This window comes from uncultured Tenacibaculum sp. (assembly GCF_947504135.1).
In the GTDB taxonomy this organism is placed as follows: Bacteria; Bacteroidota; Bacteroidia; order Flavobacteriales; family Flavobacteriaceae; genus Polaribacter.
On record NZ_CANNGG010000001.1, the window covers coordinates 576,716 to 692,058 of the forward strand.

Annotated in this window: 110 protein-coding genes and 4 tRNA genes (2 of these 114 running past the window's edge); 53 read left to right on the forward strand and 61 right to left on the reverse strand. The window is 32.5% G+C overall.

Annotation, left to right across the window (positions count from 1 at the left end; translation table 11 throughout):
• Positions 1-1,166: the 5' portion of an aminotransferase class I/II-fold pyridoxal phosphate-dependent enzyme gene (locus tag Q0663_RS02720; RefSeq protein WP_299005923.1), read on the reverse strand. The gene continues 34 nt to the left of window position 1, outside the view; only the first 1,166 of its 1,200 coding nucleotides appear in the window; its start codon is at positions 1,164-1,166; the stop codon falls past the left edge of the window.
• Between the two features lie 163 nt (positions 1,167-1,329).
• Between Q0663_RS02720 and Q0663_RS02725 the strand changes: the two genes are divergently transcribed.
• Positions 1,330-1,788 carry an Lrp/AsnC family transcriptional regulator gene (locus tag Q0663_RS02725; RefSeq protein ID WP_047790281.1) on the forward strand — a complete coding sequence of 153 codons (459 nt, stop codon included), beginning with the start codon at positions 1,330-1,332 and terminating at the stop codon, positions 1,786-1,788.
• Here Q0663_RS02725 and Q0663_RS02730 read toward each other — a convergent pair.
• From Q0663_RS02730 to Q0663_RS02740, 3 genes are all read right to left on the reverse strand, one after another.
• Positions 1,783-2,883 (reverse strand): DUF4407 domain-containing protein, encoded by a 1,101-nt coding sequence (locus tag Q0663_RS02730; RefSeq protein ID WP_299005935.1) that lies wholly within the window; start codon positions 2,881-2,883, stop codon positions 1,783-1,785. The genes Q0663_RS02725 and Q0663_RS02730 overlap by 6 nt on opposite strands.
• A gap of 82 nt (positions 2,884-2,965) precedes the next feature.
• Positions 2,966-5,044: a M56 family metallopeptidase gene (locus Q0663_RS02735; protein ID WP_299005936.1), complete on the reverse strand. Its 2,079-nt coding sequence runs from the start codon at positions 5,042-5,044 to the stop codon at positions 2,966-2,968.
• Complete coding sequence (locus Q0663_RS02740; RefSeq protein ID WP_299005937.1) at positions 5,044-5,412, reverse strand: BlaI/MecI/CopY family transcriptional regulator; 369 nt, start codon at positions 5,410-5,412, stop codon at positions 5,044-5,046. The genes Q0663_RS02735 and Q0663_RS02740 overlap by 1 nt, the downstream gene beginning before the upstream one ends.
• A 145-nt stretch (positions 5,413-5,557) precedes the next feature.
• Here Q0663_RS02740 and Q0663_RS02745 point away from each other — a divergent pair, with 145 nt between their 5' ends.
• Together Q0663_RS02745 and Q0663_RS02750 are read left to right on the forward strand one after the other, a co-directional pair.
• Entirely contained in the window at positions 5,558-6,121 is a 564-nt protein-coding gene (locus Q0663_RS02745) for a hypothetical protein (RefSeq protein ID WP_299005940.1), read from the forward strand.
• Positions 6,121-6,777, forward strand: coding sequence for a DUF2490 domain-containing protein (locus Q0663_RS02750; RefSeq protein WP_299005943.1), 657 nt, complete (start codon positions 6,121-6,123; stop codon positions 6,775-6,777). Before Q0663_RS02745 ends, Q0663_RS02750 begins: the two co-directional genes overlap by 1 nt.
• Before the next feature lie 37 nt (positions 6,778-6,814).
• Here Q0663_RS02750 and Q0663_RS02755 read toward each other — a convergent pair whose 3' ends face one another.
• Complete coding sequence (locus Q0663_RS02755; protein ID WP_299005946.1) at positions 6,815-8,203, reverse strand: dipeptidase; 1,389 nt, start codon at positions 8,201-8,203, stop codon at positions 6,815-6,817.
• Between the two features lie 101 nt (positions 8,204-8,304).
• On the opposite strand from Q0663_RS02755, the gene Q0663_RS02760 reads away from it, so the two are divergent.
• The 10 genes from Q0663_RS02760 to Q0663_RS02805 all read left to right on the forward strand — a co-directional run bounded on the left by Q0663_RS02760 (position 8,305) and on the right by Q0663_RS02805 (position 18,768).
• Positions 8,305-8,386 (forward strand) — tRNA-Leu (locus Q0663_RS02760).
• Between the two features lie 187 nt (positions 8,387-8,573).
• Positions 8,574-10,016, forward strand: coding sequence for a cardiolipin synthase (gene cls, locus Q0663_RS02765; protein ID WP_299005952.1), 1,443 nt, complete (start codon positions 8,574-8,576; stop codon positions 10,014-10,016).
• Positions 10,017-10,314: 298 nt separating this feature from the next.
• Positions 10,315-11,355 (forward strand): META domain-containing protein, encoded by a 1,041-nt coding sequence (locus Q0663_RS02770; protein ID WP_299005955.1) that lies wholly within the window; start codon positions 10,315-10,317, stop codon positions 11,353-11,355.
• 113 nt (positions 11,356-11,468) lie between these two features.
• Positions 11,469-11,963 (forward strand): transcriptional regulator, encoded by a 495-nt coding sequence (locus Q0663_RS02775; RefSeq protein WP_299006334.1) that lies wholly within the window; start codon positions 11,469-11,471, stop codon positions 11,961-11,963.
• A gap of 10 nt (positions 11,964-11,973) precedes the next feature.
• Positions 11,974-13,101, forward strand: a complete 1,128-nt coding sequence (locus tag Q0663_RS02780) for an efflux RND transporter periplasmic adaptor subunit (RefSeq protein ID WP_299005958.1) — start codon at positions 11,974-11,976, stop codon at positions 13,099-13,101.
• A 20-nt stretch (positions 13,102-13,121) separates the two neighbouring features.
• A complete protein-coding gene (locus Q0663_RS02785; RefSeq protein WP_299005961.1) occupies positions 13,122-16,244 on the forward strand; it encodes an efflux RND transporter permease subunit in 3,123 nt (1,040 codons plus the stop codon).
• A 17-nt stretch (positions 16,245-16,261) separates the two neighbouring features.
• Positions 16,262-17,659, forward strand: coding sequence for an efflux transporter outer membrane subunit (locus Q0663_RS02790; protein ID WP_299005964.1), 1,398 nt, complete (start codon positions 16,262-16,264; stop codon positions 17,657-17,659).
• 12 nt (positions 17,660-17,671) lie between these two features.
• Positions 17,672-18,244, forward strand: a complete 573-nt coding sequence (locus Q0663_RS02795; protein WP_299005968.1) for a TetR/AcrR family transcriptional regulator — start codon at positions 17,672-17,674, stop codon at positions 18,242-18,244.
• A 124-nt stretch (positions 18,245-18,368) separates the two neighbouring features.
• Positions 18,369-18,539 carry a hypothetical protein gene (locus Q0663_RS02800; protein ID WP_299005971.1) on the forward strand — a complete coding sequence of 57 codons (171 nt, stop codon included), beginning with the start codon at positions 18,369-18,371 and terminating at the stop codon, positions 18,537-18,539.
• Positions 18,540-18,555: 16 nt separating this feature from the next.
• On the forward strand, positions 18,556-18,768 hold the full coding sequence (locus tag Q0663_RS02805; protein ID WP_299005974.1) for a hypothetical protein: 213 nt from the start codon (positions 18,556-18,558) through the stop codon (positions 18,766-18,768).
• A 2-nt stretch (positions 18,769-18,770) separates the two neighbouring features.
• Here Q0663_RS02805 and Q0663_RS02810 read toward each other — a convergent pair whose 3' ends face one another.
• Genes Q0663_RS02810 through Q0663_RS02830 form a run of 5 tightly spaced genes read right to left on the reverse strand, consistent with a single transcriptional unit; the run spans position 18,771 to position 23,085 of the window.
• A complete protein-coding gene (locus tag Q0663_RS02810; RefSeq protein WP_299005977.1) occupies positions 18,771-19,580 on the reverse strand; it encodes a DNA/RNA non-specific endonuclease in 810 nt (269 codons plus the stop codon).
• Positions 19,581-20,024 (reverse strand): thioesterase family protein, encoded by a 444-nt coding sequence (locus tag Q0663_RS02815; RefSeq protein WP_047790796.1) that lies wholly within the window; start codon positions 20,022-20,024, stop codon positions 19,581-19,583.
• 33 nt (positions 20,025-20,057) lie between these two features.
• On the reverse strand, positions 20,058-21,125 hold the full coding sequence (locus tag Q0663_RS02820; RefSeq protein WP_299005988.1) for an ABC transporter permease: 1,068 nt from the start codon (positions 21,123-21,125) through the stop codon (positions 20,058-20,060).
• The gene (locus Q0663_RS02825; protein ID WP_299005992.1) at positions 21,118-22,383 is read right to left on the reverse strand and encodes a mechanosensitive ion channel domain-containing protein; all 1,266 of its coding nucleotides are present in this window, start codon (positions 22,381-22,383) and stop codon (positions 21,118-21,120) included. The genes Q0663_RS02820 and Q0663_RS02825 overlap by 8 nt, the downstream gene beginning before the upstream one ends.
• Before the next feature lie 12 nt (positions 22,384-22,395).
• The gene (locus tag Q0663_RS02830; protein ID WP_299005995.1) at positions 22,396-23,085 is read right to left on the reverse strand and encodes a queuosine precursor transporter; all 690 of its coding nucleotides are present in this window, start codon (positions 23,083-23,085) and stop codon (positions 22,396-22,398) included.
• A 65-nt stretch (positions 23,086-23,150) separates the two neighbouring features.
• Between Q0663_RS02830 and fabD the strand changes: the two genes are divergently transcribed.
• Entirely contained in the window at positions 23,151-24,035 is an 885-nt protein-coding gene (gene fabD, locus Q0663_RS02835) for an ACP S-malonyltransferase (protein ID WP_299005997.1), read from the forward strand.
• Between the two features lie 81 nt (positions 24,036-24,116).
• On the opposite strand, the gene Q0663_RS02840 is transcribed toward fabD, so the two are convergent.
• The 3 genes from Q0663_RS02840 to Q0663_RS02850 all read right to left on the reverse strand — a co-directional run bounded on the left by Q0663_RS02840 (position 24,117) and on the right by Q0663_RS02850 (position 26,128).
• A complete protein-coding gene (locus Q0663_RS02840; RefSeq protein ID WP_073184218.1) occupies positions 24,117-24,311 on the reverse strand; it encodes a hypothetical protein in 195 nt (64 codons plus the stop codon).
• A 271-nt stretch (positions 24,312-24,582) separates the two neighbouring features.
• Complete coding sequence (locus Q0663_RS02845) at positions 24,583-24,984, reverse strand: MFS transporter (RefSeq protein WP_299006014.1); 402 nt, start codon at positions 24,982-24,984, stop codon at positions 24,583-24,585.
• 16 nt (positions 24,985-25,000) lie between these two features.
• On the reverse strand, positions 25,001-26,128 hold the full coding sequence (locus Q0663_RS02850; protein WP_299006017.1) for a DegT/DnrJ/EryC1/StrS aminotransferase family protein: 1,128 nt from the start codon (positions 26,126-26,128) through the stop codon (positions 25,001-25,003).
• 188 nt (positions 26,129-26,316) lie between these two features.
• On the opposite strand from Q0663_RS02850, the gene Q0663_RS02855 reads away from it, so the two are divergent.
• Positions 26,317-28,734 carry an ATP-binding protein gene (locus Q0663_RS02855; RefSeq protein ID WP_299006020.1) on the forward strand — a complete coding sequence of 806 codons (2,418 nt, stop codon included), beginning with the start codon at positions 26,317-26,319 and terminating at the stop codon, positions 28,732-28,734.
• Here the strand turns inward: Q0663_RS02855 and Q0663_RS02860 are convergent.
• The 3 genes from Q0663_RS02860 to Q0663_RS02870 all read right to left on the reverse strand — a co-directional run bounded on the left by Q0663_RS02860 (position 28,727) and on the right by Q0663_RS02870 (position 30,852).
• Positions 28,727-30,061 carry a sigma-54 dependent transcriptional regulator gene (locus Q0663_RS02860; protein WP_299006023.1) on the reverse strand — a complete coding sequence of 445 codons (1,335 nt, stop codon included), beginning with the start codon at positions 30,059-30,061 and terminating at the stop codon, positions 28,727-28,729. The genes Q0663_RS02855 and Q0663_RS02860 overlap by 8 nt on opposite strands.
• A gap of 110 nt (positions 30,062-30,171) precedes the next feature.
• On the reverse strand, positions 30,172-30,480 hold the full coding sequence (locus Q0663_RS02865) for a hypothetical protein (RefSeq protein WP_299006026.1): 309 nt from the start codon (positions 30,478-30,480) through the stop codon (positions 30,172-30,174).
• A 63-nt stretch (positions 30,481-30,543) separates the two neighbouring features.
• Entirely contained in the window at positions 30,544-30,852 is a 309-nt protein-coding gene (locus Q0663_RS02870) for a hypothetical protein (RefSeq protein WP_299006029.1), read from the reverse strand.
• 254 nt (positions 30,853-31,106) lie between these two features.
• Between Q0663_RS02870 and Q0663_RS02875 the strand changes: the two genes are divergently transcribed.
• Entirely contained in the window at positions 31,107-33,494 is a 2,388-nt protein-coding gene (locus tag Q0663_RS02875) for a penicillin acylase family protein (RefSeq protein ID WP_299006031.1), read from the forward strand.
• Positions 33,495-33,566: 72 nt separating this feature from the next.
• Here the strand turns inward: Q0663_RS02875 and Q0663_RS02880 are convergent, their stop codons facing one another.
• From Q0663_RS02880 to Q0663_RS02905, 6 genes are all read right to left on the reverse strand, one after another.
• A complete protein-coding gene (locus Q0663_RS02880; protein WP_299006034.1) occupies positions 33,567-33,785 on the reverse strand; it encodes a hypothetical protein in 219 nt (72 codons plus the stop codon).
• Positions 33,786-33,892: 107 nt separating this feature from the next.
• Positions 33,893-34,627 carry a nitroreductase family protein gene (locus Q0663_RS02885; RefSeq protein WP_299006037.1) on the reverse strand — a complete coding sequence of 245 codons (735 nt, stop codon included), beginning with the start codon at positions 34,625-34,627 and terminating at the stop codon, positions 33,893-33,895.
• Positions 34,628-34,673: 46 nt separating this feature from the next.
• Positions 34,674-36,047 (reverse strand): aldehyde dehydrogenase, encoded by a 1,374-nt coding sequence (locus Q0663_RS02890; RefSeq protein WP_299006041.1) that lies wholly within the window; start codon positions 36,045-36,047, stop codon positions 34,674-34,676.
• 126 nt (positions 36,048-36,173) lie between these two features.
• Positions 36,174-36,860, reverse strand: coding sequence for an RluA family pseudouridine synthase (locus Q0663_RS02895; RefSeq protein WP_299006044.1), 687 nt, complete (start codon positions 36,858-36,860; stop codon positions 36,174-36,176).
• 31 nt (positions 36,861-36,891) lie between these two features.
• Complete coding sequence (yihA, locus tag Q0663_RS02900) at positions 36,892-37,503, reverse strand: ribosome biogenesis GTP-binding protein YihA/YsxC (RefSeq protein ID WP_299006046.1); 612 nt, start codon at positions 37,501-37,503, stop codon at positions 36,892-36,894.
• Between the two features lie 24 nt (positions 37,504-37,527).
• Complete coding sequence (locus Q0663_RS02905) at positions 37,528-38,292, reverse strand: alpha/beta hydrolase (protein ID WP_299006049.1); 765 nt, start codon at positions 38,290-38,292, stop codon at positions 37,528-37,530.
• A 201-nt stretch (positions 38,293-38,493) separates the two neighbouring features.
• Here Q0663_RS02905 and mraZ point away from each other — a divergent pair, with 201 nt between their 5' ends.
• From mraZ to Q0663_RS02985, 16 genes are all read left to right on the forward strand, one after another.
• Positions 38,494-38,961, forward strand: a complete 468-nt coding sequence (gene mraZ / locus Q0663_RS02910) for a division/cell wall cluster transcriptional repressor MraZ (protein WP_299006051.1) — start codon at positions 38,494-38,496, stop codon at positions 38,959-38,961.
• Positions 38,948-39,844 carry a 16S rRNA (cytosine(1402)-N(4))-methyltransferase RsmH gene (gene rsmH, locus Q0663_RS02915; protein ID WP_299006054.1) on the forward strand — a complete coding sequence of 299 codons (897 nt, stop codon included), beginning with the start codon at positions 38,948-38,950 and terminating at the stop codon, positions 39,842-39,844. Before mraZ ends, rsmH begins: the two co-directional genes overlap by 14 nt.
• A complete protein-coding gene (locus Q0663_RS02920) occupies positions 39,844-40,176 on the forward strand; it encodes an FtsL-like putative cell division protein (protein WP_299006057.1) in 333 nt (110 codons plus the stop codon). Before rsmH ends, Q0663_RS02920 begins: the two co-directional genes overlap by 1 nt.
• A gap of 57 nt (positions 40,177-40,233) precedes the next feature.
• Entirely contained in the window at positions 40,234-42,195 is a 1,962-nt protein-coding gene (locus tag Q0663_RS02925; RefSeq protein ID WP_299006060.1) for a penicillin-binding protein, read from the forward strand.
• A complete protein-coding gene (locus Q0663_RS02930; RefSeq protein WP_299006063.1) occupies positions 42,196-43,662 on the forward strand; it encodes a UDP-N-acetylmuramoyl-L-alanyl-D-glutamate--2,6-diaminopimelate ligase in 1,467 nt (488 codons plus the stop codon).
• Between the two features lie 3 nt (positions 43,663-43,665).
• Entirely contained in the window at positions 43,666-44,892 is a 1,227-nt protein-coding gene (gene mraY, locus Q0663_RS02935) for a phospho-N-acetylmuramoyl-pentapeptide-transferase (protein WP_299006066.1), read from the forward strand.
• Positions 44,893-46,227 (forward strand): UDP-N-acetylmuramoyl-L-alanine--D-glutamate ligase, encoded by a 1,335-nt coding sequence (gene murD / locus Q0663_RS02940; RefSeq protein ID WP_299006069.1) that lies wholly within the window; start codon positions 44,893-44,895, stop codon positions 46,225-46,227.
• 16 nt (positions 46,228-46,243) lie between these two features.
• A complete protein-coding gene (locus Q0663_RS02945; protein WP_299006072.1) occupies positions 46,244-47,434 on the forward strand; it encodes an FtsW/RodA/SpoVE family cell cycle protein in 1,191 nt (396 codons plus the stop codon).
• Between the two features lie 72 nt (positions 47,435-47,506).
• On the forward strand, positions 47,507-48,598 hold the full coding sequence (gene murG, locus Q0663_RS02950) for an undecaprenyldiphospho-muramoylpentapeptide beta-N-acetylglucosaminyltransferase (protein ID WP_299006075.1): 1,092 nt from the start codon (positions 47,507-47,509) through the stop codon (positions 48,596-48,598).
• Complete coding sequence (murC, locus tag Q0663_RS02955; protein ID WP_299006078.1) at positions 48,598-49,944, forward strand: UDP-N-acetylmuramate--L-alanine ligase; 1,347 nt, start codon at positions 48,598-48,600, stop codon at positions 49,942-49,944. Before murG ends, murC begins: the two co-directional genes overlap by 1 nt.
• A 1-nt stretch (position 49,945) precedes the next feature.
• Positions 49,946-50,686, forward strand: a complete 741-nt coding sequence (locus Q0663_RS02960; RefSeq protein WP_299006083.1) for a cell division protein FtsQ/DivIB — start codon at positions 49,946-49,948, stop codon at positions 50,684-50,686.
• Positions 50,673-52,025, forward strand: coding sequence for a cell division protein FtsA (gene ftsA / locus Q0663_RS02965; protein WP_299006088.1), 1,353 nt, complete (start codon positions 50,673-50,675; stop codon positions 52,023-52,025). The genes Q0663_RS02960 and ftsA overlap by 14 nt, the downstream gene beginning before the upstream one ends.
• Before the next feature lie 84 nt (positions 52,026-52,109).
• Positions 52,110-53,969, forward strand: a complete 1,860-nt coding sequence (gene ftsZ / locus Q0663_RS02970; protein ID WP_299006093.1) for a cell division protein FtsZ — start codon at positions 52,110-52,112, stop codon at positions 53,967-53,969.
• Between the two features lie 70 nt (positions 53,970-54,039).
• Positions 54,040-54,486 carry a GatB/YqeY domain-containing protein gene (locus Q0663_RS02975; RefSeq protein WP_299006098.1) on the forward strand — a complete coding sequence of 149 codons (447 nt, stop codon included), beginning with the start codon at positions 54,040-54,042 and terminating at the stop codon, positions 54,484-54,486.
• Between the two features lie 11 nt (positions 54,487-54,497).
• A tRNA-Arg gene (locus Q0663_RS02980) sits at positions 54,498-54,571 on the forward strand.
• Positions 54,572-54,725: 154 nt separating this feature from the next.
• Positions 54,726-55,529: a zinc-dependent peptidase gene (locus Q0663_RS02985; RefSeq protein ID WP_299006102.1), complete on the forward strand. Its 804-nt coding sequence runs from the start codon at positions 54,726-54,728 to the stop codon at positions 55,527-55,529.
• A gap of 5 nt (positions 55,530-55,534) precedes the next feature.
• On the opposite strand, the gene Q0663_RS02990 is transcribed toward Q0663_RS02985, so the two are convergent.
• From Q0663_RS02990 to Q0663_RS03040, 11 genes are all read right to left on the reverse strand, one after another.
• Positions 55,535-55,723: a DUF2892 domain-containing protein gene (locus Q0663_RS02990; RefSeq protein WP_028891241.1), complete on the reverse strand. Its 189-nt coding sequence runs from the start codon at positions 55,721-55,723 to the stop codon at positions 55,535-55,537.
• Between the two features lie 2 nt (positions 55,724-55,725).
• Positions 55,726-56,031, reverse strand: coding sequence for a hypothetical protein (locus tag Q0663_RS02995; protein WP_299006105.1), 306 nt, complete (start codon positions 56,029-56,031; stop codon positions 55,726-55,728).
• Between the two features lies 1 nt (position 56,032).
• A complete protein-coding gene (locus Q0663_RS03000) occupies positions 56,033-59,239 on the reverse strand; it encodes an efflux RND transporter permease subunit (RefSeq protein ID WP_299006108.1) in 3,207 nt (1,068 codons plus the stop codon).
• Positions 59,240-59,318: 79 nt separating this feature from the next.
• On the reverse strand, positions 59,319-60,395 hold the full coding sequence (locus Q0663_RS03005) for an efflux RND transporter periplasmic adaptor subunit (RefSeq protein WP_299006111.1): 1,077 nt from the start codon (positions 60,393-60,395) through the stop codon (positions 59,319-59,321).
• Between the two features lie 7 nt (positions 60,396-60,402).
• A complete protein-coding gene (locus tag Q0663_RS03010) occupies positions 60,403-61,716 on the reverse strand; it encodes a TolC family protein (RefSeq protein WP_299006114.1) in 1,314 nt (437 codons plus the stop codon).
• Positions 61,717-61,836: 120 nt separating this feature from the next.
• On the reverse strand, positions 61,837-62,364 hold the full coding sequence (locus Q0663_RS03015; RefSeq protein ID WP_299006117.1) for a DUF2202 domain-containing protein: 528 nt from the start codon (positions 62,362-62,364) through the stop codon (positions 61,837-61,839).
• A gap of 122 nt (positions 62,365-62,486) precedes the next feature.
• Positions 62,487-63,563, reverse strand: a complete 1,077-nt coding sequence (cydB, locus tag Q0663_RS03020) for a cytochrome d ubiquinol oxidase subunit II (protein ID WP_299006120.1) — start codon at positions 63,561-63,563, stop codon at positions 62,487-62,489.
• Between the two features lie 3 nt (positions 63,564-63,566).
• Entirely contained in the window at positions 63,567-64,895 is a 1,329-nt protein-coding gene (locus Q0663_RS03025; RefSeq protein ID WP_299006122.1) for a cytochrome ubiquinol oxidase subunit I, read from the reverse strand.
• Positions 64,896-64,968: 73 nt separating this feature from the next.
• Complete coding sequence (trxA, locus tag Q0663_RS03030; protein WP_299006124.1) at positions 64,969-65,268, reverse strand: thioredoxin; 300 nt, start codon at positions 65,266-65,268, stop codon at positions 64,969-64,971.
• Positions 65,269-65,288: 20 nt separating this feature from the next.
• Entirely contained in the window at positions 65,289-66,281 is a 993-nt protein-coding gene (locus Q0663_RS03035) for a DUF3365 domain-containing protein (RefSeq protein ID WP_299006126.1), read from the reverse strand.
• A gap of 65 nt (positions 66,282-66,346) precedes the next feature.
• Entirely contained in the window at positions 66,347-66,979 is a 633-nt protein-coding gene (locus Q0663_RS03040) for a Crp/Fnr family transcriptional regulator (protein ID WP_274633727.1), read from the reverse strand.
• Between the two features lie 143 nt (positions 66,980-67,122).
• Between Q0663_RS03040 and Q0663_RS03045 the strand changes: the two genes are divergently transcribed.
• Entirely contained in the window at positions 67,123-67,542 is a 420-nt protein-coding gene (locus Q0663_RS03045; protein ID WP_274633728.1) for a CBS domain-containing protein, read from the forward strand.
• Between the two features lie 29 nt (positions 67,543-67,571).
• Here the strand turns inward: Q0663_RS03045 and rpe are convergent, their stop codons facing one another.
• Entirely contained in the window at positions 67,572-68,228 is a 657-nt protein-coding gene (gene rpe / locus Q0663_RS03050) for a ribulose-phosphate 3-epimerase (RefSeq protein ID WP_274633729.1), read from the reverse strand.
• 147 nt (positions 68,229-68,375) lie between these two features.
• The gene (locus tag Q0663_RS03055) at positions 68,376-69,239 is read right to left on the reverse strand and encodes a sigma-70 family RNA polymerase sigma factor (RefSeq protein ID WP_028891227.1); all 864 of its coding nucleotides are present in this window, start codon (positions 69,237-69,239) and stop codon (positions 68,376-68,378) included.
• 208 nt (positions 69,240-69,447) lie between these two features.
• On the opposite strand from Q0663_RS03055, the gene Q0663_RS03060 reads away from it, so the two are divergent.
• Genes Q0663_RS03060 through Q0663_RS03070 form a run of 3 tightly spaced genes read left to right on the forward strand, consistent with a single transcriptional unit; the run spans position 69,448 to position 71,061 of the window.
• The gene (locus Q0663_RS03060) at positions 69,448-70,017 is read left to right on the forward strand and encodes an RNA polymerase sigma factor (protein WP_299006129.1); all 570 of its coding nucleotides are present in this window, start codon (positions 69,448-69,450) and stop codon (positions 70,015-70,017) included.
• Between the two features lie 5 nt (positions 70,018-70,022).
• The gene (locus Q0663_RS03065) at positions 70,023-70,217 is read left to right on the forward strand and encodes a hypothetical protein (RefSeq protein WP_274633731.1); all 195 of its coding nucleotides are present in this window, start codon (positions 70,023-70,025) and stop codon (positions 70,215-70,217) included.
• Positions 70,218-70,242: 25 nt separating this feature from the next.
• Positions 70,243-71,061, forward strand: a complete 819-nt coding sequence (locus tag Q0663_RS03070; protein ID WP_299006132.1) for a hypothetical protein — start codon at positions 70,243-70,245, stop codon at positions 71,059-71,061.
• 271 nt (positions 71,062-71,332) lie between these two features.
• Here Q0663_RS03070 and Q0663_RS03075 read toward each other — a convergent pair whose 3' ends face one another.
• The 5 genes from Q0663_RS03075 to Q0663_RS03095 form a co-directional block, all read right to left on the reverse strand.
• Positions 71,333-72,028, reverse strand: coding sequence for a porin family protein (locus tag Q0663_RS03075; protein WP_299006135.1), 696 nt, complete (start codon positions 72,026-72,028; stop codon positions 71,333-71,335).
• 1 nt (position 72,029) lies between these two features.
• Entirely contained in the window at positions 72,030-72,758 is a 729-nt protein-coding gene (ubiE, locus tag Q0663_RS03080; RefSeq protein WP_299006138.1) for a bifunctional demethylmenaquinone methyltransferase/2-methoxy-6-polyprenyl-1,4-benzoquinol methylase UbiE, read from the reverse strand.
• Positions 72,759-72,782: 24 nt separating this feature from the next.
• Positions 72,783-73,676, reverse strand: coding sequence for a NifU family protein (locus Q0663_RS03085; protein ID WP_299006141.1), 894 nt, complete (start codon positions 73,674-73,676; stop codon positions 72,783-72,785).
• A gap of 98 nt (positions 73,677-73,774) precedes the next feature.
• Entirely contained in the window at positions 73,775-75,127 is a 1,353-nt protein-coding gene (locus Q0663_RS03090; protein ID WP_299006144.1) for an OmpP1/FadL family transporter, read from the reverse strand.
• A 15-nt stretch (positions 75,128-75,142) separates the two neighbouring features.
• Positions 75,143-76,456: a hypothetical protein gene (locus Q0663_RS03095; protein ID WP_299006147.1), complete on the reverse strand. Its 1,314-nt coding sequence runs from the start codon at positions 76,454-76,456 to the stop codon at positions 75,143-75,145.
• A gap of 145 nt (positions 76,457-76,601) precedes the next feature.
• Here Q0663_RS03095 and proS point away from each other — a divergent pair, with 145 nt between their 5' ends.
• The 4 genes from proS (at position 76,602) to rpsT (ending at position 78,698) form a co-directional block, all read left to right on the forward strand.
• Positions 76,602-78,080 (forward strand): proline--tRNA ligase, encoded by a 1,479-nt coding sequence (gene proS / locus Q0663_RS03100; RefSeq protein WP_299006150.1) that lies wholly within the window; start codon positions 76,602-76,604, stop codon positions 78,078-78,080.
• Positions 78,081-78,156: 76 nt separating this feature from the next.
• A tRNA-Glu gene (locus Q0663_RS03105) sits at positions 78,157-78,228 on the forward strand.
• Positions 78,229-78,339: 111 nt separating this feature from the next.
• Positions 78,340-78,411, forward strand: a tRNA-Glu gene (locus tag Q0663_RS03110).
• Positions 78,412-78,446: 35 nt separating this feature from the next.
• Complete coding sequence (gene rpsT / locus Q0663_RS03115) at positions 78,447-78,698, forward strand: 30S ribosomal protein S20 (protein ID WP_028891217.1); 252 nt, start codon at positions 78,447-78,449, stop codon at positions 78,696-78,698.
• Between the two features lie 357 nt (positions 78,699-79,055).
• Here the strand turns inward: rpsT and rodA are convergent, their stop codons facing one another.
• From rodA to Q0663_RS03155, 8 genes are all read right to left on the reverse strand, one after another.
• The gene (gene rodA, locus Q0663_RS03120) at positions 79,056-80,333 is read right to left on the reverse strand and encodes a rod shape-determining protein RodA (protein WP_299006153.1); all 1,278 of its coding nucleotides are present in this window, start codon (positions 80,331-80,333) and stop codon (positions 79,056-79,058) included.
• Positions 80,314-82,200, reverse strand: coding sequence for a penicillin-binding protein 2 (gene mrdA / locus Q0663_RS03125; protein ID WP_299006155.1), 1,887 nt, complete (start codon positions 82,198-82,200; stop codon positions 80,314-80,316). Before mrdA ends, rodA begins: the two co-directional genes overlap by 20 nt.
• The gene (gene mreD, locus Q0663_RS03130; protein ID WP_299006159.1) at positions 82,197-82,703 is read right to left on the reverse strand and encodes a rod shape-determining protein MreD; all 507 of its coding nucleotides are present in this window, start codon (positions 82,701-82,703) and stop codon (positions 82,197-82,199) included. The genes mrdA and mreD overlap by 4 nt, the downstream gene beginning before the upstream one ends.
• Positions 82,696-83,523 carry a rod shape-determining protein MreC gene (gene mreC, locus Q0663_RS03135; RefSeq protein ID WP_299006162.1) on the reverse strand — a complete coding sequence of 276 codons (828 nt, stop codon included), beginning with the start codon at positions 83,521-83,523 and terminating at the stop codon, positions 82,696-82,698. The genes mreD and mreC overlap by 8 nt, the downstream gene beginning before the upstream one ends.
• 16 nt (positions 83,524-83,539) lie before the next feature.
• A complete protein-coding gene (locus tag Q0663_RS03140; protein ID WP_274633743.1) occupies positions 83,540-84,568 on the reverse strand; it encodes a rod shape-determining protein in 1,029 nt (342 codons plus the stop codon).
• Positions 84,569-84,649: 81 nt separating this feature from the next.
• A complete protein-coding gene (gene purH, locus Q0663_RS03145; protein WP_299006167.1) occupies positions 84,650-86,176 on the reverse strand; it encodes a bifunctional phosphoribosylaminoimidazolecarboxamide formyltransferase/IMP cyclohydrolase in 1,527 nt (508 codons plus the stop codon).
• A 143-nt stretch (positions 86,177-86,319) separates the two neighbouring features.
• Positions 86,320-86,445 (reverse strand): hypothetical protein, encoded by a 126-nt coding sequence (locus Q0663_RS03150; RefSeq protein ID WP_299006170.1) that lies wholly within the window; start codon positions 86,443-86,445, stop codon positions 86,320-86,322.
• A gap of 86 nt (positions 86,446-86,531) precedes the next feature.
• Positions 86,532-86,984, reverse strand: a complete 453-nt coding sequence (locus Q0663_RS03155) for a GAF domain-containing protein (protein ID WP_299006173.1) — start codon at positions 86,982-86,984, stop codon at positions 86,532-86,534.
• A gap of 108 nt (positions 86,985-87,092) precedes the next feature.
• Between Q0663_RS03155 and Q0663_RS03160 the strand changes: the two genes are divergently transcribed.
• The 3 genes from Q0663_RS03160 to Q0663_RS03170 are packed head-to-tail and all read left to right on the forward strand — an operon-like array spanning position 87,093 to position 90,178.
• Positions 87,093-87,503: a hypothetical protein gene (locus Q0663_RS03160; RefSeq protein ID WP_299006176.1), complete on the forward strand. Its 411-nt coding sequence runs from the start codon at positions 87,093-87,095 to the stop codon at positions 87,501-87,503.
• 57 nt (positions 87,504-87,560) lie between these two features.
• Positions 87,561-89,786: a TonB-dependent receptor gene (locus tag Q0663_RS03165; protein ID WP_299006178.1), complete on the forward strand. Its 2,226-nt coding sequence runs from the start codon at positions 87,561-87,563 to the stop codon at positions 89,784-89,786.
• Between the two features lie 26 nt (positions 89,787-89,812).
• Complete coding sequence (locus Q0663_RS03170) at positions 89,813-90,178, forward strand: heavy-metal-associated domain-containing protein (RefSeq protein WP_299006181.1); 366 nt, start codon at positions 89,813-89,815, stop codon at positions 90,176-90,178.
• A gap of 36 nt (positions 90,179-90,214) precedes the next feature.
• Here Q0663_RS03170 and Q0663_RS03175 read toward each other — a convergent pair whose 3' ends face one another.
• The 5 genes from Q0663_RS03175 to Q0663_RS03195 are packed head-to-tail and all read right to left on the reverse strand — an operon-like array spanning position 90,215 to position 94,595.
• Complete coding sequence (locus Q0663_RS03175) at positions 90,215-91,051, reverse strand: pseudouridine synthase (RefSeq protein WP_299006184.1); 837 nt, start codon at positions 91,049-91,051, stop codon at positions 90,215-90,217.
• A 45-nt stretch (positions 91,052-91,096) separates the two neighbouring features.
• The gene (locus Q0663_RS03180) at positions 91,097-92,014 is read right to left on the reverse strand and encodes a geranylgeranylglycerol-phosphate geranylgeranyltransferase (RefSeq protein WP_299006187.1); all 918 of its coding nucleotides are present in this window, start codon (positions 92,012-92,014) and stop codon (positions 91,097-91,099) included.
• Between the two features lie 9 nt (positions 92,015-92,023).
• Entirely contained in the window at positions 92,024-92,950 is a 927-nt protein-coding gene (locus Q0663_RS03185; RefSeq protein ID WP_299006189.1) for a mevalonate kinase, read from the reverse strand.
• A gap of 51 nt (positions 92,951-93,001) precedes the next feature.
• Complete coding sequence (locus tag Q0663_RS03190) at positions 93,002-93,496, reverse strand: toxin-antitoxin system YwqK family antitoxin (protein ID WP_159494825.1); 495 nt, start codon at positions 93,494-93,496, stop codon at positions 93,002-93,004.
• Positions 93,497-93,509: 13 nt separating this feature from the next.
• The gene (locus tag Q0663_RS03195) at positions 93,510-94,595 is read right to left on the reverse strand and encodes a diphosphomevalonate decarboxylase (protein ID WP_299006201.1); all 1,086 of its coding nucleotides are present in this window, start codon (positions 94,593-94,595) and stop codon (positions 93,510-93,512) included.
• 78 nt (positions 94,596-94,673) lie between these two features.
• Between Q0663_RS03195 and Q0663_RS03200 the strand changes: the two genes are divergently transcribed.
• Together Q0663_RS03200 and Q0663_RS03205 are read left to right on the forward strand one after the other, a co-directional pair.
• Positions 94,674-94,904, forward strand: coding sequence for a hypothetical protein (locus tag Q0663_RS03200; RefSeq protein ID WP_125066775.1), 231 nt, complete (start codon positions 94,674-94,676; stop codon positions 94,902-94,904).
• A 23-nt stretch (positions 94,905-94,927) separates the two neighbouring features.
• Positions 94,928-95,230, forward strand: a complete 303-nt coding sequence (locus Q0663_RS03205) for a hypothetical protein (protein WP_299006211.1) — start codon at positions 94,928-94,930, stop codon at positions 95,228-95,230.
• 65 nt (positions 95,231-95,295) lie between these two features.
• On the opposite strand, the gene Q0663_RS03210 is transcribed toward Q0663_RS03205, so the two are convergent.
• From Q0663_RS03210 to Q0663_RS03220, 3 genes are all read right to left on the reverse strand, one after another.
• A complete protein-coding gene (locus Q0663_RS03210) occupies positions 95,296-96,504 on the reverse strand; it encodes an NAD(P)/FAD-dependent oxidoreductase (RefSeq protein WP_299006213.1) in 1,209 nt (402 codons plus the stop codon).
• 120 nt (positions 96,505-96,624) lie between these two features.
• Entirely contained in the window at positions 96,625-97,551 is a 927-nt protein-coding gene (locus Q0663_RS03215; protein WP_299006216.1) for a GYDIA family GHMP kinase, read from the reverse strand.
• On the reverse strand, positions 97,551-99,284 hold the full coding sequence (locus Q0663_RS03220; protein WP_299006219.1) for a hydroxymethylglutaryl-CoA reductase, degradative: 1,734 nt from the start codon (positions 99,282-99,284) through the stop codon (positions 97,551-97,553). The genes Q0663_RS03215 and Q0663_RS03220 overlap by 1 nt, the downstream gene beginning before the upstream one ends.
• Positions 99,285-99,426: 142 nt before the next feature.
• Here Q0663_RS03220 and Q0663_RS03225 point away from each other — a divergent pair, with 142 nt between their 5' ends.
• The 4 genes from Q0663_RS03225 to Q0663_RS03240 all read left to right on the forward strand — a co-directional run bounded on the left by Q0663_RS03225 (position 99,427) and on the right by Q0663_RS03240 (position 105,584).
• A complete protein-coding gene (locus Q0663_RS03225; protein ID WP_299006222.1) occupies positions 99,427-101,574 on the forward strand; it encodes a S9 family peptidase in 2,148 nt (715 codons plus the stop codon).
• Between the two features lie 16 nt (positions 101,575-101,590).
• Positions 101,591-103,135 carry a peptide MFS transporter gene (locus tag Q0663_RS03230; RefSeq protein WP_299006225.1) on the forward strand — a complete coding sequence of 515 codons (1,545 nt, stop codon included), beginning with the start codon at positions 101,591-101,593 and terminating at the stop codon, positions 103,133-103,135.
• Positions 103,136-103,203: 68 nt separating this feature from the next.
• Positions 103,204-104,964: a peptide MFS transporter gene (locus Q0663_RS03235; RefSeq protein ID WP_299006228.1), complete on the forward strand. Its 1,761-nt coding sequence runs from the start codon at positions 103,204-103,206 to the stop codon at positions 104,962-104,964.
• Positions 104,965-105,062: 98 nt separating this feature from the next.
• Positions 105,063-105,584 (forward strand): DUF255 domain-containing protein, encoded by a 522-nt coding sequence (locus Q0663_RS03240; RefSeq protein WP_299006231.1) that lies wholly within the window; start codon positions 105,063-105,065, stop codon positions 105,582-105,584.
• 3 nt (positions 105,585-105,587) lie between these two features.
• On the opposite strand, the gene Q0663_RS03245 is transcribed toward Q0663_RS03240, so the two are convergent.
• The 4 genes from Q0663_RS03245 to Q0663_RS03260 all read right to left on the reverse strand — a co-directional run bounded on the left by Q0663_RS03245 (position 105,588) and on the right by Q0663_RS03260 (position 111,331).
• On the reverse strand, positions 105,588-107,615 hold the full coding sequence (locus Q0663_RS03245; protein WP_299006235.1) for a ComEC/Rec2 family competence protein: 2,028 nt from the start codon (positions 107,613-107,615) through the stop codon (positions 105,588-105,590).
• Positions 107,616-107,680: 65 nt separating this feature from the next.
• Positions 107,681-108,532, reverse strand: a complete 852-nt coding sequence (locus tag Q0663_RS03250) for a ChaN family lipoprotein (protein ID WP_299006238.1) — start codon at positions 108,530-108,532, stop codon at positions 107,681-107,683.
• A gap of 170 nt (positions 108,533-108,702) precedes the next feature.
• Positions 108,703-110,400: a lysine--tRNA ligase gene (gene lysS / locus Q0663_RS03255; RefSeq protein WP_299006240.1), complete on the reverse strand. Its 1,698-nt coding sequence runs from the start codon at positions 110,398-110,400 to the stop codon at positions 108,703-108,705.
• 430 nt (positions 110,401-110,830) lie between these two features.
• Positions 110,831-111,331 carry a DUF456 domain-containing protein gene (locus Q0663_RS03260; protein WP_299006243.1) on the reverse strand — a complete coding sequence of 167 codons (501 nt, stop codon included), beginning with the start codon at positions 111,329-111,331 and terminating at the stop codon, positions 110,831-110,833.
• A 121-nt stretch (positions 111,332-111,452) separates the two neighbouring features.
• Between Q0663_RS03260 and Q0663_RS03265 the strand changes: the two genes are divergently transcribed.
• From Q0663_RS03265 to Q0663_RS03280, 4 genes are all read left to right on the forward strand, one after another.
• A complete protein-coding gene (locus tag Q0663_RS03265) occupies positions 111,453-111,818 on the forward strand; it encodes a BlaI/MecI/CopY family transcriptional regulator (protein WP_299006245.1) in 366 nt (121 codons plus the stop codon).
• A gap of 89 nt (positions 111,819-111,907) precedes the next feature.
• Complete coding sequence (locus Q0663_RS03270; protein ID WP_299006247.1) at positions 111,908-113,434, forward strand: M56 family metallopeptidase; 1,527 nt, start codon at positions 111,908-111,910, stop codon at positions 113,432-113,434.
• Positions 113,435-113,485: 51 nt separating this feature from the next.
• Positions 113,486-114,739, forward strand: a complete 1,254-nt coding sequence (locus Q0663_RS03275; RefSeq protein WP_299006249.1) for a tetratricopeptide repeat protein — start codon at positions 113,486-113,488, stop codon at positions 114,737-114,739.
• Between the two features lie 36 nt (positions 114,740-114,775).
• A complete protein-coding gene (locus Q0663_RS03280) occupies positions 114,776-115,246 on the forward strand; it encodes a hypothetical protein (protein WP_299006251.1) in 471 nt (156 codons plus the stop codon).
• A 2-nt stretch (positions 115,247-115,248) separates the two neighbouring features.
• Here Q0663_RS03280 and Q0663_RS03285 read toward each other — a convergent pair whose 3' ends face one another.
• Positions 115,249-115,343, reverse strand: the final stretch of a protein-coding gene (locus tag Q0663_RS03285) for a GH3 auxin-responsive promoter family protein (RefSeq protein WP_299006253.1). 1,414 nt of this gene lie beyond the right edge of the window; the window shows 95 of its 1,509 coding nt (coding positions 1,415-1,509); its start codon lies off the right edge, out of view; it ends in the stop codon at positions 115,249-115,251.

Here is a 115,343-nt window from a genome sequence, read left to right on the forward strand (position 1 = left end):
ATCATTTGATAGGTGCGTTCTATATCGTTATCTAAACCAATTGAAAAACGAATTAATCCATCGGTTAATCCCATTTCTTTTTGCTCTTCTAAAGGAATTTCTGATGAAGTTGAAGTACCTGGAGCCGAGAATAACGTTTTATAAAAACCTAGACTTACTGCTAAATATCCTAAGTTTCTATCTTGCATTAGCTCCATTAAAGCATTGGCTTTTTCTAAAGAACCAGCATCAATAGTTAACATGCCTCCAAATCCGTATTCTTCATTCATCATGGATTTAAAAACTTCATGTGAAGGGTGTGATCTCAATCCCGGATATACAGTTTTTAATCCGTCGGCTTCAAATTTCTCAGCTAAATAACTAGCGTTTTTACTGTGTTGCTTTACTCGTATGTGTAAGGTTCTCATGTTTTTTAAGATCGAAGCGGCTCGCATAGAGTCCATAGAAGCCCCTAATAGCATACTTGCGCCATCAATAACGCTTTTTTGTGAATTGATAAAATCTGTAGTTCCACAAACAACGCCGCCCATAGTATCAGAAGAACCGTTGATGAATTTTGTTAAACTATGCACTACAATATCAGCACCTAATTGAGCTGGAGAGATTGATAACGGAGAAAATGTATTATCAACAACCAACTGTAAATTATGTTTTTTTGCAATTGTGGCTAATGCTTTGATATCTGCTACCTCTAAAAGCGGGTTGCTCACAGTTTCGCAGTAAATCATTTTAGTATTTTTGTTAATAGCAGCTTCAACGATGTCTAGTTTTGTGATATCTACAAATGAGGTTTCAATTCCCATTTTAGGAGTGAAATTCTTCAAAAAAGCATAGGTTCCGCCATAAATAGTTCTACTAGAAACTATATGATCGCCCGCACCGCAAATTTGCAAAATGGTTGGTGTAATAGCTCCCATACCCGTAGCAGCAACATTGGCTGTTTCTGTTCCTTCCATAGCAGCAAGAGCTTCTGCTAAATATAAGTTTGAAGGAGAAGAGTGACGAGAATATAAATAGCAACCGTCTGTGTTTCCTTCAAAAGTATCAAACATTGTTTTTGCAGATAAAAATGTATACGTTGAAGAGTCAGAAATAGAAGGGTTAACACCCCCGAATTCTCCAAAGTACTGTAGATCTTGTATGTTGTTTGCAGGTTTAAATTTCATATCGATTAAAGTTAATTATTAGTAGACTACTAAGTTCTGTTTTAGTTGTTTAAAAATCAATACAAAGCGGTTTTTGTAGAAAATCACACTAATTTTACGTTTGTATTTAGTTTTTTATTAGTTTGTGTTCAGATAAGTTGTAATAAAATAGATTTTTTTTCAGATGAAGTTAGATAATATAGATAAGAAGTTATTAGGGTTACTTCAAACAGATAGTAAACAAACAACAAAACAGTTATCATTGCAATTAGGCCTTTCTGTAACAGCTGTTTATGAGAGAATAAAGAAGTTGGAAAAAGAGAAGGTCATTAAACAGTATGTTGCGTTGCTAAATAAAAACAAAATAGAAAAATCATTTTTAGTTTTTTGTCATATAAAGTTAGAGAAACATAACAAAGATTATATAGCTCTTTTTGAGCGTGAAATTAAAAAATTAGAAGAAGTAACAGAGTGTTTTCATGTAAGTGGAGATTATGATTATGTGTTAAAAATTTATGTGAAAGATATGGATGCTTATAGAGAGTTTATGATTAATAAAATTACTGCATTAAAACATGTTGGAAGTACTCACAGTATTTTTACAATAGGTGAGGTTAAAAACTCAATAGCAATAGCTTTATAAAATATTTTGTTGATTTTTATAAAAAGAATCAGCCTGTAGCTTCATAAGGTTACGAGCCATCTTTTGTTTATAATTGTAGAGTTCTTCTTCTGTTTTTAAATCAGAGTATATTTTGTTGTTGAGGTTTATATCAGTGTGTAAAATAGCTTCTCGTTGATGAACTTGTTGTTGAATCCAAGTTTTAACTTGAGATTCATGGTTTTCCAATTTATAATCGTATTCACTTTTTGAGCTGATAAGTTTCGCAAAAATAGGGGCGGTCTCGATTGCTAAAAACAACAAGAATATAAAGAAAGAAGGTAGCCAAGGTAATTTGTTTAAGGCATTAACGCGAGCCATTAACCCATCAAAATTGGAAATAATAGGTTGGGTTTGTGTTTCTTTTAATTTCTGATTTTCCAGTAAACTGGCTATGGTAGCTTCTTTCTGCTGAATCTTGTTAGTGTTTTCAGTTTTTAACAGATTCAATTCAGCAAGAGCAGCATCGTGTTTGTCTCTTTTTTCTTTATAAACAGGACCTTTGCCAATAAGTTTCGTGCCTTTTCTTCCTTCTGCTTCGGCAATATAGGTTTCGTATAGTGTATTTACTTCATTTTCTTTAGTGGTAATTTCCTCTTTTAAAGAAGTGATTTCAGCATTGATTTTCTCGATTTCAGGAGTAAATTGTTGTGCAATTTGAGTTTTGTTATCTAATGTCATCTGATTTTTTTCAGTCAGCAACACTTGGTTGATTTCTTTTTCAAAAATTTTTAATTCCAAAGGTTTAGAAATTACTACAGCAATAATCATTGCTAACAATAATCTTGGAAGCACCTGTATAAGTTCTTTTCGTTTAGATTCACTTTTTTTTATGGTAGAAACAATAAATCTATCTAAATTAAAAATGAGCAGTCCCCAAATAATTCCGAAGAAAATAGCTGTATAAATATTGTCAAAAACTGTAAATAAAGCATAGGCAGAAGCAATGGTAGCCATTAAAGCAGTGAAGAAAACGGTAGCACCAATACCCGCATATTTATTTTGCTCTCCGTTGGCACATTTTTCAAGCAAGACTAAATCTACCCCCGAACAAAGAAGGAAAAATCGTTTTAACATAGGGTAAGCTTATAATTTAATAACGAGTAGTTTAAGGTTTTGTTACAAAAAAAGCCTCTTTTAAGAGGCTTTTAACAAATTATTATTTTGTGGTTATGTATACATTAATTTCTTTATCACTTATCTTTTTCATCCTTGTAGTTTCTAAAATCAAGTAGTCTGTTTTTTTAAGATGTTGCTCTGTAACTTCTTTGTTGTTTAAAAAATATCTTTTAATAGTATAATTATTTAAAATTTTATCATGACTAATTATATCAAATATATTAAGCTTTTCATTTAATTTATTTGATATGCTAATCTCGTGTGCTTCATTATCTACTATCCAGCCAGATTTTTTTTGGGAGTTAACATTTTTTTTATTTTTTGTAGGCGGAGGAGGTGGTGGAAGTTGCTCTTTTATTTTTTGGATGTATTCTTTTGTGTTTAACTGATACTGATGTTCTTGAGGGAAACGTTTGCTCCTTGCATTTTTATGTACAAAACTTCCTGAGTAGTTATAAAAGTCCGTGTTTTTATAATTGTTTAAAACATTGTTGTCAACTGCTTTTCCGTCAATCCAAATGGCATACTTTTTAGTATTTTTTAAATCTTGAAATAATTTATTAGACAAAGCTTTTTGTTTCAATCTAGTTGGTGGGGGAGGTGGTGGAATCATTTTCTTTTCTTCCTCAGTTAATTCTGAGAATTTTTTAGAAATAACATTACCGTCTTTTGTGGTATAAGTCAACGTTCCATTTTTTCTGTTAACTATTCTTTTTAGCTTTGGTATTGAGTCATTTTTTGTAGATGTGAGTTTTGCCTTATTACTAGCTGGAGGAGGAGGTGGAAGTAACTTTTTATCTTCTTTAGTTAATTCATTTTTTAATTTATAATAAACTTCACCATCTTTTTTTAATCTAACGTAAGGACTATGTGGATGTATAGGTCTCTTTACTTTTGTTTTATCAGTTTTTGATAGGTTAAAATATAAAGAGCCTAATTTAGAGAACAAGTCATTTAATAGCTTTTGTCTTTCTTCAGAACTTTTAATATAATGAGGTTTTTGATTTCTAAGTTCCTCATATTCTTTGTTTAGTATATTGTAGTCAGTAACTCTATCTTCCCAAACTTTTAAGTGTTCTCCATTGGGTAGCTTTATATTAAAAGTATCTTTCTTTTCCGAAATGCTCATTTTCAGAGAATTTGCCTGATTAAGCTTGTTTTTAATATCTTCTAACAAGGATGAATCATTAAGTATTTGTTTTTTGGGTAACTCACCTTGAGTAATATCAGAGTCTAAAAACTCATTATTGTTTTCATAGGCTTCTACTCTTTCAGCAAAAAGAAATGTAAATCCTGCTAATACGGGTATTACCGCCAGTTTTTTTAGTAAGATTTTGGTACGAGAACTTTGTTTTGTCATCATTAGTAATCTTTTTTTAGTTAATAAATAATTCAAATTACTGGCCAAGTAATATTCGTTGTTCCAAGCAGCTCTATTCAATAGTAAATATTGATACTCGGTAGTGTTGTTATGTGTTGTAATTACTTCGTTGTCTGCTAAAAATTCGTGGTTTAATTTAATAGCTTTTTTAAGGAATATAAATGTCGGATTTATCCAAAACACCACTTGTAAAAACTCAATGAGTAATACATCAAATGTATGTTTTTGTAGGGCGTGTGTTAATTCGTGTGTATAGAGTTCGGTTTCTATTTTATTGGAGATGTATTCTTCTTTGTTGATAAAAATATAGTTCCAAAATGTATGTGGACTAATAACATCATCAACTAAAACAAGCGTAGCTTTTTCCTTTTTAATTTTTTGATGGTGTTTAGTTTTGAGATAAATGCTCACAAGATTTTTTATAAAACGAATCAAAAGAATCAAAGAAATTATTGCATAGGCAAAGATTAGATATTGTGTGTAGTTTACTTCTTGTACTTGAGGAGTAACAACCTCAGTAGTTATACTGCTGTCTACAATCATAGGAACAAATACTTCGGATGCCTGCGGAGCAACTTCAATATATATTTTATAAAATGGAGCTAAAAATGAAAACAATACGCTTCCTAACAGATAGAATCGGTTGAATCGATGCATTTTTTCTCGTTCTAATATCAAATGATAAAAGGCAAGCAACAAGGCTAAACAAATTCCTGATTTGATAAAATACGTTACCATTATTGTTGCTTTTTAATTTGCTGATCGATAATTTTCTTTAAATCTTCTAATTCTGAAACCGATAAATCTGTTTTTTCAGTAAAAAATGAAGCAAATTGGCTTGCCGAATTGTTAAAAAAGTTTTTAATCAACCCGTTTACGTGCTTAGAAAAATAATCTGATTTTTTAACCACAGGAAAATATTCTCTTGATTTTCCATATAATTTATAATCTACAAAACCTTTGTCTTTCATCCTTTTTAATAAGGTAGCAACTGTTGTTGTTGCTGGTTTCGGTTCAGGAAACTCAGCTAAAATATCTTTCATAAAAGCTTTTTTTAGCTTCCATAAATATTGCATTACTTGTTCTTCGGTTTTTGATAACTGCATTTCTACAAAATTAGAATTAACTCTACAAATGTAGAGATAATTTTTGATTCTACAAGTGTAGAGTGTGTTTTTTAATAAAGAATTAATAAACTATTTGTCTAAGTAACAATCAAATATTTGTTATTTTGAAGAAAAAAATAAAAGTATGAAATTTATAACAGCACTTCTATTATTCTGTGTGTTTTCGGGGTTTTCTCAAGAAAAGTTTGAGCGTGAGTTTAGAATTTCGGCAGAAGAAGTTCCGCAAAAAGCACAAGATTTTATTAAACAATGTGAGTTTGATAAAAAAGTAAAATGGTACATGGAAGAAAGCCAAGATGGAAAAGCTATTGAAGCTAAATCTTATAAAAACAACTATAAATATAGTGTAGAGTTTGATATGAAAGGGAATGTGCTTGATGTTGAAAAGAAGATTAAATGGAAGGAGATTGAATCATCTTTTAGAAAAAATATTGAAAATTCATTGAAAAAGGAGTTTGAAAAGTTTACAATTAGAAAAATTCAGGTTCAATGGAAATCTGATGAGGAAACATTATTGGGTTTAATCCGTGGTGATAAAGAAAACAAAACGGATGTGCTTTATGAGATAGTACTTAAAGGAAAAAAAGCAGAGTTTACTAGTTTATATGAGGTGTTAATCAAAGCTGACGGAACAATTATAAAACAATTAAAGTTTGCTCCATCTAACTCATTAAATTTAGAATTCTGATGAAAAAGAAACTTGTATTTTTAGTATTCGTGTTGTTTGTAGTATCGGTTAAAGGGCAAACAAGTTTTACGTCAGGATGGTTGCCAAAAGTAGTGGTATCAGCAAAAACATCATCCACTACAAAATGGGTAAATAGTATAGAGGCTAGGGAGATTTTTTATGAAGATGAATTTGCTTTCTCTCACAGTTTGGTAGATGTTTCTAGTATTTTTTCGATAAAATCAGATGTGAATAAGTCTTTTAATGTAGGATATATTATCCGATTTAAAGATGATGATATTATTCATCGTACAGTTCAGCATTTTAATTTAGTACAAAGTTTTGATGCTCTTAAATTAGGGCATCGCTTCGGTTTTGAACAGTTTTTTGAATCGGGTGAAAAACCTCAATACAGAACTCGTTATCGAGCCTCGTTAGAAAAAGCATTGTCAGGAGATAAAGTAGATGTTAAAGAATGGTATGTAAAATTGTCAAATGAATATTTGTGGCAGTTTAATGAAGAGGATTTAGAAGTGAGATTATCGCCATATTTAGGCTATCAACTTTCAAAAAAAGACAAGCTAGAGTTTGGTCTTGATTATCGTTTAGGAAAATTACTAGATACACCGAAGAAAAACTCTTTATGGTTTAGAACCACTTGGTATATATCTTTATAAAAAAAGTCATTACAATTGTAATGACTTTTTTGTGTTGTTATTTAGATAACTCAGTAAAATACTGATAGAAATATGGAATGGTTTCAATTCCTTTTAAGTAATTCCACACCCCGAAATGTTCGTTAGGTGAGTGAATTGCGTCAGAATTCAATCCGAATCCCATTAAAATAGTTTTACTCTTTAATTCTTGCTCAAATAAAGCCACGATAGGAATACTTCCTCCACTACGTTGTGGAATAGGAGTAACTCCGAAGGTTTCTTGATATGCTTTACTAGCAGCTTGGTAACCAATATTGTCAATAGGTGTTACGTATCCTTGTCCACCATGATGAGGTTTTACTTCAACTTTTACTGATTTAGGAGCGATACTTTCAAAATGCTTTTTGAATAATTCTGTGATTTCTTCCCATTCTTGTCCTGGTACTAAACGCATTGATATTTTTGCATAAGCTTTTGAAGCAATTACAGTTTTTGCACCTTCACCTGTATATCCTCCCCAAATTCCATTTACATCTAAGGTAGGACGGATAGAGTTGCGCTCGTTAGTAGTATAACCAGCTTCTCCATGCACATCATCAATATCTAAAGCAGCTTTGTATTCTTCTAAAGAGAAAGGTGCTTTGGCCATTTCATCACGTTCTTCACGAGATAATTCTTCTACTTTATCGTAAAAACCAGGAATGGTAATATGATTGTTTTCATCGTGTAATGAAGCAATCATTTTTGTTAAAATATTGATTGGATTTGCAACTGCACCACCATATAATCCAGAATGTAAATCACGATTAGGACCTGTAACCTCAACTTCTACATAACTTAAACCACGTAAACCAGTGGTAATAGAAGGAATGTCGTTAGCAATCATTCCTGTGTCAGAAATTAAAATTACGTCGTTGGCAAGTTTCTCTTTGTTTCTAGGAACAAACCACGCTAAACTTTCTGAACCTACTTCTTCTTCACCTTCAATCATAAACTTAACGTTACAAGGTAGGTTGCCAGTATGAGTCATGTATTCTAATGCTTTAACATGCATGTACATTTGTCCTTTGTCATCACAAGCACCGCGTGCAAAAATTGCTCCTTCAGGGTGAATGTCTGTTTTTTTAATCACAGGCTCAAAAGGAGGTGAGGTCCATAAATCGATAGGGTCTGCTGGTTGTACGTCGTAATGACCATAAACCAAGACTGTTGGTAAATTAGGATCTATTATTTTTTCTCCATAAACAATAGGGTATCCAGGAGTTTCGCAAATTTCTACTTTATCACATCCTGCTTTTTCTAAACTTTCTTTAATAGTATCAGCGGTGTTTAATACATCTTGATTGTAAGCAGGGTCTGCACTTACTGAAGGAATTTTTAATAAATCGATAAGCTCATTAATAAAACGATCTTTATGTTGAGCTATATAATCTTTTACGTTTTGCATGTGTTGTATATTAATTAGCATCAAAAATAAGAAAAATAGTATACTTCTTCTTTGTAGTTTGCAAGTATTGTTTATATTTGCATCCACAATTTCAAAAGTACGCGGGCGTGGTGGAATTGGTAGACACGCTAGACTTAGGATCTAGTGCCGTGAGGTGTGAGAGTTCGAGTCTCTCCGCCCGTACTAATTTAAAGATAAAACCTTAATTCGTTTAGAATTAAGGTTTTTTGTTTTTAATACTGTAAAAGCTAACTATTTCGGTTTTATTAATAACCTTTAGTTATGCAGTTGTGTTAGTTGAATTTTTTATAACTGAGTCTCTTAGGTGTTAATATTTTAAATACCTTTAGCAGAAAAAGATACTTTTATTTTGATAACTACACTACTTATAATTTTATATGTAGCTATTATTGCTACAGTTGCTGTTATTATTATTAATACTTCAACACCACCAAAAGCAATAGCTTATCTATTTTTGCTGATTCTGTTTCCTGTAGGAGGTATTATTATTTATTTAATGGTTGGAATAAACCATAGAACGTATAAGTTATATAATAAAAAGTTAGAAGTAGACAAAAACATTTTCTTCGACCTTAAAGAGAAGCTAAAAAAGTATAATGAAAAAATACTATCAACGTCTAAAAGCCATTTAGGACATTTTTATAATCTGACGAAGTTTATACATAAAGAAAATATTTTAACTAGTAATAACAAAGTTAATTTACTAATAAACGGGGAACGCAAGTTTCCAGAAGTTATAAAAGTATTAAAAGCTGCAAAAAATCATATACATATAGAATATTATATTTTTCAAAATGATACTATTGGTAAGCAAATAGGAGATGTTTTAAAAGAAAAGGCTAAAGAAGGAGTTAAAGTACGTTTCATTTATGATGATTTTGGAAGTAAAGATATTCGTAAATCGTTTGTGAAGTCTTTAATTGATAGTGGGGTGGAGGCGTACCCTTTTTATAAAATTAAATGGTTATTGTTAGCTAATAGAATTAATTATAGAAATCATAGAAAAATAATTGTAGTTGATGGAAAAGTTGGTTTTGTAGGAGGTGTTAATGTTTCTGAAAGGTATATCAATCCTAATAAATTTAATTGTTATTGGAGAGATACACATATTAAAATAGAAGGACTCGCTGTTTTAAACTTACAACGAGTTTTTTTAGCGGATTGGAATTTTTGTGCTAATCAAAATGTTATTATAGAGGAAGAGCTTTTTCCAGCGGGCGATCAAGTAAAAACAAATGAACATAAGCAATTAGTTCAAGTAATTTCTAGTGGACCAGATTCTGATCATCCAGACATTATGTATGCTCTTATTCAAGCAATTTTATTGTCAAAAAAAGAAATCTTAATCACAACCCCTTATTTTGTCCCGAGAACTTCTTTTTTAGATGCTCTTAAAATAGCTAGTTTGAGTGGGGTTACAATAAAACTATTGGTACCAAGTATTTCAGATTCGAAATTAGTTAATGCAGTGTCAAATTCTTTCTATAAAGAAGTGTTAGAAATAGGAGTGGAGGTGTATAGATATAAAAAAGGATTTGTGCACGCGAAAACAATTGTATTTGATGAGTTAGTTTCTTCTGTAGGAACAGCAAATTTAGATGAACGTAGTTTTGATTTAAATTTTGAAATTAACGCATTAGTTTATGATAAAGATTTTGCAAGTCAGTTGAAAAATGCTTTTATGGAAGATTTAAAAAACAGTGAGAAAATAGACTTACATCAATGGAATAGTAGACCTGTTTTAATACGTTTTACAGAGAGATTAGCTAGATTGTTAGCTCCTATTTTGTAGTTAAGTTACAAAAGAGTAACGATAAAACTCCTTAAGGAAAAGAAGTTTTATCGTCATTTATTCCTCAAAAAGAGTTTTTTGAGTTATTCTTTAATTATAAACATGGATCTACGATTCAGTTGATGTTCTTTTTCTCTACATTCAGTGGAGTTTGTGGACTTATTAATAATAGTTGTTTTACAGACTGGCTTACTTTTTGAACGTTTGAGGGTAATTGATAATCCTTAAGGAGTAGTTGTGTGTTTTTTCGAGGATTAATTTTGTAAAGATTATAAATACCGTAAATAAAATAAGTAAGATGATAAAAGTGGGTTTACTATTACCTATAATCGTTTCATTAGTATTGCAATCATGTGCTAGTTTAAAGAATACAGGAAGTACAGAAGAAGTGTTTTGGGTAAGTGGAATAAAAACAGAATGCAGTGCTGGTGCTGGTAAAATGAACTGTTTAAATATTTATAAAGGAAATAATATTACTAAAGCGACTTGGGAGTCTTTTTATGCACCCATTGAAGGATTTACTTTTGAAGAAGGAACCCTTCAAAAAATAAAAGTGAAAGTAGAGCGATTAAATGCTAAAGATGTACCTGCAGATGCGTCTAGTTTAAAATATACATTTATCGAAAAAATAGAGAGTCAAGTAGATATCAGAACTCATTTAGTTGGAGAGTGGAATGTTACAAGTTTGTATGATAGAGAGTTTTATGAAACAGCAAATGCTCCAAGCTTAACGATTGACTTAAATAAAAATAGGATTTCAGGAAATGATAGTTGCAATAATTATACAGGTCAAATAACAAATGTTACCTCGCAAAGTTTAAAAATTAAAGCTGTGGCAACTACTAGAAGGCTATGTTTTATAATGGATGTTGCCAATAGTTATAATAAAGCTTTAGGTGAAATAAATACTTATTTAATAAAAGGAAATAACTTGATTTTTTTTAATGAAGAAGGAAAAAAAATCGTGTCTTTCACAAAGTCAGTTAAAAATAAACCAGATGCATCGTTAAATGGAGATTGGGTTGCTGTTAGAATCGAAGGCGCTCCAATTAATAGAATGATAAAAGCTCCACGTTTAAATATTTCATTAGAAGAAATGAGACTTTCTGGAAACAATGGTTGTAATGACTATACAACACAGATTAAAGAAATTTCAGAAAGCAAAATTAAAATCGGTCATATTGCTGCTACACAAAAAATGTGTAGAGACATGCAAGTAGGAAGTGATTACCTTAAAATGTTACAGAGTTCAGTTAGTTTTAAAGTGAAAGATGATTCACTAAAACTTTATAATAAAGAAGGTGTAGAAACAATCTTGTTTTTGAAAGTAAATAAGTAAGGCGCTGAAAATTAATACATATCATTTTTGTTAAAAAAGGAATTAACAATTTTTTAACTTCGTTTAGTTCGGTTTGTTCCGAACTAAACTTATTTTTGCAGAGTAAATTTTTAATGAAGATGAACCAAGTAGAAAAGAAAAAATGTGAATTAGTTGAAAAGCTAGGGATCTTTTTAGAGCAAAAAGAACAAATGGCCCCTGTGGCAGCAAGAATTTTTTCGCATATCATTTTAACAGGAAAACAAGGAACAACTTTTGAAGATTTAGTGTTGGGTCTTTGCGCGAGTAAAAGTACCATTTCAACACACCTTAATCACTTACAAGATTTAAAGAAGATAACTTATTTTACTAAAACAGGAGATAGAAAAAAGTATTTTATTTTAAATAAAGATACTATGCTTCAAGGAATTAGTAAATTAGTTGAAGAATGGAAAGGAGAGAAGCAACTACACATAGAAATAAAGGCTTATAAAGAAGAAGCCAATGAAACTTTAGAAGAAGAAATCCAATTTGAACTTGGTTTTCACGATAATTTCATAGAGTTTTTAGATGGAGCAATTTCATCTATTACCAAATTAAAAGAAACAATTGTAAACCACAAACACTAATTATAAAAAAATGAGAAAAACAAGAATATACGGTATTACCATGCTTGGTATTGTTGCACTGTCTTTTACTAGTTGTAAAAAAGAGCAACAACAAGCTCCTAACCAACAAAGGGCGTTACCTTTAGCTATAATAGCTGTTCCTCAAAAAAATGTTACAGCATACACAAGTTATCCAACAACTATTGAAGGTACTGTTAATAGTGAAGTACGAGCAAAAGTTTCTGGTTATATCCAAAAAGTGTTGGTAGATGAAGGTCAAAAAGTAAGAAAAGGTCAAGCTTTATTCAAACTAGAAACGCAATCGTTAAGTCAAGATGCAGGAGCAGCAAAAGCAAATGTTAACGCAGCTCAGGTTGAGGTAGAAAAACTAAAGCCTTTGGTAGAAAAAAACATTATAAGTCCAGTTCAGTTAGAAACAGCAAAAGCAAAATTAGCGCAAGCTAAAAGTGCGTATAATAGTGTTGTGGCAAATATTGGTTATGCTACAGTAAGAAGTTCTGTAGATGGTTATGTAGGAGCAATTCCTTACAGAGAAGGTTCACTTGTAAGTGCTACAAATGCAAAGCCGTTAACTACCGTGGCGAGCATTAAAAAAGTGTTTGCTTACTTTTCTATGAATGAAACAGAATACTTAAATTTTCTTCAGCAAACAGAAGGTAAAACACTTCAAGAGAAAATTAAGAATTTTCCTAAGGTTGAGTTGGTTTTAGCGAACGGACAAGCCTATGAAGAAAAAGGAACGATTGAAACTGTTACAGGTCAAATTGATGCGAAAACAGGTACTGTAAGCTTTAGAGCAGTTTTTGATAACCCTAACCGATTATTAACTAACGGAAATAGTGGTACAATTAAAATTCCTAAGTTATATGAAAAAGCTTTAGTAGTTCCGCAATCAGCTACTTATGAGCAACAAGGACAAACGTATGTGTATAGCATTGGAGAAAACAACACAGCAAACTCGACTTTAATTACTGTTAAAGATAAAAACGACATGCTATATGTTGTTGGGTCAGGTATAAAAAAGGATGATTTAATTGTAGTTAAAGGTATTGGTAAGTTAAGAAACGGAATGCCTGTTGAACCACAAAAGGTAGCTTTCGATAGTATTGTAAAGCCTATTAAACCCCTATTTCAATAATATTTTAGATCAGTAAAATTATGTTAAAAACATTTATAGAGAGACCGGTACTATCTACCGTTATTTCAATTATCATAGTTATTCTGGGTGTTTTAGGGTACACAACTTTACCTGTTGAACAATATCCAGATATTGCACCTCCGACCATTCAAGTAAACGCAGTTTATCCTGGTGCGAGTGCTGAAACCATTTTAGAAAGTGTTATCATTCCCATAGAAGAACAAATTAATGGAGTAGAAGGAATGACTTATATGACTTCTTCTGCATCCAATAATGGTACAGCAAACATTACTGTATATTTTGATCAAAAAACAGATCCGGATATTGCGGCGGTTAACGTACAAAACCGTGTTGCTAGAGCCAACCCTTTATTACCACAAGAGGTAATTCAAACAGGGGTAACAACGCAAAAGCAACAAACATCGGCATTAATGTTCTTGTCAGTATATTCTGAAAACGAAAATTATAACGCAACTTTTGTTCAAAACTATTTAAAAATTAACGTTATACCAGCACTTCAAAGGGTAAATGGGGTAGGTAATGTAAACGTATTCTCTAATCAAGATTACGCAATGCGTATATGGTTAAAACCAGAGAAGTTAGCGGCGTATAATTTAGTTCCAACAGAAGTAACAGCAGCTTTAAGAGAGCAAAGTTTAGAGGCTTCTGCAGGCTCATTAGGGCAAAACGACGGACAAGCATTTTCGTATAACATTAAGTATAGCGGACGTTTTAAAACGGAAGATCAGTACGAGAATATCATTATAAAAGCATTAGATAATGGAGAGTATTTACGATTAAAAGATGTTGCTAAGATTGAGTTAGATTCTCAAGGATATGATTCGTATGGTTTTACTGAAGGATATCCTAGTGTTAACATGGGAGTTTATCAAACTGCAGGATCTAACGCACAAGAAATTATTGAGAATATTAAATCAGAGTTAAGTCGTTTGTCTCAAGATTTTCCAGAGGGAATCAAATACGAGATTAACTATGATACGAATAACTTCTTAACAGCTTCGATGAACAAGGTAAGAAATACGTTGATAGAAGCTTTCTTATTAGTATTCTTAGTAGTATTTATTTTCTTACAAGATTTTCGTTCAACGTTAATTCCAGCAATAGCAGTACCAGTAGCAATTGTAGGTACGTTCTTTTTCTTAAACTTATTCGGGTATTCGATTAACCTCTTAACATTATTCGCATTAGTATTAGCAATTGGTATTGTGGTAGATGATGCAATTGTAGTTGTTGAAGCGGTGCATGCTAAGATAGATGAAGGAGCTACAGATGCAAAAGCAGCAACATTAGACGCAATGCACGAAATTTCTGGAGCAATCATTTCGATTACCTTAGTAATGGCGGCGGTATTTATTCCTGTAACGTTTATTCAAGGTCCAACAGGGGTATTCTACGAGCAGTTTGGTATTACACTTATTGTGGCGATTTTAATTTCGGCAGTAAACGCATTAACATTAAGTCCAGCACTTTGTGCTTTATTCTTAAAAGGACACGATGATCATGAAGATGAAAACAAAAGTTTTTTACAAAAGTTTTATGATAGATTCAACGCAGGATTCAATGCTACTACCGAACGTTACGGAAAATCATTAGCCTTTTTATATAAAAATAAATGGATAACAGGATTAATGTTAGTTCTTTCAGGAGTAGGAATTTGGTGGGCAGCTAATACAACCCCAACAGGATTTGTTCCTAGTGAAGACCGTGGTATTATTTTTATGAACGTAGAGTTACCAGCAGGTTCTTCTATGGATAGAACAAACGTGGTTACACAAGAGTTATATAAGAAAGCAAAACAAATTCCTGGTGTTAGAGGAGTAACTGTAATTAATGGTAGAAGTTTAATTAGTGGAGCAGGAACCAACTACGGTTTAGGATTTGTGAAGTTAGAAGATTGGGATAAACGTGAGGCAGACGATCAATCAGCAAATGCTATTATTGGTAAATTGTTTGGTGTCGCAGCTACAATTCCTGATGCCAATATCATTTTCTTCGCGCCACCAAGTATTCCAGGATTTGGTCTTTCAGGAGGTTTTGAAGTAAACTTGTTAGATAAATCAGGAGGAAGCTTTGAAGATTTAGATAAAACAACGCAACAGTTTATTGGTAACTTGATGAAGCATCCAGAAATTCAGTACGGTCAATCATCATTCAATACTAAATATCCTCAATACGAATTAGATATTGATGTGCCGTTGGCTAAAAAATACGGAGTTTCGATAAGTAGTATTTTCTCAACCTTACAAGGATATATTGGAGGAGTTTATGCAGCAGATTTTGCAAGGTTTGGTAAACAATACCGTGTATATGTTCAGGCATTGCCAGAAGATCGTAGCGATGCAAATTCATTAAATGAATTATATATAAAAACAGGCAGCGGAGAAATGGCTCCAATTACACAGTTTGTGAACTTAAAAAGAGTGTACGGTCCACAATCAGTTACACGTTTTAACTTATATAATTCAACAAAAATTAACGGAGCAGCAAACCCAGGATATAGTACAGGTGATGCGATTGCTGTTGTAAATGAAGAAATTAAAAACTTACCAAGTAATTATGAGGTTGCTTACTCTGGTTTATCTCGTGAAGAGGTGAGTGCAGGTAACCAAACAGTCGTAATTTTCTTATTAGTTATCGTTTTCGTTTACTTTTTATTAGCGGCGCAATACGAAAGTTACATTTTACCATTAGCAGTAATTTTCTCGTTACCTTTAGGTGTATTCGGAGCATTTTTCTCAACAAAAGTAATGGGCTTAGAAAACAACATCTATTTCCAAATTGCACTGATCATGCTGGTAGGACTCTTGGCAAAAAATGCAATTCTGATTGTAGAATTCGCAGTACAGCGAAGAAGACATGGAGAAAGTATAGTAGATGCAGCTATACATGGAGCAAAAGCACGTTTACGTCCGATTTTAATGACCTCATTTGCGTTTATCTTAGGGTTAATGCCGTTAGTATTAGCAAAAGGAGTAGGAGCAGAAGGAAACAACTCAATCGGAACGGGTGCAGCAGGAGGAATGTTAATTGGAACAATTTTAGGAGTATTTGTAATTCCTATTTTATTCATCCTTTTCCAATGGTTGCAAGAAAAAGTATCAAGTAAACCAGCTGTTAATTAAACTAAAGAAGATTAATTATGAAGTTTATAAATAAAACCTTGGTTGTAGTCGTAATGGCTACAACCTTACAAAGTTGTTTTGTTGCAAAAGACTACGCACGTCCAGAGTTAAAAGAAACAGAACACTTGTATCGTACCGATAATTTACCACAAGATAGTCTTTCAATGGCAGATGTGTCTTGGAGAGATATGTTTGTAGATGCTCATTTAAAGCAATACATTGATGAAGGTTTACAAAACAACCTTGATATTCGTGTAGCCATACAACAAATGGCTGCTGCAGAAGCTTATATGAAGCAAGGTAAAGCAGGGTATTTACCAAGTATAGGAGTTGGAGCAAAAGCAACACATCAAGAGTTAGCTAAAAATAGCCAGTTCGGATCTTTTTTCAACGGTAGTATTGATCAATACGAAATTACAGGAAACCTTTCTTGGGAAGCTGATATCTGGGGAAAAATACGCAGTAACAAAAGAGCAGGAAAAGCTGGTTATTTACAAAGTGTAGCAGCTCATCAAGCAGTTAAAACCAAGTTGGTTTCAGCTATAGCATCAACCTATTATCAGTTAGTAGCATTAGATGCGCAGTTAGAAATTACTGAACAAACTATTGAAACTAGAGAGAGTAGTGTAAGTACCATTAAAGAACTGAAAAATGCTGGACAAGTAACACAGGTTGCTGTAGATCAGAATATAGCTCAGTATAATAAAGCAAAAACTTTAAAAGTTGATTTAGAAGCTGCTATCTTCAAAGCAGAAAACACGTTAAATTTATTGTTAGGTAGAACCTCTGTAGTTATTGAAAGAAGTAAGTTAGATCAGCAAGAGCTTAATGCGGCTATTAACCTTGGAGTACCGGCTACATTATTAAGCAACCGACCAGATGTGATGGCTGCCGAATATGGCTTAATCAATGCTTTTGAAATGACGAATGTGGCAAAAAGTAACTTTTATCCATCGTTAACCGTAACTGCAAATGGTGGTTTCCAAAGTTTAGAGTTAGATGAGTTGATAAGTGCAAATTCGTTGTTTGCTAATATTGTAGGCGGATTAACTCAGCCAATTTTCAATCAAAGAAAAATTAGAACGCAACACGAAGTAGCAAAAGCACAACAAGAACAAGCATTGTTAAACTTTAAGAAAACATTGTTAACAGCAGGTAACGAGGTTTCTAATGCACTTTTCGATTATAACGCAGAAACAGAAAAGTTCGAGTATAGAAAAAATGAAGTTGAAGCATTGCGTAGAGCAGAAGTAAATTCTGAAGAATTATTGAAAAATGGATATGCGAACTATTTAGATCTATTAACAGCAAGAGAAAGTGCATTGAATGCTGAGTTAAATGTTATTAATAACAAATTAAATCAGTTATTAAGCGTTGTAAATTTATATGAAGCGTTAGGAGGCGGTTGGAAATAAGATCGTTTTATTATGAGTAATAGGAAAAAACTTATCGATGTAGCTAAAGAAAAATTTATAGCTTTTGGTAGTAAACATACTACGATGGATGAAATAGCCGAATTACTCGGAATATCCAAAAAGACAATCTATACTTGTTTTTCATCCAAAGAAGAATTGATTATAGAAAGTATCAAAGCGCTAATAAATGAATTTAAAATTGATGTAGAACCTATTCTTAACTCTAATGAATCAGCTTTAGATAAAGTAATAGCGATTTACGAAGTAATTTTTAAATACGTAGTAAAATTTAAACCGTCGTTTATCTTCGGATTAAGAAAGTATTACCCTAATGCGTACGATGCGTATAAAGAAATTACTATAGATGTAGTTTCTACAGACATTATGAAGTTGCTTGAAGAAGCTAAAATAAATGGAGAAATAAGACCAGATGTAGACCTTGAGTTATTTAGTAAGCTATATTTAAGTGATTTAGAACGTCGTTTGTTTGATGCCGATAATTTGTTTGATAATTACCCAAAAGAGGTGTTATTAGAATATATGATTGTTAATAATTTAAACTCTTTAAAACCTACCACTAAATAGGGATATAAGTTTGTGGTTTTTAAGAAGTGTCATGGAGTTTTAAAACTTATGGCACTTCTTTTTTTTGATAAAAATGATAGTTTAAAAATAATTATTTTTGATGTTTTAGACGACTAGTATGTAAATGAAGGAAAGAATAATAGAATATCAACTTGCACAACCCAAAGAATTTTTTGCAGAATTAAGTAAAACATTACCTGTAGAAATTAAAGGAACGGAGCTTATTTTTAAGGAGGAATTAGGTGAAGGAAAGATAAAATACATAGAAGTGCAAGAAGGTTTATGGGCGCAGTAAATAGATTATATTTTACATGACGATATGTTTGTTTCGAATTCCAAAAAGTACAAATGATTTCTTTTTAGTTGATTTCTATTTGTCAGATACAGAAATAATAAGATGTGCAGAAGGAAAAACGTTTAAACAAAGTTTTGAAAATGTAAATATGGTATTGAGTTCTTCTACTACTGCATCAAAAGCATTTAAAAATCACTTCGGAATTTTACCTAGCGAAGTAAGCATATAAACTTACCTAAAACTCCAGTTTTTATAATTAGCAGAAGCCTCTAGTTTATTTTCTAAATCATCTGGAAGTTCAGGAAAAAAGTCAATCCCTGTTTTTTGCTCTAACTCATCAATAGAAACTACAAAATCAGAAAGAGGTTTATTACTGTCTTTATGCGGAAGTAAAAAGGCAATGGCTTTAATTTCAGGCTGAGTATAATCTAGTAAAACCTTATAAAAATAATTAGGAACACTTACTTTTTCCTTTCCTATAGTTTTTAAATTGGGTTCTAGAATACCACCAGTAACAACATACAAGTGATTATATTTTTTAGCCCAATAACGAGTTTTTTGCTCTAGTTTATTCCAAATACCAGCATTAAACTCATGGTTTTGAGGAGAAATATTTGAAGTGTAAAAAGTTTCATCATGAGCACTTTTAGAGGCACGTCTATCACCAGCAGGACATAAATGTCCTTTGTCATAACCAGATCTTTTATAATTTCTCCAATCTGCAGATTTTGTCTTCACTTTGGGGTCTACAATAAAAAACGGACGTTTATAGTTAGTGTAAACAATATCACTTTTATCTAAAGGGTAAGCAACCCATTCGGCTTGCTCATGCTTTTCACTATACGATAACTGGTAGCCATTATGTTTTATAATGACTCCAGTTGTTGAGGTAGGAAAGTAATTAAAGTTATTAGTTTTATTACTGGCTGTTTCTGTTGTAGGTTGAGAAGAGTTCTTAACTTCTTCTTTTTGTTGTAACCAATAACCTACAAGCAAAGCAGCAATGGTAATAACAACCTTTATTTTCCTTGAAGTACTCATTTAATTACTTAAAACGATTTCTTTAAAGTCTTCAGTTTTTTCAACTTCGTTAAAAATCTCTTGAAATTTAACAGGAGGTACCGTTAATTTACGCTTAACTAAATCTAACCAAGCACCATAAACAGTGATAATAGCAGAGAGTTTACCTGCTTGATTAAAAACTTCATGTTGAATTTTCCAACGTTCACCTTTTCCGGATAAACCAGTAACTTTTAAGTTTACAGTTATGTCTTCTCCCATGTGTATTTCACGTAAAAACTTGGTGTTTTCTTCAAATAAAATAGGACCAACTTTTTCCTTAGTAAAATCTTGAACAGTTACATTATGCTCTTTAAAAAAACGTAAACGTAATTCAGCAGCGTAATCATTGTATGCGGTATGACGCATGTGTATATTGGCATCAAAATCTGCCCATCGTGTTTTAAATTCAACACTAAAACTCATATCAAAAAATTTAAGAAAGCGAATTTACAAATTTTATGCTTTCACATCCAAAGCATCACGAAGTGTATTTCCAATTAACATAAACGCCATTACTAAACTCATAATTGCTAATCCTGGAATCAATGCTAAAAATGGTTTGCCCAAAATGATATAATTATAATGATTTTTAATCATAGCACCCCAAGAAGGAGTAGGAGGTTGGGCTCCAATACCTAAAAAACTCAGTCCACTTTCAATTAAAATAGCAGCTGCAAAATTTGCGGCGGAAATTACAATGATAGGAGCTAAAATATTAGGTAAAATATGTTTGAAAATAATTCTAAAATCAGAAAAACCAAGAGCTTTAGCAGCTTCTACATATTGCTGCTGTTTGGTAGTAATTATTTGACCACGTACCACACGGGCAACTTCTACCCACATAGTTAATCCCACTGCAATAAAAACTTGCCAAAAACCTTTACCCAAAGCCAAAGTAATAGCGATTACTAATAAAAGTGTTGGAATGGACCAAGTGATATTGATAACCCACATAATAAAATCATCAATTTTTCCACCAAAATAGCCAGCAATAGCGCCAATAGGAATTCCTATTAAAAGTGAAATAAACACAGCTATAAATCCAATAAAAAATGAAATTCTAGCACCAATCAATAATCTACTTAATAAGTCACGACCATATTTATCAGTTCCTAAATAAAATGTTTTTTGTTGAATGTATTGTTCAAAGGAAGCAGGAAACTCTTTTGGTAAACCATCTGAGTATTTAATAACTTCTAACTGATTGTTTTTAACAGAAAATGATTTTATAGGTATTTTTGTTGATGAATTTTGTTTTCCTTCCATAAAAACAGAAAACCACGATTGTTGGTTTTTTACTTCTGAAGGAACGCTTAATAGTTGCACTGAAAACCCAGGAGGTTTTGAGTGAATTTCTAAATGCATTTGATTAGCAGAGTTGCTGTTGTCTGGAGCTAAAACGTAGCAAAAAACAGCAATAAATCCACATAAAACAATATACCAAAAACTAAACATACCTGTTTTACTACGTTTAAATTTTTGGATGGCTATTTGCCATAAAGATGTACCTGTATTATTATTCACTCTTTTGTGTTTCTTTCAAGTTATTGATATCAATACTTGATGGATTTTGAAAAACTTCCAAATCAAAATACTTTACAGAAGCTAAAATATGATCAAAAATATTAGCCATAACACGCTCATAATCTACCCAATTCTTTTCTCTACTAAAAGCATAAATTTCTAGTGGAATTCCGTTAGGAGTAGGCTCTAACTGACGAGACATTAACAACATATCTTGATTTATTTTTGGATGATTTTCAATGTATTTATCCAAGTAAATTCTAAAAGACCCAAAATTGGTTAAGTTTCTACCGTTTAATATTACAGATTTGTCAATATTGTTTTCTTCGTTGTATTTTTTTACTTCCTTGCTACTTTTTTCAATATAGTCAGAAATTAACTCAATCTTTTTAAAGCGCTCAATATCTTCATCAGAAAGAAAGTGAATGCTATTTATTTTAATTAAAATTGAACGCTTTATACGCCTACCGCCTGAAGTGTTCATTGTTCTCCAGTTCTTAAAAGAATCGGATGTTAGGTAATACGTAGGAATGCTAGATATTGTATTATCAAAATTTCTAATAATTACCGAAGTAAGATTAATTTCAACTACATCACCATCAGCACCATATTTTTCCATGGTAATCCAATCTCCAATTCTAACAGTATCGTTTACTGCTACCTGAATACTTGATACAAAACCAAGAATGGTGTCTTTAAAAATTAATAATAATACTGCTGAAAAAGCTCCCAATGCAGTTAAAAACCGAATTAAAGGTTTTCCTGTCAGTACTGAAAAAGATGAAATAGCGGCAATTAACCACAATATTACCATAAATATTTGTACATAGCTTTCTAAAGGTTTGTCTTTAAAAGCATTGGTGGTGCGAAGAAAATCTTTAACACTCAGTAAAATACTGCGTATAAACCAAACAATAGCAAAAATAATGGCAATTGTAGCAATACGTTCAGAATAGGTGAATAAGTGGGGGAAATCAACTAAAATATCTTTTAAGAAATTAAAAACAATGGTGAGAATAACAATTCTAGACAAGTTTAAAAACGTTTTGTTTTTAATAAGCATATCATCAAAACTGGTTGATGTTTTTGCAGCCATTTTATTCACCGTTCTTTTACCAACATACCTAAATATTTTGAATAGGATGTAACCTAATACTCCAAATACAATTAGGTTTGCAAATAAATTTAGATAAATAGCAAGCGTTTCTGAAAGCGATAAATGCTCTTTAAAGATTCTGTAAAAAAACTTGTTCAACATAGTAGTGTTAGGTTAAAATTCTGTGATCTCTTCTCCTATTTTTAAGCCGAATTTTTTTCTAAAGCAATATACAATAACATATAAAACAGGAGTGTCGACTGCTGCTATGATGACTTTGAATAAAAAACCGCTAAGTAAAAGGCTACCAAAAATACTCCAAGGAAGTATTTTAAAAGAACTCAATAAAAATAATACGGTAAAAGTATCTATAAATTGTGACAAAAAGGTAGAAAAATTATTGCGAAGCCATAAATGTTTTCCTTTCGTTAACCTTTTCCAAAAATGAAAAATACGAATATCTATAAACTGAGCAGCTAAGTAAGCTAGCATAGATGCTAATACCGCTAAAGGAGAAAGTCCAAAAACTTTGGTAAAGGTTTCATTACCAATTGGAGAGTTGTCAATTGCAGGAGCATAATCAGCTACTAAAATAATTAACATAGAAAAAAAGGAAGCAAAAATACCTGCTACAACAACTTGATTGGCTTTTTTCTTACCATAAATTTCAGAAAGAATGTCTGTAATTAAAAAAGTAATAGGGTAAGGAAGTATTCCAACAGATACTTCAAAGCGGAATAAATTAAAGGGTTCCCAATAAAAAAACTTCTGAAAAATAAGGTTTGAAGTTACAAGAGAGGCTATAAATAACGAAGCTAAAACTAGGTAAATAAGTTGCGCTTGAGATTTTTGTTGTACAGTCATAAAACGAAGATAGTAATTTTAAAAGTTGTATGTTTGCAGGGTTAAATAAAGAACAAAACAAACAAATGAAAGCGTATATTTTTCCAGGTCAAGGAGCACAATTTACAGGAATGGGGTTAGACTTATATGAAAACTCACCATTAGCTCAAGAACTTTTTGAAAAAGCAAATAATATATTAGGTTTTAGTATTACTGACGTAATGTTTGAAGGTAGTGCTGAAGAATTAAAACAAACCAAAGTAACACAACCAGCTATTTTTTTACACTCAGTAATTTTAGCTAAGGTTTTAGGAGACGATTTTAAACCAGAAATGGTTGCTGGTCACTCTTTAGGAGAATTATCAGCGTTAGTAGCTAATGGTGTATTGTCTTTTGAAGATGGATTAAAATTAGTTTCTAAACGAGCTTTAGCAATGCAAAAAGCATGTGAAATTCAGCCATCTACTATGGCAGCTGTATTAGGGTTGGAAGATGCAGTAGTTGAAGAAGTTTGTGCGTCGATTGACGGAGTAGTGGTAGCGGCAAACTATAATTGTCCAGGACAACTAGTAATTTCTGGAGAAATTGAAGCTGTTGAAAAAGCTTGTGAAGTATTAAAAGAAAAAGGCGCTAAAAGGGCATTACTTTTACCTGTAGGAGGAGCATTTCATTCACCAATGATGGAGCCAGCTCGTGAGGAGTTGGCAGCAGCTATTGAAGAAACTACATTTAATGAACCTGTGTGTCCAGTATACCAAAATGTGGTAGCGAAAGCAGTAACAAATCCTGCTGAAATTAAAGAAAACTTAATAGCGCAATTAACAGCGCCAGTAAGATGGACACAATGTGTACAGGCAATGATAGCTGATGGTGGTACTGAGTTTGTTGAAGTTGGTCCTGGTAAAGTATTACAAGGGTTAATGCGTAAGATTGATAGAAGTGTAGCTGCTAGTGGTGCTTCTTTAGCATAAGTAAGTAGTAAATACAAAATATAACACAGAAAAATCCCGTTCTTTTGGAACGGGATTTTTGCTTTGTGAAAATGAAAGTTGTTATCTAGCTAAAACACAATCTTCACAATCTTTAACTTCACCATAATAGGTTTCTCTGTATTTGTGTACCGTTTCCAGAGGTATAATATTTAAAAACATTTTTTTAATGTAGGTAACATTAGTATGAAGTTTACCCATTTTTCTTGAAAATCGTTTTTCCAAACGTGTTTCTCTTTTAATTTTAATCAATTTCATTATTCTAGTATCATTAAATTAGGGTACAAAGCTAAAAAGCTTAAAGCGTGGTGTCAATTAATAAGCGTTAAAACATTAAAAATCAACTAATAAATATGTACTGTTAAATTTAGAGTGTATTATTTTAAGAATATGATAATAGGAAGTGGAAACATTTCACAAATTAGAGGTGTAAAAAAGCTGTTTTTTACCAAAATGAATAAAAAATCACTCAAAATTGACTGAAAATAATCAAAAATGAGTGATTTTTTGTCTTTTTATATAAGAAATCTTAGCTTCTGATATCTAAGGTTTGGAATATTTGTGCTTTTTTTGGAGCTAAAAGAATTAAATAAATTAATAAGATTACTCCTAACAATAAAAAATCAGGTTTTAAAATTAAAATCAAAAAGCAAGCCCCTTCAATAATAGCCCATCTAGCTATAGAAGCAGACTGATAAATAGCAAGTTTCTCTTCATTACTAGCATCTTTTTGAATGTTTCTCAACATGTTTTTAAAGATGAAGTTACTAGCAACATAAGCTATTGCAGGAATAAATGCATAGAACAAAGATGAGTCATCAATCACCATGTCAAACATGGTCTTGAAATTGCCTAAAAATGTAAAAGCAAGAGTAATTACAGCAATTAAGGCAAGGTGAATAATTTTTAAAGTTTTAATTTTTTGACTCATAAGATTTCAATCCAAATTATTGAATAAAGTCATTCAAAGTTTTAGTAATAAACGCTAATTGTTCTTCATCTAATTCTGTATGCATTGGTAATGAAATAACTTCATCTATTAATTGATTGGTTACAGTGAAGTCATCTTCATTATATCGGTCGTCTTGATATGCTTTTTGCGCATGTAACGGAACTGGGTAATAAATAGCATTTGGAATTCCGTTATCTAATAAATGTTGATGTAACTCATTGCGCTTTCCGTTAGTAATTCTCAATGTATATTGATGGAAAACATGCGTAGTAAAATCACTAATTGTCGGTGTGATAATATTTGAGTTGTTAGCAAATGCGTTTGAATAATATTCAGCAGCTTTTCTACGAGCATCACAATAGCTATCTAATAACGGTAATTTAGCTTTTAATACAGCTGCTTGAATAGAATCTAAACGAGAATTCACTCCAACAACATCATGGTAGTAGCGTTTGTACATTCCGTGATTAACCATTCCACGAAGCGTATGCGCTAATTCGTCGTCATTAGTAAAAATAGCCCCACCATCACCATAGCATCCTAAGTTCTTAGAAGGGAAGAAAGAGGTAGTTCCTACATTTCCAATAGTTCCAGCTTTTTTCTTAGTTCCATCGGCAAAGGTATAATCAGCTCCAATGGCTTGGGCATTATCTTCTATTACAAATAAGTTGTGTTCTTTAGCAACTTCTAAAATAGCTTCCATATTAGCACATTGTCCGAATAAATGAACAGGAACAATAGCTTTTGTTTTAGGTGTAATTGCTTTTTTTAAAGCTTCAATGTCAATATTAAAAGTATCTGGTTCAACATCAACTAAAACGGGAGTTAATTTTAATAAACCAATTACTTCAACTGTTGCTGCAAATGTAAAGTCAGCAGTAATTACTTCATCACCTTGCTCTAAACCTAGACCCATCATTGCTATTTGCAAAGCGTCGGTACCATTAGCACATGGAATTACATGCTTAACACCTAGATAATTCTCTAAATCTGCTTGAAATTCATGAACGTACGGTCCGTTAATATATGCTGAAGAATTTAGAATTTCTTGAATTGAAGTATCAACCGTATCTTTTATTTTTTGATATTGACCTTGTAAGTCAACCATTTGAATTTTTCTCATTTTGACATGATTTTTATAAGCATCAAAAATACAAACAATCTTTCATTGTTTTAAATCTTTAAAGAAAATTATAAAAGACATATTTTATTTATAAAAATGGGTGTTATGTGCTATATTTAATGAGCAGAAAGGAAACAACAAAAACTATAATTTTCCGTTTTGTAGCTACAAGAGAACAGGAAAGATAAATGAAAGAATCGAAACGTAAAATAGCCTTTAAGGTTTTAGTAGGATATGCCATACTTATAGTGTTAGCTGTTATTTCAGGAACGCTACTTTTTTCTGAAATAAAAACATATATAGATATACAAAAACAAGGAATTTCCGATAGAAATAACATCATACAAACAGGAGGGTTGATAGCTGATATTTATGAAAATGAAAATCTAGGTAGAGCAGCTATTCAACTAAACTCCTATAAACGATATAATGAGTATGTAGAAGAAAATAAATCGTTGATTAAAAAGATTGACTCTTTAAACTTTATTGTCGAAGATATTTCAAAAAAGAACATATTAGATAGTATTAAGCTTGTTTTAAATAACAAGCGTATAAACATTACAAGTTTAAGAAGATTGAATCAACAAAACGCTTCTGATAAGTCTATTAATGAAGCTATTGATAAGTTAGGGTCAATAGATTCGCTTTTGGGAAAAGAGACATTAAAAGATCTTGTAGGGAATCCAGAAAAATTCAATAATAAAACAGGACTAAGTTTAGAGCGGTATTTAAAGTTATTTGATACAGAAGAGGAAGATAAACCAGTAGGAGCAACAGAGCAAAAACAAATAGACTCTTTAGTAACAGCATCCAAAGAAATACTTCAAAAAGCACAAAGAGAAACCAATATAAAAAGGAGGTTTTTACGAATAAAAGAGAGAGAGTTAATAGAAAATGATGTTACAATCTCAAGAAAGCTACGGGAGGTATTAAGTGTGTTGGAAAGAGATGTAATTTCGAATGCAACTGAAGCCTATAAAAAGCATGAAGAAACTCTAAATCGTAGTAAAACTATAATATTGTTAGCAGCTGGAGTTGGTTTTGTGATTATAGTACTGTTCTCAATTATTATTTTGAATGATTTTTGGAGGAGTCAGCACTACAGGCAAGAGTTAGAAAGTGCTAATGCAACTACATCTTCACTCCTAAAAAGCAGAGAGCAGTTAATTTCCATGGTAAGCCATGATTTAAGAACACCGTTAAGTACAATTACCGGTTTTAGCGAGTTATTACAAAAATCAATTACTAGTACTAAAGAGAAAAATTATGTGGTGCATATACAAAATGCATCGGTTTACATGGGGCAGCTTGTCGGCGATCTTTTAGAGTTTTCTAAATTAGAGAATAGTAAAATAACTATTGAAACTATTCCTTTTGATTTAAAAAGAAATATAGAGGAAGTAGCTAATAGCGCTAAAAGCCTTGTTCAAAATAAACCAATTTCAATAAATGTAAATCACGACGAAAAAATTAACTCTTTAGTGGTGAGTGATCCGTTTAGAATAAAACAAATTCTTTATAATCTAGTAACGAATGCTTGTAAGTTTACTAAAGAAGGTTCAATAACGATACAAAGTAAATTAAGACAGGTAAAAGAAAAGAGTTATGTAGAGATTGCAGTAATTGATACAGGAGTAGGAATAAGTAAAGATAAACAAAACAAGGTGTTTAAAGAGTTCACTCAAGTACATGAAAAAGAGAATAGGCAAAATGGATTTGGGTTAGGTTTGACCATTTCTAGAAGACTAGCAGAACTTTTGGGAGGATCTTTGACTTTACAAAGTAGTTTAGGAAAAGGCAGTATATTTTCGTTGTTCGTACCTATTACTTTTGCTGAAAAAAAATCAAATATAAAAGAGATAAATTCACAAATTAAAAGGCTTAATATTCATGCTGTAGTCGTAGAAGATGATACCTCGTTAAGAACATTATTGGAAAATATTTTAGAAGGATTTGGTGTTGCAGTTACTTCTTTTAGTAATGCACAAGAAGCATTAAATAAAATAGATACGATTACTTATGATTTAGTCTTAACAGATATTCAACTTCCCAAAATGAACGGTATTCATTTTATGGAAACTCTAAAGAAACATAGAGCTTATAAAGGTCAGCCCATTGTAGCGATGACTGGAAGAGCAAACTTATCGGAAAGTGAATATATTAAAAGTGGTTTCTCAGATGCTTTAATTAAACCATTTACAACAGAAAGACTTACAGAAGTTTTGCAGCGTTTTTTTAATATAAATGTTAGTTGGGAAAAAGGAAAGGAAATTAATAACAAAGAATATCAAAGCTTTGACATCAGTTCATTAAGAGCGTTTTTAGGCAATGATACTTTGATCGTAGAAAAAACACTGCGCTTGTTTGTAAAAGAAACTGAGCAGAATTTATCGTTGTTAGAACAATCAGTAGATAAAAATGACTTACAATCTTTTCAAACAATTAGTCATAAAATGCTGGGGATGTTTAAGCAGCTAAAAATTCACTCATTAGTGGTGTTTCTTCAAGATTTTGAAGAAGCTGACAAAATAGATAAAGAAGTTTGGGAGAGTTTTAACGAAAAAGTGGTTCACTTGTTAAAAGAAATACGAAATTTCCTTAGTTAATTTCGTATTCCTTTAATTTGTTGTAAAGAGTCTTTCTAGTAATATTTAAAAGCTTTGCAGCTTTTGTTTTGTTGTTTCCTGTTTCTTTTAATGCGCTTATGATGAGTGTTCTTTCATTTTCTTTGGTAGAAAATTTGTTGGAAAAATTATGTTGAACATCAGGGGTTTTTAGTTCTTCTGGTAACACTTCTTTTTCAATAATTTCAGTTTGAGATAAAAGCGTAGCTCTTTTTATAATATTAGATAATTCTCGTAAGTTCCCAGGCCAATGGTACTGCTGAAATAAAGCTAAGACTTCTTGAGAAAAACCAGCGACTTCTTTATGTAACTGTTGGTTTGCTTTCTCTAAAAAGAAATCAGCATATAAAATTAAATCATCCTTTCTGTCTTTTAAACTAGGTACTTTAATCGAAAACTCATTTAATCTATGGTATAAATCTTCTCTAAAATTACCGCTTTCAACGGCAAAAAGTAAATCTTCATTAGTCGCGGTAATAAGTCGTATATCTACAGTGATTTCCTTACTGCTTCCAACAGGTTTAATTTTTCGTTCTTGCAAAGCACGTAATAATTGTACTTGACTTTCGTAGTTTAAGTTCCCAACTTCATCTAAGAAGAGAGTTCCGCCATTAGCGGCTTCAAAATGTCCTATTTTATCGTTTGTTGCACCAGTAAAAGACCCTTTTTGATGTCCGAAAAACTCACTAGAAGCAATTTCTTTAGGTATCGCTCCGCAATCAACAGCAATAAAAGGTTTGTTTTTGCGTAAACTTTGATTGTGTATGGTGTTGGCAACAACTTCTTTACCTGTTCCGCTTTCACCAGTAATAAGAACAGACATATCAGTAGGAGCTACCAAATTAATATGCTCGAATAAACTTTTAGAAGCAGCACTAATGCCAGCAACAATATTAGCATTTGTATTGGTGCTTTTCTTTTCTTCTTTTGTGACTTCTACAAAATCATTTTTTTCTTCAAGAGCATTGCTAATTACTTCTAAAACTTCATCAGGATTAAAAGGTTTAGAAATATAATCAAAAGCACCTTGTTTCATTGCTTGAACAGCAGTTGAAACTTCAGCATATCCTGTCATTAAAACTACGGGAATATTACTGTTATTATCTTTACTCAATTTTAATAAGTCGATACCATTTCCGTCAGGAAGACGTAAATCGGTAAAAATTAAATTATAAGTATGTTCTTTTAAAAGAGTTGTAGCGTTTTTAATCGTATAGCTTACATCTACAGTGTATTGATGGCGTTCTAAAAAATGCTTTAACATATTTGAAAATGTAACATCATCTTCTACCAGTAAAATCGTTTTCATAAAATATGTTTGTTCTAAATAGTTCCTCTAATATAAGTCCTTTATAAACTAAAAAAAAGAGCGTTTTACAAAAAAACGCCCTTTTCTTACTAAAATTGAGGGATTACCAATTATTTAACATCTTTGGCATCTAACCAATTTCCGTCTTTGTCAGAGTAAAGAGTTTTAGCTTCGTTTTCAACACTAATTTCTAATTTGTATTGTTCTTTTCCGTTAACATAAGCTTTGCTTAAAGTAGCAGAAGGAAAGCTGCTTTTAAGAGCATCAACAATTGCTGTAGGTAATTTATCTAAAGAAACCTCTTGGAATCCGTTTTCTACAACTGTGTGTACTGGTGTGATAGGAGAAACAGTGTTGTTTACTGTTGCGTAAGTTGATACTCCTGTTAAAATTGCTACTGCTAAAATTAAATTTTTCATGATATTAAGTTTTAAATGGATTATATATTATTTACTATTACTATTCTTGGGGGTGAATACTAATTATTTTACGTCTTTAGCCTCTAACCAATTTCCGTCTTTGTCTGCATAAAGAGTTTTGGTTTCGTTTTCAACACTAATTTCTAATTTATACTGTTCTTTCTCGTTTACAAAAGCTTTGCTTAAAGTAGCAGAAGGAAAACTGTTTTTAAGAGAATTAGTGATTGTTGTTGGGATTTTATCTAAAGAAATCTCTTGAAAACCATACTCTACAATTTTATGTACTTGTGTGATAGGAGTATTAGTGTTATTTACTGTTGCGTAAGTTGAAGCTCCTGCTAAAATTGCTGCTGCTAAAATTAAATTTTTCATGATATTAAGTTTTTTAAGTTATTTACTATTTGCTTGGTATATTGAAATAAATATGCCAACGACTGTGTGTAAAATTGTCTTTATCTATATGTTGTTGTTATACAGTGTGTTGTGTGTTTTTGGTTTTTTGAAGGTTCGCACTGAGGTGTATAAAAAGTGTGTAAACTAAAAACAAAACTGTGTAAATTTTACACTTTTGACCCTAGTGAGTAACAATAAATAATTCTGTTATCTTTGATAAAAAATCATCCTTAATGAAGTTATTAAAAAAGTCGTTAAAAATAGGTCTGTTATTATTAGTGTTAGTAAGTGTTGGTGTTTGGTTGTTTACAAAAACTCTACATCCAACTTATGAAGGAGAGTTACAACTTAGCTCAATTTCAGATAAAGTTACTGTGTATTATGATGAGGTAGGAGTTCCGCACATTACCGCACAAAATCAACAAGATGCTTATACGGCTCTAGGGTATGTGCATGCGCAAGACAGATTATGGCAAATGGAATTGATTCGAAGAATTTCGGCTGGAAGATTAGCAGAAGTTTTTGGAAAAGATTTGGTAAGGGTCGATAAATTTTTCTCAGGATTAGGGATTGAAGAAGCTGCTGAAAAAACGATTCAAGAATTAGATAAAAATTCAGAAGCTTATAAATTAACAGAGGCCTATTTAAGAGGAGTCAATCAATTTATTGAAGAAGGAGCCACCCCTTTAGAATTTTATTTAGTAGGGTTGGATAAAGAAAATTATACAATAAAAGATGTGTATAATGTTTTTGGGTACATGGCATTTAGCTTTGCGATTGCACACAAAACAGATCCGTTTCTTACTGAAGTAAAAGAAAATTTAGGGGAGCCGTATGTGAATGAGTTGTTGAATTCTTTCGATAAAAATTTAACCCTAAACAAAACAACGAATAAAGAAGCGATTAAAGCAGAAATGTCCATTGCAGTAAGTGAAATAATGGAAAAACTCCCTGTTTCTCCATTTATTGGAAGTAACTCATGGGTAATTGCGCCACCAAAAACTAAAAACGGAAAAGTAATTTTTGCAAACGATCCGCATATTGAATTTTCTCAGCCTTCGGTTTGGTATCAAAATCACATAAAAACTCCAGACTTTGAAATCTACGGATTTAATCTGGCTTTGATGCCATTTCCGTTGTTAGGACACAATAAAGAGTATGCTTACGGATTAACAATGTTAGCAAATGACGATTTGAACTTTTATATAGAAGAAAACAATCCAGAAAATTCAATGGAGTACAAAACTCCTCAAGGATACCAGAAATATGAGTTGTGGGATAAGCATATAAAGGTTAAGGGTGGAAAAGATACAACCTATCAAGTAAAAGTGAGTAAACATGGTCCGATTATGAACGGATTGATAGAGCATGTAACTGATGAAAGACCGATTGCAATGAACTGGATTTATACGCAGTTGCCTAATCAATTGTTAGAAGCGTCACACAAAATGTCGTATGCAAATTCGTTAGAAGATTTTAAAACAGGAACAGCAAAAATTCACGCGCCAGGTTTAAATGTAATGTACGGTGACGCGAAAGGAAATGTAGGTTGGTTTGCTTCGGCTAAATTATATGAATTAAGAGATAGTTTATCTTCTAAAATGTATTTAAACGGAACTTCTGGTAAGGATGAAATTGTAGAGTATTTAGATTTTGAAGAAAATCCGCAGGCGGAAAATCCGAGTTGGAATTATGTGTATTCAGCAAATAATCAACCTGATTCGGTAAGAGGAAAATTGTATCCTGGATATTATCAACCAGAAGATAGAGCTAAGAGAATTGTTCAGTTATTAGAGCCTAAAAACGATTTTACGAAAGAGGATGTAGCTGAAATGATTTACGATGTTACTTCACCAGTAGTTCCAGAAATCGGTAGAGAATTATTAAATGGTGTGGATAAATCATCACTATCTCCTTCGGCAAAAAAAGCATATTCGGTGTTAGAAAAGTGGGATGGAGAATATTTAAAAACCAATGTAGCTCCGACGATTTACAATCGCTTTTTATATGAATTCTTAACCGCTACTTACAAAGATGAGTTAGGAGATAGTTTTCAGTTGTTTATTGATACACAAATACAAGATCAAGTATTAGCACAGCAAGCTAAAAGAGAACAATCAGTTTGGTGGGATGATATTTCAACAACAAATAAAGTTGAAACTAGAAATGAAATAATTACCACAGCTTTTCAAAAATCCATCACATTTTTACAAAATCAATTAGGAGAGAATGTAGATAATTGGACGTGGAATCGCGTAATTTCAGTGGAATACGAACACGCTATTGGTAAAGCAGGAGGTTTGTTACGTAAGTTCTTCAATGTAGGGCCGTTTGAAACTCTTGGAGGAAATGAGGTGATTAACAACCAGATTTTTAAATTGGATAGTACAGGGGTATATAAAATTCATGGAGGACCTTCAACACGTAGAGTCATTGATTTTTCTGATGTAGAGAATAGCATTGCGATTTTACCTACAGGACAATCAGGAAATGTGTTTAGTCCTTATTACAAAGACCAAGCACAAAAATATGTAGATGGAGAGTTTGTAAAAATGAGCCTTAATGAGACAGCTATAAAGAAGAGTAAAAATAAATTGGTGTTTTTGCCGAAAAAGGAATAAGATTCTAAGGTCATTGCGAACGTAGTGAAGCAATCTTTGTATTCGATTCGGATATTATATTTTTTTACTTTTTTACTCTGGTTTTGAATAAATAATGTTTTTTAGAACTCTTGGTTTTTCATCTAAATCAATTTTTTCAAACATTTCATTAATTCCATATTCAGAGTTGAAGTCAGAAATAATTTCAGTACCTGCAACTCTACCAAATTCAATATCATCTGTTGCCGTTTGGTCAAAAATACAAAGCCATTGGATTTCTTTTTTTGTTTTTCTATAAACACTTGAAACCATTTCCTTTTAAATGTTCTTAATTCAATAGAAGCAGAGATTAAAGGTTTTGGAATATGATTGTCTAAAGCATGTTTAGCACTTTCTATTAATGATTTATCTGTCATCTACTATACTTCTTTATAAACCTCCTCAAAAGGAATTCTAAAACGTTCTCCATACACTCCTTCAGGTTTACGGATACCACAAGAAATAACCATATTAATTTCTGCACTACGAGGCAAGCCTAATAAACGCTTTACGCGCCAAGTATCAGAACCCTCCATAGGGCAGGTGTCATAACCTTCAGCAGCCATAGATAGCATGAAAGTCTGTGCTGCTAATCCACAAGTTTTGTGAGCTACAATGCGCATATCACTATTGCGAACTTCACGATAAATAGGTCGGAAAAGTCCGACAACAAGAATCATTAAGTATTTAAGATAGCCAAAAATCCCAAATATATCAAAGTAGGTAAACGGAATCAATTTTCCGTAGTAATTACGCGCTACTTTTTCTCGACTTCGTTGTTCCGATTTTGGATTGTTTTTTCCAAAAACTGTATCCATAAAAGCTAAGTTGGATTTAGCGCGTTTACGCCATAAATCTTTACGAACCACAAAAACTACTAGTTGTTGTGCGGTTTTAGCAGCATTTTGATTAAAACATAAAGGAGCTATTTTGTCGATTGTTTCTTTTGAGGTGATATGATAAAACTCCCATAGTTGCATGTTGCTACTGGTAGGAGCTAAACTAGCTTGCTCTAAACATTTTTTTACAACAGCAGTGTCTATCGGTTTTTCAGGGTCGTATACTCTTACTGAACGACGGTAGTTAACTGCTTCTGATACGGTTTTTTCACTCATTTATATAGGTGTCTTGATTCTTGTGTCTATTTGTCTTTTATCTAATTTATCCTAGTTTCATTAAGGTTTTTAATTGTTTTAGTTTTCCTTTGTATGGAGCATATCGAGTTGGAATGTCTAGCCAAGTTCCGCGAGAAACAACCCCTTTTTTGTGTGAAAACGTGTCAAACGTTTGCTTTCCGTGATAACCACCTATACCACTTTCTCCCACACCACCAAAAGGCAGTCTGTGATTGGCAAAATGAACCGTAGTGTCATTTATGGTTCCGCCACCAAATGAATAACGTTGAATCATTTTTTTAGCAAATGAATTTCGATTGGTAAATACATATAAAGCCAAAGGTTTATCATATTTAGCAGTGATTTTTTCAATGTCGGCTTCATTTTCGTAAGAAATTAGAGGGAAAATTGGTCCGAAAATTTCTCCTTTCATTACTTCACTATCCAAGCTAGGTTCATCAATTAAGGTAGGGGCAATATAGCGGTCATCTCTATCGGTTTGCCCACCAATTACACAATTTTCATTTTCTAGCATCAAAGCTAGACGGTCAAAATTTCTAGTGTTGACAATGCGTGGAAAATCAGGTGAGTTTTGAGGGTTTTCTCCGTAGGCTCTAAAAATTTCTTCTTTAAATTCTTGTATAAACTGTTCTTTAACCGATGTATGAATCAATAAATAATCAGGAGCAATGCAGGTTTGTCCGCCATTGATGAATTTTCCCCAAACCAAACGTTTTGCTGCTAATTTAATATTGGCAGTTTCGTCAACAATACACGGACTTTTTCCGCCTAATTCTAAAGTAACAGGTGTAAGATGATTTGCTGCAGCTTTAGCAATAATTTTACCTACAGGAACACTTCCTGTAAAGAAAATATAATCCCAACGTTGCGCTAACAATTCTGTAGAAACATCCACGCCACCTTCAACAACAGTTACATGATTTTTATCAAAAACAGTCTCAATAATTTCTTTAGTAATTTTACTCGTATGTGGTGTCAATTCCGAAGGTTTTAATACCACGGTATTTCCTGCTGCAATAGCGCCTAATAAAGGTGCGAATGCTAGTTGATAAGGATAGTTCCAAGGAGCAATAATCAGTGCAGTTCCGTAAGGTTCTTTATAAATTTTTGCTGAGGAAGGGAAATTTAGTAACGACGGCAACACACGCAGAGGTTTACTCCAAGAATGAATATTTTTTATCGCCATTTTTAACTCAGCCAATACGATAGAAGTCTCAGTCATTACTGCTTCGTACTCCGATTTTTTAAAATCATCGTGAAGTGCTTTAATAATATCTTGTTCTCTAGCAATAAGTTCTTTTTGTAATCTTTTTAAAGCATTTTTTCTAAAGGAAATATCTTTGGTTTGTTGGGTGGCAAAAAAGTTTTTTTGCGACTGAACCAATGCGGGAATATTCATAAGCTATAAGTCTTGTGATTTTTTATTCATCATTGAAAACCATAATGACGTAACCAAGACAAACAAAGTTAAGCTGACAAGGTTAGGTAATGACTTTGTGATGCAAAATTTGTCTAAATATACAAATTACAAGCAAGCATCCCAAATAGGATCAGATGGAGTTGGAGCAGTAAGTTTTATCAATTCTTTGCTTACTGGGTGTGTGAATTCAATTTTTCGAGCATGTAAATGGATGCTTCCATCTTTATTGCTTCTTTTAGCGCCGTATTTTAAATCACCTTTTATAATAGCACCAATGTTAGATAATTGCACACGAATTTGATGATGACGACCCGTTTCTAAATCGACTTCTAGTAACGAATAATTATCTAAATTTTTAAGTGTTTTGTAGTGAAGTATGGCTTTTTTGCTTCCTTCAACTTCTTTGGTGAAGGCTGTAGATTTATTATTCTTCGGGTTTTTCTTTAGGTAATTTGTTAAAGTATCCGAAGCTTTTTTAGGTTTTTGCTGCACTACTGCCCAATAGGTTTTCTTGATGGTTTTGTCGCGCAGCATTTTGTTTAAGCGTTCTAAAGCTTTAGAGGTACGCGCGTAAATAACAACGCCGGAAGTAGGTCTGTCTAAACGATGAACAGTCCCTAAAAAAACATTACCTGGTTTGTTGTATTTATCCTTAATGTATTCTTTAACAACATCCGAAAGTGGCTTGTCGCCTGTTTTGTCACCTTGCACTATATCACCTGCACGTTTGTTAACCACTATAATATGGTTGTCTTCGTGTAAAACTTGTAGGTTTTCTTTAGTGGAATACATAGTTAAGTCGTAACTTGAGTAGTTTTAAGTCTTATTTAAAATTCTCTGCTACGTCCTCATTTACCTGATCGATAAAACTTAAAAACTCATCACGTCCCATTCCAGTTGAAGAAGAAGTAACAAAATTCATTGGTAATTCTTCCCAATAGTTTAATAGTTTCTTTTTGTAAGAGGTGATTTGTTTGTTTAATTTAGAGCTCCCAAGTTTGTCAGCCTTTGTAAAAACGATGCAAAAAGGAATGCGATTTTCTCCTAAAAATTGCATGAATTCTAAATCTATTTTTTGCGGATCGTGGCGAGAATCAATTAAAACAAAAGTGCAAACTAATTGTTCGCGCTCTTTGAAGTAGTTTTCAATAAAATACTGAAAAATTTGTCGTTTCTTTTTAGAAACTTGTGCATAACCATATCCTGGTAAATCTACTAAAAACCACTCTTCGTTAATCTTAAAATGGTTGATTAGCTGTGTTTTTCCAGGTTTTCCAGAAGTTTTAGCTAAATCCTTACGTTCCATCAACATATTTATTAATGAGGATTTACCAACATTAGAACGACCGATAAAAGCGTATTCAGGAATACGGTCTTTTGGAGCGTTGATAACATTGCTGTTACTCATTACAAATTCAGCAGATTTTATTTTCATGATACAATTAAGCTAGTTTAGCTGTTATATTTCGCGTTTAGAAAGCCAGCTTTCTAAAGTTTCATTAAATTTTTCAGGTCTTTCCATCATGGCTGCATGCCCACACTTATCAATCCAAAATAAATCAGCGTCAGGTAATAATTTATGGAAATCTTCAGCTACTTCTGGAGGAGTAACACTGTCTTGTTTCCCCCAAATTAAACAAGTAGGCTGTTTCATGCTAGGTAAATCTTTAGCCATGTTGTGACGAATTGCACTTTTAGCGATTGCTAACGTTTTAACTAACGTGTTTCTATCGTTAATAACTTCGTAAACCTGATCTACAAGTTCATCAGTGGCAATTTCTTTGTCGTAAAAAACATCTTGTGCTTTTTTTCTAACAAATTCTTTATCACCTCTTTTTGGGTAACTATCTCCCATAGAGTTTTCATACAATCCTGAACTACCTGTTAAAACTAATGCTTTCACATCTTCAGGGTAGTGCTTTGTAAAGTATAAACCAATGTGACCTCCTAAAGAATTTCCTAAAAGAGTAACTTCTTTAAGTTCTTTAAATTCAATAAAATCATGTAAAAACTTTGCTAAGTTCTTAACATTGGTTTTAAGGAGTGGTAAGGTGTATAGGGGTAACTCAGGGATAATAACTTTATATCCTTTTTTTGAAAAATGATTAAATGTAGAATCAAAATTACTTAAAGCTCCCATTAAACCATGAAGTATAATAATTGGATTGCCTTCTCCTGCTTCTGCGTATGTAAATTTGCCTTCTTTCTTTAAAAATTCAGTCATAGATTTCTTGTTTGACTTAACCACAAATGTAGTTCTTTTTTGTTAAAATTTCATTTTTATTATTTCTGAGGTTCATATTCTTTGGAAGGTGTTAAGCGTCAGTTTTTTAGGGTAAAAGTCAAAACTTATTAACAAAGTGGTAAAATGTGGTAAAAAGTGGTAGATTTTTTTTATTTTTGATGCAAACTATAGTTTCTTTACGTGGTAAATTTAATTGGAACATACGAATGCAAAGTAGATGCTAAAGGAAGGTTAATGATGTCATCGGCTTTCAAGAAGCAGTTGTCTTCTGTGTTGCAAGAGGGGTTTGTGATTAAACGCTCTGTGTTTCAGTCTTGTTTGGAGTTGTATCCGATGCAGCAGTGGAATTCGGTGATGGCAAAAATCAATAAACTAAATCGATTTGTAAAGAAAAATAATGACTTTATCAGGAGGTTTACTGCGGGTGTGAAAGTGGTGGAGATGGATGCTTCCGGTAGGATATTAATTCCAAAAGATTTGTGTCAATTCGCAGAAATTGAAAAAGAAGTAGTGCTTTCGTCTGCAGTGAACATTATTGAGATTTGGGATAAGGATAAGTATGAAAAAGTAATAGATGATGCTGTTGTTGATTTTGCTGATTTGGCAGAAGAGGTAATGGGTAATATAGGAGAAGATGAGTTATCATAGTCCGGTTTTGTTAAAAGAAAGTGTAGATGCGCTTAATATTAAAGAAGATGGAGTGTATGTGGATGTGACCTTTGGTGGAGGTGGACATTCACGCGAAATATTGAGTCGATTAGGAGAGAAGGGAAGGTTGTTTGCTTTTGATCAAGATCCGGATGCGCAGCAAAATAAAATTGATGATCCGCGTTTTGTGTTGATTGGTGAGAATTTTCGTTTTATTTCGAGATTCTTACGTTTTTACGGAGTGAAAAAAGTGGATGGGGTATTGGCAGATTTAGGTGTGTCGTCACATCAGTTTGATGAAGCGGAAAGAGGGTTTTCAACTCGTTTTGATGCTGATTTAGATATGCGAATGGATCAGAAATCAGAATTGTCTGGCAAGAAAATTATCAATACTTATACTGAAGAGCAATTGTCTGATGTGTTGTTTTTATATGGTGAGTTGCGAAATGCACGAACACTGGCGAAAACAATTGTTGAAGCGAGAACTGAAAAAGAAATCAAAACAAGCTTCGAGTTGAAAGTAGTGTTGCAAAGATTTCTTCCGAAGGCAAAAGAACATAAGATTCTAGCGCAGATTTTTCAGGCGATTCGTATTGAGGTGAATCAAGAGTTGGAAGTGTTGAAAGAGTTTTTGCAACAGATTCCGCAGTTGTTGAATGAAGATGGTAGGTTGAGTGTGATTTCATATCATTCTTTAGAGGATAGGTTAGTGAAGCGATTTATAAGAACAGGGTTGTTTAGTGGAGAGCCTGAAAAAGATTTTTATGGGAACACCAATGAGCCAATGAAAAAAGTAGGTAAAATGATTGTTCCTACTAAAGATGAGATAAAAGAGAATAACAGGGCGCGTAGTGCAAAACTGCGAATAGCAACGTTAAAGTAATGACGAAAGGAAAGAAGAATATAGTATACGATCTTCTAAGAGGGAGTTTTCTTACAGATGAAAGCTCGTTTAAGAATTGGAGGGTTTTAATTTTTGTGGTAGCGTTATTGTTGATGATGATATACAGTGCGCATAGTGCAGATGCTAAAGTGGTACAGATAGCAGAGCTAAATAAGAAGAAAAGAGAGCTGCGGGCAGAAGATGTAGATACGAGTACGCAATTAATGAAAATGAAGTTAGAGAGCAGTATTCGAGATAAAGTAAAAAGTAAAGGGTTGTATCCAGCGAAAAAGCCTCCTCAAAAAATTAAAGTAACATATAGTAAAGAATAATACAAAATGGTAGAAAAAAAAAGCATATTAAATAAACTCTATATAATAGTTGTTTTAATGACGCTTTTCTTTGTTGTTATCATTTTTAGAGTTTTCAATCTTCAGTATGTTGAGGGTGAAAAGTATCGTAAATTATCCTTAGAAAAGACTACAAAGAACGATACTATTTTTGCGAATAGAGGTAATGTTTATGCCGCTGACGGAAACTTGTTGGCAACTTCAATGTCTAAGTTCACGATTCGAATGGATGTTATGTCGGTAGAGTCGGGTGTTTTTGAAAAAAATCTTGTTGCGTTATCAGAGTCGTTATCTGGCTTGTTAGGTAAAACGTCAAAGTATTATCAAAATAAATTAAGAAAAGCAAGAAATCAGAAAAATCGTTACCTATTAATTGCTCGAAATGTAGGGTATAACGACTATGTGAAAATGAAAAGCTTCCCTATTTTTAACAGAGGGGTATATAGAGGTGGTTTTATAGCGGAGCAAAAAACGGTGCGTGTGCATCCGATAGGTAAAATTGCAGAACGTACTATTGGGTATGATGATTATAGAGGAGGAGCAGGGATAGAAGGTGCATTTGCTGATTATATGGAAGGCGAAAATGGTTGGCGACTAAAACAAAAAATAGCCAAAGGACAATGGAAGCCTATTAATGATGTAAATGAAAAGGAGCCTATTGATGGAAGTGATGTCATAACAACAATTGATGTAAATATTCAAGATATTACACATCATGCTTTGTTGCGACAAATGGAGTATTTCGAGGCGGATCATGGTTGTGCTGTAGTAATGGAGGTTGAAACAGGTGAGATTAGAGCGATCTCTAATTTAGGGAGAACATCAAACGGAAAGTATTATGAAAAAAGAAACTATGCTGTTTGGGAGAGTCATGAACCAGGCTCTACGTTTAAGCTAGCTAGTTTAATGGTGGCTTTGGAAGATAAAGTAGTAGATACATCAACTGTGGTAGATTGTGAAAAAGGAAGGATGTATGTTAATAATAGTAAAGTAGAGGATAGTAAAAGAGGAGGGTTTGGTAAAATATCTTTAGGGAGGGTGTTTGAGGTTTCTTCAAATGTAGGAATTGTAAAAACGATACAGAAACATTACGATAATAATCCGAAAAAATTTACAGATAAAATCAAATCGTTTGGTTTGGGTCAGTTAACAGGAGTTAAAATTAAAGGAGAGGGAAAGCCATATATACCAGTGCCTACAGAAAAAAGTTGGAGTCCAATTTCGCTAGAGTGGATGGCCTTTGGGTATGGGGTTTCTCTTACGCCATTACAAACTTTAGCATTTTATAATGCAGTAGCAAATAATGGTAAGTTAGTAAAACCATATTTTGTTAAAGAATTAAGAGTTGGAGGTAAAGTAGAAGAAAGTTTCGGTACAGAGGTGTTGAAAGAAAAAATAGCTTCTCAAGAAACTTTAGATAAAGTGAGAAAGGTAATGGAGAATACTATTCAATACGGTACAGGAAGGAGAATTTATTCTCCAAATTTTTCCATGGCAGGAAAAACAGGGACAGCTAAAAAATATATTCCTCGAACTAAAAATGATAAAGGAGAGTATGAAGGAGGGTATTATTCTAATCAGAAATATGTAGCTTCATTTGCAGGGTTCTTTCCAGCAGATGAACCTAAATATTCTTGTATAGTAGTGGTGCACAGTCCGAAAAAAGAAAAAGGATATTACGGAGCGACAGTTGCGGCGCCAATTTTTAAAGAAATAGCTCAAAAAATATATACTTCAACAGCGATTAATAACCAATTTGTAGCTGATGAGATTTCGGATGAAGTGATTGATAATGAGTATAAAGGGTATTATAAAAAAATAAGAAAATATAAAACTATAATGCCTAAAGTAACTGGTATGAGTGGTATGGATGCTATAGCTTTATTAGAAAATATGGGGTTAAAAGTTAAGTTTTCTGGGGTAGGGAAAGTGACAGAACAGTCTGTTGAAAAAGGAAAGAAAGTACAAAAAGGAGCAACGGTATATTTAAAATTATCATAGTTGAAAAATTTAAAAGACATATTATATAAGGTATCAGTAAATGAGGTTTACGGAAATACAGATGTTGTTATTAATGCAGTTCAGTTTGATAGTAGGCAAGTGCAGGATAATGATGTTTTTGTAGCGCAAAGAGGGGTAGTAGTTGATGGTCATCAATATATTGAAAAAGCTATAGGTCTTGGCGCAAAAGCTGTGATTTGTGAAGATTTTCCTGAAGAAAAAAATGAGCAAGTAACTTATATAAAAGTAGAAGATTCCAATGTCGCTTTAGCAATAATAGCGGCAAATTATTATAACAACCCGTCAAAAAGCTTGCAATTAGTAGGAGTTACTGGTACCAATGGTAAAACTACAATTGCAAGCTTATTGTATCAATTGTTTAAAAAGGCAGGATATAAAGTAGGTTTGTTATCAACTGTTAAAATAATGGTTGATGAAAACGAATATAAGGCAACACATACAACACCAAACTCAGTGGCGATTAATAACTATTTGTCAATGATGGTTAAAGAAGGTGTTGAATATTGTTTTATGGAAGTAAGTTCTCATGGAATACATCAAAAACGTACTGAAGGATTAGAGTTTGTAGGAGGTGTGTTTACGAATTTATCGCATGATCATTTAGATTATCATGAAACCTTTGCAGAGTATCGCGATGTAAAAAAATCATTTTTTGATTCGTTACCTAAATCGGCGTTTGCCTTGGTAAATATTGATGATAAAAATGGCAAAGTAATGTTGCAAAATACGAAAGCAAATAAACAAACTTATGCGCTAAAAACGATAGGCGATTTTAAAGCAAAAGTATTAGAAAAACGTTTTTCAGGAACTTTATTGACAATTAATGGAGTTGAAGTTTGGACGAAGTTAATAGGTGAGTTTAATGCGTATAACTTGTTAGCTATTTATGGAGTAGCAGAATTGTTGGGGCTTGAAAAACTAGAGATTTTACGAATTGTAAGTGAATTAGAAAGTGTAAGTGGGCGTTTTCAATATACGGTCTCAGATGGTGGGGTTACTGCAATTGTAGATTATGCACATACACCTGATGCCTTGAAAAATGTGTTGCAAACCATTAACGATATCCGTACAGGAAATGAAACAGTAATTACAGTTGTAGGTTGTGGTGGAGATAGAGATGCGACTAAACGTCCAAAAATGGCGTTGATTGCTTCGCAGTTAAGTAATCAGGTAATTCTAACTTCAGATAATCCAAGAACAGAAGATCCACAGTTTATTATAGATCAAATGGAGGAAGGTGTTACTGCAGAAAATTATAAAAAAATATTGTCGATTGTCGATAGAAGGCAGGCTATAAAAACAGCTTGTAAGTTAGCAAAGTCAGGAGATATCATCCTAATTGCTGGAAAAGGACATGAAACCTATCAAGAAATAAATGGTGTACGTCATCATTTTGATGATTTAGAAGAAGTAACCAACTGTTTCAATCAACTAAAAAAACACTAACGAATGCTATATTATTTATTTCAATATTTAGAAAGTGAGTTTAGTTTAACAGGGGCGAGTGTGTTTCAGTTTATCACATTCCGATCTGCAATGGCGTTCATTTTATCTTTATTGATATCAACCATTTTTGGTAAAAAAATCATCAATTATTTAAGAAGACAACAGGTTGGTGAAACGGTAAGAGATTTAGGTTTAGAAGGACAAGTGCAAAAGGCAGGAACGCCTACAATGGGAGGTGTTATAATCATTCTTGCGACGTTAATCCCAGTATTGTTGCTGTCGAAGTTAGAAAATATATATATCATAATTCTGTTAATTACTACAGTTTGGATGGGGCTTATTGGTTTTGCAGATGACTATATAAAGGTGTTTAAAAAAGATAAGGCTGGATTAAAAGGAAAATTTAAGGTTTTAGGGCAGGTAGGTTTAGGATTAATAGTTGGTTCTATGTTGTATTTCCATCCAGATGTAACTATTAAAGAGCAGTTACCAGTATCAGAACAAGTTGTGCAAGTTGATGGAAAAAAGAAAGTGTTTGGAGAAACTCATAAATCAACAAAAACAACAGTTCCATTTATAAAAAATAACGAGCTGGATTATGCAAAAGCATTGAGTTTTTTAGGTGATGGATATGAAAAGTATGGATGGATAGTATTCATTTTTGTTACCGTATTTATTGTGACAGGCGTTTCTAACGGAGCAAATTTAACCGATGGAATCGATGGTTTGGCAGCAGGATCGTCAGCGATTATGGTTATTGCTTTGGCAATTTTTGCATGGGTGTCGGGTAATATCATTTTTGCAGATTATTTAGATGTAATGTATATACCAAAATCAGGAGAAATGACCGTATTTATTCTAGCATTTGCAGGAGCATTGATAGGGTTTTTATGGTATAACACATATCCTGCTCAAGTATTTATGGGAGACACAGGAAGTTTAACTATTGGAGGAATTATAGCAGTTATAGCTATTGCGATTAGAAAGGAATTATTGTTGCCAATTTTAGCAGGAATTTTTGTGATAGAAAACCTATCAGTAATCTTACAAGTATCATGGTTTAAGTACACGAAAAAGAAGTTTGGAGAAGGAAGGAGAATCTTTAAGATGTCGCCTTTACATCACCACTACCAAAAATCAGGGTATCATGAAAGTAAAATTGTAGTCCGTTTTTGGATTGTTGGAATTTTACTAGCGGTATTTACCATTGTAACATTGAAGTTAAGATAAATGAAAAGGTTAGTTGTGCTTGGAGGAGGAGAAAGTGGTGTAGGAACAGCGCTTTTAGGGAAACAAAAAGGATATGAGGTTTTTGTTTCGGATAAAGGAAGTATAGCAGAGCGATACAAAAAAGTTCTTTTACATAATTCAATCGATTTTGAAGAAAATCAGCATACAGAAAGTAAAATTCTAAACGCTGATGTGGTAATGAAAAGTCCAGGTATTCCAGATAAAGTAGCATTAGTACAAAAACTGCTTTCTGAAGGAGTGAAAGTAATTTCAGAGATTGAATTTGCTGTTCAGTTTACAGAGGCTACTATTATAGGAATTACAGGTTCAAACGGAAAAACCACAACAACAATATTAACACATTATGTATTGCAAAAAGCAGGATTGAATGTAGGAGTTGGTGGAAATATAGGAGACAGTTTTGCAGAACAAGTTGCGGATGATAATTACGATGAATACGTGTTGGAGTTAAGTAGTTTTCAGTTAGATGGAATTGAAACATTTAAACCACATGTTGCTATAATAACCAATATCACACCCGATCATTTAGATCGATATGAATATAAATTTGACAATTACATAAACTCGAAATTCCGTATTACGAAAAACCAAACGGAAGACGATTTTTTAATATACGATGCCGATGATGAAGCAATTCAAAATTGGTTAAAAAATAACAAAACAAGAGCAACGCTAGTGCCGTTTTCAATAGAAAAAGAATTGGAATACGGAGCTTTTTTAAGACAAGATACGATACTGATGAAATTAAATACAGAAGAAAAATTAATGAAGGTTTCTGAATTAACACTACAAGGAAAACACAATACTAAAAATGTAATGGCAGCTTCAATGGCAGCAAGGTTGTTAAAAGTAAGAAAAGAAACAATTGCCGAAAGTCTGTCTGATTTTGAAGGTGTAGAACACCGTTTAGAAAAAGTACAAAAAGTTAATGGAATAGATTTCGTTAACGATAGTAAAGCAACCAATGTAAATGCAGCTTATTATGCGTTAGAGTGTATGGATAATCCAACAGTTTGGATTGTAGGTGGTGTTGATAAAGGGAATGATTATTCAGATTTATTACCTTTAGTAAGAGAGAAAGTAAAGGCAATTGTATGTTTGGGATTAGATAACCAGAAAATCATAGACACTTTTGCGAGTGTAGTTGATGTTTTGGTAGAAACTGCTGGGGCAGAAGAGGCTGTTAAAGTAGCATATAAAATAGCACAAAAAGGCGATACGGTATTGTTATCTCCTGCATGTGCTAGTTTTGATTTATTTGAAAGTTACGAAGACAGAGGAAGAAAATTCAAAGAAGCTGTAAGAAACTTATAAAAGCTAAAAAAGATTGATGAAACACATCTTTCGACATATTAAAGGAGATAGAGCTATTTGGGCTATCGTAACAATGTTGGCAATATTTTCGTTTATGCCAATATATAGCGCTAGCACCAATTTAGTGTATGTAGTGGGTAATGGTTCTACTTTTGGACATTTAATAAAGCACATCGTGTTATTAATTACAGGTTTTGCTGTGATTTACGGGGTGCATAAAATTCCATATAGATACTTTAGTGGAGGTTCTGTTTTAATGTTTCCAGTTGTTATTGTTCTGTTGATTTTTACCCTAGCTCAAGGAACAACGATTGGAGGTGCAAACGCTAGTAGATGGATACGGATTCCGTTTGTAGGTATCGGTTTTCAGACTTCTACGTTGGCAGGTCTTGTGTTAATGGTGTATGTGGCGAGATATTTAGCCAAACATAAAGAAAAGATTATTTCTTTTAAAGATAGTTTGTTACAGTTGTGGTTGCCAGTTGGTATTGTGTTGGTATTGATTTTGCCGGCAAACTTTTCAACAACAGCCATGATATTTTTTATGATTCTGTTAGTATCATTTATAGGAGGTTACCCGTTAAAGTACATTGGCTATATATTAGGAATGGGACTCATCTCTTTCTTGTTTTTTATACTACTAGCTAAGGCGTTTCCTGATGCAATGCCAAACCGTGTAAATACATGGAAGAGTAGAATTGAAAATTTTTCTCAACCTAATGGCGAAGAAAATTATCAAGTAGAAAAAGCAAAAATAGCCATAGCTACTGGTGGAGTTATTGGGAAAGGACCAGGAAAAAGTGTTCAAAAAAACTTTTTGCCTCAATCGTCATCCGATTTTATTTATGCAATTATTGTTGAAGAATATGGTTTGGCAGGAGCAGTTGTAGTTATTTTTATTTACTTTTTATTACTCTTTAGAATATTAATAACAGCTAAAAAAGCTACCACCATATTTGCAACATTGTTAGTAGTAGGTGTGGGAATCCCGATTGTTTTTCAGGCGATGATAAATATGGCGGTAGCGGTGAATATTTTACCAGTAACAGGACAAACACTCCCCTTAATTAGTAGTGGAGGTACCTCTATTTGGATGACATGTTTCGCATTAGGAATGATTTTAAGTGTAAGCGCTTCTAAAAACGAAACTGAAGAAACAATTTTAGACGATAACCCTTTAGATATTTTACATGAAACACTTGATTAAAAATACAAGTTTATGGGTTGGAGCTGCTATGAGTGTTACATACAACCATAATGTTAAATTAAAATAGATTGTATGAAACAGTCGATTAATATCATAATAAGCGGTGGAGGTACTGGTGGGCATATTTATCCAGCCATAGCAATTGCAAACGAAATTAAAGTTCGTTATCCAGAAGCTAATATTTTGTTCGTAGGAGCAAAAGACAAAATGGAAATGGAAAAAGTTCCGCAAGCGGGATATGAAATTGAGGGGTTATGGATTTCGGGTATCCAAAGAAAATTAACTCTAACAAACTTGATGTTTCCAATCAAGTTGTTAAGTAGTTTATGGAAAGCCCACCGAATTATAAGAAGATTTAAACCAGATGTAGCAATTGGTACAGGGGGGTTTGCTAGTGGGCCAACATTAATGGCTGCTAATCAAAGAGGAATTCCTACTTTGATTCAAGAGCAAAATTCTTATCCAGGAATAACCAATAAATTTTTAGGTAAAAATGCACAGAAAATATGCGTAGCCTATGATGATTTAGAACGTTTTTTCCCAGAGGATAAAATTATAAAAACAGGAAATCCAGTTCGACAAGATTTACTGTTCATCCATACAAAAGTAGAAGAAGGCAAAGAATTTTTCGAGTTAGATACTTCTAAAAAAACCTTGTTGGTTTTAGGTGGAAGTTTAGGAGCTCGTAAAATAAATCAGTTAATAGAAGCGAATTTAGATTTTTTTAAAAAGCAGAATATACAGCTTATTTGGCAATGTGGTAAGTTGTATTTTGAGGAATATAAAAAATACAATGAAGTTGAAAATGTACAAGTACATCAGTTTTTAAACCGAATGGATTTAGCTTATGCAGCGGCAGATTTTATTGTGTCGAGAGCAGGGGCAAGTTCGGTGTCAGAGCTGTGTATTGTAGGTAAACCAACCATTTTTATTCCGTCACCTAACGTGGCAGAAGACCATCAAACAAAAAATGCTAAATCAATTGCTAAAGAACATGGAGCAATTGTGGTCAAAGAAAATGAGTTAGAAACGTTTCCTGTGGTGTTAGAAACGTTGTTGAAAGATAAAGGGAAACAAGAGAGTTTAAGTGAGAATATTAACGAATTGGCGTTGCCTAATGCAACAAGTAATATCGTTAATGAAATAGAAAAATTAATCAGTTAGTGAATTTAAAAACGATACATAACGTTTATTTTATAGGTATTGGTGGAATTGGAATGAGTGCCCTGGCTCGCTATTTTTCCGAGAATGGTAAAGTAGTTGCAGGTTACGATAAAACACCATCACCTATCACTAAGAGTTTAGAAGAAATAGGAGTAGAGGTTCATTTTGAAGATGATGTAAAGAATATTCCGATTTCATTTTTAACTAAAAAAGCTACATTGGTAGTGTACACACCAGCAGTTCCTAAAAACCATCTAGAGTTAAACTATTATATAGACAACAGATATACGGTTTTAAAAAGAGCAGAAGTGTTGGGAGAAATTACCAAAAACACTTTTTGTTTGGCGGTGGCTGGAACACATGGTAAAACGACGACTTCATCAATTTTAGGGCATATTATGCAACCTGAAAAAGCAACCTCCTTTTTAGGTGGAATTGCAGAAAATTATAATTCCAATTTAATTTTAGGTGAAGATAAAGTGTCGGTGGTTGAAGCAGATGAGTTTGATCGTTCGTTTTTAAAATTATCTCCAAATATTGCCTGTGTAACCTCTATGGATGCAGATCATTTAGATATTTATGGAGAGAATGAAATGCTTCAGCAATCTTTTGTTGAGTTTGCGAATAAAGTTTCAGATACGTTAATTGTTGCAAAAGGATTGCCACTAAAAGGTTTGACCTATGCTGTAAACGAAGATGCAGATTACAAAGCTTTTAATGTTAGGGTTGAAGTTGGTAAGTACATTTTTGATGTACAAACACCAACATCTCAAATTAAAGATATTGAATTCCATCTACCAGGAAATCATAATATGATGAATGCGCTGGCAGCATTAGCAATGGCAGATGTATATGGAGTTTCGTTAGAAAAAATAAAGAAGCAATTAAAATCTTTTAGAGGTGTACAAAGAAGATTTTCATATAAAATAAAAACAGAAGATGTTGTTTTAATTGATGATTATGCACATCATCCAACAGAAATAAAAGCAGTAGCACAATCGGTTCGAGAAATGTTTCCAAATGAAAAAGTGTTAGCAGTTTTTCAACCGCATTTATTCAGTAGAACAAAAGATTTTGCTGATGATTTTGCAGCAGCATTATCGTTGTTTGATGAAGTGTTGTTGTTAGATATTTATCCGGCAAGAGAATTACCTATTGAAGGAGTTACTTCAAGTTGGTTGTTGGATAAAATAGATTTAGAAAATAAAAAGCTGGTATCTAAAGAAAAATTAAGTGACGAAGTACTTAAATCTGAGTCAAAAATTATGACGATGTTAGGGGCAGGTGATATTGGTTTATTGGTAGAAGAAGTAAAAAATAAAATTAAAGAAAAACATAAAATCTAGTATGAAAAAAGTAGCAACTTATCTATCTTTTTTCTCGTTGTTGATGTTTTTGGCGTTTTTGTATGGCTTTACAACCAATAGAAATGGCTTAAAAAAAGTAAAAAACACCGTGGTTGAGTTTGAAGCAGGTGATAATAACTTTTTGACGCACAGTATGGTTGATAAATTGTTAATACAAAATAATGAATTTGTTAAAAACCAACCGAAAAGATTGGTAGATTTACACTTTCTGGAGGTTAATGTTTCGGCGAATCCGTATGTTGAAAAAACAGCGGTGTTTTTAACGGTAGATGGAGTGTTAAAAACATTAATTAAACAACGAACACCGATAGCTCGAATTGTTGATAAGAATAAATCTTTTTATGTTGACAAATATGGGGTAGAAATACCTTTGTCAACAAACTTTTCAGCAAGAGTACCGTTAGTTTCAGGAATAAGGGAACCTGAAGAAATTAAAGAGTTAACAACGTTAATAAAAACAATTAATAGCAATAGTTTTTTCGCTAAAGAAATTATTGCTATTCAAAAAGACGCCCAAAACGAATATACATTTAAAGTTCGTAGCGGTGATTATGAGATAAATTTTGGTGAGTTTAAAGATGCAGCAGAAAAGTTTAAAAAGCTAACAGCGTTTTATAACAAAGCTCTTAAAGACAAAACTATAAGTAATTACAAAACGATAAATGTAAAATACCACAACCAAGTTGTGTGCACAAAACAAAATCAAGATGGAAAACAATAAAATTGCAGTTGGTTTAGATATTGGTACAACCAAGATTGTTGCCATGATTGGTCGTGAAAATGAATACGGAAAACTTGAGGTTTTAGGTATTGGTAAAGCAAAAAGCTTAGGTGTAAAAAGAGGAGTGGTTAATAATATCACGCAAACAATTCAATCTATCCAACAAGCTGTTGACGAGGCAGAAAGTGTTTCAGGACAAAAAATAGAAAATGTTGTAGTAGGCATTGCAGGTCAGCATATAAGAAGCTTACATCATAGTGATTATATAACACGAGAAAAAGCTGAAGAAGTTATTGAAGCGAATGACATTGAGAACTTAGTAAATCAAGTACATAAGTTAGTAATGTTGCCTGGTGAGGAAATTATTCATGTATTACCTCAAGAGTTTAAAGTAGATAGTCAGCCAGATATTAAAGAACCTATCGGGATGTATGGAGGTAGGTTAGAAGCAAATTTCCACGTTGTGGTTGGTCAAGTATCTTCTATCCGAAATGTAGGAAGATGCATTAAAAGTGCTGGTTTAAACTTATCTGACATTACATTAGAGCCTTTAGCATCGGCATCTGCTGTATTAAGTCAAGAAGAAAAAGAAGCAGGTGTAGCGTTGATTGATATAGGTGGCGGAACGACAGATTTAGCTATTTTTAAAGACGGAATTATTCGTCATACAGCAGTCATTCCTTTTGGAGGTAATGTAATTACTGAAGATATTAAAGAAGGCTGTTCGATTATAGAAAAGCAAGCAGAGTTGTTAAAAATTAAATTTGGTTCTGCGTGGCCAGGAGAAAATAAAGAAACGGAAATTGTTTCTATTCCAGGGTTACGAGGAAGAGAACCAAAAGAAATTACACTTAAGAACTTATCTAAAATAATTCACGCAAGAGTGCAAGAAATTATTGAGCACGTGTATTTAGAAATTAAAAACTACGGACACGAAACTCAAAAAGGAAAACTCATTGCAGGTATTGTTTTAACAGGTGGCGGAGCTCAATTAAAACATTTACGTCAGTTAGTAGAATATATTACTGGAATGGACGTTCGTATTGGGTATCCAAATGAACATTTGGCAGGAGATTCTGATGAAGTCTTATCAAGTCCAGCATTTGCAACCGCAGTTGGTTTGTTAATGGAAGGCTTGAAAAAAGAAGGAAATGAAGTAGCAGCAGAAGAAGCTCCAGAAGTGTTTGTAGAGCCAACTATTGAAGAAGAAAAAGAAGCTATAGAAGAAGCTCAAGAAGAGAAGGAACTACCAGCGAAAGAAAAGTCTAAATCAATCTTTGAAAAGGTTGCCAAGCGATTCACAGAAGGATTTAAAGAGTTTTTAGATAACGCAGAGTAAAGTATATAAAAAGCTACTCCGAATTAATCCCCTAAGAAGGAGAGAGTAAATTGAATAAGAATTAATAAAAAAAGAAAAGTTATTATGAGCGCAGAATTTGATAACATTTCATTCGACATGCCGAAAACACAATCGAATGCCATTAAAGTAATTGGTGTTGGTGGGGGAGGAAGTAACGCAGTAAACCACATGTATAGTAAGCAAATTCACGGAGTAGATTTTGTGATTTGCAACACAGATGCACAAGCATTAGAAAACAGTCCAATTCCTAATAAAGTACAATTAGGAGCACACTTAACTTCTGGGTTAGGCGCGGGTGCGAATCCTGAAATAGGAGCACAAGCAGCGGCTGAAAGTATTCAAGAAATTCAACAAATGTTGAGTACACATACCAAAATGGTATTTATTACCGCAGGTATGGGGGGAGGTACCGGTACAGGTGCAGCGCCAATCATTGCTAAAATTGCTAAAGATATGGATATTTTAACGGTAGGAATCGTTACAATGCCATTTCAGTTTGAAGGAAGAATGCGCTCAAAACAAGCTCAAAAAGGAATTGATGAGTTACGTAAAAATGTAGATTCGTTAATTGTTATTAATAACAATAAACTGCGTGAAGTTTATGGTAACTTAGGGTTTAAAGCAGGATTCTCAAAAGCAGATGAAGTTTTAGCTACAGCAGCAAAGGGTATTGCAGAAGTAATTACACATCACTATAAACAAAATATCGACTTACATGATGCCAAAACGGTATTGTCTAATAGTGGTACTGCAATTATGGGATCTGCAAAAGAAACGGGAGCTAACAGAGCTAAAAATGCAATTGTAAAAGCGTTAGATTCACCGTTATTAAATGATAACAAAATTACAGGAGCTAAGAATGTATTGTTGTTAATTGTTTCTGGAGGTAATGAAGTAACCCTAGATGAAATAGGAGAAATTAACGATTATATTCAAGATGAAGCAGGGTATGATGCCAATATTATTATGGGTATTGGAGAAGATGAATCATTAGAAGATGGAATAGCTGTAACAGTTGTGGCAACTGGTTTTGCTGCTGATCAGCAAGGAAATATTACCAATACAGAAGTAAAAAAGATTGTTCATACTTTAGAAGATGAACAAAAAGCTACGTATAATTTTGGGGACCAGAAAATTCAAACTTCTCCAAGTGTAAATGAGCCTTTGCCAGCTAAACCAGCAGATAAAGTTGTTCACGTATTAGAAGAGGAGGTTGTTGAACCAAAATCGAATTTAATCCCTACGACAGAGGCTATTAAAAATATTGATGTAGTGTATGATGAAATTGCTATTGAAACCATTTCAGAAGATGATTTTATCATTACAAATATCGCTGAGCCAAAAGTTGAGGAAGAAGTAAAACAACAACCAGTTCAACAAGATTTATTGTTTGATTTACCGTTGAATTCTTACGAAGAAATAAAACCAGCTTCTCATTTAGTTGAAACTACAAATGAGATTAAAAACATTGAAGTAACTGCCCAAGAAATTAAGTTTCATAAAGTAGAAAAGCGATACGTTTTAGATGATTTTGATGCAGAACCAACAATAGGTAAAAGTTCTACACCTACCATAAAAGAAGAGGAGGAAGAAGAGTTGCGTTTTGAAGTAAAGTCAAAAACTCAAGAAGAAATTATTAACATCGATACATCAAGTGAAGAAGTATCTCCATTGAGTTTAACGATTTCTGAAGTACAAAAAAGAGCACAAGAAAGACGTGAAAAAATGAAAGGTTTTAACTATAAATTTAACGACCAAAGAATAAAAAACGTAGATGAAATTGAGAGTCAACCTGCTTATAAAAGATTAGGAGTTGATATTGATTCAGGTTCAGACATTAGTAAATCAGACACTGCATTAAATACTGATAATAACGATTTATTACGTTCAAATAACTCGTTTTTACACGATAATGTAGATTAATAAAAGAATAACACGTATTTTTAAAATCCCGACTTATCGGGATTTTTTTAATAGTAAAAATCACAAAATTATGAGTTTGCAAAAGCAGGTAATGGATAAAATGAAAGAGGCTATGAAGTCTAAAGACACAGTAGCTTTAACTGCGTTAAGAGCATTAAAGTCAGCTTTTATGTTGGCAAATACCGAAGCAGGAGCAGGTGAATTATCAGAAGCAGAAGAGTTGAAAATTGTTCAAAAGCAAGTAAAACAACGTAAAGATAGCGCAGCTGTATTCACAGAGCAAGGACGTAATGATTTAGCAGAACCTGAATTGGCTGAAGCAGCTGTTTTAGAGCAGTTTTTACCAGAAGCGTTAAGTGATGAAGAAATTGGTAAAATCGTTGAAAAAACCATTGCAGATGTTGGTGCAGAAGGAATGAAAGACATGGGTAAAGTAATGGGAATAGTTTCCAAGCAATTAGCAGGTCAAGCAGATGGAAAAACAATTTCAGCAATAGTAAAAGCTAAGTTAGCTTAAAAATACTTAAAGACTCAGTAGTTCAACTGGATAGAACATCAGATTTCGGCTCTGAGGGTTGGGGGTTCGAGTCCTCTCTGGGTCGCAAAAAAAAAAGAAAACAGCAGAAGATTTGCTCTCTGCTGTTTTTTTATCTTCAAGGGAAATATTAGGGAAAGGTTGCTTAACTGACCGTAAAATTAAAAAAATCTATTGTCTTGTAATGTAACCTAAGTTATATTTGAGTTTTTCAAATTGATATGAAACCCATCTTTTTAATTAAGTATACTGCTATTTTTATCGGAGTTGTAAGTGTTGGGGTTAATGTTATAGAGTCTATTTACGTGTCTCTATTTAACCGACCTATTTTTGTACACTTTTATCTGGTAAAAAAGAAACTCCCTAAAAAGAAAAAAGAATTTTTAGTAGAAAATATAGCCTTTTATCAGAAGTTGAATGATAAACAAAAAGTGTATTTTGAGCACAGATTAACCAAGTTTATCAGAACGTACGATTTTATTGAAAGAGATAATTTTGAGCTAACACCAGAAGCAAAGGTTTTGATAGCAGCATCGTATATAAAGCTCACTTTTGGTATGCGAAGATATCTTACCTCTACGTTCGATAAAATTATAGTGTATCCAACCAGTTTTTATTCAACAATAACAGAACAATATCATAAAGGAGAGTTTAACCCGAGGTTAAAATCTATTGTATTTTCTTGGGAAGATTTTTTGATGGGAAACATTATATTAAATGATAATCTAAACTTAGGGATTCATGAATTTTCTCACGCGTTAACTTTTCATGGAAGAAAATCTAAAGATGTTAGTGCTCGAATTTATTATCGATTATTTGAAGAAATAACAGTGTTTATGAAAAGTGAAGAGAATATAGAGAGAATTGAAAATTCAGGATATTTTAGAGCATATGCGCTTACAAATAAATTGGAATTTGTTGCTGTAATTATGGAGCACTTTTTTGAAACTCCTGAGGATTTACAGCAACAATTTCCACAATTGTATAAAAAGATTCAACTCATGTTGAATTATTCTGTAGAATAAATAAGTTACTCTTTTACTTTAAATACCTTGGTTAAAATATCATCCATTAAACACCATTTGGTTAATGATGATTGTAATAAATTGGCACCTACAAAAGCAGTAAACCATAACCAATTAATATTTACTTTAATAGCTAAGATTAAACTAATAAGTATAAAACTACCAGCAATACCACGTACAATTCTATTCTTCATAATTAAATATATTTATCAATAGGAACTACTACAGCTCGTATTGGATTATTTGTTTCTAAATTTTTATTAAAAGTTTCAATTAAGTTAAGCAGTGTATCTATTTTATCAGTTTCAGTAAATGAGAAATACATATATGAACCAGTTGCTTTTTCATTTCCAGAAAACCAATCATTTACAGAAATTACAGGAAAAGAATTTCGAAAACCTTCAATATCAGAAGCACTAAAATTATCTATAGCTGCTTCTTTTAATAGTTTTAGTACTTCATTTTGAAGCCCATCAACTACGGTTATTATTAATAACTTCATCTTATTTATAGTTTTTACGTTCAATTAAATAGTATACTAATGGTACTACTAATAAGGTTAGTACAGTTGCAGTAATAGTTCCTCCCATTAATGAAATAGCTAATCCTTGGAAAATAGGATCGAATAAAATTACAAACGCACCAATAACTACCGTACCTGCAGTTAGTAGAATAGGAGTGGTACGTACTGCACCAGCTTCTATAACAGCTTGTTTTAACGGAACTCCTTCTGCTAAACGTAAGTTGACAAAATCAATTAATAAGACTGAGTTTCGTACCATAATTCCTGCTAGGGCAATCATTCCAATAAATGAGGTAGCTGTAAAATAAGCCCCCATCATCCAGTGTCCTAAAATAATCCCTACCATAGATAAAGGAATTGCAACCATCATTACAATTGGAGCTTTAAAGTTTTGGAACCATCCTACAATTAACATGTAAATAATGATGAGGACTCCTAAAAAGGCAATACCTAAATCTCTAAACACCTCTAAGGTAATTTGCCATTCACCATCCCATTTTACGGTGTAATTATCTTCAAAATCGGGTTGTTTAATGTATAACTCATTCAATTCATATCCCTTCGGAAGTGGAATCTCTTTTAATTTTTCTTCCATCCCTAAAATTGCATACGCAGGACTCTCTAATTCACCGGCCATATCAGCCATAACATATACCACACGTTTTTGATTCTTTCTGTAAATACTTTTTGCACTATTCTTTTCTTCAACAGAAACCAAATCACTTATAGAAACCATGTTGCCGCGTTGCGATTTAATCTGTAACTGAGCAATATCTTGGATAGAAGATTTCTCTTTTTCATCTAAAGCAAACACAATCCCTACTTGATTAGAGGCATCTTCATCATATAAAGTTGAAACCGCTCTGTTGGATAACGCCATGTTTAATGTAAAAGCAATTTGCTGAGGAGCCACACCATACAACATTGCTTTTTCTTTGTCGATTACAAACTCATATTCCGTTTGATTGTCTTCTACCATCCAATCGATATCTACTACATCGGCTGTATTGTGTAAGATGTTTTGAACTTCGTTGGCAATTTCAATTTGCTTGTCATAATCTGGTCCGTAAACTTCTGCAACAATCGTAGATAATACTGGTGGTCCTGGTGGAACTTCCACTAATTTTACATTAGCTTTAAATTTTTTAGCTATGTTTTGAATATCAGCACGCATCGATTTTGCAATGCCGTGACTTTGTATGCTTCTATCTTTCTTGTCAACTAAGTTTACTTGAATATCTGCCATATTACTACCACCACGTAAATCGTAATGACGAACCAATCCGTTAAAGGTAATTGGAGCAGAAGTACCCACATAACTTTGGTAGTTTACGACTTCTGGTCGTGTAGCTAAATACTGTGCAATTTCTTTGGTTACGGCATCAGTACGCTCTAAAGTAGTACCTTCAGGCATGTCAATTACTACTTGGAATTCGTTCTTATTATCAAAAGGCAACATTTTTACAGCTACCGATTTGGTAAAGAACAACGACATAGAACCTAACAATAAAACAATCGTGATTCCTAAGAAAACCCAACGCTTGGTTTTGTTTTCAATAAGAGGGCGCTCGAATCGCTCATATAACTTGTAGATTAATGTACTTTGCATTGCTTTAGTCTCATCTGCTTCAAATTTTTCCTCAGCACCGTGCTTGTCTTTTTCACGTAAGAAAATATATCCTAAATACGGAGTAATCGTTAACGCAACAAATAGTGACAAAATCATAGCGATAGAAGCTCCAATTGGCATCGGACTCATATAAGGCCCCATTAATCCAGATACAAACGCCATTGGTAACACCGAAGCAATTACGGTAAAGGTTGCCAATATGGTTGGATTCCCTACTTCGTTAATAGCATACAAGGCTGCTTGTTTAAACGGTAGTCGCTTCATTTTAAAATGCCTGTGCATATTTTCAGCAATAATAATGGAATCATCTACCACAATACCTGTTACGAATACCAAGGCGAACAAGGTGATTCGGTTTAAGGTATAATCTAACATGTAGTAACTTAGTAAGGTAAGTGCAAAGGTGATGGGAACCGATAAGAATACCACTAAACCACCACGCCAACCCATGGCTAACATTACCACTAAGGTTACAGCGATAATTGCACCGATTAAGTGTAATAATAATTCTGATACTTTTTGTGATGCTGTTTCACCATAGTTACGGGTAATTTCAACATGTACATCATTAGGAATTAAGTTGGTACGTAAATGATCAACCTTCGCTAAAATAACATCGGCAATTTGCATTGCATCTGCTCCTTTTCGTTTAGCTACCGATATAGTTACCGCTGGATATTCTGATTGATACGTCGAAGCATTACTACTTGCTTGTCCGTACCCAAAACTTACATAGTTTTTAGGAATTTCTGGACCGTCTAATACGTTTGCAACTTGTTTTAAATAAATTGGTTGATTTTGTTGTACACCAACCACTAAGTTTTTAACATCTTCAGCAGATTGTAAAAACTTCCCTGTAGTTACTAAAAACTCGGTATCATTTTTATCATAACTTCCTGCACTTAGTTGCTGATTACTGGCTTTCAGCATTTCAGTAACCGATAAAAAGTCTAGTCCACTAGCGGCTAATTTATCTTTATCTACGACCACACGTACTTCACGATTTCTACCTCCAATTTTTTGGGTAATCGCTACATCGTTTACTTTTTCAATTTCGTTGGTAAGTTCTTGTGCTATTTGTTTTAATTGATAGTCATCATAGTTTTCACTCCATAATGTCAACCCTAACATAGGTACATCATCAATTGCACGTGTTTTTACCAAAGGCATGTTAACACCCTTCGGCATTTGATCCATATGTTTGTTAATCTCGTTGTACAGTTTTACGAACGAGCGCTCGATGTCTTCACCAACATAAAACTGAACAATCACCATTCCTTGTTCTTTCATCGAAGTAGAGTATACGTACTCTATTCCTTTGATGTTCGAAAGTATTTTTTCTAAGGGTTTGATAACTCTCGATTCTACTTCTGTAGGGCTCGCTCCTGGATATCCTACAAAAATATCAGCCATAGGCACATCAATCTGTGGTTCTTCTTCTCTCGGAATTAAAAAAGAACTGTACACACCAATTACCATAAACACTACCATTAATAAGATGGTAAGTTTAGAGCCGATAAACCCTTTGGCTATTTTTCCTGCTAAACCTTCTTTCATTTTATATAATTTGAAAATTTGTTGATTTGATGATTTGAAAATGGGGTGATTGGGTCATTTTCAAATTTTCAAATTGATTTTATTGAATTGTAATGTTCGCTCCGTTGTATAGTTTACCTTCAGAAGAAACAATGTAGCTTTCATCGGCTGATAAGCCTGATAATACTTCTACTTGATCTCCAAAAGTTCTTCCTAAGCGTAACCAACGTAGAACAGCGGTATTACTTTGACTTACCGTGTAAACTCCAGATAATTGCCCTTTGTGTACTAAAGCTTCTGACGGAATTAAAACCATGTCAGTACTTTTTTGTGTTTTTTCAACAGGAAACTGAACCGTAGCAAACATTCCTGATAACAAGTTGAAATCCGTTTTATCTAGGTCAATTTTAACTAAGTATTGTCCACCGGTATTCTTTGCTGAGGCACTTACTTCTGATACGTTACCTGTAACCGTTTTGTTAATTGACTTGATCGTTACATCAACCTTAGTATCTTTTTTAATTTGAGAAATTTCACTTTCAGGTACTAACGCAGTTACTTCAAATCCGCTTTTTCCTTCAACAGAAATTAAAGGCATTCCAGGGTTTGCCATGGCACCTTTATCGATGAATTTGTTAGTTACCACTCCTGAAAATGGAGCTCTGATATTCGTATAGGCAAACTGAGAATTGATTTCATTTCTCATCTGTTTTGCTGCTTCTAAATTCGCTTTAGCAACATTGTAATGAACAGTGATATCGTCAAATTCCTTTTGAGAAGCGCTATTTTGTTCAAATAAGTTTTTAAAGCGATTGTAATCTTTTTCAGCACTTGAAAATCCTGCTTTCGCTTTAATAATGTTGGCCTCTACTTGTGCTTTCTTAGCTTGTAAGTCGCTGTTATTTATAGATACTAATAATTGACCTTTGTTTACTTTATCACCAACTTTTACGTGTATGTTGGTTACATAGCCCATCATTCGAGTACTTAATTCAGCACTGTTGGTAGCTTCCACTTTTCCACTTGCTGTTATAAACGGATTGTTATCATTAGCGGTTACTTTGGCAACTTTTACATGAACTGCTGGTTTGTTGTTGGTATTGTTTGTTGTTTCTTTTTTACCACAGCTTACTACTAAAAGTGATGCGGCAAGGGCGATTGTATATATAGTTTTCATTTGTTGATTATTCTTTAGTTAAAAAATCTAAGTAAGCTTTGGTATAGTTGTATTGATATACGGTTTGGTAATATTCTAATTGTTTTTGAGCGTATTGTGTTTCAACGGTTAATAAATCGGATGTTTTTTCTAACCCTTCTTTAAATCTGTTTTTTCTGATTCGTAAGGCTTCTTCCGATTGTTGTAAGGCTAACTCGGTTAGTTTTAACTGTTCCTCAGCATCAGTTAACAATCGTTTAGTATTGTTTAACTCTAATTGACTTTTAGATTTGTACTGCTCGTATTCTAATCTTGATTTTTCATACTGAGCTTTGCTTTTCTGTGCTTTTCCGTAACGTTTAGAACCTTTAAAAATGTCCCAAGTTAATTGTGCTCCTACTACATAACCACTTGCATCTGCATTGAAAATTTTATCATCATACAACTCGTAACTACCAAAGGCATTTAAACGAGGAAGAAAATCCATTTTATCAGCTTTGTGCATTTTTTGATAAGCCTCAGAAGCTAATTCCATTGCTTTAATGTCTGAACGATTTTCAGAAATCGTAATGTCAACCAGTTGATTCGTTAAGTGTACTTGCAAACTATCTGAAGGTTCATAAATGTTATTTTGTTTTTCATTCATTAAAAAAGACAAGTAGTTAGAAGCATTTAGCACATTGCTTTTTGCTGTTTGTAACTGATTTTTTACTTCGGTAACTCGAACTTCAACAGCTAATACATCTGCACGTTGTAAATATCCCTGCTTAAAGCTGTTTTCTGCCATTTGTTGATTAGCTTCCGAAGCTTTTAAGGCTTTTTCTAATACTGAAACTCCCTTGTGAGCTAATTGCAATTGCATGTATGCTTTTTCAACTTCTAACAATAAATATTCTTGAGTACGTTGTGTTTGCAAGTTGGTTGCTTCCATTTTAGTTTTAGCAGCCTTACGTTGGTAAATACCGTCTAAATTCACTAAAGGTTGTTGTACTTCAATTTTAGTAGCGAAGTTTTGTGTTCGTTTCGGATTGTTTAATAAATCTGGATTAAAATCAGCTTGTGTTAAAATTTCTTGATTCAATTTACTACCAAATGCCATTAGTGGATTCGTAGTTACAATTCCTGTATGAGAAGCCGTAATATTTGGTAAGAACACGGCATTTGTTTGCTTATAATCGGCACGAGCTTCTTCATAATTTTGTTCAGATATTTTTAAAGAGGTGTTATTTTCCTGAACTCTTTTTAAAACCTCACTTTTGGAAATTGAGATTTTAGTTTGAGCTTTTATAGTAGTAGCTATTAAAAATGCCACTATAAATAAACTAACATATGATTTTTTCATCTTAACTATTTTGTTATAGCAAATTTAGTGGCACAAAACACAGTAGTCAGTAACTAATGTTACAATGAAAAAACGCCTAAACAAAAGTCTAGACGTTATTTACTAACAATTAAAAATCAACTAATACTTGGAAATGTTTCTGTTAAATGCGTTTAAGTGATTGTATGAAGCGTTTAATAAATTGGTATATACATTTATACTGTATTCATCATTGGTGTTCTTAATAGCTAACTGTAGATCTTCAATATCTTTTTCTTCAATTAGCTTACCTACTTCAAGTGCATCTAGTTTAGATTTTTGTCCTTTACTTATTAATTCATCATATAACTTTTGAAGTTCAGAATTTTTAAAAACACCTCTTTCTTTATTTAAGGTAAAGGCAATATTATTGTATTGTAATAAACCTTTCATGGCGTTCATATGTCGTTCTTCGCTTTGACTGATGTTTCCAAAAACACGTAGGTTCCATTTTTCATTAAGGAAGTTATAAACATCAAAAGCTAATTTTTCTTCCTCTAACATCAAAAGCATTTCGTTTTTTTCTTGTTGAGAAAGAGTAAGATCGGTATTGTTTGTATTCTGGCAAGAGCTACTAATACTTGAAAAAAGTAATAAGAATAGCAAGCCTATTGTATTTAAAGTTTTCATAATAACAGCTTTTAAATTATATACTAATTTAAATATTGTGTAGGCTGTAGTCTGCAACTTTAGTTACATAGGAGTAAGGTTTTAATAGAATGTCTTTTATTTAGTTAAGTATAAGAACTAGACTAATGTTCACCATAGTCTACATCATCCATTTTTCCTTTAAAAACTTTATACTGAATAATAAAATAAACAACTACTAGGATTGCAGCTATAAAAAACCAATTTAAACCTACGGACAAGCCATACTCGTTAGTAGCTACATTGTAAATTGTTAAATCGGGATTTATGTTATTGGTTGAAGGTAAAACTTTAGGGAAAATTGAAGCGACTGTAGTTGCCAAACCTCCTAATAAAAACAAAGAAGAATATAAAAACCCAGTGATGTGTTTTTTATGCTTTTTTACGTTGAATAAACCAAATAACCCTACAAAAGTTAGCAGAGGGAAAATCCATAAAAAAGGATGTTCTATAAAATTATGAAATGGTTTAGGTTCTATAATATGCCAAGCGATTAATGAAATAATTACTAAACCTAATAAAACAAAAGAAAGAGTAAAAACAACCTTTTTTAGTTGGTTGTTAATACTAGCATTAGTTTTGAAAATAACCCAATTGGCACCATGGATAGTTAGTGATACAACTGCAATAATTCCTAGAAGTAAAGTAAACCAGTCAATAACTCCAAGTGTTTCAGAGTGAGGAGAGAATTCCGAATTCCATAAAGGGAGGAAAAAGTAATGTGCTTCATGAGTAGAAACACCATCTACTACATTTCCTAGATTAACACCACGTACCACATTTCCTAATGCAACTCCAAAAAATAAGGCGAGAAGTAAACTGGCAATTCCAAAAGCTTTGTCCCAAATACTTTCCCATATCCTATTATGTATTTGTCCGCGAAGTTCTAATCCAATAGCTCTAAAAATTAGTAACCATAAAACCATCATTAAAGGAAGATAAAAACCACTAAATGAAGAAGCATATAAAGTAGGGAAAGCAAAAAATAAGACACCACCCGCAGCGATTAACCATACTTCGTTCGCATCCCAAAAAGGACCTATTGCTTTTACGACTTTCTTTTTATCTTCTTCTTTTTTAGCAAAGAATAAGTGAATAATTCCTGCTCCAAAATCATAACCATCTAAAATAACATAAATGGTTAACATCGTAACTAATACTATATACCAGAAAAGTTCCATAATTTAATGTGTTGTTTGAGGTCCTTTGTTAATGATTTTTCCTACTAAAATTAGAAATAACATTCCTAATAGTAAGTATAAACCTATAAACCCTAAAAGAGTAAATAAAGTGTTTCCTGAAGATACTGTAGGAGATGCTCCAGCAGATGTTCGTAATAAGTTATAAACTAACCAAGGTTGGCGTCCTAATTCAGCGGTATACCAGCCGGTAGTATTGGCAATATATGGAAATGGAATCATGAAGAGTAAAGACCATAAAATCCATTTTGTTTGATATAATTTTTTTCTGAATAACTGTATAATGCTAGCTAACATTAATGCAATAAAAATAGTTCCTAAACCTACCATTATATGATATGCATAATATAGTCCAGGTATATTTGTTGGGTAGTTTTTTTTATCAAATTCATTGAGTCCTTTAATCTCAGCATTCCATTCTTGATAGGTTAAAAAGCTTAAGATGTTAGGAACGGCTATTTTATTGTCTAGTTTTTTCTCCAGCATATTTGGTTGTCCAATCAGCACTATTTCAGAGCCTCCTTTTTCTGTTTCAAATATTCCTTCCATAGCAGCAAAGGTTATAGGTTGATATTTGACAACATTTTTAGCAGCTAAATCGCCAGTAGGAAAAGCAACGAAAATAGAAGCAATAACACCAAAAATAACTCCAGTTTTTAAAAATAATTTTCCAAATTCTAAGTGCTTCTTGTTTAAAAGGTATAGAGCTCCAATACCAGCTACTACAAAAGAACTAGTAACCAAAGAAGCTGCTTGATTATGTAAATAAGAAGGCCATAACCATGGATTTGAGAACAAGGCTGAAAAGTTATTTAGTACAAATTTACCATTGGCTAGTATTTCATAGCCTACAGGATTTTGCATCCAAGAATGTGTCGCAATGATTAAAAAGCCACTTGCCCAAGAGCCTAAAAAGACAAGGAATCCAGTTAAAAAATGAAGTTTATGTCCTAGCTTTTTTTCACCAAATAAAAACAATCCTAAAAAGGAAGATTCTAGGAAGAAAGAAAACATCCCTTCCATAGCTAATGTTTGACCTATAATACCACCAGTGAGCTCAGAGAACTTAGCCCAGTTAGTTCCAAATTGAAATTCCATAGGAATCCCAGTAACAACTCCCATGGCAAAGTTTAAAGCAAAGATTTTCATCCAAAACTTAGCAGCGTCGTTGTATTTTTCAAGTTTAGTTCTTAAAAATTTCCATTTAAAGAAGACTATCATTAACGATAGTCCCATTGTTAATTGTGGAAATAAGTAGTGAAAAGTAATAGTGAAAGCAAACTGCATTCTATCATAAAAGAGCATGTCTTCCATACCGAAGATTGTTTATGAGGTTATTAAATAAGAACGTTTTTAGTAGCAATAAGGAGGAATAAAAATAATGATATTATTTCACATGACTATTAATAATACTAATCAAATCGTTCTTATATAACATTCCTGATTGTCTCCATAATAGTTTGCCTTCTTTAAAAAGCATAAAGGTTGGAACACCTCTAATTTGGTAGGTATTGGCTATTTGTTGATTTTTATCAATGTCTATTTTTAAAATAATAACATTTTCTCCTAAATCTTCTTTTACCTCTTTTAATATAGGAGCCATCATTTTACATGGACCACACCATTCGGCAAAGAAATCTACCAAAACAGGTTTGTTTCCTTTAATTATTTCAGAAAATCTTCCCATAATTTTAATTTTTAAATGAATTATTTACTGTTGTTGTTAAATGAAATACTCCAAATACCACGTACTTGATTTACATCGTAACCCTGCGCTTTATCCGAAGTATATAAAAGAGCTAATTCTTGCAAAGTCTCGGTTTTTATTTGTGTTTTAGGAGTTCCGTGGCATTGTAAGCACATGTTATTCGTTATAATTGGATAATAGAATTGTGTTGTGCTTCCTACCTGTTTCGTAACGGGTTTGATAGTTTCGTTGTTACTTACCACTTTTTTATAGCCTTCAATAATCTCTAATTCTTTTTTGTTAGCAGCATTGTTAGGGTTTCTAGGTTTATCAGAAACTCTTTTGATTGTAGCATTAAAATTAGTAGCCATACTATCGGTTAATTTGTAAGCTTGTTCGTTGCAAAATTGTAAAGCGTGTAAAGTTCCTTGTTTTTGAATAGCTCCCATTAAGTTTTTACCTAATGCTTTTTTGGTTTCCATGGCGTATTCTAGCCCAATTTCTTCTGGAGTTTTGTCAGGTTCAATACTGCTTACTTTTCTACCTGAATTGATATAGCTTTTACCTTGTTTAGACTCCCAATGTTCTTTAAACCAACTAGGTTCTTCAATTTGATAGTTGTACAAATAATCAGCTATTTTTTTAAGGTCTTCTTCTTCAAATTTTTGATACGGCATTAGTCCAAATCGTTTAACAGCACCTCTCATTTTAGCGCTTTCTTCTGTAGGGTTTAGTACGAAACTTACAAAATTTTTAGTAAATTCTTCTTCCGTAGTATTTGCATTAACATAATGAGCTTTGATAGCAATCATTGGAGGAGCTACTCTTTCGTCATGTGGTGTAGAAGCATTATGACAAACAAAACAGTTTGTTTCAAGCAATTTTTTCCCTGGAGGAATACTAGCTTCTACAGTTGTAATATCTTTGGTGTTTTTTTTAGAGTAATCACTTTTTTTAGTTTGATTACAGCTAACAATAGATAAAATTGTAAGTAAGGCTATTAATTTTTTCATCGTTCTAATATTTAGTATAAAGGTAGAACGATTCTCTTATAAAATATGTAACTTAAGTTACAAGGTTAAAGTTCTAACACTTTAATCTGATTTCTATTCAGCTCTATTTTATCTTTTTTTTCTAACGCTTTTAAAAGTCTAGATACAACAACTCGAGAGGTGTGTAAGTCGTTAGCTATTTGTTGGTGTGTTACGCTAATTGTTTCGTTTTGGTTTACTAGAGCTTTATCTTTTAAATACTTTAACAAACGTTGATCCATGTTTAGAAAAGCAATAGTATCAATAGCATCAATAAATTCTTGTAGTCTACTATGATAACTATGTAAAATAAACTCTTGCCAACTTTTATATTTACTAAGCCATTCACTCATTTTTTGCTTAGGTATCATTAAAAGTTTTACATCAGTTTCTGCAACCGCTTTTATTTTACTTTTAGTTTCACCCATACAACATGAAAGCGTCATGGCGCAAGTATCACCTTTTTCAATATAGTATAAAACGAGGTCGTCACCTTCTTTATCTTCACGTAAGATTTTAATTGCACCACTTAAAAGTAGAGGTATAGAGGTAATGTAGCTTCCTATATCAATAATTACATCATTTGCTTTTACATCTTTTGCTATGGCAACATCAGCTATTTCTTTTAATAATGCATCTTCAAATAAATACCCGTAGTATTTCTGTAAGTCTTCAATCAAGATAAAATATTTTTTGTAAAAATAGGTAATTATTTACACTTTAGATATACATAAAATAGTAGTTAATCTATGATTTTAATCAGTTTTTTAGTTGAATTTAATACTGAAATTTGAAATAGTTAATAACACAAAACTATAGTAAAATGAAAAAAAGAACTCCAGTTTCAGCTATAATGACCAAAGAAGTGATTACGTTAAGTAGTACGGATGATTTAATGACTGCGGAAAAAATATTTAAAAAAGAGAAGATAAGACATATTCCAGTAGTAAGCGGAAGCGAAATTAAAGGAATGTTAAGTTATACAGATTTGTTACGTATAAGTTTTGCAGATGCTGTGGATGATAATGAAACAGATGTAGACACAGTGGTATACAATATGTTTACAATAAACCAAGTAATGGCGAAAAACTTAGTAACTGTTAATTCAGATACAGCTATTAAAGAGGTTGCGGAGATTTTAGCGAAAAAAGAATTTCATGCATTGCCTGTTGTAGATAATAATGAATTGGTGGGTATCGTAACAACGACTGATTTAATTAACTTTTTACTAGAACAATTTTAAAAGAAAAGGAGGCTTTTTAGCCTCCTTTTTTAATTTATAATGTTTTTTAAGTTTTCAATTGTATCTGTAGGGTTATCACTACTAAAAACAAAACTACCTGCTACTAGTACATCAGCACCCACTTCGATTAGCTTATTTGCATTTTGGTCAGTTACACCACCATCAATTTCAATTAAGGTAGATGCCTCGCTAAATTCAATCAAGTTTTTTAATTGTTGAATTTTTTTGTACGTATTTTCAATAAATGACTGTCCACCAAACCCAGGATTTACACTCATAATACAAACCACATCTAAGTCTTTGATGATGTCTTCTAAAACAGCGATTGGTGTATGCGGATTTAAAGCAACTCCTGCTTTCATTCCAGCTGCTTTAATAGCTTGAATTGTTCTATGTAAGTGAGTACAAGCTTCGTAGTGTACGGTTAAGATGTCAGCTCCTAAATCGGCAAAAGTTTGAATATAACGATCAGGGTCTACAATCATTAAGTGTACATCAATAGTTTTGTTAGCATGTTTTGTGATTGATTTTAAAACAGGCATTCCAAAAGAGATATTTGGTACAAAAACACCGTCCATAATATCAATGTGAAACCAATCAGCATCACTATTGTTAACCATTTCAACATCACGTTGTAGGTTTCCAAAATCAGCCGCTAAAATTGATGGGGCTACAAGTTTTTTCATTACTATAAGTTGTTGTGTTGTTATTTGATGCAAATATAGTTAAAACCAAGTGCATTAAAACCAAAAAGAAAGCTCTCGTATAGAGAGCTTTCATTCATTAATCAAAAAACGAATAGTTATGATAACTATTTGTTATTGTATATAGGTTTATCCTAAATATGTCATTAAAATCTTACTGCGAGATGTATGCTTTAATCTTCTAATAGCTTTTTCTTTAATTTGACGAACACGTTCACGAGTTAAATCGAAAGTTTCACCAATTTCTTCTAAAGTCATTGGTTGATGTTCTCCTAAACCAAAGTATAACTTTACAACATCAGCTTCACGCGGAGTTAAAGTTTCTAAAGCACGATTAATCTCAATACGTAACGATTCGTGTAATAATGTTTTATCAGGGTTTGGTGATTCACCAGAGTTCAATACATCGTATAAGTTAGAATCTTCACCTTCGATTAAAGGAGCATCCATTGATACGTGACGACCCGAGTTTTTCATCGACTCTTTAACGTCGTTAACAGTCATGTCTAATTTCTTAGCAATTTCTTCAGCACTTGGTGGGCGCTCATTTTCTTGCTCTAAGAAAGCGTACATTTTGTTAATCTTATTGATCGAACCAATTTTGTTTAATGGTAAACGTACAATACGAGATTGTTCTGCTAAGGCTTGTAAGATAGATTGACGAATCCACCATACAGCATATGAAATGAATTTAAAACCACGCGTTTCGTCAAAACGTTTAGCAGCTTTAATTAATCCTAAATTTCCTTCGTTAATTAAATCAGGAAGAGTTAATCCTTGATTTTGGTATTGTTTTGCAACCGATACGACAAAACGTAAGTTAGCCTTGGTTAGTTTTTCAAGAGCTCTTTGGTCACCAGCTTTAATTCTTTGCGCTAATTCTACTTCTTCATCGGCAGTAATTAAGTCTACTTTTCCTATTTCTTGCAAATATTTGTCTAAAGACGCGGTTTCTCTGTTGGTAACCTGTTTTGTAATTTTAAGTTGTCTCATTCTACTTCAAATGTATTTTAATTTCAGTCTACATTATCTTATACGTAAGCGTTGAACCTTTTGTTACAAAAAAGATGTTTTTTTGAAATAATTTATTTGATTGTTCAGTTTTGGTTAACTTTGTAGGTTAAAAAAGAAAAAGTAAGTGACCTTCTTTTAAATACTGTGTCTTACTACTATAACTAAAAGAAACTAACTATACTGCCCCTTGGAAAGTATTGATGTAACAATATTAAGCGACGAAGAATTAGTGCGTAAAATAGTAGAAAAAAATGATACTCATTTATTTGCTGTTTTATACGACCGTTATGCTGGTGTGGTATATAACAAATGTTATGGTTTCTCATCAAGCAAAGAAGAAGCACAAGATTTAACACATGATGTGTTTATTCGTCTATTTGTAAAATTGAGAACTTTTAAAGAAAAATCGAAGTTTTCTACCTGGTTATATTCTTTTACGTACAATTTTTGTGTAAACTACGTACAAAGAGACAAAGAAAAGAAACGAGAAAAAGTAACTGTAGCAACAGACGAAATAAAAGAAGAAAGCAATATTGAAGATATTGATGATGCGACACTATTCGAGTTAAAGTCAGACAAATTAGCTAAAGCACTCGAAATGATTTCTCCTTCAGAAAAAATGATTTTATTAATGAAATATCAAGATGAAATGAGCATAAAAGATATTTCTGAAGGGTTAGAACTAGGGGAAAGTGCAGTAAAAATGCGCTTAAAAAGAGCAAAGGATAAAGTAGTAAAAGCGTATAATGAATTGTAATAATTATGGATAATCCGTTCAAAAAAATATTACATAACGAAGAGTTGCCCGAAGTACTTAAGAGTAAAGTGCTTAATGACGTGGCAATGATAAAACTATCCATAGACATGGCTGACTTATTTGTTGTTAAATACCCGAGCACCATTATCGATTTAGTAGGAGGAGGAAAAGCGAAAGAAAAAAAAGACGAGACTAATTAATTGAACCAAATATAGAATACTAGTTATGAATTTTTTAGAAATAGATATTTTACAGCCTTTTAAAGATATTTTTCAAGAAATTATAAACACGCTACCAATGGTAGCAATGTTTGTTCTTTTTGTGATTGTTTCATGGTTAGTAATAAAGGTATTTTTATATATAGTTAGAAAAGCACTGGCAAAGACTAAAATTGATGAATGGTCTAAAAAATTACGAAAGACAGAGATTTTTGGGAATAGTACCATAAACATTGTATTAACCAATGTGATTCTGGCTGTATTAAAGTGGTTTTTAATTTTTGTTTTTGTTATGGTCGGAGCTGAAATGTTTGGTTTAAAAGTCGTTTCAGAAGGGATAAAAAGTTTCTTTGCTTATCTGCCTAAATTACTAACAGCATTAGGAATTTTTGTAGCAGGTGCTTATTTAGGTACTATGGTTAAAAAAGCAATTCAATCAATGTTTAAGTCGCTTGAGGTATCAGGTGGAAATTTAGTAGGGAACATAGCTTTTTATTTAATAGTTGTATTTTTATCTATAACAGCATTAGATCAAGCAGGAGTTGATACTTCAGTAATAAAAAGTAATGTAACATTATTGATTGGATCAGTGCTTTTAGCTTTTACTTTAGCCTTTGGTTTTGGTGCAAGAGAAGCTGTTGCTAGATTACTTTACGGATATTATTCTAGAAAGAACATAGAGATAGGTGCAAAGGTTGTTATTAACGATGTAGAAGGTGTTGTTGTGGCGATCGATAATATTTGTGCAACTATAGCTACAGTTGAAGGGAAGATTATTTTTCCAATAAAAGATATAGTTGATAGTAAAATAGTTATAAAAAATTAGTAAAAATTTAACATTTTTTTATATCTTTGGGAATGATAAAAACACTGTTTTTTACAGTGCGATAGATTTCGGGGGACTTCTATCTAACAATGAAGAGAAATCTTTATGAAAGAAGGTCACGAAAGTGACCTTTTTTTATTTATATAATGTGACTTTTACAGATAAAATGTATCTAAACATATAGAGAATAATAGATTTTGGAGGATTTCTATCTAATGCAAAGAAAAAGGCTATCAGATTTCTGATAGCCTTTTCTATTTATAATATAGTTTTACTCAAAAGCTAGATGTAAAAACACCCCTCTGGTACCTAAGTAATTAATAGGGTCTGTCCACTGAGAAGCTTTGTTATCGTATTTAACTTCGTTATTTATAGCAAAAACACCTCTTATTGAAGGAGAAAATTTAAAGTAACTTAAGTAAAAATCTACTCCAATACCAACTTCGTACATAAAGTTGTTGGTTGTTGTTCTAAATTCTCCAGCAAAATTATCATCGCTATTTCGTTCGTTACTCGAAAAATTATGATCGTACGAAACTCCACCTATCACATAAGGTCTCATGTTATTAAGTCTGTTTGTGCTAAATTTTAATAATAAAGGTAAATGTAAGTATGTAGCACCAACTTCACGCGTAGTTATGTTTTCTGGACCAGATATATGATTGAAACGTAATGTTTTGGTGTTAGACATTAAACCAGGTTCGAAACGAAGATTTATGTTGTTATGCAACCTTAAATCAGCAATTAAACCAACATTAAACCCAACAGACGACTCTACTTCAATTTCGGGATTGTTAATACTACTTGGTTTGTAGCCTATTTTGTAACCATTATTATTAGCTCCTAAATAAAAACCGTAGTGAAAAAGAGGTTTATCAAAACTAGGAAGTTTCAATATTTTTTCTCTTTGAGCTTGAGCAGCAATTGAAACTGCGAAAATTCCGAAAAGTAAAAGCCTTTTTAACATACTATTTTAAAGCGGTATAAATTGATGCAACACCAAAGGTTACAGGTATATTCTTTGCATTCTTAAACCCATTTTTTTGCAAAATATTGTTGAAAGCCTCTCCAAAAGGAAAAGAATTTGCCGTTTCAGATAAATACGAGTAAGCAACTTTGTCTTTTGAAAAGAGTTTACCAATTATAGGTAAAATAAAATTAGTGTACAGTTTGTATCCTTGCTTAAAAGGAAATTTAGTAGGGTTTGAGGTTTCTAGCACCACAAATTTACCTCCAGGTTTTAGTACACGAAGTATTTCGGTTATACCTTTATCTAAATTTTCAAAATTTCTAACGCCAAAAGAAACTGTAATAGCATCAAAAGTGTTGTCAGGAAAAGGGATGTTCTCACTATCTCCAACTACCATTTCTATTTTGTTTGATAAGTTAGCTTTGGCAACTTTTTGTCTTCCTACTTGTAGCATTCCTTCAGAAATGTCTAAGCCAACAATTCTATCAGGTTTTAATTGCGACATCATTAAGGCTAAGTCACCAGTACCAGTGGCAATATCTAAGATTTGTTTCGGATTATTTTCTCCTACTAGTTTTACTACTTTCTTACGCCAACTAACATCTATTCCAAAAGAAATAACACGGTTTAACCCGTCATAATCTTCAGAAATATTGTCAAACATTTTAGCAACTTGCTCTTTCTTTCCTAATTCAGAATCTTTATATGGTTTGATGTTTTCAGACATGTTTTTTGTATGGTTTACGGTAAATTATCCGTTAATAGCAACTACTTCGTTAATTTGATTTGGTAGCATTTCTTTTAGCATGGTTTCAATACCATTTTTCAAGGTTACTGTTGAAGACGGACATCCGCTACATGCTCCTTGTAAAATAACGCTTACTCGTTTGCTTTCTCCGTCGTATGACTGAAAAGCAATGTTTCCTCCATCTGAAGCAACAGCAGGCTTGATATATTCATCTAGAATATCAACAATTTTAGTTTCAACATCAGTTAAATTCTCTTTAGGAATTTCAACGTTTTGTTTTGTTTGTTGCTTTGGTAATTCAGTAATGATTTCTTTACCTTCTTGAATAAAGTTGCGAATAAATGTACGAACCTCTTGGTAAACTTCATTCCATTCAATCATATCGTATTTTGTAATAGAAATATAGTTTTCAGAAATGAAAATTTCTTTTACAAAAGGAAAATTGAATAAGGCTTGGGCTAGAGGAGAAGACTTGCTAGCTTCTTCAATATTTGTAAATTCAACATCAGTTTGTGTTAACGCTTTGTTGGTTCCGAACTTCATTACAGCTGGATTCGGAGTAACTTCTGCATATACTTCAATAGCGTCTTTTTTAGTAGTTTCTTCTTTAACTACCGAATTTCCACTTTGAATATAAGCTTCAATTTGTTCTCTAACTTCTTCTTCAACATCCTCCCATTGTACGATATCGTATCGTTGAATTGCTATAAAATTAGCAGTTACTAATACTTTTTTTACAAATGGAAGATAAAAAAGTTGTTGAGCTAAAGGTGAGTTTTTAGCTTCGTCAATATTGTTGTATTCATAACTACCACCGTTCACTAAAATTTTGTTGCTAACAAACTTTAAGATGGTTTCGTTATTGGTTTCTTGTATGTTTATTTTAATAGAACTCATAAGTTGTAAATAAGGAGCAAAATTAAGGTAAAAAACTGAGATATGGATATATAAAAAATCCTGCATAAAGCAGGACTTTTATATCATGTTTTAAAGAATTATAAACTGAATGTTACAGTTCCTGAAATTCTTGAGGTATTGTTATTAATTGCTAAATCGCTATTTTGGTAAATTGTATAATATTCTTTGTTTTTCGATTTGGTGTAACTTAAGTCAATCTTGATATTGCCAAAGTTATATCCTAATCCAGCAGAGAAACCTTGTATGTTATCATCGTCAGTATTACCCCCTAAAAGTAAATTAGGGTCTTTTTCGTAATGGTATCCACCTCGTACGCTCATGTTATCAAAGCGCCATTCGGTACCAATATTTAAAGCATGAGTGTTTCTATAATTGTTAGCAAAATTAGTGTTAGTATTTGAGAAGTTACCACCACTATATTTTATGTTTTTAAAATCTTTATAGGTGTAGTCTACACTAATTAATCCTTTTTTACCTATTACATAAGCTCCACTTGCTGTAAACCTACTTGGAGATCTGAATTTATACAAATACGATTCAGGGCCTATTATATCAAGATCTTCAGGGATACTTAAGTTTTCAACTCTCTTCATTAAAAGTTCATCATAATAATCTTCTAAAACTTCTTGATACCATGTAGGTGATTCATAGGCTAAACCAAATCTAATATTTTGATCGAGTTTATAGATAAAACCTAGACCAATCGAAAAACCTGTTCCTTGTATATAACTTTCTGTATAGTTTTCTACATCTAATACGTTTCCATCTATATCATCATTTATCTCATTGAACAAATGCTCTCTGTAAAATTCTAGATCATGAAAGTTTAAAGATGCACCAACATGCAGTTTGTTTTGATGTACAGATGAGAACCCTACACTAAATACACTCGATTTTCCGTCAATATAACTTGAGTTGTATTGGTCGAGACTTCTATCAAACTGAGTTTTTATTACTTTTGGATCGGCAACGTGTTCGTTATAAATTAAATATTGACTATTACCTTCTGCAGCATGGAATCCGCTAAAATCTTTTTTGATTCGGTAATTAAAAGTCAACGCAAAACGATTCCAATTAGAGTTCAGTGCAGAATCAAAAGATAAAATCCCACCAGCTTGCGTTATGTTGAAAAAATCATCTTCTGTATTGGTAGTATTTCCATAGTATTTGGAAGTGTATTCTGTATTTCTATTACCCAAAGTAACACCAAAGGTACTTTTAATAGCTACAGCACTACCTGCAGGGTTAATTCCGAAGGAAGAGATATCGCCTCCTAATGCTCCGAAGGCACCACTCATAGCCTCAAAACGAGCGGTTCCGTAGTTATCGTCTTTAGAAAATAAAACTCCTAAATCATTGTAGTTTAAAGATTGAGAATAGGAAGTGTATGTGCTGGCAACACCAATTGCAAGAGCTAAAATTCTTTTCATGTGTTTATTTTTTAATTATCTTCTAGGGCTTCTTGAACTTGAACTATTTCTAGAAGAATTATTTCGTATACTCCTAGATGGTGTAGAATAACTACGAGAAGATCTGTTAGAAGATCTTGAATAACTTCTGTTATTCCTTGTATTGTTACTACGAGAAGCATATTCTTTTTTACTACGGTTATTAGACCTTGTGTAGCTACGAGAATTTCTTGTCGGAGTAGATTTTTTTATACTTCTGTTTCTGCTACTATTATTAGTGTTGTAGCTTCTAGAGTTTCTTGTAGATCTGGTTACACTTCTGTTGTTGTATGAGTTATCATTATGGTTTCTTACAGCATGCCCTCTAGAACTTCTACTCCTGGTGGTACGTGGTGTGCTTCTGTAGTTTCTGTTAGAGCGAGTTCCGCTAGAATTGTAACTTCTAGTTCTAGTAGAACGGTTTATGTTCCTGTTGTTCGATCTGTTACTTCTTGTATTATATCCTCTAGTGTTCCTTGTAGAGCGAGTGTTTCTAGAACTACGATAAGTTCTGTCGTTACTTCTTCTATATACATCAGAAGAGCGTCTTGAAACAGTTGTTCCTCTACGACCAGTAGTATAGCCTCTTCTAGAGCTAGAAGCTACTCTGTTGTTTCTGTAGTAGTTAGCGCCTCTGTAAGGTCGGTAATAACGGTTGTTGTAGTATCTGTTATGATAATAAGGTCTGTAATAATTGTATCCGTAATAAGGAGAGTTCCAGTAAGAACCGTAATAAAAACCACCTACACCAACGTAAAATCCAGAATTCCAGTTATGATAAGGATGCCAGTGGTGGTTGTAGCCCCAATAGTTATAATAACGAGGTCTCCACCAAGGTCTGTAATAATTATATCCATAGCCATAGTAAGAGTCCCAGTACCAATCATTGTGGTAACCCCATCTAGGATATGTATTGATGTTTATAACTACATCGCTATTGCTGTTATACCCCCAAGGTTCATTACTGTTATAAGTAATTCTTGTTTCGGGCTCATCTTCATAAATAACTTCTTCGTCATCATAATAATCGGCATTCTCAGACTTATAGTTCTCTATATCGGTAAAAATATCTGTTCCGTTTAAAGTACCTAAACGTTCAACTTCTTTGGTAAAGTAATTTTCTTCGTAATCATCATATTCTCTTTCGTCAACAATAATTACTCTACGTTCTGGTTGTTCAATATCGTCTGCATAAATTCCATCCTCGTAACCAACAGTTGTTTGTGTGGATCCGCAAGAAACAAACGTAGCTACCATTAGAATTGATAGAATAGAAAGAGGGAGTTTGGTATTGGTGTAATGGAACTTCATGACCTTAGGTTTTAGTTAATGCAAATTATTTTTTATTGAGTAGCAAAAATTAATTTCTTTGTTGGGCTTGTTACCTTATTTAATGTAGTTTTGCATACACAATTTACGCATAAAAAATAACAATATTTATGCCAAACTTTTGAATATGAGCAAACATTTAACAAAAAGAGACGAAGATTACTCGAAGTGGTATAACGAATTGATTATCAAAGCTGATTTAGCTGAGAACTCAGCGGTTAGAGGATGTATGGTAATTAAGCCCTACGGATTTGCAATTTGGGAGAACATGCAAAAAGAGTTAGATAGAATGTTTAAAGAAACAGGACATCAAAATGCATATTTTCCTCTTTTTGTTCCCAAAAGTTTGTTTGAAGCTGAAGAGAAAAATGCTGAAGGTTTTGCAAAAGAGTGTGCGGTAGTTACACATTATCGTTTGCAGAATGACCCTGAAAGAGAAGGAAAGCTTCGTGTAGATCCTGAAGCAAAGTTAGAAGAAGAGTTAGTAGTTCGTCCAACTTCCGAAGCAATTATTTGGAATACTTATAAAGGATGGATACAATCACATAGAGATTTACCATTATTGATTAACCAATGGGCGAATGTTGTACGTTGGGAAATGCGTACACGTTTATTTTTACGTACTGCAGAATTTTTATGGCAAGAAGGTCATACAGCACACGCTACAAAAGCAGAAGCACTAGCTGAAGCAAAACAAATGCAAGAAGTATATGCAACTTTTGCAGAAGAGTTTATGGCAATGCCAGTGATAAAAGGTGCAAAAAGTGAGAGCGAGCGTTTCGCAGGAGCTGATGATACCTTAACTATTGAAGCGTTAATGCAAGATGGAAAAGCGTTACAAGCTGGAACATCACATTTCTTAGGTCAGAACTTTGCTAAGGCATTTGATGTAAAGTATACGTCAAGAGAAGGGAAACAAGAATATGTATGGGCAACATCATGGGGGGTATCAACTCGATTAATAGGTGGGTTGATTATGACACACTCTGATGATGCAGGTTTAGTATTACCTCCAAAGTTAGCGCCAATCCAAGTAGTAATCGTTCCCATATATAAAGGAGAAGAGCAATTAGACGCTATTTCTGAAAAGGTAGATGTAATTGTAAATGAATTACGAGCTAAAGGTATATCAGTAAAATTTGACGATAGAGATACTTTTAGACCAGGAGCTAAGTTTGCAGAATACGAATTAAAAGGGGTGCCTGTAAGAATTGCTATGGGGGCTCGTGATTTAGAAAATGGTACAGTTGAGGTTGCACGTCGTGATACTTTTGAAAAACAAACGGTTTCTAGAGAAGCGGTAGTGGATGTTGTGGCTAACTTATTAGAAGAAATCCAAGAGAATTTGTATACTAGAGCATTAAACTATAGAAACGATCACATCACAGAAGTAAATACATTTGATGAGTTTAAAAATGTGATAGAAAACAAAGGAGGATTCGTTTCTGCTCATTGGGATGGTACTATTGAAACAGAAGACAAGATTAAAGAATTAACAAAAGCAACCATAAGATGTATTCCTAATAATGCAAAAGAAGAGGAGGGAACATGTGTGTTTACAGGTAAACGATCTACTAAAAGAGTGCTCTTCGCTAAGGCTTATTAAAAAAAATAAAAAAAAGCTTTGTGTAATAAAAAACAGTTTCTATATTTGCACCCGCAATCGCAAAATAGATTGTTTTGGTCCGTTCGTCTAGGGGTTAGGACGCCAGGTTTTCATCCTGGTAACACGGGTTCGATTCCCGTACGGACTACAAGTTCTTAAGCTTAGTTTTAGAGAAAAATAAAACTAATAAAAAGATGAAAATTATTGCAAATAACGAAAAGAGTTGTATATTTGCACCCGCAATCAGAAGGATTGTTTTGGTCCGTTCGTCTAGGGGTTAGGACGCCAGGTTTTCATCCTGGTAACACGGGTTCGATTCCCGTACGGACTACAAGTTTTTTATAAACAATTAACGAATTTAGTACAATGGCAAATCATAAGTCAGCATTAAAGAGAATCAGAAGTAACGAAGCAAAGCGCTTAAGAAATAAATATCAGCATAAAACAACTCGTAATGCTGTTAGAAAATTAAGAGCTACTGAAGATAAGAAGGAAGCAGAAGGAATGTTTTCGACTGTTGTGTCTATGTTAGATAAATTAGCAAAGAACAACATTATTCATAAGAATAAAGCAGCAAACTTAAAGTCAAAGTTGGCTAAGCACGTTGCAGCTTTATAAGAGTTTTAAGGTTAGTTAATAGTTAAAAACGCCTCGATATTTATCGAGGCGTTTTTTTATTAAATTAAAGTTTACTTTCCGTTTTGATACGGTGGCATCTATATGTTTTATTTACTTATAGTAACCATCAGCTATAACAACTAAATCAATAGATTCGGCTTTCTTAATATATAATATTATTAGCTGCTTATTTGTTACATTAGTTGAGTCTATTACAGGATAGAATTGGTCTAGTTTTAGATTGTAAAACCAAGCTTTACTGTTGATGATTGCGTTGTTGGAGCTGATATTAGTTGCTTTACCATAAATTTATCTCTTTGTTGTAACATGAGACAAAGGGAAGGTATTTATATAGTATTACCAATCATACTTTTTATGAGCATCTAAACGGATAAAGATGAATAAGAGTAGTGTGAAGCCCCATAACGAAGAACCACCATAGCTAAAAAAAGGTAAAGGGATTCCTACGGTAGGAAATAAACCTATTACCATACCTATATTTACAGCAATATGAAAAAAGAATATAGAGGCTACACTGTAACCATATATTCTTGCAAATTTGTTTGTTTGAACTTCTGATAGGTATACAATTCTATAAAGAAGAGCCATAAACAAAATAATAACTAAAGAGCTTCCTATAAACCCCCATTCTTCACCTACTGTACTATAGATATAATCGGTGTGTTGTTCAGGAACAAAATTACCTTGTGTTCTGTCTCCTTGTAAAAAACCTTTTCCAGAAAGACCACCAGAACTAATCGTTTTTTCTGATTGAAAAGAGTTGTATCCAATACCTTTATTGTCTTGAACTTTTCCTAATAAAATGTCAAATCTATCTTTTTGATGTTGCTCAAGAACGTTATTGTAGGTGTAACTTATACCTATAATAAACAAAGTAGTAAAGAGATATGAACTAAGTATTTTTAATGCGTTAAAACGGAAAAAACGCTTGTCTTTATAAATTCCGTAAAGTGTGGCAAGTGTTATAATTAATAAACAAGAAATTAGAACCCATTTAGCCCCAAAAGACACGGTTAAAATAAATAGAATAATGGTTGTTGCTCCGAATAAGATATAGCTTAGTGTAAGTCCTTCTCTGTTTAACACAAAAAAGAACGCAAAATAAATTAATACTGACCCCATATCAGGTTGTAATGCAATAAAAAATGCGGGTAAAAAAATGAGGACAAAGGCTTTTGCTTGATTTTTTAATAATTTAAGGTTGTATTGTCGATCACTCATCAATTTAGCTAAGGCTAAAGCAGTGAAAGCTTTTGCAAATTCAGAGGGTTGCAGTCCAATTCCTCCAAAATTATACCAAGAGGTTGCTCCATTAATTTTTTTTCCAAAAACCAAAACACCAGCTAGTAGTACTAATGAGACTATATATAAAATACTTGCAAATTGTTCATAAAACTTGGAGTTGAAGAACAGAATAAAAATAATCACAGGAACACTCAATCCTATAAAAATAAGTTGTTTTCCATACTTTGTTGAAAAATCAAATAGTTCTCTAGATTCTTCTGTTGAAGATGCGGCATAAATATTCATCCATCCAAAGCCAACTAATATGATGTACAACAATACAAGTAGCCAGTCAATTCCTGCAAAAATATTATTTCGTTCTTGTCGCAATTGTATCTGTTTTTTGGATTAGTAACTGATTATCGTATCGTTCTTGAAGGCTTAAATTAATCATTCTATCTTCTACATGTTTTCTTGTAACTTCACCTTTTAAATACTTTTCAATTAAAAGACTAGTAATTGGTGCTGCAATTGTAGCTCCGTATCCTCCATTTTCAACAAAAATGGCAATGGCTATTTTAGGATCGTCTTTAGGAGCAAAAGCAACGAAGATTGAATGATCTATCAACTGAACTTTTTTTCCATTAACTCTAATAAAGTTTTCAACGGTACCTGTTTTTCCGCACATTTCAATTCCTTCAACTCTACTTCTTCTTGCGGTTCCTTTAATAAACGATTCATGCATAGCTTCAATAGCTATAGGAAAATGTTGTGGTGCAACTGTTGTATTTCTGCGTGTAGTGTAGGTTGAATCTAAACGAACGTTTCCTGCAATCTTTTTAACAATATGAGGGGTGTAATAATAGCCTTTGTTGGCAATTGCAGCAGTCATGTTTGCTAGTTGAATAGGGGTGGTTTCTACTTCACCTTGACCAATAGAATTTGAAATAGTGGTTGTTGCTCCCCATCTAAAATCATAACTTCTATCGTAGAATCTTCCATCAGGAATTCGTCCCTTTTGACCAGAAGGTAGGTCATACCCTAAATAATTTCCTAAACCAAAACTTTTGGCATGTTCACTCCAAGCATCAGTACCAATGGTTGCGTTTTCGTATTTATCGACAATTTTTCTGTAGGTGTTAGCAAAATACGTGTTACATGATTTAGCAATAGCTGTTTTTAAACGAACAGGACGACCAACAATATTACAGTGACAGCCCATGAATTCGTTTGGTCTTCTACCATAACGATAACCATGATTACAGAAAAAACCTGAGTTTTCATCAATTACACCTTCTTGTAGGCCAATTAAACCTGTAAGTATTTTAAAAGGAGATCCTGGAGCGTACATTGCTTGTAGACCTCTGTCAAAAGTAGGCATATTAATACTGTCTTTAAACAACTTAACTGAATTAGGAGAGCGTTGTCTTCCTACTAACAAGTTAGGGTCATAAGAAGGAGCTGTAATCAATGCTAAGATCTCACCTGTTTGAGGTTCAAGAGCTACAATGCCGCCTCTTTTTCCTTTCATTAGTAATTCTCCATATTCTTGTAATTCACTATCAATAGTTAATGTTAGGTCTTTTCCAGGTACCGCTAAAGTGTCATACATTCCACCTTTAAAGGAACCAGTAATTTCATTTAGGTTGTTTCTTTTATAATACCTCTTACCTTTTATTCCTCTTAACTCTTTTTCGTATTGCTTTTCTACACCTAATTTACCTATTAACTCTCCTTGTTCATAGTATTCGCTATTTTTTGCAATATATTCACTGACCTCACTAATAAACCCAAGAACATTGGCAGCAGATTTTACAGGGTAGTTTCTGATAATACGTTTTTGAATATAAAAGCCTTTGTATTTAGGTAATTTTTCTTGAAGATAAGCGTAGTCTTCTTTGGCTAATTGCTTTAAAAATACAGATGGTAACCATCTTGCGTAATTTTCAGCTTTAGAAAATCGCTTCTTAAAATCTTCTTTATCTATTTTTAAAAGACTACAAAACTCTAAAGTATCAAGTGGTTCTACTTCTTTTGGAACAATCATCACATCATAAGATAATTGATTTGCGACTAGTAATTTTCCGTTTCTGTCGTATATATAACCTCGTTCAGGGTAATCATACTCAACTTTAATTGTAGCGCTATGAGTTAGACTGTTTTCACTTCCTTTCATGATTTGTAAGTGAAACAATCTGGAGATATAAATAATTCCGATAAGGGTAATTAAAAATATGAGTAAAAAACTTCGTTTCATGTCAGCTTTTTCCTAAATATAAAACTTCCTAAAAAATACAAGAGTAACGTAAAAACACTAGAAAATAGTGTGTTGATAAGCACGTTAGTGAAATTGTAAAAGCTAAAGTTAGTTAAACTAAACAAGATAAAATGATGAATAAGTGTTAAAATAGCAGTGTAGTTAAACACCTTATCAAAAGATTCGTGTCTTAAGTTAAAAAGTTGATAGTCTGTAGTAGTTTTTTTAAAGATGATTTTGAATAAAAATATTCTAATGTAAGCTATAAACAAAGTAGCAAAAGTATGTATACCTCCAGAGTCAGAAAATGCATCTACCGAAAGTCCTAATAAAAAAGCTGTAATTAGAATAGGAAAACGATTTTCTTTTATAGGATATAGAAAGATAAATACAATGTATATATAAGGGTTTACATATCCTAAAAATAAAATATTGTTAAGAACAAGTACTTGTAGTAACAAGAGAAAAACAAATAAAAGTATTAAGTAAATAGTTCTATTCATTATTGTTTTCTAAATTTTTAATTTCTTCTTTATGAAGATTTGTTACAACATAAATGTACCCTAAGTTAGACATGTCGTTAAAAAGTTTAATGTCAATACTGTTAACGGCAGATAATTCTTTAGGAGTTTTTATGATAGTGCCAATAGGGATTCCTTCAGGGAAAATAGTAGATCTACCTCCTGTAATAATTGTGTCACCTACTTGAAATACTGCTTGACGAGGAATATCAGTTAACTGAACAATATTATAATCTTCACCATTCCAAACTAATGTTCCGTAATGATGATTGTTTTTAAACTTAGCATTAATGTTACTTTTAGAGTTTAAAATAGATTGTACTCTAGCAAAATTATTAGATACATTATCAGTAATTCCAATAATACCTTTACTGTTAATTACAGCCATTTCTTTTGCAACGTTGTCGTTTTTTCCTCTGTTAATTGTTATAAAATTATCCGTTTTACTATAGGAGTTCTTGATGATTTTTCCAGAAGTGTAAATGTAATCAGGATTCAATTTAACTGTGTCAATAGCCTGATGACTCGAAATACTGTCAAAATAACTGTTAAGTCTTTCTAATTTATTTTTTAGAGATAGGTTTTCTTCAACTAAAACTGAATTTTTCTCTTTTAGGCTAAGGTAATCCGATAAATTAGATGATTTTTGATATAATCCACCAGTAATAAAATTAGTAGAACTAATAAATTTACTTTTATGAAAAGAGTGGTTGTTAATGATTAATGCAACAGCTATAATTTCTAGAAATAGAAAAAATAAGAAGAACTTATACTTCTGAAAGAAATAAATAAGCTGTTGCATAAATAATCATTCAATTTTATTTGATTAATACTGTTTTGTATTTCTCTAGGTTTTTTAACGCAATACCAGTACCACGTACAACCGCACGTAACGGATCCTCTGCAACGTATACAGGTAAATCTGTTTTTCTAGACAAACGCTTGTCTAAACCTCTTAGCATAGAACCTCCACCAGCAAGATAAATACCAGTGTTATAAATATCGGCAGCTAATTCAGGCGGAGTTTTAGACAATGTTTCCATTACAGCATCTTCGATACGTAGAATAGACTTGTCTAAAGCTTTAGCAATCTCACGGTATGAAACTTGTACTTGCTTAGGTTTTCCACTTAATAAGTCACGACCTTGCACCATCATATCTTCAGGTGGATTGTCTAAATCTTCAGTAGCAGAGCCTATTTGTAGTTTTATTTTTTCAGCGGTAGTTTCTCCAACATATAAGTTGTGTTGGGTACGCATGTAGTACATAATGTCGCTAGTGAATAAATCTCCAGCTACTTTTACTGATTGATCACATACAATGCCAGCCAATGCTATAACAGCAATTTCTGTAGTACCACCACCTATATCAATAATCATGTTTCCTTTAGGTTCCATTATGTCTACACCAACACCAATAGCAGCAGCCATAGGTTCAAAGATTAAATAGATTTCTTTGGCGTTCATGTGACGACCAGAATCGATTACCGCTCGTTTTTCTACTTCAGTAATTCCTGAAGGAATACAAATCACCATACGTAATGATGGTGGAAAAAGCCTCTTTTTGATAGCAGGAATTTGTTTTACAAATTCCTTAATCATTTCTTCAGAAGCTTGAAAATCTGCTATGACACCGTCTTTTAACGGACGGATGGTTTTGATATTTTCATGGGTTTTTCCTTGCATTCTACTTGCTTCATGACCCGTTGCAATAATTTTACCAGTTAGCCTATTACGAGCAACAATAGAAGGGTTATCTATAACAACCTTACCATTGTGAATTATAAGTGTATTGGCAGTACCTAAATCTACTGCAATATCTTCTGTCATGAAATCGAAAAAACCCATAAAGATTTCGTTATTTATATTTATTTTAATGTATTCTCACAAATCTAATAAAAATCTGTGGGTAATTTACATTGAATATGCTTAATGTTTAAAATGTCTAGTTCCAGTAAAAACCATTGCTACACCGTTGTCGTTACAATAATCGATACTTAACTGATCTTTGATAGAACCTCCTGGTTGAATTACACTTTTTATTCCTGCTTTATCTGCTATTTCTACACAGTCTGGGAATGGGAAAAATGCATCACTAGCCATAACAGCTCCGTTTAAATCGAAGTTAAAACTTGTTGCCTTTTCAATGGCTTGTCTTAAAGCATCAACTCTACTTGTTTGACCAGTACCTCCAGCTAATAATTGCTTATCTTTTACTAAGATAATTGTGTTAGATTTTGTGTTTTTACATAACTTAGATGCAAATAACAAGTCCTCTAACTCACTTTCTGATGGTTTATTGTTGGTAGGGTACGATAAATCTTCTAATTTATCGGTAATGTAGTCTTTATCTTGAACTAACACCCCGTTTAAAGCAGTTCTAACTGTTTGTTTTGGCAATGCTATTTCTTTTTGAACTAAGATTACTCTGTTCTTTTTACCTTTTAAAATTTCTAAAGCATCAGCATCGTAAGCAGGTGCGATAACAACCTCACAGAATAATTTGTGAATTTCATCTGCAGTAGCTTTGTCAATTTTTGTGTTTGCAATTAAGATTCCTCCAAATGCAGAAACAGGGTCACCTGCTAAGGCATCAACATAAGCTTGGTGAATTGTTTTACGCTGTGCAAAACCACAAGCATTGTTGTGTTTTAAAATAGCAAATGTAGGATCTTCGCCTTTGAATTCTTCAATCAAGTTTACAGCAGCATCAACATCTAATAAGTTGTTATAGCTTAATTCTTTTCCGTGTAACTTATCAAACATCGCGTCTAAATCGCCAAAGAAAAATCCTTTTTGATGCGGATTTTCTCCATAGCGCAACACTTTTGAAGTTGTTTCGCTAGCTTTATAAACAATTTCGTCTTCGTTAAAATAGTTGAAGATAGCGGTATCGTAGTGCGAAGAAATATTAAAGGCTTTTGCAGCAAACTTTTTTCTGTCGCTTAACGTTGTATTTCCGTTATTTTCAGAAATAATGTTTAAAAACTCTCCGTATTGTTCCATTGAAGAAACAATTACAGTGTCTTTAAAGTTTTTAGCAGCTGCACGGATTAATGAAATTCCTCCGATATCAATTTTTTCAATAATATCTTGTTCAGGAGCACCAGAAGCTACTGTTTTTTCAAAAGGATATAAATCTACAATCACTAAATCTAACTGCGGAATGTTGTATTCTTCCATTTCAGAAACATCACCGTCATGGTCTTGTCTGTTTAAAATACCACCAAAAACTTTTGGGTGTAATGTTTTAACACGACCTCCTAAAATTGAAGGGTACGAAGTAACGTCTTCTACAGGTACAACATCAACCCCTAAGTCGTTGATGAATTTCTCTGTACCACCAGTAGAGTAGATAGTAACACCTAGTTCGTTAAGTTTTTTTACGATAAGCTCTAAACCGTCTTTATGAAAAACGGAAATTAATGCTGATTTAATAGTTTTTGTATTGTCCATTATTGTTGTGTTGTTAAGCTTGCAAAGCTAGTAAAACCCTAGGGCTTACACAATAAAATTTTAAGTTTTGAAAAGTAAAAAACGCCACCAAAATTATTTTTTCTGGTGGCGCTTTCATACAACAAATATGAAAAAAGAAAATATTACTCTGCAGTTTCTAAAAAGTTACGAAACCAAGTAGTAAATTTTTCTAGTAAAGATTGTTGAGATGCTGAACGAGCATTAGCATTACCTAACGCTGCATAAGAAGGATGTTCTCTATTGCTCATAATTAAGGGGATTAAATGGGGTTTACTATAATAACGTATCAAATAAAATAAAAAAAATACTAATAATCAAATGATTATCTAAAAAATTAGATAAAACTTGCTACTTTACTACATACATACTCTAATAAAACCTCGTCTTCTGGGGTAAATGGGTTAATAGTATGAGAATCAATATCTATTTGACCAATGTTTTCTCCGTTTACAAAAATTGGAATTACAATTTCTGATTTCACCTTCCATCCGCAAGAGATATAGTTGTCTTGTTCGCTAACATTTTGAACTACAAAATTTTCATTGCTAACAGCAACTTGACCACAAATTCCTTTTCCGAAAGGGATAATTGTATGATCTGTTGGCTCTCCATTAAATTGTGCTAGCTTTAGTTCTTCTTTATCTCCGTTTCTAAAGTAAAAACCAACCCAATCGTAGTAAGCAATTTCCGAAGCTAAATAATCGCAGATTTGTTGTAGTTTTTCTTCTTTTGAAGAAGTATTATTAACTATTGTGTCAATATTATTTTTTAATTCTTGTAAATTCATTGTTTGTGTTTCTTATCTTGTTCGTAAAGAGAGTTTAAAGCTTACAAAAATAGTTGTATGAATTGTGATAAAAAATAGATATTTTTAAATTTTGTACCTTTGCTGAGCATGAATAAATATATTTCTAAAATAGCAGCAATATTCTTAGCACTAGTTGTATTACTATCTACATTCTCTTTTAATGTAGAAAAGCATTTTTGTGGTGATTTTTTAGTAGCAATTTCTTATGTAGGAAATGTAGCTAGTTGTGATGATGTAGAAGAGGACGGCTGCGAGAGTAAAACAATAGAACCATCGTGTTGTAAAGACGATGTAGAGCTTATAAAAGGGCAAACTCAAATTCAAAAATCGTCTGTAGAAAAAATAACCTTTATAAAGGTTGCTACAGCGGTGACTTCATATGTTTTTAACAGTCTGTTATTTCAAGACTTAGAAAAACAAATTATTCCACATAAACAGTATGTACCACCTAAGTTATTTTTTGACAGACAGGTGCTTCACGAAGTCTTTATCATATGATTTACAATTCTTACTAAAAAAATAAGAATTGTATAATATAGTATGATGAAATAAATAATGAAAAAAAACTTCATAATCAGTATTTTTTTACTGATTTCTCTATCACTTTTTGCTCAAAAAGAGTTAAAAGGAGTAATAAAAGATAATAATAATTTAGAAATATTTGGGGCGAATGTATATTGGTTAAACACAAATACAGGAACAACCACCAATGAAACAGGAACTTTTAGTATTCCGTATAAAAAGGAGTATAAAAAATTAATTATAAGTTTTGTTGGTTATAAGACAGATACAATAAATGTTAGCAGTACAAAACCAATCAATCACTATTTAACAGAAAGTAATACGTTAAACGAGGTGGCTATTTCAGCCAAAAAAGGCTCAACACAAAGGTCGTATTTACAAACACAAAACTTGGTAACTATTAATAGTGATGAGTTGTTAAAAGCCGCTTGTTGTAATCTGTCAGAAAGTTTTGAAACTAATCCGTCAATAGATGTTAATTTTTCTGATGCGTTAACAGGTACAAAACAAATTCAAATGTTAGGATTAACAAGTCCGTATTTGTTAATTACCCAAGAAAATATTCCGTCAATTAGAGGAGCAGCACAAGCATTCGGATTAACATTTACACCTGGGACTTGGGTTGAAAGTATTCAAATAACAAAAGGAGCAGGAAGTGTTGTAAATGGTTTCGAAAGTATTTCAGGTCAAATAAATACAGAGCTAGTAAAACCATCTACCAATCATAAGTTTTACCTTAATGCTTATGGAGCTTTGGGAGGTAGATTAGAGTTCAATGCCCATTTCAATCAAAAAGTGAGCGAAAAGTGGCAAACAGGGTTGTATGTACATGGAAACTATAGAGGAGAAAAATTTGATAAAAACAAGGATAACTTTTTAGACAACCCATTAGCAGAACAAATTAATGTGATGAATCGTTGGCAATATACCGATGCCGAAAAAGGTTGGGTAAGTTTTATCAATTTTAGATATTTAGACGATTCAAAACAAGTAGGAGAAGTTGGTTTTGACCCAGAAGTAGATAAAGGATCAAATACTGTTTGGGGAAGCGAAATTAAAACTAAACGTTTTGATACTTCTGTAAAAGTAGGTTATGTGTTTCCTGATATGCCATTTCAAAATATGGGCTTTCAAGCAGCATATAGTAACCACAAACAAGATTCGTATTTTGGATTGAGAGATTACAACATTCAGCATCAAAGCTTTTATAGCAGTTTTGTGTTTAGCTCTATTATTGGAGATACTCGTAATAAGTTTAAAACTGGTGCTAGCCTTACGTATGACAATTACGAAGAGTTTGTTAGTGAGCTGCTGTCCCCTAATTTTAATAGAAAAGAGAATTCTGTAGGAGCTTTTTTTGAATATGCTTATGACAATGCAGATAATCTTAGTGTTATAGCAGGCGTTCGATTAGACCATCATAACTTGTTAGGGACTTTTGTAACACCAAGATTGCACATGCGTTATGTTCCTTGGGAAAGAGGAGTATTAAGAGCTTCTGTAGGAAGAGGAAAACGAAGCGCGAATATTTTTGCAGAGAATCAACAATTTTTTGCTTCATCACGAGCAATTACTATTGAAAGTTCAGGTGGAAATATTTATGGCTTAGACCCAGAAGAGGCTTGGAATTACGGAGTATCGTTTTTACAAGGATATAAACTATTTGGTAGAAAAGGAGATGTAACATTCGATTTTTATCAAACAAATTTTTCAAATCAGGTAGTAGTCGATTGGGAAAATCCACAAGAAATTTCTTTTTATAATTTAGAAGGAAAGAGTATCGCAAATAGTTTCCAGATAGAAATGAATCAAAATATAATCCCTTATTTTAATACTCGATTCTCTTATAAGTTTTATGATGTTTCTACTGATTATAAATCAGGAAACTTAGCAAAAGCATTACAAGCTAAACATCGTTTTTTTGCCAATGTATCTTACGAAACTAAAACAGAAGAAAGCGATGCCAGTTGGAGGTTTGATGTAACCTATAACTGGATAGGAGAGCAACGACTCCCTAATACCAATAACCAGTTGCCAACATATTCAGATAGCTATAACTTATTAAATACGCAAATAACAAAAGTGTTTTCAAAAAAGTTTGAAATGTATGCTGGAGCTGAAAATATTACAAACTATAAACAAAAAAATCCTATACTGGGAAGTGATAATCCATTTGGTGCAAATTTTGATACTACTATTGTATATGCACCAGTTTTTGGAAGTAACTTCTATGCAGGGTTACGATTTAAAATAGATTAATTCAATAAATTAAAAATCAAGAACACATGAAAAATATATTTTTATTAGCAGCTGTTTTATTATTAAGCACATCAACATTTGCTCAGAAAAAGAATGCAAAAGTATCTTTTGAAGTAGACGGTGTTTGTATGATGTGTAAGCAGCGTATAGAAAAAGCAGCGTTAAAAACCAAAGGAGTGAAATTTGCAAAATGGGATGTGAATACTCACGAGTTAAGTTTAATTATTGATGAACGCAAGACCAATACAGAAACAGTTAAAAAAACTATTGCAAGCATAGGACACGATACGAAAGAGTTTAAAGCGCCTAAAGAAGCATATGATAATTTACATGAGTGCTGTAAATATCGTGATGAAGAAGTGAGAGAGGATCATAAAAAACCAAAGAAGTAATAAAAAAATCCCGAGTTAATACTCGGGATTTTTATGTTATAACATTTGTAAAGTGTTAATTTCTTGTTGTGTTAATTCACGCCATCTACCACGAGGTAAATTCTTTTTAGTTAAACCAGCAAAAATAACACGATCTAATTTTTTTACATGATATCCATAATGTTCAAAAATTTTACGAACAATACGGTTTCTACCAGAGTGAATTTCAATACCTACCTCAGTTTTCTTTTCACCCTCTACGTAAGAAACGGCATCAATAAATACTTTTCTTCCCTCAATAATTACATCACCACGTAATTTTTCTAAATCAGCAATGGTTAATTTTTTATCTAAAGAAGCATGGTATAATTTACGAACGTTATGTTTAGGATGTGTTAGTTTTTTTGCTAATTCACCATCATTAGTAAATAATAATAAACCAGTAGTATTTCTATCTAATCTTCCAACAGGGTAAATACGTTCTCTAGCGGCATTTCCTACTAATTCCATTACAGTTTTACGACCACGGTCATCTTCCATAGTAGTAATGTAATTTTTAGGTTTGTTTAATAAAACGTAACGTTTCTGCTCCATAGAAATTAAAGTTCCATCAAAACGAACTTCATCAGTAGGCTGCACTTTGTAACCCATTTCCGTAACTAATTTCCCGTTTACAGAAACACTTCCGTGTTCAATATACGTATCTGCTTCTCTACGAGAACAAATTCCTGAATTAGAGATAAATTTGTTCAAGCGAATTCCTGTATCCTCAGTTTTTTTCTGAGTAGGTTTATTACTTTTTGGTTTTCTGAAATCTTTTTTGAATTGATTTTTTCCTTGAGGATTGCTGTTACGTCCAGCTTGTCGTCCTCTCGACGAGTTTTTTGAATTCATAATTAAATTTTAAAAGTTTGCAAATTTACGGTAATTATTTGGTTTTTAATCTAAAACCTCAACTACTTTATCTACAATTAAAGATTTATCGATAAATAACAAGCTAAAGACTCCTATTAATAATAAGATTTTTAAAATGTTGTGAGCTAATCTATATTGATTGTTTTTTGTTGATTTCCATGTGTAAAAACCAACAAATATTAAGGTAATGGCAGCTAAATAAAAATAATATTTCATGTATTCTATAGCAGGGTAGTTAAATAAAACTCCAATAGGTACTAAAGTTAATACCATTAATAAAATAATTAACTTTTTAGTGTTTCGTTCTCCATATTTAACAGGGAAAGTGTTGTAGTTATTAGCTATAGCTCCTTTAATATTTTCTAAATCCTTCATAAGTTCTCGAATCATGATGACTAAAAAAAGAAAGATAGCATGTATAAAAATTACTTTTGAAAAGTTTTTATAGTGTACAAAAATTATAAAAAAAGGAAGTATGGTTAATACTGTGGCTGTTATTAACCCTATTAACGGATATTTTTTTAGTTTATGAGAGTAGAACCAAATCCCAAAAATATATACAGAAAAGAACAATGCTGCTCGCCATGAAACTAACCATCCGAAGAAAAAACCAATAAAATTTAGTGTAAAATATAACGTTAGTTTTGTTTCTTGTTTTACATAAGAATCTAAGCCTGTTTTTATAGGTCTGTTAATAATATCAGCTTTTTTATCATAAAAATTATTGATGATATATCCAGAAGCAACTACACAAACAGTAGCGATAACTAAGTAGAGTAAATGCCAATCAAAAACTACAGGTTTAACTGATTTTGCATCAGAGAAAATAAAAATAGCAGCCAAATATTGGGCTGCTATTAATACTAGGATGTTATAACCTCTTATGACAGATAAAAGGCTAAATATTTTTAAGAAAAATGTATTGTTTTTAAATGTACTCATAGTAGCATTTTAAAAGCGATACACTAATTCTAATTTATAATCTTTTAAACTGTTTTTTGCTTTTTCGTAATCTTCAGTAAATCCTAAGATGTAACCTCCACCACCAGAACCACAAAGCTTTAAATAGTAATCGTTGGTTTGTATGCCTTTTTCCCATACTTTATGAAAAGCAGTAGGAATCATAGGTTTAAAGTTAGCTAAAACTACTTTTGATAGTTTTTTCACGTTACCAAACAACGATTTTACGTTTCCCTGTAAAAAATCTTCAATACAAGCATCTGTATGTGTTGCGAACTCTTCGCTAATCATTTTTCTGAAACCTTCGTTTTTCATCTTATTCATAAAGATATTTACCATTGGTTCAGTCTCCCCAATTTGCTCAGAATCTAATAAGAAAACAGCTCCTTTTCCTTCTTTTTGTGAAGGGATTCCTGCTGGTTCAATATGTTCTTTTGAATTGATTAAGATAGGTAAACTTAAATAAGAGTTTAAAGGATCTAACCCAGAGCTTTTTCCATGGAAAAAAGACTCCATCAATGAAAAAATTTGTTTTAAAGTTAAAAGCTTGTTTCTCGTTAGGTTTTCTAAAATTGTAATTTTATCATTAGCGTACTTATCGTAAATAGAAGCTACTAAAGCGCCAGAACTTCCAACTCCGTACCCTTGAGGTATTGAAGAATCGAAATACATTCCGTTATCAATATCACTTTTCAAAGAATCTAAATCAAAAGATACTAATTCAGAATTTAAGTTAGTCAAATAACTATAAAACTTCGCTAAGCTTTGATTTGACTTCTCAGCTTCTCCAGTTAAGTTTTTTGCAGATTTTAACGCTCCTTTATAAGAACTAAAAGGTATTGCTAATCCTTTAGAGTCTTTGATAATTCCATACTCTCCAAAGAGTAATATTTTTGCGTAAAATAAGGGTCCTTTCATAGGTGTTTTAATTACGGTGCAAACATACAAGTAAAACTACTAGTTTACAAACTAGTACACGTTTTTGTAAAAAGTTTTCCAAACGCCCACTTTTTCGTTATCGCGGTATTTACCTTTTGTTTCTATTTTACCATTCTTATAAAAAGTTTTCCATATACCTTCTCTTTCACCTTCTTCATACTTTCCTTCCTCTTTTAACTCACCAGATTCATAGTATACCTTTCGAATTCCGTGAAGTTTTCCGTTTTTGTAATTGGCTCTATGAAAAGGCTTGCCATTGGTATGGTAATATAGTACCAAACCATCAAATTCTTCTTGGTTAGGAGTTTTTACAGTACTAAAACCCTCCATTTGTACTTGACCATTTTTGTAGTAATCTACAATCCAAAAGCCGTCATTCATTCTTTTAGGAGCAGGTCTATAAAACTCATGCTCTCCTTTAGTTGTTTCTTGCCAGTTTTTATCAAACCAAATAGTATCTTGTGCATTGACTGAATTGGTTATAAAACCAATAAAAAAGGCAATTATTAATGTTGAAGTTTTCATAATAGTAGGGAATTTAGGTTAAAATAGGTCTCGCGCCAAAACCCACACTATCACAAATATAATGATTTTTTTGGCAGTATGCAGCTAAATTATTCTTAATAAACGCTTCAATTTCAATCTTTTCCGAATTAGGGTATAATACATGTACATTAGCGCCTGCATCTAAGGTAAAGCAAACATTGCTATCGTTTTCATGTCTGTACTCCCATATTTTATTGATGATTTCTAACGTGTTCGGTTTCATTAAAATGAAATATGGACTACTTGTTAACATCATTGCATGTAATGTTAAAGCTTCGCTTTCAACAAGGTCAATAAATGCTTTAATATCTCCATTTTGAAGGATTTTTGAAAGTTTTTCTAAGTTTTCATTGGCCTGATTAAAACGATTTTCAGCATACGGATGATTATGCATTAAATTGTGACCAACAGTACTTGAAACTTGCTTTTCACCTTTATCAACCAATAAAATAGTATCTTGGTAGTCTTCAAAAATAGGATGAACTTTATAAGGGAATTTTGTGCCGAATAAATCTGAACTTCCTTTAATCTCAGGATGATTTCCCCAAACGACTAATGGTCCTTCAATACTTCTACTGGCACTTCCTGATCCTAAACGAGCTAAAAAAGAAGCTTTTTTATTAATATATTCATCAGTTAAATTTGGATTTAATTCTTTTTCCAAATTCATTAAACACATAGCAATTGCACTCATTCCACTTGCAGAAGAAGCAATACCACTACTGTGTGGAAATGAATTTTCAGAAGAAATAACCATGTTATACTCTAAAATATATGTACAGTATTTTTGTATTCTTTCAAAGAACTTGGCTATTTTAGGTTTAAAATCATCTTTCTTTTTTCCTTCAAAGTACAATTCAAATTCTACTTGGTTTTTTGGTAATGTCTTTGTGAATTCAATTTTTGTAGTTGTATGGCAATTATTCAATGTAAAGCTTATTGAGGCATTTTTAGGAATTTGAGGTTCGCTTTTTCCCCAGTATTTTACCAAAGCAATATTACTAGGTGTCTGCCATGTAACTGTTAAGTTATCTACTTTTTTATCTTGAGAAAGAAATAAGAAATCTGATGTATCCAACGTATAATAATTTTGCTGTAAAGATAGAATTTCGCTTACACTTGTGCTAATGAATTTTTAATTAGGTATTTTTGTTGTATGAGAAAAATTAAACTGATTTGGGACTTTAAAGGTCCTGATGGATTGGAAACGGCAAAACATCACTGTATTCATTTAAAAGAGTTTGCGCAGATTGATAGTTTGCCATATCATGAAGTAAATTTTGTATCTTTAAACGAAATGCATACTATTGCTTTTATGGTGGTTGATGAGGAATACATGAAAACCTTTAGAGATGCATTGAAACCTCATAGAGGAGAATTAGCATAATATAACACAAAAAAAATAGATCTATGTTTTTAATTAATGCCTTAGCAAAACCAAAAAAATCTTCTGAACATTACGATGAAGTTATCGGAGCCTATGTAAGCTTGTATATTGATTATAAAGATATTGAAGGAGCTATGCGATTAGCAAAGTTTTATATCAAAAATGAAGGCTGGAAAGTAGTAGAAATAGAAGACGAATATTTTACGTTAGATTCTGTGGATGATGTAGAAGATAATGAGCAAAAAGAATTGTATGAAGAAGCTGTAGAGTATGGATACTCTATTATTTTTAATTGCTACGAAGAAGAAGGAGAAGACGAAGATTAAAAAAAGCATGTCATTTCGAACGGAGTGAGAAAACTTAATTATTTTCGTTCGAAATGATATTTTATTTATTCAGCAATTGCATTAGCACAAATAAAACCACCTGTCCAAGCATTTTGAAAGTTGAAGCCACCAGTAATGGCATCAATATTTAATACTTCACCTACAAAAAACAAGTTTTTGTGTTTTTTACTTTCAAAACGTTTAAAGTTAATTTCTTTTAAATCGATACCGCCAGCAGTAACAAACTCCTCTTTAAAAGTAGTACGTCCATTTGCATTGAATAATCCTTTGGTTAACTGATCTGCTAAGTTTTGAAGTTGCTTATTGCTCAAATCAGCCCAGTTTTGGTTGTTTTTTATTTCTGAAGCCATTACCAAACGTTCCCATAATCGGCGAGGAATATCACTAAATGGAGATTTTAAACTAACTTGTTTTTTAGTTTGTGATTTTTTTAACTCTTGTAATGTTGAAAAAACTGAATCGGTATCTTGTCCTAACCAATTTACCAATACGTTATATTGATAGTTTTTATCAGCTAAAATACGAGCACCAAAAGCGGATAATTTTAAAATAGCAGGACCACTCAAGCCCCAATGGGTAATTAGTAATGGACCAGAATTTTCTAAATTTGTTCCAACAAGTGTAACTTCTGCATTTGGAACTGATATTCCGCCTAAATCAATAATTCGCTTGTCTTTTATGTTGAAAGTAAATAAAGAAGGAACAGGTTTAATAATTGTGTGATTTAACGTTTTACATAAATCCCATACTTTTTTACTACTTCCTGCGGCAACCACTACGAAATCAGCTTCAAAATCTTGATTTTTTGTGTTGATAATCCATTTCTCATTTTGTTGATAAATGGAGTTTACACCATGGTTTTTTAACACGCTAATTCCAAGGTTATCAACAGCGTTTTGAAAACAATCTATAATAGCTTGTGATGTATTTGCTTCTGGAAATACTCGATTGTCTTCTTCTATTTTTAAAGGAACTCCGCGATTTTCAAACCATTCAAAAGTATCACCCGTCATGAATTTATGAAAAGGACCTAATAACTCCTTTTTACCTCTCGGGTAGAATTTTGTTAGTTCTTTAGGTTCAAAACAAGCATGTGTAACATTGCAACGACCTCCACCAGAAATTTTTACTTTTTGTAAAACCTCTTTTCCTTTCTCAAGAATAGTAATGTCCAATTCAGGATTAATTTCTTTTGCATTAATCGCAGTAAAATAACCTGCAGCTCCACCACCAATAATAATAACTTTTTTCATCTTTTTTATGTCAGTTCGAGTAATTTTCGGTAGAAAATTGTATCGAGAACTTTTTTAAATCATCTCGATACAAATTTATTTCATTCTTCAATAAATTCACTCGATGTAACAGGCTTAATTTTATAAAATTATTTCTTTATAGGTGAGGATAGTATTGAATCCTTTTTGTTGAAAATAGCTTGTAGTATCTTCATTTCCTGTAGCTAAAATAAAATCACCACCCCAAGCGCCTAAACTTTTTACTTCACCAAAATAGTCAGAAAATAACCTTTGTTTTACAGTGTCTTGTTTTATAATTAAACTAATGATTTGCTCATGCTCAATAATGATTTTTTCTAAATCTTTAGAAGTGTTAGCTTTTAAAAACTCTTGAGTTAAATTGTGAATTTCAGGAATTAAGATCTTAGCTTCTTCTTTGTGTTTTTTATAGTGAGCAATTCCTTCTCTGCTATTTTGTTTTTGGTTTAAATGCACAAAAAATAATTCTTCAGAAAAATGTGGATTGAAATTTACTTCTTGAATATGAGGTTGTTTTTCTTCTAGTTTATATAGAATCGGAGTGTTATGTTTTGCACAAGCGATATCGTAACCACTTCCAGAAAAAGCGTTCCAAAGTAAGGTAAACGGATTTACATTTGCCCAAGTAGCTATATTATTAATTAAGGTTGAGGAACTTCCTAATCCCCAGTTTTGAGGAAATGTTAGATTTGTCTTTACAACGAAACCGTTTTCAGTAGTTAGAAATTCAGGATTTAAATGTTTTGCTTCTTGTAAAATATCACGTAGTGTTTCACCAATAAACTCAGCACTTCCTTCTTTGTCAGAATTAAACGTAGCTGAGGTTAAGCGTAGTTTGGGTAAATCAAAAGAAGCCTCGAACCAACATTCTCCAGTATGCGTAAAACTTCCCCAGATAAGTTGTGATTCTTTAATTGGTTCAACAATTAAGTCTTGTCCAAACTTAGTAGGAATAGCTAACGATGTTGCACCATCTAAAACAACATATTCTCCAGTGAGTAATAATTTTCCGTTAGAATAGTGTCGCATTATACCAGTCCGAATTGTTTAAAGTGATGTGTAAAATGTTTTACTTGGAATTTTTTCCAATATTCATAATCTAGCTCTCCAAAAAATGGATGTACAACTGTTCGGTTTGGATTTTCATTAAAAACAGTTTCGAAGTGCTGCACTTGCTCAATCAAATCAATAATAGCTTCGTTCATAGAACTAAACTTTAACGGAGTTGGAGCTTCTGATAAAAATGGAGCTTTAAATCCAGTTTGTAACTCATTATCAGAATTTAAAAATGGTTTTCTTCTAGCTGATTTCTCATCAGAAACATAGGTGTCAACTTTCCAGTTTCCATTTGCTATTTGAGTAACCAAGCTTAAATGTTCTACCATGTGTTGTCCACTCATTTTACCAAACAAAGGTTTTGCATCGGCTTTTAAACTTAAAAGAGTATCACGTACTTCTTCTACGTTTAAAAAGTCTACCCATTGTACTTTTGGCTTACGAAGCTCATTTAACTTTTCAACCACGGCACTATGAGAAGCTGTTCTGTCTTCAAAATAGGCGGCTACAATTTCTTTTTCTTTATTGGTAGCTTTGTGTTGATTTAAGATGTTCATCAAGTGCATTTTCATATGCCCATGTTGAATTCCTTTGGTTGTTAAAGCACGCAAAGCAGCAAAATTTTGAGCTAAACCAGCAGCAGCAATAATTTGCATTAAAGTGCGAGCACTAGGTTTTTGCATCATATCTAACGATAATTTTGCCATTGGGTGTAAGGCAGTTAATCCACCCACAGTTCCTAATGCTAAAGGAATTTCAATCCAAAATCTAAAAATACCGTCTTTTACTTCACAGTGAGTTAAGCTTTTATATTGTCCGTCTTTTGAAGCATACGCATGTGCACCCGCTTCAATAGCTCTAAAATCGTTTCCAGTAGCTAATACAACAGCATCTATTCCGTTCATAATACCTTTGTTGTGCGTAACTGCACGGTACGGTTCTACCTCTGCAATTTTAACAGCTTGTTCAAACTTTTGAGCAAACTTCTCAGGATTCTTTCCGCCCAATTCGGCTACTTTACAACTTACTTCCGCTCTAACTAAACATTCAGGAACGTAGTTAGAAAGAATGCTCATAACTATTTCAATATTATCTTTTCTAAAAGTCTTTGCAATAGCTTCTAAACAAGAATTAATAAAGTTAGCTCCCATACTATCTTTTGTTTCAAACGTAACATGTAATTGATAGTAGTTTGCAAGCTTATCTGTTTTATCAACTAACTGAATATCTAATATTCCGCCACCACGTTTTTCCATGTTTTTGGTAATAGATGCGGTAGCTGTGTATAATTCTGTTTTTTGTTCGTTGAAATAAGAATGTAATTCCTTTTTATCTCCAGCGTACATAAAATGTACCTGACCAATTTTTGTAGTAGAAATTACTTCTGTTTTAAATCCTCCACGAGTACTCCAAAACTTGGCAACTAAAGAAGCAGCAGCAACAACAGAGCTTTCTTCAACCACCATTGGTATTACATAACTACGTCCGTTAATAATAAAGTTAGGAGCAATGCCGTAAGGCATATAAAAATTAGAAATGGTATTTTCAATAAAATCATCATGCAATTGTTGTAGCTTCTCGTCTACATTCCAATATTGCGTAATAGTTTGTGTAATTTCTGGTTGATTGTTAAAGTAAGTTTTTGCCAACCAGTCTATTTTTTCTTCTTTGGTAAGTTTAGAAAAACCAGAGATCGTTTTAGACATTCTCAATTCATTTTTGATGGCTCAAAGATACGTGAATCATGTTAAAATGCTTGTGTTATTTGGTTTTTATGATTTTTTTGAGCGGGTTTTTGGCTATTTTTCCGTAAACTTGGCAAACTTTTTAGATAAACAACAACTTAACATGAAGAAATTATTATTATTGTTTATTGGGATATCTTCGCTAGTACAAGCTCAAAAAAAAGATATTTCTTTAGAGGATATATGGCGAAAAGGCACATTTAGAGCCGATTATATGAACTCTTTAAATTCTATGAATGGAGATTTTTATTCGTTATTAAATTATGAGAATGGAAGTTCTACTGTAGATAAGTACAGTTATGAAACATTAGAAAAAGTTGCAACGATTGTTGATAGTAAAGATTTAGCTGGATTAAAATATTTTCAATCATATAGTTTTAATAATGATGAGACCAAATTAATTTTAGGAACAAACTTCAAACAAATTTTCCGTCACTCATATTTAGGTACATTTTATGTGTATGATATTGCTAAAAAATCATTAGACTTAATTGGTACAGATATTCAAGAACCAACTTTTTCTCCTGATAGTAAAAAAATAGCATACGCTAAAGACAACAATTTATTTATTAAAGATTATTCAGATGCCAATGTGGTAATTCAAATTACCAATAGTGGTAAAAAGAACGAAATCATTAACGGTATTACTGATTGGGTTTATGAAGAAGAGTTTGGTTTTGTAAAAGCTTTTGAATGGAGTAAAGATAGCAAAAACTTAGCTTATTTACGTTTTGATGAAAGTAAGGTTAAAACTTTTTCAATGGATGTGTATGGAAAAGAAAAATACCCAACACAACATGTATTCAAATACCCAAAGGCAGGTGAAGAAAATGCTAAAGTAGCTTTACGTATATTTTCATTAGAAACGAATAAAACTGCAGAAATTAGAGTAGGAGATTATGAATATATTCCTAGAATTAACTGGACAAACAATCCAAACATATTAGCTGTTAGAACATTGAACCGTCATCAAAATGATTTAAAAATGTATTTTGTTGATGCAACTACTTTTAATAGTTCTGTAGTTTTAAATGAAACAGATAAAGCATATGTAGATATTACAGACGACCTAACTTTTTTAGACGATAATAGCTTTATTTGGACAAGTGAAAAAGATGGATACAACCATATTTATCACTATGATAAAGACGGTAAATTATTAAATCAAGTAACGAAAGGAAATTGGGAAGTTACTTCTTACTACGGATATAATGCTGATAAGAAAACTATTTATTACCAATCAGTAGAAAACGGTTCTATTAATAGAGGAGTGTATAGCATTTCTTTAGACGGTAACAACAAAAAGTTATTGAGTAACTCTACAGGAACAAACAACGCTGCTTTTAGTAAAAACATGCACTATTTCATCAATACTTTTTCTGATGCAAATACACCACCAGTTTACACGCTAAGAAATGATGAAGGTAAAGTATTAAAAACTATAAAAGATAACGCAGCTTTAAAAGAAACTATTGCAGGATATAATTTAAGTAAAAAAGAGTTTTCTACTATTAATGTTAACGGTAACGACTTAAATATGTACACTATTAAGCCTGCAAACTTTGATGCAAATAAAAAGTATCCAGTTTTAATGTATCAATATTCAGGGCCAGGTTCTCAAAATGTAAAAAATAGTTGGAATGGTTCAAATGATTATTGGCATCAAATGTTAGCACAAGATGGATATATTGTTGTTTGTGTTGATGGTAGAGGAACAGGTTTTAAAGGTCGTGATTTTAAGAAAGTTACTTATATGAACTTGGTGAAGCATGAAACTGAAGACCAAATTTCGGTGGCTAAAGAGTTAGCAAAATTACCATATGTTGACGCGAATAGAATTGGTATTTGGGGATGGTCTTTTGGAGGTCATATGAGTACGAACTGTTTATTAAAAGGAAACGATGTGTTTGCAGCTGCAATAGCTGTGGCACCAGTAACTACATGGCGTTTTTACGACACTATTTATACTGAGCGTTACATGCGTACTCCAGAGGAAAATCCTGCAGGGTACGATGATAATTCACCATTGAACTATCCTGAGTTATTAAAAGGAAAGTATTTATTAATTCACGGAACAGGTGATGATAACGTACACGTACAAAATGCTTACAGAATGGCAGAAGCGTTAATTCAAGCTAATAAGCAATTTGAGTGGGGAATGTATCCAGATAAGAATCATGGTGTTTATGGAGGAAATACTCGTTTACACCTGTATACCAAAATGACCAACTTTATTAAAAACAACTTATAAACTAAAACAATATATTATGGCTAAAAATGTAGCAACCGAACGGGAAATATTTGGACATCCAGTAGGATTATTTATGCTGTTCTTTACAGAGATGTGGGAACGTTTTTCATATTACGGAATGAGAGCTTTACTGGTTTTATATTTAATTAGTGAAGTAGCAAGTGATAATCCAGGCTTAGGGTGGACTAAAAGTGATGCTAGTAGTTTATACGGTTGGTACACAATGCTTGTTTACATTACTCCAATCATTGGTGGAATTATTGCCGATAAAATTTTAGGATTTAGAAAAGCTATTATTATAGGAGCTGTATTAATGACATTAGGGCATTTATCATTAGCTTTTGAACCGATGCCAGCGTTTTATCTAGGGCTTGGTTTATTAATTGTAGGTAACGGATTCTTTAAACCTAACATTTCTTCAATTGTAGGGCAATTATACCCAGAAGGAAGTGATAAAAAGGATTCAGGATATACTATTTTTTACCAAGGAATCAATGTAGGAGCTTTCTTAGGATCAATTTTATGTGGTTACTTAGGAGAAACTTTAGGATGGCACTATGGTTTTGGGTTAGCAGGTATATTCATGTTTATAGGATTAATTCAGTTCCATTTAGCGCAAAAAATGTTTGGAGAAATTGGATTAGCGCCAAAGAAAGAAGTTTCTAAAGAAACTACAGAAATAGAAAAAAAGCCATTAACAAAAGTTGAAACTCAGAGGTTAATAGTTGTTGGTGTCTTAGCGTTTTTCTCTATCTTTTTCTGGGCGGCATTTGAGCAAGCAGGTTCAAGTATGAATATTTTTGCAAGTGAATATACTGATAGAAGTTTAGAAGGGACAGGAGTAATTGTATTTAAAATTTTTGGAGCTTTACTATCAGCTTTACCAGTAATAATTTTAACATGGTTATTTGTAGGAATGTTTAAAGCAATTGGTAAAACGTATGCTACAGCAATGATGTTTATGGCACTAAGTGTTGTTATTTTGTGGGGAATTATTGGATACATGATTTACAATCAGTTTTTTGATGAAAACCCGGAGGTACCAGCAACATGGTTTCAAAGTTTAAATGCGTTATTTATCTTCACTTTAGCGCCATTATTTTCTTGGATTTGGCAAAAGTTGGCAAAGACAAAATACAACCCTAATGGACCTCAAAAATTTGCTATCGGTTTAATATTATTAGGATTAGGTTTCATACCTATGGTAATAGGAGCGGCAAATATTGGTGGAGATTCAGTGCAAAAGGCTAGTATGATCTTTTTAGTTTTTGCATACTTATTACACACAATGGGAGAGTTAAGTTTGTCTCCAGTAGGACTTTCTTATGTAAATAAATTATCACCAAAAAGATTACTAGGTATTATGTTTGGTATTTGGTTTTTTGCTTCTGCTATGGGGAATATGATTGCAGGAACTTTTTCAAGTTATATGGAAAAGATAGCTCAAGAATCTTCTATGTCTGATTTCTTTAACATCTTAGTTTGGATACCAATCACAGGAGGTATTGTATTATTCCTTTTAAGTTTTCCACTTAAAAAGTTAATGCACGGAGTAAAATAATAAGGAACATTTAACCTCATGATAGTTTTTTTATCATGAGGTTTGTTATATATAAACGATAAATAAATATGAGTTCAGTTACATCAAATGATTTTTTTAAATCAAAAGTACTAGGGCATCCTTCGGGATTATTTGTGCTTTTTTTCACAGAAATGTGGGAGCGTTTTTCGTTTTACGGAATGCGTGTATTATTAATAAACTTTTTAACAGCAGCAGCAATTGGCGCTAATCCAGGTTGGGAGTGGTCTGCAGAAAACGCAGGAGCATTATTTGGTACCTATGCAATGTTATTATACTTAACCCCAATTTTAGGAGGTATCATAGCCGATAAATTAACAGGATACCGTTGGGCAGTAGTTATTGGTTCGATCATTATGACCTTAGGGCATGCTGCAATGGCTATTGAAACAGAGTTTTGGTTATATGTAGGTTTAGCTTTATTAGTAATAGGTACAGGTTTTTTTAAGCCTAACATGACGTCTATTATTTCAGAAATGTATAAAGACTTACCAGAAAAGAAAGATGGTGCTTATACTATTTTTTACATGGGAGTTAACGCAGGAGCTTTCTTTGGAATGATGCTATGTGGATACTTAGCAGAAAAAGTAGGTTGGTCTTGGGGATTCGGTTTAGCTGGAATCTTCATGTTATTAGGAACGTTACAATTTTGGTTAGCGAAACCATTATTCGGTACTATTGGAGATGTTCCTTCTAAAAATGGAAAAGAGGAAGCTGAAGTATCAGCTACAGAAACATCTAACGATAGCGATAAAACAAACCCTTTTACAAGTTTAGATAAAATTTTAATCGCGATTGCTTCGGTAATTGGTTTAGGATATGCAATTAACGATCCGTTATCAAAAATTGGAGGAATAGATCTTTTCGGAGCCTTAAAAGTAGGTGATTTTGATGGTCAATACGTAGCTGTATTATTTGGTTTAGCGGTATTCTTATTCTTGACAATTTCTCGTATATCAAGATATACCAGAATTGTAAGAGATAGAATGATAGCGGTAATTATTTTCGCATTCTTTACGGTATTCTTCTGGATGAGTTTCGAGCAAGGTGCAACTTCATTAATCCTTTTCGCGCGTGATAATGTGGATAGAGTATTAACAGGTAATGCACAAACAGTATTTAACATAGTAAATACATTATTAACAGTAATTCCTTTACTAATTATTACTTGGGTGTTGTATTTGTTAGGAAAAGAAACAGGTAAAAGAATTCCAGCGTCAAACATTGTGTTAGCAGTATGTTTCTTAGGGGTTTGGGCATTAGTAGGATGGATGCTATATGCTGAGTTTTCTGCTGAAGCTTCAGAAATTACAGTTTCTTGGTTCTCAATCTTAAACTCGTTCTTTATCATTGCATTTGCAAACTTATTCTCTAAGTGGTGGGATTCAAAATACAATCCATCTGCAGCAGTTAAATACGGTTTAGGTTTAATTATTATGGCTGTAGGTTTTGGTTTATTAGCATTTGGAGCTTACGGAATAACTGATGGAGTTAAAGTAAGTATGGTATGGTTAATCTTAGCATATTTATTCCATACATTAGGTGAATTATGCTTGTCACCAGTAGGACTTTCGTATGTATCTAAACTAGTTCCAGCACGTATGATCGCATTTATGTTTGGTATGTGGTACTTAGCTATTGCAATCGGAAACAAGTTGGCAGCAGTTTTAGGAGGTCAAATTGAAAACATTACAAAAGAATACAGTTTGTCAACTTTCTTCTTAATTTTTACAATTGTACCAACAATTGCAGGACTTTTAGTGATAGCTTTAAATCCAGTAATTAAAAAATTAATGCATGGGGTGAAATAACCCTAAGTAAACGTTAAAAATAACTTATTAAAACCTGTCAATATCAAAGTTGGCAGGTTTTTTTGTAATTTTGGAATACTTATTGAGACTTTAAGGATATGAAAAAAATAATAGTAGTAGCGGTTTTCGCCATTATTTCATTTGGAATAAGAGCACAAGAGAATAAAGTTAATTGGTTAACTTTTGAAGAAGCGATGGAAATGAGTGAGAAAGAGCCTAAGCCAATTATGGTAGATATTTATACTGATTGGTGCGGATGGTGTAAAAAAATGGATAAAACAACGTACCAAAACAAGGTAATTATAGATTACATCAATACACATTACTACCCTGTAAAGTTAAATGGTGAAACTAAACACGATATTATGTTTCAAGGAAGAACTTTCACTTACCAAGCACAGGGTAGAAGAGGATATCATGAATTAGCAGCAGCGATTATGAAAGGGCAATTAAGCTATCCTTCAACAGCATTTTTTAACACAGAAAGACAATTGTTACAAAATGTTCCTGGGTATTTAGAAGAAAAAAGATTCGAAAAAATCTTAGCCTATTTTAACAAAGATAACTACAAGAATATACCATGGAAAGAGTTTGAAAAAAACTTTAAAAGCGCCATGTAATAACTATTCATTAATAATATAAGCACCATTTTGACCTGTATACCAAAATGGTGTTTTTTGTTTGTTGCAAGTTTCTTTCCATCTATTAACATACGATTTGTAGTTGCTTCCATCCGCAATTATTTGTTGAGGTTTTAGCGTAGTAATTAATCTGTTTAAATTGATTTTAGGACTGTTTTGTAGTAGCACTATCGGATTTTTAAGTCCGTTAATTTGATAAACGCCTAAGCTATCTATAATCAAGATTTGTTTGTTGTTGAAAGATGTAACGTTAAATACTGAATCTGTATTTTTAGAAAGAATATGTTCACCAATTCTGTATGATTGTAAAAGTTTTTCTTGTTGAAGAATGGAATCACTTATCGAACTAAAAACGTGTAGTTCGTTACCATTTCTTTTTCCTAAAACAGTATGCCTGCTTTTGTGAAATACAATAAACTCACTTTTGTTTTCCTTCTCTTGTTTTTCATAAAAATAGATTCCTTGTACAAGAAGAATTGATGTAAATAACAAAACAATACTTTTAGCCGTTTTCCGAATCCAAAATTGAAAGAAGAAGATGGTAAATACATACCAAGCCAACATCGCCCAGAAAGACATCGATATTTCTGTTAATAAAAAATCTTCTTGATGAGCAACCCAATCAACGAAGTGGTTCATCAAAGAAATTACGAATCCGTACGCATTAGCTATAGATTGAGGCAAGATATTGAAGGTTGCTAATAGAATAATTACGATTCCGCAGCCTAAAATTGTTCCTAAAACGGGAATGATAATTAAGTTAGATAAAATAAACAATCCTGGAAACTGATGAAAATAATATAAGCTAATAGGTAAGATTCCTACTTGTGCGGCTATTGAAACTGTAAATAGTTGCCAACCTTTGTCGAGAACTCGTAAATTAGGTTTCCAATAATCATAAAGTAATGGTTGTACCCAAACAATACCAAAAACGGCTAAATAACTGAGTTGAAATCCAACATCAAATAAGAACATGGGTCTTATCAATAGTAAAAATAGCATGGAACTAATTAAAGAAAACTCAATAACCTTCTTCCGTTTAAAAGACAATCCGATAGCTACAAAAGTAAACATGGTTACGGCACGTACTACAGAAGCTGATAAACCTGCAATAAAAGCAAAAGACCAAAGTAATAAGATGATGCAAGTAGTTTTAATAAGCATTCCATGAGGAAGTTTTTCCAAAGGTTTAAATAGATAGGAGAGTAGCAATAACAAAATACCAATATGCAGCCCTGAAATGGCTAGGATATGAATTGCACCTGCATTGGTATAGCTTTCTAATAATTCTTTAGAGATTTCTTGACGTTGACCAAGTAGTAAAGCATTAATCACAGCAAATTCATTGTTTGAAAAATGATATTGTTTTAAAGAATTTTGTACTTTTTCTCTAATACTAGCTGATAAATTGATTAAAGAAAAACCTGCATCATGAAGCTGTTTAAATTGCTGTTTACTTAAAAACACTTGATGATAGATGTACTGTTTTGCTAAATACTGTTTATAATCAAATTGATGTGGGTTTAAAGGTGGAATCAATTCTTTAAAAGGTGTTTTAATAAAAATCTGATTACCGACAGTAAGAGAGGTTTCTGTACTGTCTTTTTGAATGTTTAGAAGAATAGTTCCGTTTGTTTTGGAGGAATCAACCTGAGAAACTTTAGCAATGTATTTTGTATAATAATTTCCGGGTTTTAATACTTTTTGAATAGTTAGTACAGATGATGAGTCATCTGTTAATTGATGTTCGTAATAATTCGTATAATTCTTTGGATTGTGAATATAGGCAGTGCTAATTCCGATAGAAACAAATAATAGTAAGCTAACGATACTAAACACTTTTCGCATTTGAAACCTTTTTAAAAAGTAGAGAGCATTTAGAAAAACTAGTAATAAAACTCCTAAATAAAGAAGGTTAAAATGCCAAATCTGTGTGTAAAACTGAATTATTATTCCAATAATCACACATAGCAAAAAATGAAAAGGAGGGTATGTAAGCAGCTTTTTCATAACCTTTTAAAGTTATGAAAAAATTAAATAAAAATAGTATTCATTTGAATTAGAGAGAAATATAACTAATAAGTTGTAGTCATATTATCATCTACACAAATAATAAAATCAGCTTTTTTACGGTTTTCTTTTTCAAGCTTGTTAATGTCCTTTTGCAAAACCGTGGTGATTGTTGCATAGTTTAAATTTAGATTTTCATTCTTCAAATACCATAAAATTCCTTCATAATAATCAGAGTGATAAGCTCCGTTATAATGCAAAAACAGATGATTAGGTAGGTGGTTTTTCAAAATGAAATGTGCCATAGTAGCATCTTTTATGGCTTGAGCCATAACCAATTTTGGAGTACCATGATCTCCCATCATCGTTAGTATTTTTTTATAGGTAGGTAATTCGCTATCAAATTTTATAGGCAAAGGAGCAATCCATGATTTTTCTGTGTCTGATAAAGCATCAAGCGCTTCAAATCCTTTTTTATACACCAAATTAGCATATCTTCTAGGAATGTTGCTTGCAACAAAGTTCAGTTTTTGGTCTTTTGCAAAATTTACAAGTGGAGCATAATCAGTTTTATAGTTCGACCATAATCTAGCCAAGGTATCTAATTGTTTGCTGTTTATACTACCGTTTACATATTGATTTAAAGGTTGTTGATTATCAGCTTCAAACATTTCAGCACCTAAAATAAGTTTTCGTGTTTTGTTAAGGTCGTTGGTCACTTCATACTGAAGCCAATGCGCAATAGGGTTATTATGAAGTTCTCCAAACAAAACAATATCATTTTTTGCTATTTTTTTAAGCATTCTGTTATAAGAAACTTTCTTTCCTTTAGCATTGTATATTTTATAAGCCCTTTTTTGAGCAACTAAGTTAAGAGCGACAAACAAGAATAGAAGTAAAAAGGTAGTCTTTTTCATATTGGTTTGTTTTAATTGACAGAATTAGAGTTCAATTTGATAACTCATATCCGTTAGTAGCTAAGTTATTTAAAATGGTAGAAATATCAAACAAAAAAAACAACCTTACTGGTTACTGAGCGTAGCCGAAGTAAGATTGCTTTTTAATTATATTAAGTTTCAGAAATAACTTATACGATTTCTACAAATAAACCTTCCGCTGTTTTTTCAACTTTAGCAAGACTGTTTTTAGTTAGTCCTTTAATAGTTTTGTCCCACTTTTTATTAGATAAACCACTTTGAGTTTTTAACTCATTTAAACCTATTCTTTCAGCTTTTTCTAATAAAGCTAATACAGCTTTTTCATCGTCGTTTAATTCAACTGTAGGAGCTTTCTTCTCAGGTTTCATTTGTGGGAAGAATAACACTTCTTGAATTGAAGGATTGTTCGTTAAATACATAATTAAACGGTCCATTCCAATTCCTAATCCAGAAGTAGGAGGCATACCATATTCTAAGGCACGTAAGAAATCTTGATCGATAAATTCACCAGCTTCATCATCACCACGAGCTGCTAATTTTAATTGTGCTTCAAAACGCTCACGCTGATCGATAGGATCGTTTAATTCAGAGTAGGCATTAGCAATTTCTTTACCACATACCATTAACTCAAAACGCTCAGTTAATTCAGGATTGTCACGGTGCTCTTTACACAACGGAGACATTTCCTTCGGGTAATCGGTAATAAAGGTTGGTTGAATGTAGTTTCCTTCACATTTCTCACCAAAAATTTCATCAATTAACTTTCCTTTACCCATCGTATCATCTACTTCGATACCCATGTCTTGAGCAGCTTTACGGATTTCATCTTCCGATTTTCCGTTGATGTCAAAACCAGTAAAGTGTTTGATAGAGTCAGCCATCGTAACACGCGCATATGGAGCTTTAAAATCTACTTTATGCTCTCCAAACGTAGCTTCGGTAGTTCCGTTCACTGCTAAAGCACAGTGCTCTAATAGTTTTTCGGTGAACTCCATCATCCAGTTGTAGTCTTTGTAAGCTACATAAATTTCCATTGCCGTAAACTCTGGGTTGTGTGTTCTGTCCATTCCTTCGTTACGGAAGTTTTTCGAAAACTCATACACACCGTCAAAACCACCAACAATCAAACGTTTTAAGTATAACTCATTTGCAATACGCATGTATAACGGAATGTCTAATGCGTTGTGATGTGTAATAAATGGCCTTGCAGCTGCACCACCTGGTATTGGTTGTAAAATTGGCGTTTCTACTTCAAAATATCCTGCATCATTAAAAAACTGACGCATCGCATTGAATAACTTAGTACGCTTTACAAAAACTTCTTTTACTTGTGGATTCACAACTAAATCAGCATAACGTTGACGGTAACGCATCTCAGGATCTGTAAATCCGTCAAAGGTATTTCCTTCAGCGTCTACTTTAGGTAATGGTAATGGCTTTAAAGACTTACTTAATAACTTAAAATCTTTTACCATCACGGTGATCTCACCAACCTGAGTTTTAAACAACTCACCTTCAATACCTACAAAATCACCTATATCTAATAACTTTTTGTATACCTCGTTGTACAAAGTTTTGTCTTCACCTATACAAATTTCATCTCTGTTAAAATATACTTGAATGCGTCCTTCACTATCTTGCAATTCAGCAAAAGAAGCTTTTCCTTGAATACGACGAGACATTAATCTACCAGCAATCACTACCTTCTTACCTTCCTTAAACTCCTGTTTAATCTGTTTGGAATTTGAATTGAATGGAAATAAATCTGCTGGATATGGATTGATACCCAGTTCACGTAATTTTGATAGTTTTTCTCTACGTACAACTTCTTGTTCTGATAATTGCATTGACTTAATTTTTAAGTAATTTTAATTTAAAGGTTCAAAGATACAATCAATTACAAAATTAGACAACGGTAGTATCACATAGATTTTATAAAAAAAGTTATTTTTTATTTGTGAGTTTCTAAAAAGAATGTATATTTGCAGGCTGTCTAATTTTAAAAGGACAGCATTTAGTTGTGTTGTTAGATACTTTAAATAGTATCATGGTTTTGTTAACCAATGGAAAGCTTCCCTTAGATGGGTTGCTTTTTTTTTGCGCTTTATTTACGTTTGTTTTGAAGCTATTTCCCGCTTTCCGCACTTGCTATCTTCGAGGAGCTCAAACAAATGCTTCAATCGGGGCTAAATAGTTAATTATGAGAATAGTCATTTCGACCGAAGAGAGAAATCTTAGAGTTATTAGTTAGAATTGAAACATAGAAGAAGTTCTTTTCTAGAAGAAAGCGGCTTTATATTCCCAGAATTTAACAAAAAACAGCACTAAGAATACCATAGAAATTGAAAACTTAATGGTTGCAGAAGCTAAAAAACCTAAAAAGGCACCAAAAGAAGCTTTAATTGCTCTGTTAGTGTCTTTGCTATCATAAATTAATTCACCAACTAAGGCACCAACAAAAGCACCTATTAAAATTCCAAAAGGAATAGGGGAGAGTAATCCAATAATTAAACCGATAGTAGTACCATATACTCCATATTTTGTACCGCCAAAACGTTTCGTTCCCATAGCAGGAATAAAATAATCAAGAATGAAGATAATCAAAGCAATTGCTAAGGTGATTCCTAAGAATGTCCAGTTTTGAGGAACGACACTCGTTAAGTGTAATAATAACAAACCTACCCAGCTAGTAATAGGGCCTGGTAATATTGGTAGAAAAGAACCAACAATTCCTAAACAAGCAAATACAAACCCAAGTATAACTAAAAATATATCCATTAACTTTTTTTATTGATAAGACGAAGATACGGAAGCTTTGTTACATTTTTACTAACTAAAAAATTAGTTTAAACTAATTTTTTAGTTATATTTGTATCGGAAATATTTCATTTAAAGTGTTATGAGTAAACAATTAACCAAAGCAGAAGAACAAATAATGCAGGTGTTATGGGAGCTAAAAATAGCTTCGGTAAAAGAAGTAATCGAAGAGTTACCCGAACCCAAACCCGCCTACAATACGGTTTCAACAATCATCAGGATTTTAGAAACTAAAGAGTTTGTAGGGCATAAGCCAAAGGGTAGAGGATATGAATATTATCCGTTGATAGAAAAATCGGAGTACAGCAATGAAAGCCTACATAAGCTTATGGATGGTTATTTTGGAGGTTCATTTAAGAGTATGGTTTCCTTTTTTATGAAAGAAAACAAAATGGATATTCAAGAGCTAGAAAGCATTTTAAAAGAAGTGAATAAACATAAAAAATAGTGTCATTTTCAATAATATACAAAGAGGTTTCTCGATAGAATTCCGATTTATTATCGGAATCACTCGAAGTGACATAAAAATAAAACATCATGATTAATTACACCATACAAGTTATACTGTTTCAGGTGCTTTTTGTAGCAGTGTACGATTTCTTTTTAAGCAAAGAAACATTTTTCACTAAAAACCGATGGTATTTGTTAGGTACAGCGGTACTTTCATTTGTATTGCCTTTGTTTAAAATTTCGACAGTTCAAAAAGTAGTGCCGCAAGAGTATTATATTTTATTGCCAGAGGTAGTGTTATCGCCTCAAAAAGTCATTGAAAAAGCAGCTTGGTATCAGTCCATTACTTATTTAGATGTGTTGTTTTGGAGTGGGTGCGTACTATTTTTAGTGGTGTTTTTAGTGAAGTTAGAACGCATTATTCAATTAGTTTTACAATACGGAGCTACCCGAAAAGGAAACTATAAACTGATATTACTTCCGAGGGAAACCAAGGCATTTTCATTTTTTAATTACATCTTTTTAGGTAATGAAATTCCGCAAGCAAAACAAGAAAAAATCATTCAACATGAGTTAGTGCATAGCGAACAGAAACACACATTAGATTTGTTGTTTTTTGAGTTTTTGAAAATAGTTATGTGGTTTAATCCTATGGTGTATGTGTATCAGAATCGTATATCGTTAGTTCATGAATATATTTCAGATGCTGTAGCAAGTAAATCTGACAAAAAAGAAAATTATATCAACCATTTACTCGCTGATATTTTTCAGGTCGAGCATATTTCATTCATTAATCAATTTTATAAACATTCATTAATCAAAAAACGAATTATTATGATGACAAAAACACAATCAAAAAAAGTAAAACAGCTAAAGTATTTGCTGCTAATTCCGCTTTTAGGAAGTATGGTTTTATATACGGCATGTTCAGGTCAAACAAGTAATGTTGAGCAGCAAAAAGAAAATTCAGTTATGTATTTAGATGAGTCAGGAATTAATAAGCGAATTTTTGAATCAAAGCAATCTTATATGGATGTGTATATGGGCGTAGAAGAACCTAAAACAAAAGAAGTGCAATTAAAAGATCTAACGAGTTTAGAGTTGTCTGAATACAATGATGTTGTAAATAGGTTTAAAGAAAAAGGTCAAGACATAGACTTAAAAGTTTATGAAGGGTTTGAGAATAAAGCTCGTAAAGTTTTATTTATGGATATGAGTGTTTCACTTAAAAAAATTAAATCTAATAAAGGAAACACAATAGAGGGAGAAGACATTCCTTTTGCTATGCTAGATAAAGCTCCAACTTTTCCTGGATGTGCAGAAGGAGATAAAGACTGTTTTCATAAAAGTGTAAGCAAGTTTGTGCAAGATAATTTTGATATGTCAATAACTAAAGACCTTGGACTTTCCGCTGGAAAAAAACGAATTTATGTGCAATTTAAAATAGGTAAAGAAGGTAAAGTAATTGATGTAAGAGGAAGAGCTCCGCATCCAACATTAAAACATTATGCTGAAGAATTGGCACAAAAATTGCCTCAAATGAAACCAGGTGAGTATAGAGGAGAGAAAGTACGAGTAGGATATACCTTACCAATTACTTTTGAGGTGAAATAAAATAAGTATCTTGGTCACAGTTAACCAATGAGCAATACCAAAAATAGAAACGTGAAAAATAAAATTTTACTTATTGTTTTTGTAGTAGGAATTATAAAAGTCGAAGCGCAAGTTTCGGCTTTTCAAACTATTGATAGTTTACTAAATAAAGGACGCTATCAAACAGCATTAACAAAGTTATATGAGTTGGATACTACTTTTCAATCAACTTCAAAAATAGCAGCTATTTATGCTTCGATAGATAACCATAAACAAGCTTCAAAATATTACGAAAAAGCATTGGAGTTGAAAGATGATTACATTACAAGAGTAAAGCTGGGAAAATCGTATCAAAAAGAGAAAAAACTAGAAAAGGCAATTGAAATTTATGAAGGAATTGTAAATGAGGATGCCGAAAATTTACTCATTAAGTATCAATTAGGGAAATTGTATACACAAACCAAGGAACCTGCAAAAGCAATTGATACTTTTAAAAATATCATTAAACAGGATAGTACAAATGCAAATTATTATTACCGATTGGGAGTTGCTTATGGAATGTTAAAAAAAAGAAATCTAAAAATAAATAGTTTTTTAGAAGCTTATAAAAATGATACAACTCATATCAAGTCTATTCACCACTTAGCATTAGCCTACACTTCATTAAGAGATAAAGATTCAGCAAACATTTTTATAAATAAAGGTTTGGTAGTGAACCCAAATCATATGAACTTAAATAAGTTGAAAATTAATAATTTATATAGAGAAGAGAAGTTTACTGAAGCCATTCAATATTTACAAAGAATAGATACTATAGCGCCCAACGAACATTACACACAGAAAATGCTAGGGCGTTGTTATTTTAATTTAAAGAAATATGACGAAGCAAAAAAGTACTTTAATAAAGCTATAAGAATTGATAGATCAGATTTTAAAGCGTATACCTATTTAGGAGACATCAATTTTGAAAAGAAAAAGTTTTATAAAGCCCAACTAGATTATATGGTGGCAACTTTTGCGGGTAAAGAGCCTCGAGATGTTGAGTACTATCAATTAGCTAGAGTGTACGAAAAATTAGGAAATCCAAAAGAAGAGGTAAAGTCTTATAAAAGAGCTTTTGAAGAGAATAGAAAAAATTATAAAGCCTTGTACCAACTAGCTAAAACTAGTGAAGATTATTATAAGGATAAACGAATAGCTTATAAATATTACAAAAATTACGTAAATCGTTTTGAACAAAAAGATTCAGTTTTAACCAAATATGCAAAAGAAAGAATAAAAGAAATTAAAAAGTACTATTTCTTACAAGGAGAGATTTTACAATAGTATTTAATTTTGTATATTCATCTTAAAATCAATAAGATGAATTCTCGTTGCCTAATCTTTTTAATTTCGATTTTGTTAGCTACTTCTTGTGATTTTTTTTCGTACTCTAAAACAGATAAGTTACAAGCTGTCGATACGATTGTAGATTTTACCAGAGTAGATGTTTCGCCTGCTTTTAGTAAGTGTAAAAACCTTTTAGATGCAGCAAAAGCGAATTGTTTTAGAGAAGAAATTCATACAAGGGTTGCTAACAGCTTACAAGAACATCAGTTTGTAACAGATATAGGAATAGACGAAGAGGTAGTAATCGATGTGCTAATCGATGCAGAAGGAAAATGTAGGCTGAAAAATATTACAGCTTCAGAAACAATTACCGAAGAGCTTCCAGAATTAGAAAATCTTATAAAATCGGCTATTGAAAAGTTGCCACAAATACAACCAGCAACAAAAAGAGGTATTCCTGTAGTTACGCAATATCACTTGCCGTTAAAAATTCAAACAAAATAAGCTTAGAGTTTTAACAACTCTTCTACAAAACTACGTTCGTTAGATAATCTCGGAACTTTGTGTTGACCACCTAATTTCCCTTTTTCTTTCATCCAAT

What these genes read in the sequence shown, in the direction of transcription:
- Q0663_RS02725 (WP_047790281.1), top strand. Translation starts at nt 1,330, where the DNA reads ATGAAGTTAGATAATATAGATAAGAAGTTATTAGGGTTACTTCAAACA.
- Q0663_RS03015 (WP_299006117.1), bottom strand. Translation starts at nt 62,364, where the DNA reads ATGAAAACTTTAAATACAATAGGCTTGCTATTCTTATTACTTTTTTCA.
- yihA (WP_299006046.1), bottom strand. Translation starts at nt 37,503, where the DNA reads ATGAAAATAAAATCTGCTGAATTTGTAATGAGTAACAGCAATGTTATC.
- Q0663_RS02780 (WP_299005958.1), top strand. Translation starts at nt 11,974, where the DNA reads ATGAGAAAAACAAGAATATACGGTATTACCATGCTTGGTATTGTTGCA.
- Q0663_RS03005 (WP_299006111.1), bottom strand. Translation starts at nt 60,395, where the DNA reads ATGAAAACTATATATACAATCGCCCTTGCCGCATCACTTTTAGTAGTA.
- Q0663_RS02895 (WP_299006044.1), bottom strand. Translation starts at nt 36,860, where the DNA reads ATGTATTCCACTAAAGAAAACCTACAAGTTTTACACGAAGACAACCAT.
- Q0663_RS03025 (WP_299006122.1), bottom strand. Translation starts at nt 64,895, where the DNA reads ATGGAAGACATGCTCTTTTATGATAGAATGCAGTTTGCTTTCACTATT.
- Q0663_RS03085 (WP_299006141.1), bottom strand. Translation starts at nt 73,676, where the DNA reads ATGAGTTCTATTAAAATAAACATACAAGAAACCAATAACGAAACCATC.
- Q0663_RS02860 (WP_299006023.1), bottom strand. Translation starts at nt 30,061, where the DNA reads ATGAAAACGATTTTACTGGTAGAAGATGATGTTACATTTTCAAATATG.
- Q0663_RS02920 (WP_299006057.1), top strand. Translation starts at nt 39,844, where the DNA reads ATGACGAAAGGAAAGAAGAATATAGTATACGATCTTCTAAGAGGGAGT.
- ftsZ (WP_299006093.1), top strand. Translation starts at nt 52,110, where the DNA reads ATGAGCGCAGAATTTGATAACATTTCATTCGACATGCCGAAAACACAA.
- Q0663_RS03035 (WP_299006126.1), bottom strand. Translation starts at nt 66,281, where the DNA reads ATGAAAAAATTAATAGCCTTACTTACAATTTTATCTATTGTTAGCTGT.
- Q0663_RS03175 (WP_299006184.1), bottom strand. Translation starts at nt 91,051, where the DNA reads ATGAATTCAAAAAACTCGTCGAGAGGACGACAAGCTGGACGTAACAGC.
- Q0663_RS02995 (WP_299006105.1), bottom strand. Translation starts at nt 56,031, where the DNA reads ATGAAGTTATTAATAATAACCGTAGTTGATGGGCTTCAAAATGAAGTA.
- Q0663_RS03245 (WP_299006235.1), bottom strand. Translation starts at nt 107,615, where the DNA reads ATGAAAAAGCTGCTTACATACCCTCCTTTTCATTTTTTGCTATGTGTG.
- murG (WP_299006075.1), top strand. Translation starts at nt 47,507, where the DNA reads ATGAAACAGTCGATTAATATCATAATAAGCGGTGGAGGTACTGGTGGG.
- Q0663_RS02815 (WP_047790796.1), bottom strand. Translation starts at nt 20,024, where the DNA reads ATGAGTTTTAGTGTTGAATTTAAAACACGATGGGCAGATTTTGATGCC.
- Q0663_RS02960 (WP_299006083.1), top strand. Translation starts at nt 49,946, where the DNA reads ATGAAAAAAGTAGCAACTTATCTATCTTTTTTCTCGTTGTTGATGTTT.
- Q0663_RS03220 (WP_299006219.1), bottom strand. Translation starts at nt 99,284, where the DNA reads ATGTCTAAAACGATCTCTGGTTTTTCTAAACTTACCAAAGAAGAAAAA.
- Q0663_RS03090 (WP_299006144.1), bottom strand. Translation starts at nt 75,127, where the DNA reads ATGAAAAGAATTTTAGCTCTTGCAATTGGTGTTGCCAGCACATACACT.
- Q0663_RS02855 (WP_299006020.1), top strand. Translation starts at nt 26,317, where the DNA reads ATGAAAGAATCGAAACGTAAAATAGCCTTTAAGGTTTTAGTAGGATAT.
- Q0663_RS02800 (WP_299005971.1), top strand. Translation starts at nt 18,369, where the DNA reads ATGAAGGAAAGAATAATAGAATATCAACTTGCACAACCCAAAGAATTT.
- ubiE (WP_299006138.1), bottom strand. Translation starts at nt 72,758, where the DNA reads ATGTCTGAAAACATCAAACCATATAAAGATTCTGAATTAGGAAAGAAA.
- Q0663_RS03095 (WP_299006147.1), bottom strand. Translation starts at nt 76,456, where the DNA reads ATGAAGTTCCATTACACCAATACCAAACTCCCTCTTTCTATTCTATCA.
- Q0663_RS02890 (WP_299006041.1), bottom strand. Translation starts at nt 36,047, where the DNA reads ATGAATATTCCCGCATTGGTTCAGTCGCAAAAAAACTTTTTTGCCACC.
- Q0663_RS03155 (WP_299006173.1), bottom strand. Translation starts at nt 86,984, where the DNA reads ATGAATTTACAAGAATTAAAAAATAATATTGACACAATAGTTAATAAT.
- mrdA (WP_299006155.1), bottom strand. Translation starts at nt 82,200, where the DNA reads ATGAAACGAAGTTTTTTACTCATATTTTTAATTACCCTTATCGGAATT.
- purH (WP_299006167.1), bottom strand. Translation starts at nt 86,176, where the DNA reads ATGGACAATACAAAAACTATTAAATCAGCATTAATTTCCGTTTTTCAT.
- Q0663_RS03140 (WP_274633743.1), bottom strand. Translation starts at nt 84,568, where the DNA reads ATGGGTTTTTTCGATTTCATGACAGAAGATATTGCAGTAGATTTAGGT.
- mreC (WP_299006162.1), bottom strand. Translation starts at nt 83,523, where the DNA reads ATGCAACAGCTTATTTATTTCTTTCAGAAGTATAAGTTCTTCTTATTT.
- Q0663_RS02745 (WP_299005940.1), top strand. Translation starts at nt 5,558, where the DNA reads ATGAAATTTATAACAGCACTTCTATTATTCTGTGTGTTTTCGGGGTTT.
- Q0663_RS02790 (WP_299005964.1), top strand. Translation starts at nt 16,262, where the DNA reads ATGAAGTTTATAAATAAAACCTTGGTTGTAGTCGTAATGGCTACAACC.
- Q0663_RS02825 (WP_299005992.1), bottom strand. Translation starts at nt 22,383, where the DNA reads ATGTTGAACAAGTTTTTTTACAGAATCTTTAAAGAGCATTTATCGCTT.
- Q0663_RS02735 (WP_299005936.1), bottom strand. Translation starts at nt 5,044, where the DNA reads ATGGTAACGTATTTTATCAAATCAGGAATTTGTTTAGCCTTGTTGCTT.
- ftsA (WP_299006088.1), top strand. Translation starts at nt 50,673, where the DNA reads ATGGAAAACAATAAAATTGCAGTTGGTTTAGATATTGGTACAACCAAG.
- Q0663_RS02885 (WP_299006037.1), bottom strand. Translation starts at nt 34,627, where the DNA reads ATGAGTGAAAAAACCGTATCAGAAGCAGTTAACTACCGTCGTTCAGTA.
- Q0663_RS02740 (WP_299005937.1), bottom strand. Translation starts at nt 5,412, where the DNA reads ATGCAGTTATCAAAAACCGAAGAACAAGTAATGCAATATTTATGGAAG.
- Q0663_RS03160 (WP_299006176.1), top strand. Translation starts at nt 87,093, where the DNA reads ATGAATAAATATATTTCTAAAATAGCAGCAATATTCTTAGCACTAGTT.
- Q0663_RS03170 (WP_299006181.1), top strand. Translation starts at nt 89,813, where the DNA reads ATGAAAAATATATTTTTATTAGCAGCTGTTTTATTATTAAGCACATCA.
- Q0663_RS02750 (WP_299005943.1), top strand. Translation starts at nt 6,121, where the DNA reads ATGAAAAAGAAACTTGTATTTTTAGTATTCGTGTTGTTTGTAGTATCG.
- Q0663_RS03215 (WP_299006216.1), bottom strand. Translation starts at nt 97,551, where the DNA reads ATGCGACACTATTCTAACGGAAAATTATTACTCACTGGAGAATATGTT.
- rpsT (WP_028891217.1), top strand. Translation starts at nt 78,447, where the DNA reads ATGGCAAATCATAAGTCAGCATTAAAGAGAATCAGAAGTAACGAAGCA.
- Q0663_RS02975 (WP_299006098.1), top strand. Translation starts at nt 54,040, where the DNA reads ATGAGTTTGCAAAAGCAGGTAATGGATAAAATGAAAGAGGCTATGAAG.
- Q0663_RS03150 (WP_299006170.1), bottom strand. Translation starts at nt 86,445, where the DNA reads ATGAGCAATAGAGAACATCCTTCTTATGCAGCGTTAGGTAATGCTAAT.
- Q0663_RS02870 (WP_299006029.1), bottom strand. Translation starts at nt 30,852, where the DNA reads ATGAAAAATTTAATTTTAGCAGCAGCAATTTTAGCAGGAGCTTCAACT.
- Q0663_RS03075 (WP_299006135.1), bottom strand. Translation starts at nt 72,028, where the DNA reads ATGTTAAAAAGGCTTTTACTTTTCGGAATTTTCGCAGTTTCAATTGCT.
- mraY (WP_299006066.1), top strand. Translation starts at nt 43,666, where the DNA reads ATGCTATATTATTTATTTCAATATTTAGAAAGTGAGTTTAGTTTAACA.
- Q0663_RS02810 (WP_299005977.1), bottom strand. Translation starts at nt 19,580, where the DNA reads ATGAGTACTTCAAGGAAAATAAAGGTTGTTATTACCATTGCTGCTTTG.
- Q0663_RS02795 (WP_299005968.1), top strand. Translation starts at nt 17,672, where the DNA reads ATGAGTAATAGGAAAAAACTTATCGATGTAGCTAAAGAAAAATTTATA.
- Q0663_RS03235 (WP_299006228.1), top strand. Translation starts at nt 103,204, where the DNA reads ATGAGTTCAGTTACATCAAATGATTTTTTTAAATCAAAAGTACTAGGG.
- Q0663_RS02840 (WP_073184218.1), bottom strand. Translation starts at nt 24,311, where the DNA reads ATGAAATTGATTAAAATTAAAAGAGAAACACGTTTGGAAAAACGATTT.
- Q0663_RS02730 (WP_299005935.1), bottom strand. Translation starts at nt 2,883, where the DNA reads ATGTTAAAACGATTTTTCCTTCTTTGTTCGGGGGTAGATTTAGTCTTG.
- fabD (WP_299005997.1), top strand. Translation starts at nt 23,151, where the DNA reads ATGAAAGCGTATATTTTTCCAGGTCAAGGAGCACAATTTACAGGAATG.
- Q0663_RS02845 (WP_299006014.1), bottom strand. Translation starts at nt 24,984, where the DNA reads ATGAGTCAAAAAATTAAAACTTTAAAAATTATTCACCTTGCCTTAATT.
- Q0663_RS03260 (WP_299006243.1), bottom strand. Translation starts at nt 111,331, where the DNA reads ATGGATATATTTTTAGTTATACTTGGGTTTGTATTTGCTTGTTTAGGA.
- Q0663_RS02925 (WP_299006060.1), top strand. Translation starts at nt 40,234, where the DNA reads ATGACGCTTTTCTTTGTTGTTATCATTTTTAGAGTTTTCAATCTTCAG.
- Q0663_RS03070 (WP_299006132.1), top strand. Translation starts at nt 70,243, where the DNA reads ATGAATTTTTTAGAAATAGATATTTTACAGCCTTTTAAAGATATTTTT.
- Q0663_RS03270 (WP_299006247.1), top strand. Translation starts at nt 111,908, where the DNA reads ATGATTAATTACACCATACAAGTTATACTGTTTCAGGTGCTTTTTGTA.
- Q0663_RS02770 (WP_299005955.1), top strand. Translation starts at nt 10,315, where the DNA reads ATGATAAAAGTGGGTTTACTATTACCTATAATCGTTTCATTAGTATTG.
- rpe (WP_274633729.1), bottom strand. Translation starts at nt 68,228, where the DNA reads ATGAAAAAACTTGTAGCCCCATCAATTTTAGCGGCTGATTTTGGAAAC.
- Q0663_RS03165 (WP_299006178.1), top strand. Translation starts at nt 87,561, where the DNA reads ATGAAAAAAAACTTCATAATCAGTATTTTTTTACTGATTTCTCTATCA.
- rsmH (WP_299006054.1), top strand. Translation starts at nt 38,948, where the DNA reads ATGAGTTATCATAGTCCGGTTTTGTTAAAAGAAAGTGTAGATGCGCTT.
- Q0663_RS02785 (WP_299005961.1), top strand. Translation starts at nt 13,122, where the DNA reads ATGTTAAAAACATTTATAGAGAGACCGGTACTATCTACCGTTATTTCA.
- cydB (WP_299006120.1), bottom strand. Translation starts at nt 63,563, where the DNA reads ATGGAACTTTTCTGGTATATAGTATTAGTTACGATGTTAACCATTTAT.
- Q0663_RS03265 (WP_299006245.1), top strand. Translation starts at nt 111,453, where the DNA reads ATGAGTAAACAATTAACCAAAGCAGAAGAACAAATAATGCAGGTGTTA.
- mreD (WP_299006159.1), bottom strand. Translation starts at nt 82,703, where the DNA reads ATGAATAGAACTATTTACTTAATACTTTTATTTGTTTTTCTCTTGTTA.
- Q0663_RS03225 (WP_299006222.1), top strand. Translation starts at nt 99,427, where the DNA reads ATGAAGAAATTATTATTATTGTTTATTGGGATATCTTCGCTAGTACAA.
- Q0663_RS03000 (WP_299006108.1), bottom strand. Translation starts at nt 59,239, where the DNA reads ATGAAAGAAGGTTTAGCAGGAAAAATAGCCAAAGGGTTTATCGGCTCT.
- Q0663_RS02755 (WP_299005946.1), bottom strand. Translation starts at nt 8,203, where the DNA reads ATGCAAAACGTAAAAGATTATATAGCTCAACATAAAGATCGTTTTATT.
- Q0663_RS03250 (WP_299006238.1), bottom strand. Translation starts at nt 108,532, where the DNA reads ATGAAAAAGACTACCTTTTTACTTCTATTCTTGTTTGTCGCTCTTAAC.
- Q0663_RS02850 (WP_299006017.1), bottom strand. Translation starts at nt 26,128, where the DNA reads ATGAGAAAAATTCAAATGGTTGACTTACAAGGTCAATATCAAAAAATA.
- Q0663_RS03055 (WP_028891227.1), bottom strand. Translation starts at nt 69,239, where the DNA reads ATGAGACAACTTAAAATTACAAAACAGGTTACCAACAGAGAAACCGCG.
- Q0663_RS02945 (WP_299006072.1), top strand. Translation starts at nt 46,244, where the DNA reads ATGAAACACATCTTTCGACATATTAAAGGAGATAGAGCTATTTGGGCT.
- Q0663_RS03200 (WP_125066775.1), top strand. Translation starts at nt 94,674, where the DNA reads ATGAGAAAAATTAAACTGATTTGGGACTTTAAAGGTCCTGATGGATTG.
- Q0663_RS03010 (WP_299006114.1), bottom strand. Translation starts at nt 61,716, where the DNA reads ATGAAAAAATCATATGTTAGTTTATTTATAGTGGCATTTTTAATAGCT.
- Q0663_RS03180 (WP_299006187.1), bottom strand. Translation starts at nt 92,014, where the DNA reads ATGAGTACATTTAAAAACAATACATTTTTCTTAAAAATATTTAGCCTT.
- lysS (WP_299006240.1), bottom strand. Translation starts at nt 110,400, where the DNA reads ATGCAATTATCAGAACAAGAAGTTGTACGTAGAGAAAAACTATCAAAA.
- Q0663_RS03045 (WP_274633728.1), top strand. Translation starts at nt 67,123, where the DNA reads ATGAAAAAAAGAACTCCAGTTTCAGCTATAATGACCAAAGAAGTGATT.
- Q0663_RS03230 (WP_299006225.1), top strand. Translation starts at nt 101,591, where the DNA reads ATGGCTAAAAATGTAGCAACCGAACGGGAAATATTTGGACATCCAGTA.
- Q0663_RS03065 (WP_274633731.1), top strand. Translation starts at nt 70,023, where the DNA reads ATGGATAATCCGTTCAAAAAAATATTACATAACGAAGAGTTGCCCGAA.
- Q0663_RS02985 (WP_299006102.1), top strand. Translation starts at nt 54,726, where the DNA reads ATGAAACCCATCTTTTTAATTAAGTATACTGCTATTTTTATCGGAGTT.
- proS (WP_299006150.1), top strand. Translation starts at nt 76,602, where the DNA reads ATGAGCAAACATTTAACAAAAAGAGACGAAGATTACTCGAAGTGGTAT.
- Q0663_RS03205 (WP_299006211.1), top strand. Translation starts at nt 94,928, where the DNA reads ATGTTTTTAATTAATGCCTTAGCAAAACCAAAAAAATCTTCTGAACAT.
- Q0663_RS02775 (WP_299006334.1), top strand. Translation starts at nt 11,469, where the DNA reads ATGAAGATGAACCAAGTAGAAAAGAAAAAATGTGAATTAGTTGAAAAG.
- Q0663_RS02880 (WP_299006034.1), bottom strand. Translation starts at nt 33,785, where the DNA reads ATGGTTTCAAGTGTTTATAGAAAAACAAAAAAAGAAATCCAATGGCTT.
- Q0663_RS02805 (WP_299005974.1), top strand. Translation starts at nt 18,556, where the DNA reads ATGACGATATGTTTGTTTCGAATTCCAAAAAGTACAAATGATTTCTTT.
- Q0663_RS03280 (WP_299006251.1), top strand. Translation starts at nt 114,776, where the DNA reads ATGAATTCTCGTTGCCTAATCTTTTTAATTTCGATTTTGTTAGCTACT.
- Q0663_RS02865 (WP_299006026.1), bottom strand. Translation starts at nt 30,480, where the DNA reads ATGAAAAATTTAATTTTAGCAGTAGCAATTTTAACAGGAGTATCAACT.
- Q0663_RS02905 (WP_299006049.1), bottom strand. Translation starts at nt 38,292, where the DNA reads ATGACTGAATTTTTAAAGAAAGAAGGCAAATTTACATACGCAGAAGCA.
- Q0663_RS03210 (WP_299006213.1), bottom strand. Translation starts at nt 96,504, where the DNA reads ATGAAAAAAGTTATTATTATTGGTGGTGGAGCTGCAGGTTATTTTACT.
- Q0663_RS03240 (WP_299006231.1), top strand. Translation starts at nt 105,063, where the DNA reads ATGAAAAAAATAATAGTAGTAGCGGTTTTCGCCATTATTTCATTTGGA.
- murD (WP_299006069.1), top strand. Translation starts at nt 44,893, where the DNA reads ATGAAAAGGTTAGTTGTGCTTGGAGGAGGAGAAAGTGGTGTAGGAACA.
- Q0663_RS02875 (WP_299006031.1), top strand. Translation starts at nt 31,107, where the DNA reads ATGAAGTTATTAAAAAAGTCGTTAAAAATAGGTCTGTTATTATTAGTG.
- trxA (WP_299006124.1), bottom strand. Translation starts at nt 65,268, where the DNA reads ATGGGAAGATTTTCTGAAATAATTAAAGGAAACAAACCTGTTTTGGTA.
- Q0663_RS02990 (WP_028891241.1), bottom strand. Translation starts at nt 55,723, where the DNA reads ATGAAGAATAGAATTGTACGTGGTATTGCTGGTAGTTTTATACTTATT.
- Q0663_RS03190 (WP_159494825.1), bottom strand. Translation starts at nt 93,496, where the DNA reads ATGAAAACTTCAACATTAATAATTGCCTTTTTTATTGGTTTTATAACC.
- Q0663_RS02830 (WP_299005995.1), bottom strand. Translation starts at nt 23,085, where the DNA reads ATGACTGTACAACAAAAATCTCAAGCGCAACTTATTTACCTAGTTTTA.
- Q0663_RS03185 (WP_299006189.1), bottom strand. Translation starts at nt 92,950, where the DNA reads ATGAAAGGACCCTTATTTTACGCAAAAATATTACTCTTTGGAGAGTAT.